107 protein-coding genes, 12 pseudogenes and 1 riboswitch (2 of these 120 cut by a window edge) are annotated in these 115343 nt (G+C 61.6%); of the genes and pseudogenes, 71 read left to right on the top strand and 48 right to left on the bottom strand.

The window, feature by feature from the left end:
- A protein-coding gene (locus HGP13_RS36120; protein ID WP_172235039.1) for a zincin-like metallopeptidase domain-containing protein crosses the window boundary here: on the top strand, positions 1–552 show its 3' portion. It extends 342 nt beyond the left edge of the window; the window shows 552 of its 894 coding nt (coding positions 343–894); the start codon falls outside the window, past its left edge; its stop codon occupies positions 550–552.
- Here the strand turns inward: HGP13_RS36120 and HGP13_RS36125 are convergent, their stop codons facing one another.
- The gene (locus HGP13_RS36125; protein ID WP_172235040.1) at positions 553–1080 is read right to left on the bottom strand and encodes a TetR family transcriptional regulator; all 528 of its coding nucleotides are present in this window, start codon (positions 1078–1080) and stop codon (positions 553–555) included.
- Entirely contained in the window at positions 1001–2551 is a 1551-nt protein-coding gene (locus tag HGP13_RS36130; protein WP_246707518.1) for an integrase, read from the bottom strand. The genes HGP13_RS36125 and HGP13_RS36130 overlap by 80 nt, the downstream gene beginning before the upstream one ends.
- Before the next feature lie 106 nt (positions 2552–2657).
- Here HGP13_RS36130 and HGP13_RS38430 point away from each other — a divergent pair, with 106 nt between their 5' ends.
- Positions 2658–2861: a hypothetical protein gene (locus HGP13_RS38430; RefSeq protein ID WP_246707519.1), complete on the top strand. Its 204-nt coding sequence runs from the start codon at positions 2658–2660 to the stop codon at positions 2859–2861.
- 9 nt (positions 2862–2870) lie between these two features.
- Here the strand turns inward: HGP13_RS38430 and HGP13_RS38435 are convergent, their stop codons facing one another.
- Both HGP13_RS38435 and HGP13_RS36140 read right to left on the bottom strand, forming a co-directional pair.
- Positions 2871–4637, bottom strand: coding sequence for a hypothetical protein (locus tag HGP13_RS38435; RefSeq protein WP_246707520.1), 1767 nt, complete (start codon positions 4635–4637; stop codon positions 2871–2873).
- A complete protein-coding gene (locus HGP13_RS36140) occupies positions 4630–5772 on the bottom strand; it encodes a tyrosine-type recombinase/integrase (protein WP_172235042.1) in 1143 nt (380 codons plus the stop codon). Before HGP13_RS36140 ends, HGP13_RS38435 begins: the two co-directional genes overlap by 8 nt.
- A 183-nt stretch (positions 5773–5955) precedes the next feature.
- Between HGP13_RS36140 and HGP13_RS36145 the strand changes: the two are divergent.
- From HGP13_RS36145 to HGP13_RS36165, 5 genes and pseudogenes are all read left to right on the top strand, one after another.
- Positions 5956–6597, top strand: a pseudogene (locus tag HGP13_RS36145) (DUF932 domain-containing protein); the annotation flags it as partial.
- 159 nt (positions 6598–6756) lie between these two features.
- Positions 6757–8901, top strand: a complete 2145-nt coding sequence (locus HGP13_RS36150) for a ParB/RepB/Spo0J family partition protein (RefSeq protein ID WP_172235043.1) — start codon at positions 6757–6759, stop codon at positions 8899–8901.
- Positions 8902–8968: 67 nt separating this feature from the next.
- The gene (locus HGP13_RS36155) at positions 8969–9361 is read left to right on the top strand and encodes a hypothetical protein (protein ID WP_172235044.1); all 393 of its coding nucleotides are present in this window, start codon (positions 8969–8971) and stop codon (positions 9359–9361) included.
- A 237-nt stretch (positions 9362–9598) separates the two neighbouring features.
- A complete protein-coding gene (locus HGP13_RS36160) occupies positions 9599–10201 on the top strand; it encodes a DUF1419 domain-containing protein (RefSeq protein ID WP_172235045.1) in 603 nt (200 codons plus the stop codon).
- A gap of 294 nt (positions 10202–10495) precedes the next feature.
- Entirely contained in the window at positions 10496–10693 is a 198-nt protein-coding gene (locus HGP13_RS36165; RefSeq protein ID WP_109670635.1) for a hypothetical protein, read from the top strand.
- A gap of 81 nt (positions 10694–10774) precedes the next feature.
- Here HGP13_RS36165 and HGP13_RS36170 read toward each other — a convergent pair whose 3' ends face one another.
- Positions 10775–10972 (bottom strand): hypothetical protein, encoded by a 198-nt coding sequence (locus HGP13_RS36170; RefSeq protein WP_146211836.1) that lies wholly within the window; start codon positions 10970–10972, stop codon positions 10775–10777.
- A 209-nt stretch (positions 10973–11181) separates the two neighbouring features.
- Here HGP13_RS36170 and HGP13_RS36175 point away from each other — a divergent pair, with 209 nt between their 5' ends.
- Both HGP13_RS36175 and HGP13_RS36180 read left to right on the top strand, forming a co-directional pair.
- Positions 11182–12207, top strand: a complete 1026-nt coding sequence (locus tag HGP13_RS36175) for an IS110 family transposase (protein ID WP_095081136.1) — start codon at positions 11182–11184, stop codon at positions 12205–12207.
- A gap of 542 nt (positions 12208–12749) precedes the next feature.
- The gene (locus tag HGP13_RS36180; RefSeq protein ID WP_172235046.1) at positions 12750–13439 is read left to right on the top strand and encodes a transposase; all 690 of its coding nucleotides are present in this window, start codon (positions 12750–12752) and stop codon (positions 13437–13439) included.
- A gap of 39 nt (positions 13440–13478) precedes the next feature.
- On the opposite strand, the gene HGP13_RS36185 is transcribed toward HGP13_RS36180, so the two are convergent.
- Positions 13479–14672, bottom strand: coding sequence for a DUF1173 domain-containing protein (locus HGP13_RS36185; RefSeq protein ID WP_172235232.1), 1194 nt, complete (start codon positions 14670–14672; stop codon positions 13479–13481).
- A gap of 185 nt (positions 14673–14857) precedes the next feature.
- On the opposite strand from HGP13_RS36185, the gene HGP13_RS36190 reads away from it, so the two are divergent.
- From HGP13_RS36190 to HGP13_RS36215, 6 genes and pseudogenes are all read left to right on the top strand, one after another.
- Complete coding sequence (locus tag HGP13_RS36190) at positions 14858–19396, top strand: strawberry notch family protein (RefSeq protein WP_172235047.1); 4539 nt, start codon at positions 14858–14860, stop codon at positions 19394–19396.
- Positions 19397–19408: 12 nt separating this feature from the next.
- Positions 19409–19600: pseudogene (locus HGP13_RS38440) on the top strand (DNA primase); the annotation flags it as partial.
- Between the two features lie 104 nt (positions 19601–19704).
- Positions 19705–20748: a toprim domain-containing protein gene (locus tag HGP13_RS36200; RefSeq protein WP_172235233.1), complete on the top strand. Its 1044-nt coding sequence runs from the start codon at positions 19705–19707 to the stop codon at positions 20746–20748.
- A gap of 59 nt (positions 20749–20807) precedes the next feature.
- Positions 20808–22055 carry a tyrosine-type recombinase/integrase gene (locus HGP13_RS36205; RefSeq protein WP_172235048.1) on the top strand — a complete coding sequence of 416 codons (1248 nt, stop codon included), beginning with the start codon at positions 20808–20810 and terminating at the stop codon, positions 22053–22055.
- Positions 22052–23002, top strand: coding sequence for a tyrosine-type recombinase/integrase (locus HGP13_RS36210; RefSeq protein WP_172235049.1), 951 nt, complete (start codon positions 22052–22054; stop codon positions 23000–23002). Before HGP13_RS36205 ends, HGP13_RS36210 begins: the two co-directional genes overlap by 4 nt.
- Complete coding sequence (locus tag HGP13_RS36215; RefSeq protein WP_172235050.1) at positions 22995–23990, top strand: tyrosine-type recombinase/integrase; 996 nt, start codon at positions 22995–22997, stop codon at positions 23988–23990. The genes HGP13_RS36210 and HGP13_RS36215 overlap by 8 nt, the downstream gene beginning before the upstream one ends.
- A gap of 68 nt (positions 23991–24058) precedes the next feature.
- Here the strand turns inward: HGP13_RS36215 and HGP13_RS36220 are convergent, their stop codons facing one another.
- Positions 24059–25114, bottom strand: coding sequence for a toprim domain-containing protein (locus tag HGP13_RS36220; protein ID WP_172235234.1), 1056 nt, complete (start codon positions 25112–25114; stop codon positions 24059–24061).
- A gap of 278 nt (positions 25115–25392) precedes the next feature.
- On the opposite strand from HGP13_RS36220, the gene HGP13_RS36225 reads away from it, so the two are divergent.
- The 7 genes from HGP13_RS36225 (at position 25393) to HGP13_RS36255 (ending at position 31654) form a co-directional block, all read left to right on the top strand.
- A complete protein-coding gene (locus HGP13_RS36225; RefSeq protein ID WP_172235051.1) occupies positions 25393–26274 on the top strand; it encodes a tyrosine-type recombinase/integrase in 882 nt (293 codons plus the stop codon).
- A gap of 10 nt (positions 26275–26284) precedes the next feature.
- Entirely contained in the window at positions 26285–27484 is a 1200-nt protein-coding gene (locus HGP13_RS36230; RefSeq protein ID WP_172235052.1) for an IS91 family transposase, read from the top strand.
- Positions 27485–27914: 430 nt separating this feature from the next.
- Complete coding sequence (locus tag HGP13_RS36235) at positions 27915–28739, top strand: toprim domain-containing protein (RefSeq protein ID WP_246707521.1); 825 nt, start codon at positions 27915–27917, stop codon at positions 28737–28739.
- A 254-nt stretch (positions 28740–28993) separates the two neighbouring features.
- The gene (locus HGP13_RS36240; protein WP_172235053.1) at positions 28994–29935 is read left to right on the top strand and encodes a DUF2493 domain-containing protein; all 942 of its coding nucleotides are present in this window, start codon (positions 28994–28996) and stop codon (positions 29933–29935) included.
- A gap of 196 nt (positions 29936–30131) precedes the next feature.
- A complete protein-coding gene (locus HGP13_RS36245) occupies positions 30132–30416 on the top strand; it encodes a DUF1778 domain-containing protein (protein WP_172235054.1) in 285 nt (94 codons plus the stop codon).
- A complete protein-coding gene (locus HGP13_RS36250; protein ID WP_172235055.1) occupies positions 30417–30923 on the top strand; it encodes a GNAT family N-acetyltransferase in 507 nt (168 codons plus the stop codon). It abuts the gene before it with no gap.
- Between the two features lie 197 nt (positions 30924–31120).
- Positions 31121–31654 carry a hypothetical protein gene (locus tag HGP13_RS36255; RefSeq protein WP_172235056.1) on the top strand — a complete coding sequence of 178 codons (534 nt, stop codon included), beginning with the start codon at positions 31121–31123 and terminating at the stop codon, positions 31652–31654.
- A gap of 109 nt (positions 31655–31763) precedes the next feature.
- On the opposite strand, the gene HGP13_RS36260 is transcribed toward HGP13_RS36255, so the two are convergent.
- Positions 31764–32261 carry a hypothetical protein gene (locus HGP13_RS36260; protein ID WP_172235057.1) on the bottom strand — a complete coding sequence of 166 codons (498 nt, stop codon included), beginning with the start codon at positions 32259–32261 and terminating at the stop codon, positions 31764–31766.
- 100 nt (positions 32262–32361) lie between these two features.
- Between HGP13_RS36260 and HGP13_RS36265 the strand changes: the two genes are divergently transcribed.
- Complete coding sequence (locus HGP13_RS36265; protein WP_006205585.1) at positions 32362–32685, top strand: DUF736 family protein; 324 nt, start codon at positions 32362–32364, stop codon at positions 32683–32685.
- A gap of 71 nt (positions 32686–32756) precedes the next feature.
- Positions 32757–33047 (top strand): hypothetical protein, encoded by a 291-nt coding sequence (locus HGP13_RS36270; protein ID WP_172235058.1) that lies wholly within the window; start codon positions 32757–32759, stop codon positions 33045–33047.
- A 306-nt stretch (positions 33048–33353) separates the two neighbouring features.
- On the opposite strand, the gene HGP13_RS36275 is transcribed toward HGP13_RS36270, so the two are convergent.
- The 3 genes from HGP13_RS36275 to HGP13_RS36285 all read right to left on the bottom strand — a co-directional run bounded on the left by HGP13_RS36275 (position 33354) and on the right by HGP13_RS36285 (position 34871).
- Entirely contained in the window at positions 33354–33626 is a 273-nt protein-coding gene (locus HGP13_RS36275; RefSeq protein ID WP_172235059.1) for a WGR domain-containing protein, read from the bottom strand.
- Positions 33627–33840: 214 nt separating this feature from the next.
- Positions 33841–34182 (bottom strand): hypothetical protein, encoded by a 342-nt coding sequence (locus tag HGP13_RS36280; RefSeq protein WP_172235060.1) that lies wholly within the window; start codon positions 34180–34182, stop codon positions 33841–33843.
- Positions 34179–34871, bottom strand: coding sequence for a ParA family protein (locus HGP13_RS36285; protein WP_172235061.1), 693 nt, complete (start codon positions 34869–34871; stop codon positions 34179–34181). The genes HGP13_RS36280 and HGP13_RS36285 overlap by 4 nt, the downstream gene beginning before the upstream one ends.
- A 326-nt stretch (positions 34872–35197) precedes the next feature.
- Between HGP13_RS36285 and HGP13_RS36290 the strand changes: the two genes are divergently transcribed.
- Complete coding sequence (locus HGP13_RS36290) at positions 35198–35608, top strand: hypothetical protein (RefSeq protein WP_246707522.1); 411 nt, start codon at positions 35198–35200, stop codon at positions 35606–35608.
- Positions 35605–37875 carry a relaxase/mobilization nuclease domain-containing protein gene (locus HGP13_RS36295; protein ID WP_172235062.1) on the top strand — a complete coding sequence of 757 codons (2271 nt, stop codon included), beginning with the start codon at positions 35605–35607 and terminating at the stop codon, positions 37873–37875. The genes HGP13_RS36290 and HGP13_RS36295 overlap by 4 nt, the downstream gene beginning before the upstream one ends.
- A gap of 116 nt (positions 37876–37991) precedes the next feature.
- Here HGP13_RS36295 and HGP13_RS36300 read toward each other — a convergent pair whose 3' ends face one another.
- The 14 genes from HGP13_RS36300 to HGP13_RS36365 form a co-directional block, all read right to left on the bottom strand.
- A complete protein-coding gene (locus HGP13_RS36300) occupies positions 37992–38273 on the bottom strand; it encodes an XRE family transcriptional regulator (RefSeq protein ID WP_172235236.1) in 282 nt (93 codons plus the stop codon).
- Entirely contained in the window at positions 38270–38593 is a 324-nt protein-coding gene (locus HGP13_RS36305; protein WP_027054595.1) for a type II toxin-antitoxin system RelE/ParE family toxin, read from the bottom strand. Before HGP13_RS36305 ends, HGP13_RS36300 begins: the two co-directional genes overlap by 4 nt.
- 220 nt (positions 38594–38813) lie before the next feature.
- On the bottom strand, positions 38814–41051 hold the full coding sequence (locus HGP13_RS36310) for a type IV secretory system conjugative DNA transfer family protein (RefSeq protein ID WP_246707523.1): 2238 nt from the start codon (positions 41049–41051) through the stop codon (positions 38814–38816).
- A 64-nt stretch (positions 41052–41115) separates the two neighbouring features.
- Positions 41116–42162 (bottom strand): P-type DNA transfer ATPase VirB11, encoded by a 1047-nt coding sequence (gene virB11, locus HGP13_RS36315; protein ID WP_172235064.1) that lies wholly within the window; start codon positions 42160–42162, stop codon positions 41116–41118.
- Complete coding sequence (gene virB10, locus HGP13_RS36320) at positions 42128–43441, bottom strand: type IV secretion system protein VirB10 (RefSeq protein WP_246707524.1); 1314 nt, start codon at positions 43439–43441, stop codon at positions 42128–42130. Before virB10 ends, virB11 begins: the two co-directional genes overlap by 35 nt.
- Positions 43442–43448: 7 nt before the next feature.
- A complete protein-coding gene (gene virB9 / locus HGP13_RS36325) occupies positions 43449–44285 on the bottom strand; it encodes a P-type conjugative transfer protein VirB9 (protein ID WP_095204882.1) in 837 nt (278 codons plus the stop codon).
- On the bottom strand, positions 44282–45013 hold the full coding sequence (locus HGP13_RS36330) for a virB8 family protein (RefSeq protein ID WP_172235065.1): 732 nt from the start codon (positions 45011–45013) through the stop codon (positions 44282–44284). The genes virB9 and HGP13_RS36330 overlap by 4 nt, the downstream gene beginning before the upstream one ends.
- A 13-nt stretch (positions 45014–45026) precedes the next feature.
- Complete coding sequence (locus HGP13_RS36335) at positions 45027–46097, bottom strand: type IV secretion system protein (protein WP_172235066.1); 1071 nt, start codon at positions 46095–46097, stop codon at positions 45027–45029.
- Between the two features lie 226 nt (positions 46098–46323).
- Positions 46324–47007, bottom strand: coding sequence for a type IV secretion system protein (locus tag HGP13_RS36340; RefSeq protein WP_246707525.1), 684 nt, complete (start codon positions 47005–47007; stop codon positions 46324–46326).
- Between the two features lie 41 nt (positions 47008–47048).
- Positions 47049–47936: a hypothetical protein gene (locus HGP13_RS36345; RefSeq protein WP_246707526.1), complete on the bottom strand. Its 888-nt coding sequence runs from the start codon at positions 47934–47936 to the stop codon at positions 47049–47051.
- 8 nt (positions 47937–47944) lie between these two features.
- Positions 47945–50356, bottom strand: a complete 2412-nt coding sequence (locus tag HGP13_RS36350; protein ID WP_172235067.1) for a VirB4 family type IV secretion system protein — start codon at positions 50354–50356, stop codon at positions 47945–47947.
- Between the two features lies 1 nt (position 50357).
- A complete protein-coding gene (locus HGP13_RS36355; protein ID WP_095204906.1) occupies positions 50358–50666 on the bottom strand; it encodes a type IV secretion system protein VirB3 in 309 nt (102 codons plus the stop codon).
- Between the two features lie 5 nt (positions 50667–50671).
- Entirely contained in the window at positions 50672–50980 is a 309-nt protein-coding gene (locus HGP13_RS36360) for a TrbC/VirB2 family protein (protein ID WP_095204888.1), read from the bottom strand.
- A 12-nt stretch (positions 50981–50992) separates the two neighbouring features.
- Positions 50993–51850 carry a lytic transglycosylase domain-containing protein gene (locus HGP13_RS36365; RefSeq protein ID WP_172235068.1) on the bottom strand — a complete coding sequence of 286 codons (858 nt, stop codon included), beginning with the start codon at positions 51848–51850 and terminating at the stop codon, positions 50993–50995.
- Positions 51851–51939: 89 nt separating this feature from the next.
- On the opposite strand from HGP13_RS36365, the gene HGP13_RS36370 reads away from it, so the two are divergent.
- Together HGP13_RS36370 and HGP13_RS36375 are read left to right on the top strand one after the other, a co-directional pair.
- A complete protein-coding gene (locus tag HGP13_RS36370) occupies positions 51940–52479 on the top strand; it encodes a hypothetical protein (RefSeq protein ID WP_172235069.1) in 540 nt (179 codons plus the stop codon).
- Positions 52479–53078 carry a thermonuclease family protein gene (locus tag HGP13_RS36375; protein ID WP_172235070.1) on the top strand — a complete coding sequence of 200 codons (600 nt, stop codon included), beginning with the start codon at positions 52479–52481 and terminating at the stop codon, positions 53076–53078. Before HGP13_RS36370 ends, HGP13_RS36375 begins: the two co-directional genes overlap by 1 nt.
- A gap of 24 nt (positions 53079–53102) precedes the next feature.
- Here HGP13_RS36375 and HGP13_RS36380 read toward each other — a convergent pair whose 3' ends face one another.
- Together HGP13_RS36380 and HGP13_RS36385 are read right to left on the bottom strand one after the other, a co-directional pair.
- Positions 53103–53444 (bottom strand): hypothetical protein, encoded by a 342-nt coding sequence (locus HGP13_RS36380; RefSeq protein WP_172235071.1) that lies wholly within the window; start codon positions 53442–53444, stop codon positions 53103–53105.
- Between the two features lie 65 nt (positions 53445–53509).
- Positions 53510–53824 (bottom strand): hypothetical protein, encoded by a 315-nt coding sequence (locus HGP13_RS36385; RefSeq protein ID WP_172235072.1) that lies wholly within the window; start codon positions 53822–53824, stop codon positions 53510–53512.
- Positions 53825–54111: 287 nt separating this feature from the next.
- Here HGP13_RS36385 and HGP13_RS36390 point away from each other — a divergent pair, with 287 nt between their 5' ends.
- Positions 54112–54564, top strand: coding sequence for a helix-turn-helix transcriptional regulator (locus tag HGP13_RS36390; protein WP_172235073.1), 453 nt, complete (start codon positions 54112–54114; stop codon positions 54562–54564).
- A gap of 145 nt (positions 54565–54709) precedes the next feature.
- Positions 54710–55042 (top strand): hypothetical protein, encoded by a 333-nt coding sequence (locus tag HGP13_RS36395; RefSeq protein ID WP_095204893.1) that lies wholly within the window; start codon positions 54710–54712, stop codon positions 55040–55042.
- Positions 55043–55084: 42 nt separating this feature from the next.
- Here HGP13_RS36395 and HGP13_RS36400 read toward each other — a convergent pair whose 3' ends face one another.
- From HGP13_RS36400 to HGP13_RS36410, 3 genes are read right to left on the bottom strand one after another with little or no spacing between them, the layout of a single operon-like run.
- Positions 55085–55795, bottom strand: a complete 711-nt coding sequence (locus tag HGP13_RS36400; RefSeq protein ID WP_172235074.1) for a hypothetical protein — start codon at positions 55793–55795, stop codon at positions 55085–55087.
- Between the two features lie 11 nt (positions 55796–55806).
- On the bottom strand, positions 55807–56487 hold the full coding sequence (locus HGP13_RS36405) for a hypothetical protein (protein ID WP_172235075.1): 681 nt from the start codon (positions 56485–56487) through the stop codon (positions 55807–55809).
- Positions 56488–56545: 58 nt separating this feature from the next.
- Entirely contained in the window at positions 56546–57091 is a 546-nt protein-coding gene (locus HGP13_RS36410) for a hypothetical protein (protein ID WP_246707527.1), read from the bottom strand.
- 112 nt (positions 57092–57203) lie between these two features.
- On the opposite strand from HGP13_RS36410, the gene HGP13_RS36415 reads away from it, so the two are divergent.
- A complete protein-coding gene (locus HGP13_RS36415; RefSeq protein WP_246707528.1) occupies positions 57204–58274 on the top strand; it encodes an acyltransferase in 1071 nt (356 codons plus the stop codon).
- Positions 58271–58549 carry a hypothetical protein gene (locus HGP13_RS36420; protein WP_172235078.1) on the top strand — a complete coding sequence of 93 codons (279 nt, stop codon included), beginning with the start codon at positions 58271–58273 and terminating at the stop codon, positions 58547–58549. Before HGP13_RS36415 ends, HGP13_RS36420 begins: the two co-directional genes overlap by 4 nt.
- A gap of 519 nt (positions 58550–59068) precedes the next feature.
- On the opposite strand, the gene HGP13_RS36425 is transcribed toward HGP13_RS36420, so the two are convergent.
- Entirely contained in the window at positions 59069–59788 is a 720-nt protein-coding gene (locus HGP13_RS36425) for a hypothetical protein (protein ID WP_246707529.1), read from the bottom strand.
- 731 nt (positions 59789–60519) lie between these two features.
- Between HGP13_RS36425 and HGP13_RS36430 the strand changes: the two genes are divergently transcribed.
- Complete coding sequence (locus HGP13_RS36430; RefSeq protein ID WP_172235079.1) at positions 60520–61257, top strand: LuxR family transcriptional regulator; 738 nt, start codon at positions 60520–60522, stop codon at positions 61255–61257.
- 634 nt (positions 61258–61891) lie between these two features.
- Here HGP13_RS36430 and groL read toward each other — a convergent pair.
- From groL to HGP13_RS36460, 6 genes are all read right to left on the bottom strand, one after another.
- Positions 61892–63547, bottom strand: a complete 1656-nt coding sequence (gene groL / locus HGP13_RS36435) for a chaperonin GroEL (protein WP_172235080.1) — start codon at positions 63545–63547, stop codon at positions 61892–61894.
- Between the two features lie 62 nt (positions 63548–63609).
- Positions 63610–63906 carry a co-chaperone GroES gene (gene groES, locus HGP13_RS36440; protein ID WP_172235081.1) on the bottom strand — a complete coding sequence of 99 codons (297 nt, stop codon included), beginning with the start codon at positions 63904–63906 and terminating at the stop codon, positions 63610–63612.
- Positions 63907–64814: 908 nt separating this feature from the next.
- Positions 64815–65762: an NAD-dependent epimerase/dehydratase family protein gene (locus HGP13_RS36445; RefSeq protein ID WP_172235082.1), complete on the bottom strand. Its 948-nt coding sequence runs from the start codon at positions 65760–65762 to the stop codon at positions 64815–64817.
- Between the two features lie 244 nt (positions 65763–66006).
- Positions 66007–66393, bottom strand: a complete 387-nt coding sequence (locus HGP13_RS36450) for a type II toxin-antitoxin system VapC family toxin (protein WP_172235083.1) — start codon at positions 66391–66393, stop codon at positions 66007–66009.
- A complete protein-coding gene (locus HGP13_RS36455; RefSeq protein ID WP_095204540.1) occupies positions 66390–66635 on the bottom strand; it encodes a type II toxin-antitoxin system prevent-host-death family antitoxin in 246 nt (81 codons plus the stop codon). The genes HGP13_RS36450 and HGP13_RS36455 overlap by 4 nt, the downstream gene beginning before the upstream one ends.
- Before the next feature lie 194 nt (positions 66636–66829).
- Positions 66830–68482: an MFS transporter gene (locus tag HGP13_RS36460; RefSeq protein WP_172235084.1), complete on the bottom strand. Its 1653-nt coding sequence runs from the start codon at positions 68480–68482 to the stop codon at positions 66830–66832.
- Positions 68483–68834: 352 nt separating this feature from the next.
- Here HGP13_RS36460 and HGP13_RS36465 point away from each other — a divergent pair, with 352 nt between their 5' ends.
- The gene (locus tag HGP13_RS36465) at positions 68835–69299 is read left to right on the top strand and encodes a MucR family transcriptional regulator (RefSeq protein ID WP_172235085.1); all 465 of its coding nucleotides are present in this window, start codon (positions 68835–68837) and stop codon (positions 69297–69299) included.
- A gap of 222 nt (positions 69300–69521) precedes the next feature.
- Here HGP13_RS36465 and HGP13_RS36470 read toward each other — a convergent pair whose 3' ends face one another.
- A complete protein-coding gene (locus HGP13_RS36470; RefSeq protein ID WP_172235086.1) occupies positions 69522–69734 on the bottom strand; it encodes a cold-shock protein in 213 nt (70 codons plus the stop codon).
- Positions 69735–70156: 422 nt separating this feature from the next.
- Here HGP13_RS36470 and HGP13_RS36475 point away from each other — a divergent pair, with 422 nt between their 5' ends.
- Positions 70157–70321, top strand: a complete 165-nt coding sequence (locus HGP13_RS36475; RefSeq protein ID WP_172235087.1) for a hypothetical protein — start codon at positions 70157–70159, stop codon at positions 70319–70321.
- A 4-nt stretch (positions 70322–70325) separates the two neighbouring features.
- On the opposite strand, the gene HGP13_RS36480 is transcribed toward HGP13_RS36475, so the two are convergent.
- Positions 70326–70787, bottom strand: a complete 462-nt coding sequence (locus HGP13_RS36480) for a phasin (RefSeq protein WP_172235239.1) — start codon at positions 70785–70787, stop codon at positions 70326–70328.
- A 782-nt stretch (positions 70788–71569) separates the two neighbouring features.
- Here HGP13_RS36480 and HGP13_RS36485 point away from each other — a divergent pair.
- Entirely contained in the window at positions 71570–71944 is a 375-nt protein-coding gene (locus tag HGP13_RS36485) for a hypothetical protein (RefSeq protein ID WP_246707530.1), read from the top strand.
- Between the two features lie 111 nt (positions 71945–72055).
- On the opposite strand, the pseudogene HGP13_RS36490 reads toward HGP13_RS36485, so the two are convergent.
- Together HGP13_RS36490 and HGP13_RS36495 are read right to left on the bottom strand one after the other, a co-directional pair.
- Positions 72056–72298 (bottom strand): annotated as a pseudogene (locus HGP13_RS36490) (porin); the annotation flags it as partial.
- 179 nt (positions 72299–72477) lie between these two features.
- Positions 72478–74436 (bottom strand): EAL domain-containing protein, encoded by a 1959-nt coding sequence (locus HGP13_RS36495; protein ID WP_172235089.1) that lies wholly within the window; start codon positions 74434–74436, stop codon positions 72478–72480.
- Between the two features lie 290 nt (positions 74437–74726).
- Between HGP13_RS36495 and HGP13_RS36500 the strand changes: the two are divergent.
- The 5 genes and pseudogenes from HGP13_RS36500 to HGP13_RS36520 form a co-directional block, all read left to right on the top strand.
- Positions 74727–74949: pseudogene (locus HGP13_RS36500) on the top strand (MucR family transcriptional regulator); the annotation flags it as partial.
- 19 nt (positions 74950–74968) lie between these two features.
- Positions 74969–75323: pseudogene (locus HGP13_RS36505) on the top strand (SMR family transporter).
- A gap of 239 nt (positions 75324–75562) precedes the next feature.
- A pseudogene (locus tag HGP13_RS36510) lies at positions 75563–76969 on the top strand (ISNCY family transposase); the annotation flags it as partial.
- 455 nt (positions 76970–77424) lie between these two features.
- Positions 77425–77661 carry a type II toxin-antitoxin system prevent-host-death family antitoxin gene (locus HGP13_RS36515; RefSeq protein ID WP_172235090.1) on the top strand — a complete coding sequence of 79 codons (237 nt, stop codon included), beginning with the start codon at positions 77425–77427 and terminating at the stop codon, positions 77659–77661.
- 3 nt (positions 77662–77664) lie between these two features.
- A complete protein-coding gene (locus tag HGP13_RS36520) occupies positions 77665–78081 on the top strand; it encodes a PIN domain-containing protein (protein ID WP_172235091.1) in 417 nt (138 codons plus the stop codon).
- 373 nt (positions 78082–78454) lie between these two features.
- Here HGP13_RS36520 and panC read toward each other — a convergent pair whose 3' ends face one another.
- Together panC and panB are read right to left on the bottom strand one after the other, a co-directional pair.
- On the bottom strand, positions 78455–79345 hold the full coding sequence (gene panC / locus HGP13_RS36525) for a pantoate--beta-alanine ligase (RefSeq protein ID WP_172235092.1): 891 nt from the start codon (positions 79343–79345) through the stop codon (positions 78455–78457).
- The gene (panB, locus tag HGP13_RS36530; protein ID WP_172235093.1) at positions 79342–80187 is read right to left on the bottom strand and encodes a 3-methyl-2-oxobutanoate hydroxymethyltransferase; all 846 of its coding nucleotides are present in this window, start codon (positions 80185–80187) and stop codon (positions 79342–79344) included. Before panB ends, panC begins: the two co-directional genes overlap by 4 nt.
- 405 nt (positions 80188–80592) lie before the next feature.
- On the opposite strand from panB, the gene HGP13_RS36535 reads away from it, so the two are divergent.
- A complete protein-coding gene (locus tag HGP13_RS36535) occupies positions 80593–81060 on the top strand; it encodes a MucR family transcriptional regulator (protein ID WP_172235094.1) in 468 nt (155 codons plus the stop codon).
- A gap of 170 nt (positions 81061–81230) precedes the next feature.
- On the opposite strand, the gene HGP13_RS36540 is transcribed toward HGP13_RS36535, so the two are convergent.
- Both HGP13_RS36540 and HGP13_RS36545 read right to left on the bottom strand, forming a co-directional pair.
- On the bottom strand, positions 81231–81443 hold the full coding sequence (locus HGP13_RS36540) for a cold-shock protein (RefSeq protein WP_095081581.1): 213 nt from the start codon (positions 81441–81443) through the stop codon (positions 81231–81233).
- 384 nt (positions 81444–81827) lie between these two features.
- Positions 81828–82613, bottom strand: a complete 786-nt coding sequence (locus HGP13_RS36545; RefSeq protein ID WP_172235095.1) for a GGDEF domain-containing protein — start codon at positions 82611–82613, stop codon at positions 81828–81830.
- Positions 82614–83441: 828 nt separating this feature from the next.
- On the opposite strand from HGP13_RS36545, the gene HGP13_RS36550 reads away from it, so the two are divergent.
- From HGP13_RS36550 to HGP13_RS36620, 16 genes and pseudogenes are all read left to right on the top strand, one after another.
- Complete coding sequence (locus HGP13_RS36550; RefSeq protein ID WP_246707531.1) at positions 83442–84917, top strand: NAD-dependent succinate-semialdehyde dehydrogenase; 1476 nt, start codon at positions 83442–83444, stop codon at positions 84915–84917.
- Positions 84918–85687: 770 nt separating this feature from the next.
- A riboswitch (TPP riboswitch) is annotated at positions 85688–85804 on the top strand.
- 104 nt (positions 85805–85908) lie between these two features.
- Positions 85909–87732, top strand: coding sequence for a phosphomethylpyrimidine synthase ThiC (thiC, locus tag HGP13_RS36555; protein ID WP_172235097.1), 1824 nt, complete (start codon positions 85909–85911; stop codon positions 87730–87732).
- On the top strand, positions 87729–88730 hold the full coding sequence (gene thiO, locus HGP13_RS36560) for a glycine oxidase ThiO (RefSeq protein ID WP_172235098.1): 1002 nt from the start codon (positions 87729–87731) through the stop codon (positions 88728–88730). The genes thiC and thiO overlap by 4 nt, the downstream gene beginning before the upstream one ends.
- On the top strand, positions 88699–88896 hold the full coding sequence (thiS, locus tag HGP13_RS36565; protein WP_172235099.1) for a sulfur carrier protein ThiS: 198 nt from the start codon (positions 88699–88701) through the stop codon (positions 88894–88896). Before thiO ends, thiS begins: the two co-directional genes overlap by 32 nt.
- 2 nt (positions 88897–88898) lie before the next feature.
- Positions 88899–89672, top strand: a complete 774-nt coding sequence (locus tag HGP13_RS36570; RefSeq protein WP_172235100.1) for a thiazole synthase — start codon at positions 88899–88901, stop codon at positions 89670–89672.
- Positions 89669–90271: pseudogene (locus HGP13_RS36575) on the top strand (thiamine phosphate synthase); the annotation flags it as partial. The gene HGP13_RS36570 and the pseudogene HGP13_RS36575, both read left to right, overlap by 4 nt.
- Complete coding sequence (locus HGP13_RS36580; protein ID WP_246707532.1) at positions 90265–91026, top strand: hydroxymethylpyrimidine/phosphomethylpyrimidine kinase; 762 nt, start codon at positions 90265–90267, stop codon at positions 91024–91026. The pseudogene HGP13_RS36575 and the gene HGP13_RS36580, both read left to right, overlap by 7 nt.
- 316 nt (positions 91027–91342) lie before the next feature.
- Positions 91343–91474, top strand: a pseudogene (locus HGP13_RS38445) (IS1595 family transposase); the annotation flags it as partial.
- 291 nt (positions 91475–91765) lie between these two features.
- The gene (locus HGP13_RS36585) at positions 91766–92734 is read left to right on the top strand and encodes a hypothetical protein (protein WP_172235103.1); all 969 of its coding nucleotides are present in this window, start codon (positions 91766–91768) and stop codon (positions 92732–92734) included.
- A gap of 63 nt (positions 92735–92797) precedes the next feature.
- Entirely contained in the window at positions 92798–93772 is a 975-nt protein-coding gene (gene nadA / locus HGP13_RS36590; protein WP_172235104.1) for a quinolinate synthase NadA, read from the top strand.
- Positions 93769–95310 carry an L-aspartate oxidase gene (locus HGP13_RS36595; protein ID WP_172235105.1) on the top strand — a complete coding sequence of 514 codons (1542 nt, stop codon included), beginning with the start codon at positions 93769–93771 and terminating at the stop codon, positions 95308–95310. Before nadA ends, HGP13_RS36595 begins: the two co-directional genes overlap by 4 nt.
- A 1-nt stretch (position 95311) precedes the next feature.
- A complete protein-coding gene (gene nadC, locus HGP13_RS36600) occupies positions 95312–96193 on the top strand; it encodes a carboxylating nicotinate-nucleotide diphosphorylase (RefSeq protein WP_172235241.1) in 882 nt (293 codons plus the stop codon).
- A 127-nt stretch (positions 96194–96320) separates the two neighbouring features.
- Positions 96321–96584 carry a hypothetical protein gene (locus tag HGP13_RS36605; protein WP_172235106.1) on the top strand — a complete coding sequence of 88 codons (264 nt, stop codon included), beginning with the start codon at positions 96321–96323 and terminating at the stop codon, positions 96582–96584.
- Positions 96585–96671: 87 nt separating this feature from the next.
- Positions 96672–97241 (top strand): annotated as a pseudogene (locus tag HGP13_RS36610) (radical SAM protein); the annotation flags it as partial.
- Positions 97237–97454 (top strand): annotated as a pseudogene (locus tag HGP13_RS36615) (8-amino-7-oxononanoate synthase); the annotation flags it as partial. The pseudogenes HGP13_RS36610 and HGP13_RS36615, both read left to right, overlap by 5 nt.
- Before the next feature lie 65 nt (positions 97455–97519).
- A pseudogene (locus tag HGP13_RS36620) lies at positions 97520–97696 on the top strand (AAA family ATPase); the annotation flags it as partial.
- Positions 97697–97893: 197 nt separating this feature from the next.
- Here HGP13_RS36620 and HGP13_RS36625 read toward each other — a convergent pair.
- Entirely contained in the window at positions 97894–100278 is a 2385-nt protein-coding gene (locus HGP13_RS36625) for a 1-deoxy-D-xylulose-5-phosphate synthase N-terminal domain-containing protein (RefSeq protein WP_172235107.1), read from the bottom strand.
- A 128-nt stretch (positions 100279–100406) separates the two neighbouring features.
- On the opposite strand from HGP13_RS36625, the gene HGP13_RS36630 reads away from it, so the two are divergent.
- Entirely contained in the window at positions 100407–100874 is a 468-nt protein-coding gene (locus HGP13_RS36630) for an Lrp/AsnC family transcriptional regulator (protein ID WP_172235108.1), read from the top strand.
- Between the two features lie 221 nt (positions 100875–101095).
- Here HGP13_RS36630 and HGP13_RS36635 read toward each other — a convergent pair.
- Positions 101096–101504: pseudogene (locus HGP13_RS36635) on the bottom strand (transposase); the annotation flags it as partial.
- Here HGP13_RS36635 and HGP13_RS38450 point away from each other — a divergent pair.
- The 3 genes from HGP13_RS38450 to HGP13_RS38460 all read left to right on the top strand — a co-directional run bounded on the left by HGP13_RS38450 (position 101398) and on the right by HGP13_RS38460 (position 102415).
- Complete coding sequence (locus tag HGP13_RS38450; RefSeq protein ID WP_246707541.1) at positions 101398–101748, top strand: hypothetical protein; 351 nt, start codon at positions 101398–101400, stop codon at positions 101746–101748. The pseudogene HGP13_RS36635 and the gene HGP13_RS38450 sit on opposite strands and share 107 nt — an antisense overlap.
- Before the next feature lie 135 nt (positions 101749–101883).
- Positions 101884–102099 (top strand): hypothetical protein, encoded by a 216-nt coding sequence (locus tag HGP13_RS38455; protein ID WP_246707533.1) that lies wholly within the window; start codon positions 101884–101886, stop codon positions 102097–102099.
- Positions 102100–102139: 40 nt separating this feature from the next.
- Positions 102140–102415 (top strand): transposase, encoded by a 276-nt coding sequence (locus HGP13_RS38460; protein ID WP_246707534.1) that lies wholly within the window; start codon positions 102140–102142, stop codon positions 102413–102415.
- 258 nt (positions 102416–102673) lie between these two features.
- Here HGP13_RS38460 and HGP13_RS36645 read toward each other — a convergent pair whose 3' ends face one another.
- On the bottom strand, positions 102674–104086 hold the full coding sequence (locus HGP13_RS36645) for a helix-turn-helix transcriptional regulator (protein ID WP_172235109.1): 1413 nt from the start codon (positions 104084–104086) through the stop codon (positions 102674–102676).
- 212 nt (positions 104087–104298) lie between these two features.
- Here HGP13_RS36645 and HGP13_RS36650 point away from each other — a divergent pair, with 212 nt between their 5' ends.
- The 9 genes from HGP13_RS36650 to panD form a co-directional block, all read left to right on the top strand.
- Positions 104299–105831: an acyl-CoA carboxylase subunit beta gene (locus HGP13_RS36650; protein ID WP_172235110.1), complete on the top strand. Its 1533-nt coding sequence runs from the start codon at positions 104299–104301 to the stop codon at positions 105829–105831.
- Positions 105832–105841: 10 nt separating this feature from the next.
- Positions 105842–107845, top strand: coding sequence for an acetyl/propionyl/methylcrotonyl-CoA carboxylase subunit alpha (locus tag HGP13_RS36655; protein ID WP_172235111.1), 2004 nt, complete (start codon positions 105842–105844; stop codon positions 107843–107845).
- Entirely contained in the window at positions 107845–109983 is a 2139-nt protein-coding gene (scpA, locus tag HGP13_RS36660; protein ID WP_172235112.1) for a methylmalonyl-CoA mutase, read from the top strand. The genes HGP13_RS36655 and scpA overlap by 1 nt, the downstream gene beginning before the upstream one ends.
- Before the next feature lie 275 nt (positions 109984–110258).
- Positions 110259–111224 (top strand): biotin synthase BioB, encoded by a 966-nt coding sequence (gene bioB / locus HGP13_RS36665; RefSeq protein WP_172235113.1) that lies wholly within the window; start codon positions 110259–110261, stop codon positions 111222–111224.
- Positions 111221–112363 (top strand): 8-amino-7-oxononanoate synthase, encoded by a 1143-nt coding sequence (locus HGP13_RS36670; protein ID WP_172235114.1) that lies wholly within the window; start codon positions 111221–111223, stop codon positions 112361–112363. Before bioB ends, HGP13_RS36670 begins: the two co-directional genes overlap by 4 nt.
- On the top strand, positions 112360–112998 hold the full coding sequence (gene bioD / locus HGP13_RS36675; protein ID WP_172235115.1) for a dethiobiotin synthase: 639 nt from the start codon (positions 112360–112362) through the stop codon (positions 112996–112998). Before HGP13_RS36670 ends, bioD begins: the two co-directional genes overlap by 4 nt.
- The gene (locus HGP13_RS36680; RefSeq protein WP_172235116.1) at positions 112995–114260 is read left to right on the top strand and encodes an adenosylmethionine--8-amino-7-oxononanoate transaminase; all 1266 of its coding nucleotides are present in this window, start codon (positions 112995–112997) and stop codon (positions 114258–114260) included. The genes bioD and HGP13_RS36680 overlap by 4 nt, the downstream gene beginning before the upstream one ends.
- A complete protein-coding gene (locus HGP13_RS36685; protein ID WP_172235117.1) occupies positions 114257–115240 on the top strand; it encodes a beta-ketoacyl-ACP synthase III in 984 nt (327 codons plus the stop codon). Before HGP13_RS36680 ends, HGP13_RS36685 begins: the two co-directional genes overlap by 4 nt.
- Before the next feature lie 64 nt (positions 115241–115304).
- Positions 115305–115343: the 5' portion of an aspartate 1-decarboxylase gene (gene panD / locus HGP13_RS36690; protein WP_172235118.1), read on the top strand. 414 nt of this gene lie beyond the right edge of the window; 39 of the gene's 453 nt are visible here — the first part of the coding sequence; it begins with the start codon at positions 115305–115307; its stop codon lies beyond the right edge, outside the window.

The raw sequence follows: 115343 nt of genomic DNA on the forward strand, positions 1-115343 counted from the left end.
GGTGGCCACCGCCGGATGTTCGCCCGGGCATTTTCGGTCTTCAATGTCGCTCAGGTCGACGGATATGAGTGCCCCCCGGCCGACACGCTGCCGGAGAGCGAGCGTCTCACGCACGCGGAAGCATTCATCACCAACCTCGGGATCAAGACGGTGTTCGGTGGGTCGGAGGCTTACTATCTTCCGTCGTCGGACACGGTGTTCATGCCGGACTTCGCTTCCTTCGGCGATGCCGCATCGTTCTATGGCACCTGGACACATGAATCTGGTCACGCCAGCGGTTCAAAGCACCGGCTTGACCGCGATCTCTCAGGCCGGTTCGGCTCGGCTGCCTATGCCGCCGAGGAATGCTGCGTGGAGATTCTCAGCGGTCTTATCCTTGCCGACCTGGGGATCGCCCATCATCCGCGTGCCGATCATGCAGCGTATATTGCCTCGTGGATCAAGGTGCTGAAGGACGATGCACGCGCCATTTTCACGGCCGCGAGCAAGGCGCAACAAGCGGCCGATTGGATGCACGCGCAGCAATCGGCTCGCCATGAACAGGCGGCCTGATCAGGCGTTGCGCGCGATCGGCGTCGTCCCATGCAGATGCACTGGTGACCGCAGCGCCCGCAATTCCGCATCAAGTTTCGCGGCCCTTCTCTCGATGCGCTCAATTGCCAGTTCGGCATCCTGCGCGCGCTTGAGCAACCTCGCATTCTCCGTTGCCAGCCTGCGAACCTGCTCCCTTAACTCGGCCGCGACGGCGTGCCAGTTGGGGTCTGGCGCCGCCTTCGGTATCGCGGCGAAGTCGATCTGATGCGAAGCTGTCTGCAGCAACTCCGCAATGACATCGCGATGTTTGACGTAGATTGCATTGCGCCCGACGCCTGCTTCACGCGCAAGGGCGGCGACCGACAGCTTCGCGCTTCCCTCCCGTGCCAACAATCGCGCCAGCGCCGCGCGCAGGCGCTGGGCAGTGGCATCACGGCGCTTCTGCTGGGGGGTGATGCTCATTTTATCACCGGACACTATCGCTCTCCCCAGCCAGCCCCCGGAGGATTCGATCGCATTCCAGGATGCGCTCTTGAGCGAGTTCACGGCTTTCATCGTCGAGGGCAGGATGCCGAAGCAACTGAGCATTGCGCACCTTTCGATCCTCCCAGACCGCTCTATGGCGCTCGCTTACCGCAAAATTGGCGCAGCGGGCGCATACGCTCTGTGTGCGGAGCACCGCATTCGGTCCATGATCATCACCCTGGCAGGCGGAATGTTCGCGGCGATAGAGGCAGTAACCCCAGTCACACACGCCGAGCACCATACCGCTGTCTTTCACGATGAAGTCTATATACTCACCCAGGTCGCCATCATGTGTGCGGCCTCGGAACGGTGATCGCGACGCGATCATGCGCCCGGCATGGCCCGACAGATTTGACGCCGTCAGAAGGTCCTCCAGCGCTGCCCGCGTTTCCTTCAGGATCTCGTCGTTGATCAATTCGGCGAGTTCGTAGTCCGTGCCGACATAAGCGGTGTCGGTCATCACCCGGCTGACGTGCCCGAGATGCTCCTGGAGGGCATGAAGGCCTGTCCTGTCCCGCTTGCCGATGAAGCGTGCGAACGTCTTCCGTCCTTGATGCGCGTTGAGGTGCCAGGGCTTTCCTTGATGGAGCGGCAGGTCGAGCATCGTTCGAAAGCTGCTGTTCAGCCGGCCGCCGAAGGCTCCACTGTGTGGGATGCCGATAGGCTGTCGCAGCAGCGTTGGATCCCGCGTCAGCATCCACAAATTGTCTGTCCCAAGCTTCTTGCGGATGGGTGCCGACAACCGCTCCAGCACGTCGATGACGCGGACCACGGGTTCGGGTGCGATCCAGCGGTGAGGCTGACCACCGTCGCCTGTCGCCATCTTGTAAATCCGTCCATGCAGATAGGTGACCTGCTGACCATCAGGACCGATATGGCGCTCTATGCATCCGGCCTCGAGCCCGAGGATTTCTGAGACCCGCGCGCCGACGAGCCAGGCGATCACCACGAAGCAGGCATCGTAGATGCGCTCGATCAAGGCATGGATGCCTTTCAACTGCACGACCGGCGCGTGCCAGGGACTGTCTTCATTCGGCAAGGTGGAGAAGGTGAAGTCGTCGAGCATCCGGTGAGCCTGTCCTTCGTCCCCAGGCGTCGGCCTCTTGCCGTCAATCCGATAGGCATAGGCAACCGCCGCCGAATCGCGGAGCGCGATCACGTCGTCAGCTGGCGTGCCGATGAGCCGCAAAGCCCCGCCGATCAGCGCCGTTGCAACCGGGTCGGGTGTGTAGGGAAAGCCTCGCTCCTGCCGATCGAGGCGCGGAAGTCGGGGCCCGTGTTCATCCAGGAATCTCCGAAGATCATTCGGAACGCCATCAATCAGCTTCTCCCGTTGGGCATGGAGGCGCGACAGCATCGACAGATAGCCGGCCCGGGTGGCAAGCGACAGCGCTTCGCCCTTCCGTCCCGGGCGCTCCCGCAATGTTGTCATGAACCGGCCGGCAGCACTGGCATCAAGCTGACCGAAGCAGTCATACCTTTCACTGACCATCCAGCAGATCAGAACGCGTATCTGATTGAAGATCGAGATCAGGGAACCAGGTCCAAGTCTTCGCTTGCCCGCCGGTGGATCGGTCCTGAGCGACCACAGGAAGCATTTGACGGTTTCGCGCAGCGCCGTCCATGTCGGGTCGCTGAACCGGCTGCCGTCGGGAAGCTCGAATGTCCAGCCGATCGTCCGGCTGCTGTCGGTCACGCCTGGCCGGGTGAGATCGAAGCGCCATATGTCGTCATCCCAGGTCGACGTCGAGGAGATCGAGCGTGGTAGGACGGAAGTATTTTGCAGGACCGTTGCTGTCTGAACCATGGTTTCATTCCAGCGCTGGCAAGGCGGGCAACGAGGCCATCAGGGCTCGCGCGTCACCATGAAGTTCGGCAGGGAAGTCGGGCAGAATGCCACCGGCCAGACGATCGTGGCTGGGCTTGTAGATCAGCGCCCACCGCTGCGGGTCGAGGCGCGTGCGCGCCTTTTCCAGTTGTTCAATCGCCAGAAGGATGCGCGCGAGATGGATTGCATCGATCGGCACCACCAAGCCCGGACAGGACAGGCAGCCGCCGAAGTTTGGACAGAGCTTTTCCCCGCCTGCCATCGGATCAGTACAGCGATGGCCGAATGTCTCTGCGGCAAGAGCCGGCGCTGACGGACATGGCCCGGATTCGCCACGGGATTCGAGGATCCAGGCCACCATCATCGCCTGTAACCTCGCAATGGTCTCGTGCTGGAGCGCTCGGCTTTGATCTCCCCTGATATAGCGATCCGTCAATTCCGCGCTGCCATGATTAAGCACGGTCTGCGCCGCGCGCACGTCCCCGCCCGATGCCCGGTAATGCTCGATGGCGACGCTGCCCCGGAACATCCTCGTGTGGAAGCGCGGCAGCGCCATGCGCAACTGATCGGGATGGTCTGCATTCCATGCATCGACACGCCGGTTTGCCCGCTCGATGAATCGAGCCATGGCGCCTTCGAGGGTCGTGCGCTGGATGACGCTGATGCTCTGGCCTGACCTGCGCATCAGGAACAACCGATCCCTTTCGCTCGCAGGTGCGTGCGCCGCCAGTGGGGCGGTCATTTTCAGCAGCTTGTCGATGAGATTGGGTGCCGCATAGCGCCGACGGCGATCGAAGGATCGGCGCTGCGAGCGTTTGACCATGTGACCGGCGCGCCCCTTCTGCCAGTCGATCATCGTCCGATGTTCGATCAAGGGATGCGGCTCGATGCAATCGCGGTCGATAAGCCGAAGCGCCTCGACGTTTCCCGCCGTCTGGATCGCGATGGCGATGAAGAAGGGCGCCAGACAGTCGGGTGTTGCATGAAGGTGGCGTTCGAACCTGTCGTGCCCACCATGAAGATGTAACCTGCGACCGAACCGATCCGGCATGGCACGACGCGACGGCATCACGCCATGCCCGAGGCGATGGAATTCCCGCAGCATCGCTTCAAAGCCATCCGGATCGTCACTCTCCGTCGGAGCCGCAAGCAATCGCCGCCCTTCCTCGAACTGTGCCCAGGCATCGTCGATCTCTTCATAGCAGGACCGCAAGACAGCCTTGAGCTGCGAGCCGGACAGCCGGCGGCCTTCCTTCGGAGCATGCCGGCCGGGAAAAGGATTGAAGGGGAAGGATGGCCCGGTCGGCAGCAGATCGGGCCGTCGCCTCGCGATCCACTCTGTCAGAAGCTTGACCGGCTGATAGCGATTGTGACGCAGGCCCGGAGCACAGGGTTTTCCGGTTCGCGAAGGCAAGGCATCCAGCCACAATATGTATCGGCCGAACAGTTCGGTCGTTAAATTAGGAGGCGACTGAACACTGCCGCCTTCGGCGAGAAAGCGGGCGAAGAACTTCAGTGCGTTCCAGCATTGATGACGCGTGGCAGGTGACGACGCCGTATGATGTCCACGGAACGCCTCGGCGTAGGGAGCAACAAGCTCGGCCGGAAGATTGAGTTGCCCGAGGTCGAACCGTTGCACCAGCTCGCCCCACGCATCCCGGAACAGCACGATCGGTCCGCTTTCGATCGACACCGTTGGCTCGGCCTCACCTGATAGCCGACGGTCGATGCGACGGCGCTCACTACGCATCGTCGATCACGCGCCCGTAGAGGTACTCGATCGTCTCGGCGATCTCGTCTCCATGCAATTCGACGCAGCGCAGATAGATCGCCGTCGTCTCAAGCGAGGCGTGACCAAGCAAGACCTGGAGGACCTTCAGGGGATTGATATCGGGATTGCGTTGCGCTTCCGCCTGTAGCCGCACCAGCATGACCGTCGCGAAGGTGTGACGCAGCCAGTGGGCAGAGCCGTCCAATCCCGCCGCGGCAAAGCCACGCGCGAATACGGCCGACAGCCGGGCTTTGGTGACGGGCAGGCCACGCCTATTGAGGAAGAGGGTCTTCAACGGCGCGTAGTCTGGGTCTCGCCGTCGCAACCGCGTTATCAGCGCCGCGCGGTTTTCTCCGATATACCAGTTTGTGCGGTCGATGAGCCTCAGCGGTGGGTAGATTGTGCGCCTTCTGCTGCCCTTCGTAACGGTGAGCGGGATCCCCACCAGCGGGTGATCCTCCATGTGCAGTTTGTCGCTGCGCGGCACCTGATCCACCGTGAGCGCACACAGCTCCATCCGTCGCATGCCACTGGTCACCGCCCATTCCGCGATCAACCGATAGGGCATGTCGAGAGCGGCCAGCAGTCGGTGAAGATCGCCGAGACGCAGCGGCCGAGGCAAGGTTTCATATTCGGCGACCGTCAGCATATTTCCCGGCGCGGGCTTGCCCGCCGCGTGGGCAAGAAAGCCCTTTGAGGCAGTTCTGACCGGCGGCGCGTCCCGATAGCTGAACGGAAGTTCGTCAATCATGTTGCGGCGATGCGCCCAGGCATAGAAGCGGCAGACCGACCGCACCCTGTCATTGATGGTGGATCGCGCATAAGGCCTTCCCGTATACGGGCTCGGCGTCTCGAGCATCCTGTTGCGGTAGGCCAGAATGGTGCCTTCATCGACCGTGTCCCAAGACAGATCCGATTGTTCGAGCGTGTCGAACCAGTCGTAAAGATGCTCGCCATAGGTTCGGACCGTTTCCGGCGAGTGTGCCCGCAACTCAGCCTGCTCGATCAGATAAGCGAAGGCAGGTTCGATGATCTGCATCTGATTGGAAAGGAGAAGGGGAAACTCGGCCGGGATTGGAGGATGGCCAGGCACAGCACGAACGATCATTGCCATGGCGCACGTCTCCAAGGGGTCTGGATCAGCGCCGCGCCGGGAAATCCGCTCCGGGCTTCGGCTACGCCTCCGCCCTGCGCGGATCTCCCGGCGCAATGCTGGAGGCACGCCGATGCTCCCTTCAGGGCGTCTGCGCTATCGTTTCATACAAGACTATCAGGACAGTTCCGTGACGTGATCTATCCGGGCGTCCTCGACTGGTCGACGGGAATCTACAATCCCAATGTCGATATCTCGAAGGACACAACGACGCTTTATGCGTCTGATCGTGACATCTTCTTGTTTCTGGTCGACGACCTCAATCCGATTGAAGCCGGCAGGCTGCCGAACGGAGAGCCGGATCTCTACTTCCGTGGTTTCTATTGCTGGAACTCCGAAGTTGGTGCCCGTACACTCGGAATCGCCAGCTTCTATCTGCGCGCCGTGTGTCAGAACCGCAATTTGTGGGGCGTCGAAGATTTCGAGGAAATCACCATCCGGCACTCCAAATATGCCGCTTCGCGCTTCGCCCTCGAAGCGGAGCCGGCGCTGATCCAGTTCGCGGACTCCTCGCCGATGCCCTTTGTCAACGGCATCAAGGCCGCGCGAGAACGGATCGTCGCCCGAGACGATGATGATCGCCAGAGCTTCCTGCGCAGGCGTGGTTTCTCCAAAGCCGAGACCACCAAGATCATCGACACCGTGCTCATGGAGGAGGGGCGGCCACCCGAGACGGTCTTCGATTTTGTCCAGGGCATTACGCGCGTCGCTCGCGACAAGCAGCATCAGGACGTGCGGCTGGATATGGAAGGCAAGGCCAAGAAGCTCCTCGACCTCGCAGCCTGAACCATACGATGCGCCCTCCCTCCAAGGTCGAGTACGCCACTGACTGCGCGGCTGGCGCTCGCGCGAGGCCAGCAGAGGCAGAGGGGGGAGGGGAGGTTTCGTGACGGGCTTGGAGGTTCGGGGAGTGGCCCCGGGCCGCCCGTCATGGAGACCCTGACCATGGCAAAGGCCATTCAGAAGATCGCAATGAACGCCGCGGAGAACATCCCCTACGACAAGCTGATGCTATCGCAGAAGAATGTCAGGCGCATCAAGGACGGCGTTTCCGTCGAGCAGCTTGCCGAAGACATCAGCCGGCGCAAGCTCCTGCAAAGCCTGAATGTCCGTCCGGTGCTCGACGGCGATGGCGAGGAAACCGGCACGTTCGAGGTGCCGGCCGGCGGCCGGCGTTATCTCGCGCTCGGCATCCTCATCAAGCAGAAGCGCCTGGCGAAGAACGAGCCGATCCCCTGCATCGTCAACCGCAGGCAAGAGACCTCGGCCGAAGAGGATTCGCTTGCCGAAAACCTGCGGCGCGCCGACCTTCATCCGCTCGACCAGTTCCGAGCCTTCAAGACGCTGAGCGATCAGGGGCTCGATCCGGACGAGATCGGCGCCCGCTTCTTCGTATCGCCGGCGACGGTGAGGCAGCGCCTGCGGCTGGCATCGGTGTCACTGAGGCTTCTCGATCTCTACGAGAAGGACGAAATCCGGCTCGAGCAGGTCATGGCGTTCTCGATCTCGGACGACCACACGCGCCAGGAGCAGATCTGGGAGCGGATATCCAACTCGCACACGCAGGAACCCTACTACATCAGGCGCCTGCTGACCGAGACGACGGTACGCGCAGACGATCGCCGGGCCGTCTATGTCGGCGCGGAAGCCTATGAGGCAGCCGGCGGCGTTGTCCTGCGCGACCTGTTCGAGCAGGATTCCGGCGGCTGGTTCCAGGATGCAGCACTGCTCGAGCAGCTGGTCTTCGACAAGCTGAAGGTGGATGCCGAGGCGATCCGTGCTGAAGGCTGGAAATGGGTCGAGGCGGCGATCAGCTTTCCCTATGGCCACACCTCCGGCATGCGGCGCATCTACGCCGAGGCCCAGGAGCTCAGCGCCGAGGAGATCAAACGCTACGACGCGCTGAAGGCCGAACACGACAAGCTCGATGCGGACTATGCCGCGGCCGAGGATGCCGACGAGGCAATTGAGGCGAAGCTCGACCAGCTGGGCGCCGAGCTCGATGCGATCGACGACCGTCCTCAAAGCTACGACCCCGTCCAGAAGGGCATTGCCGGTGTGTTCGTGACGCTCGCCGCGAACGGCAAGCTCCAGGTCGAGGCCGGTTTCGTGCGCGCCGAGGACGAGCCCCGGCCTGAGACCGGCGGTGGCGATGAGCGCGAGGAAGGGGACGCCGAGGGCGAAGCCCGGTCTAACGGCGACGACGATGGCGATGGTGTTGTCGTCAACGGCAAGCCGGTGGATGACAGCTCTGGCGACGACGGCGAGGAGGACGGCATCAAGCCGCTGCCCGATCGGCTCGTCTTCGACCTGACCGCACAGCGGACGCTTGCGCTGCGCAATGCGCTCGCCGGCGACGCCGACATCGCCTTCTTCGCGGCACTCCATGCCTTCGTCCTGCAGGTCTTCTATCGCTTCGCGCCGGACAGCTGCCTTGAGATCAGCCTGAAGAGCGGCAGCTTCAGCCAGGTCGACGGGCTTGCCGAGACCTCCTGGGCAAAGGAAATCGCCGAGCGGCACGAAGCCTGGGACCGTGAGCTGCCCGATGAGACGGACGGCCTGTGGGACTTCCTTGTCGGCCTCGACGAGGCAAGCCGCAAGGCGCTGTTCGCCCACTGCGTCTCGCTGACCCTCAATGCGGTGGTCGAACCGTGGAACAGGCGCCGGGCGCTCGAGCATGCCGACGTGCTGGCCTACTCACTTCAGTTCGATATGGTCGACGCCGGCTGGACGCCCACGGTCGAGTTCCTCGGGCGCCTCACCAAGGCGCGGATTCTGCAGGCTGTCCGCGAAGCCCGTGGCGAAGACTCCGCGCAGCTGATCGACCACATGAAGAAGGAGATCATGGCCCGTGAGGCCGCGCGACTTATCGAGGGATCGAACTGGCTGCCGGAGCCGCTGCGCCTCGAGGTCAACGACGCGGCTGCCAATGGCGGCGGCGCAATCGCCGGCGAAACGTCGGACGAGACGACGCTCGATGGCGATGAGGCCGAACTGCCGGCCTTCCTCGCCGACGATGCGGATCCGTCTTCCGATGAGCCGGTGACCATCGACGGCGACGAGACGGACCATCTCCAGGCCGCCGAATAGTCGGCCTCCCGCTCCCCACCAGGGCCCGGCACCTCCGCCGGGCCCGCCCCCTTTCATGGAGATCGACATGTTCGACTGGAACAGAAGCTGCTCCTACGACGAACAGCAGAAGAGACGTTTTCACACGACAGCCCGCTCACGGCTGAAGAAGCTCGCTGCCGAGCTTGCACTTCCGCCGGGCAGCTTTTACTTGCGCTCAAATAAGGCGGGCATTGCCATTTCCGGGGAAATCACCCTGCACCATGACCGCGCCTATATCCAGGTCGGCCAGTTCGGGCTTTCCTCGGGCCATGGCGTCCTGATCCGGACCTGCAAGTCCCGCAAGGACTACGCAGGCGGGGCCAACCATTTTGTCGCGCTCGGCATGCTCGATGACATTGCGGCCCTCGCCGCGGCCGTCCGCGCCATCACCGGCATCGGACGGGGTCCTTCTCTTTCCGCAGACCGCCGCGCCGCCTGAGGCCACAGCCCCGACGTATCCGAAGCCTGCAGCGGCGCCGGCTAACCGCACGGCGCCGCAGAGCTCTCCAAGGAGGGGATATCGGAAGACGATCACGGCAAGCGCGGAACGCCCCCGATCCTCCAGGGGACCATCGAAGACCACCATTCCGATTCACCCGAGCCCGGCCAGCGTGCCGGGCTCTTTCGTCCTCAGGTCATGCCGCGCGGTGTCGATCTGCTTCAGGAGCCAACCGCCATGACCTCAAATCCATCCTTCAGGAAGGTGCTCGTCGGCGTTGCCACGCGCGAGCACATGTTCCAGCTGTTCAATCGACACAAGGACACCCCCGACCTCGATCCGCTTTCCGGCACGCCGTATTCAGGTGAGTGGTTCCAGATCGAGGCCTCGTCGTACCATTTTATGCTCGGACTGCTGCCGCCTCTGTTCCAAAGGTCCGGGCTGTTCGGCATTTCGGAATTCAAGGCCGGCAACGTCACCAGTGTGTTTTTCGAGATCAGGATCCGGGGCCGCGAACGCTGGTATCACGGCTTTTGCGACCTCTCGGATCGGCAATCCCCAGACAAGATGCGCGCGGCCATCATCGCCCACGAGACGGGCGCGACCGACAGCATGACCCGTGAGGAAAAGCTCGAGGCCATCTGGAACACGACGCATCCGGACTTCAAGGGAATAGCCGGCGAAATCAATCCCGACGCCTGGCCCGTCGAGCACTACGGCAAGCGTGCATTGCTGGTCGATGACGGCCGCGACGGCACGATCCTGAAACTGCTCGAGGATCTGTCGGACGACGAAATCGACAGCTGCATGCCCGCGATACGCGCACGCAGTAGAAGGTGAGGGGGCAACGATGTGGACCCCTCGTAAGCCGCCGCCACGAGGCGAATATGCGCATCTATCAAGCGCGTTCGACCTGGGCATGCCGAACCTGCGCCTTCGACAATTGCTGGGCGAGGTCCGGAATGCCCCGCCTCGCGGCCAGCGTTGCGATGGCTTCTGTTTCGTGCGGCTGATCGAAGCGAAGGAAGCCGAAAAGCCGATGGCGCGTCGCGGTCCCTATAGGAAGCGGACCTAAGCCCACTTGAACGTGACATTGGCTTGCGCGATTGTCGCCGCCGGTGCCACGGGTGAACGATGAAGCGTAAGGACAAGGCCGCGCCTTTTGTGCCGATAGAAATCCATGTCGGCACGGTCGATGATGAGAGAGGCGTGTTGGGCATCCTCTCAATCCAGACCACGGAAGGCTTGTTGGACATTGCGCTTGATGAGCAAGCCGCCGATGCCATCTTGAAGGCAGTTAACACCATCAAGGCCAAACTAGGCCCGGCCTAAAAGAATGCCCGGGCGGCATCCCGGGCTAGTTGGAGGTCTTGGGAGTGCGCGCCGATACACCCTACCCCAATCGGCACAAGGCTAACTTGCTTCATCATCATGACGAGCAGATGAAGGCAATACCTGGCGGTTGTCGAGCGTCAGCCTGTAGCCGTGCGGAAGGTTCTGCAGCACAGTCAGAGCCTCCGCAGCCGAGTAGAAGGTGACAACGGTCATCACCTGATCGCCGTCGATCCGCTGCAGGCGGTAGACCGGTCTGTGCGGTCTTTCTTCGTCCACCAAACGCTCCCCCGAAATGAGGGATATTAGTAAACGTTCATGAAAGTTTCATGAGACCCGCAATTTCAAACATGGGGTAATCGCGGGAGCGAGTCGCCCTAAGGCCGGAAGCGCTCACATGATTGCAGAGCGGGTGGTTGTTCCCCGATAGGATGGAAGTGCGGGCTCACGAGTGGACGCCGGGCCCAAGCATCGAACGGAGAACAACCATGAGCGAATATATCGGTCTCGACGTGTCGTTGAAAGAGACGGCGATTTCTGTGCGGCGTGGCGGCAAAAGGATCTGGCGCGGCAAATGTCCCTCTGATCCGAGCTTGGTCGCGGACGTTCTCCGCAAGCGGGCGCCAGCGGCCAAGCGGGTGGTGTTCGAGACCGGACCCTTGTCGGTGTGGTTCTATCATGCCTTGAGCGCCGAAGGACTTCCGGCGATCTGCATCGACGCCCGGCATGCTAAGGCCGCGCTGGACATGGCACCGAACAAAACGGACGCCAACGATGCCGACGGCTTGGCGCATCTGGCCGAGGTCGGCTTCTACCGCGAGGTGCGGGTGAAGGGCTATGACAGCATGCTGAGCCGCACGCTGGTGGCCGCGCGGAGCCGGCTGGTTAAGATCACGACCGAGCTCTCCAACCAGATCCGCGGGCTCATGAAGACGTTCGGGCTGATCATTCCGCGAAGCAAGGGCGGCAAGTTCGAAGCCGACGTCCGGCGCCTGCTGGCCGATCAGGAAGAGCTTGGCCGGATTGTCCTGCCACTTCTCGAAGCTTGGCTCAGCATGCGCGCCCGCGCTGCTGAACTCGGACAGCAGCTCGTCGCCAACGCCCGGCACAATGACGCATGCCAGCTATTGATGTCGATCCCCGGCGTCGGCACCATCACTGCGACTTCATTCATCGGTGCCATCGAGGATCCATCGAATTTCAAGACATCGCGCGCTGTCGGCGCGTGGCTGGGCTTGACAACCCGACGCTATCAATCCGGCGAAGTCGATTATGATGGTCATATCTCGCGGCGTGGGGATCCTCATCTGAGAGGGCTTCTCTATGAGGCCGCAGTCGTGATCCTGACGCGCAGCCGGGCTGACAGCAGTCTGCGCACATGGGGGTTGAAGCTGCGTGACAAGATCGGCTTCAAGCGGGCAGCTGTCGCTGTCGCCCGCAAGCTCGCTGTCATCATGCATGCGATGCTGAAATCCGGTGAGTTGTTCAATCGGGAAGAAGCCGCCATGGCCTGATCCATAAGGAAGTTCGAATGCGCCTACCCGAGGCGTAACGAGACGTCCCTGCCAGGACGTGGGCCGAGCCATTCCGCTGTGTCAGTTGCATCGTTGGCGTCACAACGCTCGCGATTGCGTTTCAAACCTTGGAAGGCTCCATCCCTCGCGAAGCCCATCATGCGGCGGCTTCATGTCGACCGCGAAGACGACCGTGCTCCCGGCAAACGACACCTCAATACAAATTTGGGCTTGCATTTTGGTCTGCGATTAGACGACTGACCCACTACCGAAGATTTGAGGGGAGTCAGTTTCCCACTTCGCCTGACACTTCCCGGGGGCGCGACTTTGCCGAGCGGCACCGGCCAGCTTGCGCGTGGGAATATCGGCAAGCCATTCGACCGCGGCTTGGATGAGGAAAGGCTGAGATAGCGGCCAGCGTGCCATCCCCACGAGGATTAATCGGTTGAAAACGACACTTGCCCTCTCGCGGGCTCTTTCTATAAAGCTCTACCCGAGAGACAGCGATCTATCGGCAAATCGTTTCTCACCAGGAAAGGCATATGAAGCAACAGACCCGTCCATTCATCGTAGAGGTTAAACAAAAGCGCGGCGTTCAAAAACAGGGTCGTCCCATTTGGGGTGATGTTGACCTGTCCGCTATTGCGGCCGAGGTGGCCAAGGATGCAGAGGTAGTGTTTCTGCCAAATCCTCGGCCGGTTGACACCGTCGTCGGGTCTATCGATGCAGAAGATCAACCCAATCAGAAAGCGGAGCCTTACATGGCCGATCCTCAGGAAGCTCAATCACGCCAAGGTACTATGGAAGCATCTGCCACGCCGAACCCGCTCGAGACGAAAAAGAAAACCTCACGACTGGGAAAGGCAAAGGCTGAAGCCAAACAGCCTCCGCGAAAGAATGGCGCCAAGCCTGCTTCGAAGGCAGCCGAAGCCCCAGCTGCAGCGGTCCGGACCGGGCGAAAAGTCTACTCCCTGATCGAACGCTCGCAGAGGCTTGCCCAGATCGGTAACTCGATTGCCGGCGGCGCTACCCTCAAGCACGCCGTCGGTCAGGCGGGTATATCCGAACAGACCTATTATCTCTGGAAGAAGGCCGCAGCGCCTGTCCAGGATGGCGGCGACCTCAAGGATCTGCTCGCGCTCGAGGAAGAGAACAGGCGACTGAAGAACCTGCTTGCGGACCGTTTGCGCAAAGAGAATGCCGAGTTGAAGAAGAAGTTAGGCCTCGCCTAAGTTCACCTCAAACCCGCCAACGAAGGACCCGCGCGACGATCAAACTGGCAGTGGCGGCATATCGCCATCGCCGACCCGCCATACCCAAGAGCCGATCTCCGGTCGCGCGGCGATCATCTCGTCGAGCGAAGCCTCGAACGTGCCATCTGTTCCGGCCGGGACGACAAAGAACGCAATTGGCTCCTCCCTATTCTGAAGCAATGCGTTGGCGATCGGCTGGTCGGGCTGCAGGTCGTAGCGCAATCCCTTTACGCTCTTCTCGCGAAGACGGGCCAGCGCATCGACGAGCCTCTTCTCAGGGACCGTCTCGTAGGGAATCCAGTTCTCGGACGCCACCATCAGCGCGATCTCCTCGACAATGGCGAGGCCGGCCGGATTGAGCCCGAACGTCGCGATCGCTATCAGATGTGAACTCGAATCCGCTTCCCACAGCGACAATTCCTTCTCGAAACGTGCCTGCAAACGCCGATGCAATGCGTCATCGATGATGAAGGGAAAACCGGGCAAATGCCTGATGACAAGTTTCTGACCGGATCGGGCTGGCACGATCTCCTTCACTTCACCGACCAGGACCAGCAACTGTCGCGGCCCCAATTTCGGCGGTAGTGCTGGAGCAAGGACCGTGTTGCGACGCTGTTCAATCGCTTGCCTGTTCTCGGCCCGGAATGGCTCGGGGACGAACAGGATATCCGCGAGCGGCCCACCCCTCACCGTCATTTGCCCGGCAGCCTCCAGAAGATGCCAGCGGACATTCCACCAATGTCGCTTGCCGGCCCATCGGGATGTCCAGACCGTCAATTCGGCCTCGTGCCAGAGATAGTGAAGAAGGCCACGCAGTGACATCCTCCTGGGATCTCCGGTTACACTGGCGGAGTTTTGGCCAGCAGGCACAGACGCTGCCCGACTCCCCGTCTTCGACAGGCTGAAATCGAGTTTCAAAGCCGCCTTGCCACTTTGCTGATCAAGCTGGATCGCGCTGCCCATCAAGGCGCCCAGCCCGGACAGTTCGTAAGGGGTCTCGTAGGAATCGCAGGAAGACTCGTGCCCGCCGCCGCTGAGCGGCATGCGCTTGATCAGATGGAGGTCGCCGATGCGGGCGACGTACATCGGGCAGCCCGGCTCACGGCACAGGCATGATGGACGCTCCTTGCGGGCATAGGCGTTCGCCAGCGCCGCCTGCAGGTCAGGCGCCCCTTCCTCGTACACCTCACTGCCAATTCTGAACCGTCGCATGACCTCCGCAGCTCCAGGTCGCCGCCGCATCCCTGTCCGCGCATTCAAGTCATGGCTTTGCGCTGAGCGCAACCCGTTTGGTGCATTGGCCCCAGAGGGAGAGGGGAGCCGGGAGGAGTGCGGCCCGGCTGGCGCGGAGAGAGTGCCGGCGCGTGGGCCACTCCCCTCTCGCGAAGGACATCTTCATGAACATCGTTACGACCACACCGGCCGCCGCCCGGACGGCCGCACCCCTTGCCGCGCAGTCACCCGTCGGCCGCGACAAAGCTCAGGCGGTCTATCAGGCGGGAATGCTGCTTCTGCCTTTCCTCGAGCAGGGAAAGCCGATCACCACCGCCGCACTACGCATCGCCATGTCAGAAATCTTTGGCGGCACCGATGCGCAAGGTTTTTGGGTCTGGAAGGACGCCTATGAGGCGCTCGAAGCCGCCCAGGTGCTGTTTCTGCGCCGGTTCGGACCAGCGATCCTGTCGCGATCGACCACGCCGCAGGCGACGCTGGCAATGATGAAGCGCATCGCCGAACTTCTTCCCAGCCATACGCGACGGTCCGACGAGAGCCAGGCCATGCAGCAGCTGTCGACGCCGCTGCCGCTCGCCTTCGTCACGGCGCAAGCCGCGGCAATGGCGTCTTCAGACCTCGTTCTAGAACCCTCGGCCGGAACCGGCCTGCTCGCCGTCCATGCCGAGATCGTGCGGGCCTCGCTCGCCCTCAACGAGTTTGCCGCGACGCGGGCCGATCTCCTCGGTCTGCTGTTTGCGCGTGTCCCCATATCGCGCCACGACGCGGCCCATATCAACGATCATCTCGATCAAGCCCTTGCGCCGTCCGTCATCATGATGAACCCACCCTTTACCGTCGGCGCCTATGTAGAAGGCCATGTCGCCGACGCCGCATGGCGGCACCTCTCCTCCGCGTTCGCGCGCCTGCGAGTCGGCGGACGCCTGGTCGCGATCACCGGCACGGGGCTTTCTCCCGAAAATCTCAAATGGCGACCCGCCTTCGGACGGCTGCAGCAGCAGGGGACGATCGCCTTCACCGCGGCAATTGACGGCCGCGTTTATGCCCGCCACGGCACCACCGCCGAGACCCGCCTGACCGTCATCGACAAGGTCCCCGCCGGCGACCCGACCCGCTTTGTCACCTCGCCAGGCAAGGCCACGGATGTCGAAACACTGCTCTCCTGGATCACGGATGTACCGCCGCGGACACCGGGCGGCTTTCCGGACTCGATCGGCGCCTTGTCGAACGGCATCCTGCGCAACGCCGCCATGCAGATGGCGGCGCGATCCACGGCGAGAGCCGCACCCATCTCTGTGTCCGCAACCGCACCAAAACCCGTCAGATCGGTCCGGCCGGCAGTCCGGTCAGCGCCCAGCCCCTCGCTGGCGTCAAGCAGCAGCTCTGCCGTTCCCCTTGCCTACGAGCTGCGCGACTGGATGCCGGAGCAGGGCGGCCGGCTCACCGACACGATCTACGAACCCTATGCGCTGCAGTCGATCCATATGCCCCGGGCAAAACCGCATCCGACGCCACTCGTGCAGTCGGCGGCAATGGCCGCGGTTGCACCGCCCAAGCCGTCCTACCGGCCCCTCCTGCCCGACGCGATCATCGACGAAGGTTTGCTGTCCGACGCCCAGCTCGAAAGTGTGATCTATTCCGGCGAAGCCCATTCTGGCCATCTCAGCGGGACCTGGACCGTCGACGAAACCTGCGACGTCGTCTCGGCCGCGCCAGAAGGCGCGGAAAACGCGGTACGCTTCCGCCGCGGATGGTTTTTGGGCGACGGTACCGGCTGCGGCAAGGGACGACAGGTCGCGGGCATCATCCTCGACAACTGGCTGCAGGGCCGCCGCCGCGCCATCTGGATCTCCAAGTCCGACAAGTTGTTGGAAGACGCCCAGCGCGATTGGGCAGCACTCGGCCAGGAGCGGCTTCTGGTCCAGCCGCTCTCGCGCTATCGGCAGGGCACGCCGATCCGCCTTGCCGAAGGCATCCTCTTCACCACCTACGCAACCCTGCGTTCGCAAGAGCGCGACGGCAAAAAATCCCGCATCGCCCAGATCCTCGACTGGGTCGGACAAGAGGGGAGGAGGGCAGAAGGTCCGACGGGGACTGAAGAAAACCAGGCGGGGAGCGGTGACGCCGCGACAGGGACTAAAAAGCCCTTTGATGGCGTCATCGTCTTTGACGAAGCGCACGCCATGGCCAACGCCGCCGGGGGAAAAAGCGATCGCGGCGACGTCGCGCCGTCGCAGCAGGGCAGGGCGGGCCTGCGGCTACAGCATGCGCTTCCCGACGCCCGTGTCGTCTACGTCTCAGCGACGGGTGCGACCGCCGTGGAAAACCTTGCCTACGCCCAGCGGCTCGGCATCTGGGGCAGCGAGGATTTTCCGTTCGCCAACCGCGCCGAATTCGTCGCCGCGATCGAGGACGGCGGCGTCGCGGCGATGGAGGTGCTCGCCCGCGACCTCAAGTCACTCGGGCTCTACACGTCGCGTTCGCTTTCCTATGACGGCGTCGAATACGACCTTCTCGAGCACGCGCTGACAGAGGAGCAGATCCGCATCTACAATGCCTATGCCGACGCCTTCCAAGTCATCCACAACAACCTCAACGCGGCGCTCGAGGCGACCAATATCACCAGCGATTCCGCGACGCTCAACCGCAACGCCAAAGCGGCGGCGCGCTCGGCCTTCGAGAGCACCAAGCAGCGCTTCTTCAACCATCTGATCACATCGATGATGACGCCGACCCTGATCGGCGCGATCGAGCAGGACCGTTCCGATGGTCATTCGGCAGTCGTGCAGATCGTCTCCACCGGCGAGGCGCTGATGGAACGGAGGCTGGCCGACATCCCCACGGAGGAATGGTCGGACCTCCATGTCGACGTCACGCCGCGCGAGTACGTCGGCGGGTACTTGATGCACTCCTTCCCGACGCAGCTGTTCGAAGAGTACTCGGACGCCGAGGGCAACGTCACTTCGCGGCCCGTCCATGACGCGGACGGCAATCCCGTCCAATGCCGCGAAGCGGTGCGCCGGCGCGACGAGATGATCGAAAAACTCGCGTCGCTGCCACCGGTCGGCAGCGCGCTCGACCAGATCCTCCATCACTTCGGCACCGATGTCGTTGCCGAGGTTACAGGCCGCTCGCGGCGCATCGTGAAGAAGACCGGCCGCGACGGCGTCGACCGGCTGGCCGTCGAGAACCGTCCCGGCTCGGCCAATCTCGCTGAGACGCAGGCGTTCATGGATGACGACAAAAGCGTGCTGGTTTTTTCCGACGCCGGCGGCACCGGCCGCTCCTATCACGCCGATCTCGGCGCAAAAAACCAGAGACTGCGCAAGCACTACCTGCTCGAGGCCGGCTGGCGCGCCGACAACGCCATTCAGGGTCTCGGGAGGACGCACCGCACCAACCAGGCGAGGCCGCCGCTATTCCGGCCCATGGCCGCCAATGTGAAGGCCGGCAAGCGGTTCCTGTCGACGATAGCCAGGCGGCTCGACACGCTGGGCGCGATCACGCGTGGCCAGCGCCAGACTGGCGGGGCAGGGCTGTTTCGCGCCGAGGACAATCTTGAAAGCCCCTATGCCCGCGCCGCGCTACGCCAATTTTACTATCTGCTCCACCAGGGCAAGATACAGGGCTGCTCGCTCACCACCTTCGAAGCGGTCACCGGCCTGTCGCTGACCTCCGACGAGGGTGGATTGCGCGACGAGCTGCCGCCGATCACGACCTGGCTCAACCGCCTGCTGGCGCTGCGCATCGAGACCCAGAACCTGCTGTTTGAAGTGTTCGAGCAGCTGATGACGGCGAAGGTCGAAGGCGCCATCGCTGCCGGCAACTATGACAAGGGACTGGAGACGATCACGGCGGAGAGCATCGTCGTCACGGATCGTAGGACTATTTACACACACCCGGTCTCGGGCGCGCAGTCGCATGTGCTTACCGTCGCGCGCAAGGACCGCATCCGACCGCTCGGCCTTGTCGATGCACTGGCGATTGCGCGCGTGGAGCCCCAATCCCTCATGCTGGTGAACACCCGTTCGAGCCGCGCGGCGATACAGCTTCCGACGGCGAGCCTGATGCTCGACGACGGGACCGTCGAACACCGCGTCCGCCTGCTGCGGCCAACCGACGAGCTGCGCTTTGGCCTCGACGCCCTTGCCGAAACCCACTGGCAGCCGACTGAGCGAAACCTGTTCTGTGACCTCTGGCAGACTGAAGTCGCCGCCGTCCCGGAGTTCACGACGAGCAACTTCCACATTGTCACCGGCCTGCTGTTGCCGATCTGGCGGCGGCTACCGGACGATGACTGCCAGGTCTACCGAATCCAGACCGATGCCGGCGAGCGCATCATCGGGCGTCACATCGCATCGACGCTGGTGGCGACCCTGTTCCGGAATCTGGGTCTCGACGATGTGCCGACGCTCGCGCCAGAAGAGGCCTGGACCGGGCTCGTGGAAGGCAAGATCGGATTGCAGCTTGCCGACGGACTGATCCTGCGCCGCAGCCGGGTCATGAACCACTACCGTGTCGAGTTGATCGGCTTCACCGATGCGATGGTTCCCCGGCTGAAGGCGCTGGGGCTGATCTCCGAAATCATCTCCTGGAAGCTGAGGCTGTTCATCCCGACGGCCGCCCAAGGATCCGACATCCTGACCTCCCTCTTCGACCGTCATACGCTGGTCGGTGTCACCGGCCGTACGGCAGCGGCTTGAGGGGCCGCGACCATGACCGGCTCGGCTTCCGATCTGGCACACCGCCTTGGCGATCATGCCGAGGCGGTGTGCCGCGAATATCTTTCCAACGGTCATCGCTCGGGCAATCACTGGATTGTCGGCGACGTGCGCAACACGCGCGGCCGCTCCATGCACGTCCGCCTGAAAGCCAATGCGAAAGGACCAGCAGGCAAATGGGTCGAATATGTTGCGCCGGGGATTATGTTGCGCGCCAGCGATGGGGCCTGGTTCTGGCGGCGGTCGACGGCCTTTGCGCAACATAATCTCAGTGCGCGGGAGGTCGGATGATGCCCCGCGATGCTTCCGAGCTGGCGCGCCGTCTCGCCCGCGATGCCGAGGCAGTCTGCCGCCACTACCTCTCCAACGGCCGGCGTCAGGGTCGCTATTGGATGGTGGGCGATGTTCGCAACACGCCGGGCCGGTCGATGTTCGTCCGGCTCAGCGGCCCGGAAGCCGGTCCCGGCGCTGCCGGGCACTGGACCGATGCCGCCTCCGCTCAGCACGGCGATCTTCTCGACGTGATCCGCGAGAGCTGCGATCTCGCGCACTTTCGCGATGTCACCGACGAAGCACGGCGCTTCCTCAGCCTGCCGCGCCCGGAACCGGCGCTGCCATCGGACGCGGCGGTCCGGCGCGAACTGGTCCCGCAAGGCTCGGCCGAAGCCGCGAGGCGTTTGTTCGCAGCGTCACGGCCGATTAGCCGGACGCTCGTCGAGACCTACCTCTGCAATCGCGGTATCATATCGGTGGAGGATGCCGGCGCACTGCGCTTCCACCCGCAATGCTGGTATCGACCGTCTGACGAGGATCGACCCGGCACGCCAGAAGCCCTTCCGGCAATGATCGCCGCCGTTACCGATCTGACTGGACGGCAGACGGGCGCGCACCGCACCTGGCTCGATGGGGCGACACGCAACAAGGCCGACATCGCCACACCCCGCCGCGCGATGGGCGAGTTGCTCGGCCATGCCGTGCGTTTTGGCGCTGCCGACAAAGTCCTCGCTGTTGGCGAAGGCATCGAAACCATGCTGTCGCTGCGATGCGCGCAACCGGCCATGCCGGCGGCGGCCGCGCTTTCCGCCAACCACCTCGCTGGCCTGCTGCTCCCGGCAACGCTGCATCGACTCTATATAGCCCGCGACGCCGATGCGGCGGGTGACATGGCCTTCGCGGCATTGACCGAGCGGGCCGGAGCGGTTGGCATTGAAGCGCTGCCCCTGTCTCCGCGAACGAGCGACTTCAACGAGGATCTCCGCAGATTTGGGCTCGCTGGGCTTCGAGCGGCGTTGCGAGTCCAGTTCGCACCGCAGGACGCGCATTTGCTGAGATAGCTTTCTTCACCGCGCCCTGTGCAGAAGTTTGGGCTTCCACCCAACATGGAGGCACAAATATGTTTGAAGAAATATTCTTTCCTCGCAACGCTAAGAAATATCGAGCAGCTCCCCTGTTTGAAGAGCGAGAACAATATCTCATTCACCGTAGGGATTTGGGCGCGACACGATCAAGCTTGCGGAAATGCGCCAATAATCAACTGAGTTTGATGCACCTCCTGAATCTGCAAGAAGACCGCAGAGCGTGTCCTTCGCAGGTCGAAGCAGCCGCCGCGAGTTGGTCTCAGCCGAAAGGACGCAGATGCGACTGGTTGGCATCACCCAAGACTACAGCCCGCTTTGTAGCCGACGCAGTCAGCTGGCTCCGCTTTCTCGGCTGGCTCGAAGAAACCGAAACGGACAACCGTCGATGCGGTGCCGAGGTTGGGGCCTACGAATTATGGATGCGCCGCGATCGCGGACTGTCCGAAGCGACGATACGAGGTTACCGAGCGGCGGCCGATCAGTTTCTCGAATGGCTGACGTTGGCAAAAATCCCATTGGGTTCGATCAGCGTCGTCGACGTCGACGATGCCGTCATCGCTAAGAAGGCGCAGGGAACTAGGGGTCGAAGGACGATCCATGATTACGCACAACGCCTTCGTGCATTCATCCGATACTCCGAAGCTCAGCGCTGGTGTGCGCCCGGCATCGCCGACGGTATCATGCCGCCGCGCTTCGATCGCGACGAAGGCATCCCGAGGGGCCTGAATCGGGAAGACGTTCTACGCCTACTGGCGACGACGGAAGGCAATCGGTTAGCGGACAAGCGTGACCGCGCAATTTTGATGCTGTTCATCGCTTACGGCCTCCGCGCGGGTGAAGTTTGCGGTTTGCGTCTGGATGACCTCGATTGGGAAAACGAGATCATCCGGGTCCGCTGTCCGAAGACGAGCAGGACACAAATCTATCCTTTGTCACTAGCGGTGGGTGGCGCCATCGTCCGATATATCCGCGAAGCTCGGCCGTCCCGCTTTGGCCGCGAGCTTTTCTTCACAACCTGCGCGCCAATCCGGCCCGTCTATCCCAGTGTTTTGGGAGCGACGGTGCGACGCCGCCTAGCTGCCCTGGGTATCGTCACCGGAAAGCGGGGAACCCACGCGTTGCGTCACGCGGCTGCCCAGCATCTTCTGGATCAGGGCATGCCGATGAAAGTGATCGGGGACTTTCTTGGGCACCGAGATCCATCCTCCACCGCGATATACGCAAAGGTCAATCTCGCAGCTCTGCGCGAGGTGGCGGCTCTCGATATGGAGGGTCTGGCATGATACTGCGCGATGCGATCGAGCAATATGTCGCCTGGCGACGCGCCCATGGAGCTAAACTCACAAGCGTTGCCAATCTTCTGCGTGACTTTCTCAGATATGCCGATGGGGACGCCAACTGCGATCAAGTGAGCGCCGCTCAGGTTCTGGCCTTCCTGGCGGGAAAGAGACCGTTGGCTTGGCACCGGGTGAACAAACATTACGCCCTTTCCGGCTTTTGGCGATTTGCGATCAGCCGCGGCCACGCAACAGGCTCGCCGCTTCCGTCCAGCGAACCGAAAGCGCCGCCTCGTACGCCGCCATATATCTATACACATGACGATCTGCGGCGGCTCTTCGATCCCGAAACCATTGCGAACAGCCGACGCGGTGCTGTTCAGCTCGACGCCGTGACCCTCCGCACGCTGCTTCTCATGCTATATGGAGCAGGGTTGCGCTTCAGCGAAGCGACGGGCCTCACTCTGGCGGACGTCGATCTCGACGAAGCCATTCTAACCATACGCGCGACGAAGTTCTACAAAAGCCGACTGGTTCCGATCGGACCCCAACTGGCAACGGTGCTGGCGAACTACATGCCTGTGCGACGGCGCGGCCGATGTGCACAGGGAGAGACTTCGTTCCTCCTGGCAAACCGGGACGGCACACGCCTCGCCAGCAGCACGGTGCAGAGCGCATTTGACGCATTGCGGCGCAGCGCTGGGGTTCCCGGGTCGGCGGGCGGCCGGCGAACCCCGCGACTGCACGACTTGAGACACAGCTTCGCCGTTCACAGCCTGACATCCTGGTATCGTCAGGGAGCGGATGTCCAACGGTTGCTGCCCGTACTCTCCACTTATCTGGGCCATTCCGATCTGGAGGGCACCAAGGTCTATCTGTCGATGACCCCGGAGCTTCTGCAGCAGGCTGCGCTACGCTTTGCTTCCTATGCGGAGGGAGGCCGACATGCCTGAATTCGTAACCCTTGGCCCATGGCTCCGGCGCTTCCTGTCCGAATACATCGTCACCGAACGCAATCTGGCCCGGAACACCCGCGCCAGTTATCGCGACACGTTCAGCCTATTACTGCCGTTCGTCAGCCGTAAGCTGCGCAAATCCGTCGACCGGTTGGCCGTGCGCGATCTCAGCTCGGCACTGGTGCTGCAGTTCCTCGCATATCTCGAGGAAGATCGCGGATGCTCGGCTCGGACCCGCAACCAGAGGCTTGCTGCAATCCGCGCGTTCGCTCGCTTCATAGGCAGCCGGGATCCCGCCCATGTCGAGTGGTGCGGCCATATCCGGGCCATCGCGTCGAAGAAATCCCTGTCGCAACCGGTCGGATGGCTCACCAGAACGGAAATGGAGTCCATGCTCGCCGTCCCCGACCGCAAAACCAGGAGGGGCCAAAGCGAGTATGCGCTTCTGCTCTTTCTCTACAACACTGGAGCGCGTGTCTCTGAGGCCGCGCAGCTGAAAGTGGGCGATCTCCAGATCGGGGGCGGCAACGGCGGTCACGACCTCGCCACCCTGCACGGAAAGGGCGGAAAGACGCGCCAATGTCCATTGTGGCCGGAAACGGAACGAGTGCTGGCTCCCGAGATACATGGACGCGCGATCGATGATGCGGTCTTTGTCAGCCGGCTTGGAACCGCGTTCACCCGCTTCGGCGTCTATCGCCTTATCGAGCGCTGCGCCGCGCGCGTTCCGAAGCTGGCTGGCAGAACGATAACCCCCCATGTCATCCGGCATACGACGGCTTGCCATCTGGTCCTGGCCGGCGTGGACATCAACACGATCCGTGCATGGCTAGGCCACGTCTCGATCAGCACCACCAATATCTACGCCGAGATCGACCTGACGCTCAAGGCCAATGCGGTGGCTCTTTGCGAGGTCGGTGAATCAAGACCCGGTCGATCTTGGAAGGAGGACAAGGATCTCATGACCTTTCTGAAATCCTTATAAGGCAGGCGCTATATCGTGGCGGGCGCTCCGCCGATGAATCGCCCGCACGATATAGCGCTATGCGTGGTTCAGCCCACCCCCAGCGCTGGTCTGGAGAATCGCTCAACATCCTTCGGTCGTAGTTGCGTCACCAACTTCGCGCGAAGTGTCGACAGACCGGCGTGGCAAAGATCGTCGTTGAAGTCGTTCAAATACGGCGACAGCACGCGCGGCTCGATCGCCGCCGCCTCGGCCTTGGCCGTCAACGCCGCCACCGTAGCGTCACCCGCAGGGTCTGCGTCCCGCAAGATGTAGAGCACGCGCAAATGCTCCGGAAAGAGCATGGCGGCGAGATGGTTGGAGGAGAGCGCCGCCGCCAGTGGCAAGTTGGGCAAGGCCTCGCGCACGGACAGCACGGTCTCGATACCCTCACCGACGGCCAGCACATCTTCGGGAACTCCGAACCGCACTGCGTGGCCGAGCAAATGGCCCATAGCCCGTCGCGGGGTCGCTAAGGGTGCCTTGCCTCCGTCAGGATCCAGCCAGGTGCGGTGGACCCCGGTGATCGTGCCGGCAAGGTCGGCGACGGCGGCGATCAACGCCGGCCATGCCGTGTGGGTGGCTGGTGGGTCAGCCTCGTCCGGTCGATAATAGCAGCGTGGGTGAAACCGGAGGCATGCAAGCCCCGCCACGCCGATCAGGCGCCGGCCATGAAGGTAACGCTCTGCCATTGTCCCGCTGATCGGCCTCGACGCGGCGAAAAGGCGCCTCGCGGCGTCCGACGATCCAGCGGCGACAGGCGTTCGATCGAGATTCTCAGCCTGGACCGGTTCCGGGCGCGGCAGGCTGAGGAAGCGCCGTGCTTCGTCGGTGACATCGCGAAAGTGCGCGAGATCGCAGCTCTCGCGGATCACGTCGAGAAGATCGCCGTGCTGAGCGGAGGCGGCATCGGTCCAGTGCCCGGCAGCGCCGGGACCGGCTTCCGGGCCGCTGAGCCGGACGAACATCGACCGGCCCGGCGTGTTGCGAACATCGCCCACCATCCAATAGCGACCCTGACGCCGGCCGTTGGAGAGGTAGTGGCGGCAGACTGCCTCGGCATCGCGGGCGAGACGGCGCGCCAGCTCGGAAGCATCGCGGGGCATCATCCGACCTCCCGCGCACTGAGATTATGTTGCGCAAAGGCCGTCGACCGCCGCCAGAACCAGGCCCCATCGCTGGCGCGCAACATAATCCCCGGCGCAACATATTCGACCTAGGACTAACCCGCTCCGCCACGGCGGAGCGGCAAGGGGGGTGTACGCCGACGGCGCGGTCTTGATGGCGTCCTCTGTCGTGCCGGTCAGGCGTTCAATAGGAGCTCCAACTGCGCGAGCATGGGGTGGCTGCTTGCAGCCCATTCCATCGGACAAAGGAGCTTGTCATGACCCAACTTCGGCAACGCATGAGCGAGGACATGCAGGTGCGCAACTTCGCGCTCAACACCCAGCTCTCCTATCTGCAACAGGTGTCGCTGTTCGCCCGCCACTTCGGCAAGTCGCCGGACGTGCTCGGGCGCGAGGACATTCGGACCTATCAGGTCTATCTGACCAACGAGAAGAAGCTGGCGTCCGGTTCGATCCACACCGCCATCGCTGCGCTGCGCTTTCTCTACAGTGTGACGCTCGAAAGGGACTGGGCGCCTGAAGAGGTCCTCCCGTTTCCCAAGAAGCCGCAGAAGCTGCCGATCATCCTCAGCCCCGAGGAAGTTCAGCAATTCCTCGGCTGCGTCCTCAACGTCAAACACCACGCCATCCTGACCACCTGCTATGCCGCCGGCTTGCGCATCTCGGAGGCGGTTCAGCTGAAGACCACGGACATCGACAGCCAGAGAATGGTCATCCGCGTCGAGCAGGGCAAAGGCCAGAAGGACCGCTACGTGATGCTGTCGCCCAAGCTGCTGGAGATCCTGCGCAGCTATTGGAAGGTGTGCCGGCCAGAGGCGAGGCTCTTCCCCGGCGATCGCGCCGGCCAGCCGATCACCAGGGATGCGGTGGGACAAGCCTGCGCGAAAGCGCGCGACCTCTCCCGCTTGCCCAAACCGGTCACGCCGCACAGCCTGCGGCACGCCTTTGCCGTCCATCTATTGGAGGCCGGCGCCGACGTGCGCACCATTCAACTGCTGCTCGGTCACCGCAGCCTCGCGACCACCGCCCATTACCTGCGGATTGCCACCAACAAGGTCTGCGCCACGTCGAGCCCGTACGAGCTCTTACCGCGTCCGGCCCCCACCCCGCCGCCGCCGGCCAAGCCTCAGTACTTCTGAGCTCAAGCCGATGGCCCGCTCGGGGCCGGAGGTGGCGGATATATTCCGCCGCTATGGCGAAGCCTATCGCGTGCAGCATGACGCGTCGCTCAGCACCGCGCAGCGTCGCGTCATGACGGCGATCGAACTCTGCCGCACCGCCGCGCTCGGCGGGCATATCGAGCAGTGCGATCAATGCGGCCACCAGCGCATCGCCTTCAACAGCTGCCGCGACAGACATTGTCCCCGCTGCCAATCGCTGGCCCGCGCGCAATGGCTGGAGGACCGTCGCGCCGAGCTTCTCGACACACAGTACTTCCACGTCGTCTTCACGCTGCCGGGTGACATTGCCGCCATCGCCTATCAGAACAAGGCGCTCGTCTACGGTCTGCTCTTCCGCGCCACCGCCGAGACACTGCGCACCATTGCCGCCGATCCCAAACACCTGGGTGCCGAGATCGGCTTCTTCGCCGTGCTGCACACCTGGGGCCAGAACTTGCTGCACCATCCCCACCTGCACTGCGTCGTCCCAGGCGGTGGCCTTTCTGCCGACGGCACGCGATGGATTGCCTGCAAACCCGGCTTCTTCCTGCCGGTCCGGGTGCTCTCACGCCTGTTCCGACGCTTGTTTCTGGAGCACCTGGAGAAAGCCTTCGCGGCCGGCCAGTTGAAGTTCTTCTCTAGCTTGCAGGCCTTGAGCGAGCGCGACGCCTTCCGGCGCTATCTGGCGCCCCTTCGAAAGGCCGAGTGGGTGATCTTCGCCAAGCCGCCCTTCGCCGGACCCGAACAGGTCCTCGACTACGTCGGCCGCTATACGCACCGCGTCGCCATTTCCAACAATCGCCTCGTCGCCATCGAGGATGGCACCGTTCGTTTCCGCTGGAAGGACTATCGGCACGGCAATCGGCAAAAGGTCATGACCGTCTCGGCCGACGAGTTCATGCGCCGCTTCCTGCTGCATGTCCTGCCCGACGGCTTCCATCGCATCCGCTATTACGGCTTCCTCGGCAATCGCCATCGCGCGCAAAAGCTCGCCCACTGCCGCGACCTGCTCGGCATGCCGGCTCCAGAGGCGTCGAACAGCTGCTCGGCGAAGGACTACCGCGACCGCTACGAGGACCTTACCGGGCATTCCCTCCGGCAATGCCCGGCCTGTCATCAGGGGCGGATGATCGTCATCGAAACGTTCGACGGCGTCACCGGACCCCCGCCATACCGGGATACATCATGAAAGAAGCGCTCAGCTTTCGTCGTCACCGTATCGCCCGGGCCGTTCGGCCGCAAAACCGAGCCGGTCCCGCGAAGGTGCGCGCCGTCACCCCCGGGCAGCCTCTCCCGGCAGGGCGCGGCGCCGGTCCTCACCTTGCCGCAACCGATATCCGTGCCGCTTTCGGCGCACCGACCCCTGCAATCGCCGCGTCCACGACCGCATCCGCGCCCACGCCATGCCGGTTCATGGGCACGGCCTCAATTGAACGCCCATAGCGGCCACCTGTGCCCGCGGCTTAGTCCAACACGTTTTTAGCTCACCGTCGCGATCCACCACAGCGCGCTCTCGCCAGCCGCCTTTCTGCGCGACGCCAAGCTAAAAACGCTCTGCATTATGTGCAGTTGAACATAAGACCGATGAGCAAAGCGGCGAACATGGCGACCTGCTCGACGTGATCGAGGCGAGCTGCGACCTCACGGACTTCCGCGAGGTCGCGGACGAGGCGCGTCGCTTCCTCGCCATGCCGCGGTCCCGACTGCAGTCTCAGACCCTTGGAGCGCAGCGCCAACCTGCCGCGGCACGCGGTTCGCCCGACGCCGCGCGTCGCCTGTTCGCCATGTCGCAGCCGATCGCCGGTACGCTGGCCGAGCGTTACATTGCCGGCCGCGGCATTCTGCTTTCCACGCGCGAGCGCGCCCTGCGCTTCCATCCCGCCTGCTATTACCGGGATCTCGTGACGGGCGAGACGCGGACGCTTCCCGCCCTGATCGCGGCGGTCAGCGGCCTCGATGGTCGCATCACCGGCCTGCAACGCACCTGGTTAGATCCGGCAGGCAACGGCAAGGCGCATCTCGTCGATCCCCGTCGCTCGCTGGGCCACCTTCTGGGTAACGGCATCTGGCTTGGCCTCCAGCCCGGTACGCCTGTTCCGGTCATGGCTGCCGGCGAGGGTTTTGAGACGATGGCCTCGCTCCGGACGGTGATGCCGGCCCTGCCGGTGGCAGCCGCCACCTCGGCCAATCACCTCGCCGGCCTGATCTTCCCGCCCGGCTGTACCCGCCTCTACATCGCGGCCGATGCGGACGCCGCCGGCCGGCATGGCATCGAGCGTCTCAGCCGGCGAGCAGGCGAGGCCGGGATCCTCGCCCTGGTGCTGCAGCCGCGGCTCGGCGACTTCAACGACGATCTGCGCCATCTCGGCCCGGCCCCTCTAGCGGCATGGCTCAGCGACCAGCTCGTCCCGGAAGATGCCCGTCTCTTCCGTCCGTCCGGATGACCGTCTCGGGCCGGCCGGCGGCAGGGCCGCGTCCGGAAGGCCCGCAGGCATGGCGCCGGTCCAACGGAGAGGCCGCGCCCGGGCCTGCCAGAGCGGCGACCCCGCCACACGGCGGCCTGGCCGTCAACGGCCGTTGGCCGTCCGGCGCTTCGCTGGGCCGCTGCGCTGCGCTTGCGGTGACGGCCCTTCCGCCGCGTGGCCGGGGCCGACCGTCAGGCCGCGAAAGGCGCGGCCGCAGCCGACGGAGACAGACCATGACTTTCGACCTTCCTTTCGACGACGCCTACGAGCCCTACCACGCCTCCTCGCCGACCGACCGCGTCATCCTCGAACTGCAGATGTACGGCCATCGCCCGCATCAGGACGAACCTGATCCCCGTCCGCTGCCTGACGACGAGGTGATCCGGGTAGGCCTCGCCGGGATCGTCGAGACCTTCGCCGGCATGCTCGGCGACACCAGGCTCGAACCCGATCTCGACGACCTGCTCTGGTCTTTTACCAACGTCTTCCATCGCGCCGCCGAACGCGTCGCCCGCAGCCTCGACCGCAATGAGGAGGCGCAGCGTTCGAGCCAGCAGGAGCAGGACGGCTCGGAGGTGAAGTCCGTCGAGCTGGAACGGCTCACGGGCGAAGGCATCACCTACATCGAGCGTCGCAACGTGCTGGAAATCATGCGTGACGAAGCCGCCGACCTCTACGAGGCGCAGACCGGATCGGCATGGCGGCCGCGCACTGGATCCAAGGTCTCCCATCAGGCGATGACAGCGGCGGTGATCGACTCCAGAGACTTCCTCGCCGCGCGCCGCCGCGCAGACACCGAGGTACTGGTGCCGGCCGGCACCAAGATCGCTTTCGCCGGCGGCCTCGACTTTAACGATCACGACCGGATCTGGGACGCGCTCGACAAGGCCCGTGAGAAGCATCCAGACATGGTCCTGCTCCACGGTGGCAGCCCGCGCGGGGCCGAGCGCATCGCCGCCTGCTGGGCCGAGAACCGGAAGGTCACCCAGATCGCCTTCAAGCCGGACTGGAACCGTCACGCCAAGGCCGCTCCGTTCCGCCGCAACGACCAGCTGCTCTCGGTGGTGCCCCACGGCCTGATCGTCTTTCCCGGCTCCGGCATTACTGACAACCTTGCCGATAAGGCCCGTCGGCTCGGCATCCCCGTCTGGCGGTTCGCGGAGGGTGGCGCGTAAAGCCCGGTTTCCTCGCAACCGCACTATCGAACCCGACCGGGCGCGGTCGGGTTCGGCCCGCGCGAAGCCCACGAAAGCCGCGCGCGAAGCACGGCACCCTCCGATCGTATCGACGCGGTGGAGTGTCCCGCCAGGCGACGTGTATTGCGTTCCGCGTTATATGGACGTATATACGTCCGCAGCACAGGAGTGCGCCATGGCCACCACAGGCACGAGGAAGGAAACCCCCGTTTCGATGCGGTTTCGTGACGATGATCTCACCATCATCGACCGCGGCGCGGAGCTGCTTGGCCTGTCGCGCACGGAGTTTATGCGGCGCGCAGCACTCCAAGAGGCGCAGGCGGCCATCCTCAACGAAACCGTCATCCGCGTGTCCCCGGAAGCCTATGACGCTTTCATGCAGGCGATCTCAGCCCCTGCCGCCGCCCCCCCGCCGAAGGCGGCGGAGCGGCTGCGTCGGTCCCCGCCATGGGACCGCTAGGTGGCGCTTTCAGGCATCGAACTCCTCGACGACGCGCACCGCCTCGACAGCTTCGATTGCGGCAAGCCGGCGCTCAACGCGTGGCTGGCCGGCTTCGCGCGAACGAACCAGGCCCGCGGGTTTACCCGCGTTCTGATCGTTCACGACGAGGGAACAGTCGTCGGCTATTACGGCCTTGCGCCGGGCGTGATCCAGCCAAACAGCGCACCGCGCGCCATCCGCACCGGACGCCCGCCCGATCCGATCCCCTGCCTGCTGATTGGCCAACTCGCCGTCGACCATCGCTATGCCGGACAAGGCATCGGCAGCGGCCTGGTCAAGGACGCGCTTCGCCGCTGCGTCGCCGGCGCCGACATTGTCGCCGGCCGCGCGGTGGTGGTGAGGGCGATCGACGCCGAGGCCGAGCGCTACTGGCAGAGCTGGGGTTTTGTCCCGTCGCGAGACAACCCGTCTATCCTGATGCGCTCGATCCAGGATGTGAGCCTCTGGCTGGCTGAAGGCCGCTAGTCCACGCGCGTAGCGCTTCCGGCAGCGGCAGGGTCCGGGCGCGCCGGTCTGCGGCCGGCCGGGCTCTAGTCGCGGCGTCCCGCCGCTCCCCGCGCCGGCTTCGCCGTCTCGGCCTTCGGGTGACGATCCCTCGCGCAGGGCCAGAGGGAGAGGGCGGCCGGCGCGGGGGCGGGACGCTGGAGAGAAGGGAAGTCACGATGTCGATGATATTCATAGGGGGATCAAGCGAGATATTCGAACTGCCGGAACCTGCCATCACTCGCATCGGCGCAATCGTTGCTGCCGAGCACGGCGTGCTGATTGGCGACGCCTCTGGAGCCGATGCCGAGGCGCAGGGCCTGCTCGCGGGCTACAAGTACGAGCATGTCGGCGTCTTCCATGCCGGCAAGGAACCCCAAAACAATCTGGGCGACTGGGCCGCCTACCATGTTCCTTCTCCTGACGATGCCAGAGGATACTGGGTCCACGCCGCCAAAGACCGGGAGATGGCGGGGCGCGCTGACTTTGGCATGATGGTCTGGGACGGCGCATCACCCGGCACGGCCGTCAACGTGCTTCGGCTCGCCATGGCGAACAAGCCGTGCGTCATTTATGACCTGGCCAGGGGCAGCATGGCGACCACGTACAATGTGGAAGACTGGTGCGCCATGCTCCGCCATGCTGGTCCGGACGTCCGCCGGCAGGTCGAAGCCCGCATGACGCCGGAGGAGCGTCTGGCGTTGCCAGGATGATGTACGCGGTCCACCGGCTGTCCGGCAGGCTCGATCCGATATGCTTGATCCGGCTCCGAGCTAACTCCACTTGTTTGAGCGGCCGGAGCCGACCCCTTGCGAGACCGGTCTACGCGCAGAGCCGCAGGGCGTTGTGCACCATGATTATCTTGCCCGTCTCGCATCTGAAGCGGGTGCGAGCGTGGCGAACATCCTGGTTTGCGCGGTCATCATCGTGGCTTCGAAGCATTGCTACCGAGGGCCGTGACGTTCGCTGCCAGTCGGCTCCGATCTCGAAAACGCTGTGCCGCCATCCCGACCAGAAAGGCGGTTCACGCGCAATGCTGCTGTTCGAGGTATTGACGACGCATGCGACACGACCCGGGAGGTGCGCGGCAAGCATCCCGGCGATCCGGCAGCATTGCGTCGGGGTCAAGCGATGGCGGCCTGGGTTCTTGTCCATCTGCCGCATCCGGGGCCATTCCCGTTTCATGTCGCCTTTGTAGACGACCGCCTGCTTTGTGCGGTCAACCCCCGTTGGGGGTACACTCGGCGAATATTCAGGAAAATTCGATTTCTTTTTTTTGTCTGCGGGCAGGCGAAGGGCCTGCCCGCTATTTTTCGGCAAATAGAATTTTCCAGAATTTTCGCCGAGATGACCGCAGCAGGACGGCCCTCTCCTTTGGCGCCATCGGGAATGGTCCCGATGCAACCGAAGGAGAACTACCATGGCCACCACGATCGCAAACCTCACCACCAAGGCCGACGGCTCGATGGAAGGCGTCTTTGCCACGCTCCGGGTCAACGCCCCGATCACCCTTATCCCGAACACCAACAAGTCGCGCGAGGACGCGCCCGACTACCGGATCGTCAACAAGCGCACGGGCTTCGAGATCGGAGCCGGCTGGCACCGCATCTCCCAGCGTTCGGGCGAGGAGTACCTCTCGGTCAAGCTGGAAGCCCCCGAGATCGGCGTGATCTTCGGCAATCTCGCCCCCGCCCCGGGTGGCGAGGAGAACAAGAAGGTCATCCTCTGGAACAATCCCCAGTGACAGCCACGAACGGGCCGGCTTCGAAAGGGGCCGGCCCCTTCACCTCACCTTCCCGGAACAAGGAGGCTACGATGAGCCGCTATACGATCACAGTCACTGGCACCGTCACCGGACACGGCCGCTCCGACCGCGAGGCCATCATCGGCTACGACCCGCCGCTGAGAACCTACTTCCTGCAGGCATTCCCCCACGAAGAGACCGACGAACCGGCGCTGTGGCTTGGCACTCACGATCAGGCCTTTGAGATGCTTGACGATCTTCACCACGCCGCCATGGCGCTCGGCTATGATTTCATGCCGCTGCCGTCCGATGTCGCCACAAAGCTGGCGAATGACAAGGCTGCTACCCGGGATCGTCCGTAGCGTGGAGGGATCCTCTGTGAATTCCTGATACGCCTCTTAGCCTGATTAGGCGAACGCACTCATAGGGCCAGCGACGGGGCGCCCCGTCGCTGGCCCTTTTTTTGCCCGTGGCAGTGGGCCGCAACAGTCCCTCATCACCCTGACCGCGCGGTAATGACGATCACTCCTTCGTTCTCAGCGATGGCCTCGACGACCAATCCCGCCGGGATCAAGGACGACAGACGCAAATTTCTCACCATGGTGCTGATTCCCCTCAGAAAACAGCACCACGCCGTCATGCAAAATCATCAAATGTGAGTCAGACCCTTATTGTGGGCCGATTGACATCGGGTAAGTGGATCGCGGCTGATAGCCGCGCATCCGCTTGGCGCGCAGCAGCTGGAGGAAAAGCTCGACAGCTTCGCCCTCGGTATCGAAAGAGTGCTGTACCGTGCGGCCGGTGGTTCCAATCCGACCCCAACGGCGGACCAGGCAGGTCTGGCCGAACAGTGTCTTCTCGATCGACAGCGCATAGAAGCGTGCCATGTTCCGATCCGCGTCGCGGCGTTCGATACAGAGGCGATAGAGCTGCGCGATCATTGCGGACAGAATCGCGCAGCCGGACGCGCGCGTCCAATGAATGGTTTGAATCAGCGGACGCGGATCGATTCACTCTCGTGATGGATGGAACCGAACGTCAGTCGTTCAGCAGCCTCTTTGATGGCCTTCCCCGAAGAGATGTAGCCAATCCTCGTTGGGCCCGAGTCATGGGCGGTCGGTCATAACGAAAATCGACTCTGATTGGCGGGTCTGGCTACTTTGGCTGCCGAGCAAGGAACTCCGTTATCAGGCCCTGCACCACCTCCTGCATGGTTGTTCTGTTGCGCGCGCAATGGACCTGCAGCTCGATCATCTGCGAGACCGGAATGCGTGTGTGCAGCCGGGCTGTCCCGCCGTCTGCCTTTGGCCTTTCGAGCTCCGCCTTCGCCTCTCTGGCAGACTGGGTTCTCGTCTGCTGCTCCAGGTTGTCCGTTTCGCTGATGCTGGATTCCACAATGGCAGCCATGTTGCGCGAGAACGGATCATCCGAACGGGCACGCGGTTTCAAGGCAGGCAGCGGCAATTGGTTTGCGGTCCGATCGCTTTTCTCGTTCATTGCGGGGTGGCTCCGTTCAGTTTGCGGATGATTTCGGCGGTCAGGGCATTCGTCTGGTCGCGAGCGTCCTGCACCGCCTTGTTCACGGGCTGGACTTCGTAAAGCGTCCCGGCGGTTGCGATTGAGGCGAAGGTCGGCCGTTGCGACAAAAACGTCTCAAGCACGCTGGTATCGGCCTGCCGCAGCAGCTGGATCGCGGTGCGAAAGGCCATCGTGTTGTGCTCGATCCCCGAAACCATGTTGAGCATCACCGCGTAGGGAATTTCGCGATGGCGTCCGCCAAGCGAGCGGATGTGCCGGATCAGACCGAGGCATTGCTTGACATCGAAGACGTGCGCTTTCGTCGGGATCAGCACGAAGTCGGCGTTGGCGACGGCCGGTCCGAGGGCGGCCACGGCCGTGCCTTGGACGTCGACCAGCAGCAGGTCCTCGGCGTCGGATTGCGCCAGGCGATCGATCAGTTCGTCGGTCGAGTTGATGGGGATGACGTCGATGTTTGAAAGAGCGTACCCGGCGCGGCGACTGTTTTTGCTCCACTCCAGCGCCGACAGTTGCGGATCGGTGTCGAGCACCGTCACCCGATGACCGGCGGCGGCGAACTCGCCAGCGAGCAGGATGGTGGTCATGGTCTTGCCGACCCCGCCTTTGGGAGAGGCCACTGTGATTTGCACCGCGCGTTGTTCCGGCATTGTTTTTCCCAATGTTGCGTCACCTTGGCGTCAAAACGCATAGGCGATTTGGCGCCAAAGTGACTTTCTTGCATTATGCCAATGCGCCGATGCTGTAATCTGCCAAGGCACATAAGTGCCTAGGTGATAACATGAATTTGCGGATTTGGTGCAATATTCCGGGATGCATAATTGGTTCTGGACTAGCAAAACATCGGATCAGTATAATGTTGCATAGTGAATTGACAAGATACGCAATTTGGGTCCAAATTGGCTGAGCAGGTCGTCGCTTCGCTTCGACCTGGACCGTCTTCGACGTGAGGCCCATCCGCCATAGCGAGGGAATTTTGCACACCAGCGCCGCCCACAAGGACACCCGAAAGCGCTCCCGGATCGATATTGGGCCGGACGCGGGCGCGCTCCTGGATGAGGCCTGCAAGGTGTTCCAGCTTGACCGAGCGGAGACGTTGCGGCGCATTATCCGGGCCAGCCTGGATGTCGGTCCCGCTCTGTCCGCTGAGAATTCACGCACTGTCGCGGCGTTGGCCTCGCAAGTCCGGATGGTCGGCCGAAACCTCGGCCAGCTTCTCCATGCCATCCATTCCGGCCACGCTGCCCCCATCGAGGCGGCGTTGCCGATATGGGAAGCGCTGGATGAGAGGGTGAAAGCTGTCGACGCCGAATTGACGGCGATGACGATCGCGCATGGCCTGAAACTTCGGAAGGCGGCGCATCTGCTGGATGGTGAGGGCGCGTGAACCTCGACCAGTCGTCCATACAGGCCATAGCCGATCGGATTCGCGCGAGCGCGGCTTTTGAAGAAGAGAACCGCAAGCGCCGGCATCGGGCCATGTTGTCCTTTGCTGGAAATGACGATGATTGGTTGTTCAAGACGGTTCGCGGCCGGACAGGGGAGGGCGGTCTCGGGGGACGCCAGACAGCGGAACCGGCCGTGCCGCGCTCGTCTGCGCGAGAGCTGGAGCCGCCGCGCGGTAAAGCCGGGCGACTAAACCTCGCCCTGCCAACGAAGTGGCGGAAGCTCGCCGGCGGACCTCGGCCGAGGGCCGCTGCCGACAGGCTGGCGGCCGGGTATCAGCCGGCCGTTCTGAAGGTGATTTCCTACGGGCATGGCGTCACTAGGGCAGCCGCCATCGGTCAATATATCCAGAAGGAGGGCGTCGCGCTCGAGACGTATGACGCGCGTATCCTGGCAACGCGGGAAGCCGTCGCCGAGGAAATGAAACAGTGGGGCGAGGGTTTCGACAAGCGGCGGGAGAGCGAGGATGTGGCGACGTTTCGGCTTTCGCTGGCAGGGCAGGAGAATGCCGAGCGCCTTTCACAGGCAGTTCAGGCAGGTTTCGCCGGCCACGGTTTCGCCTATCGTATCGACACACTGCAGGACGGATCGAGCGTCGCGCGCGTCGTCGCGACCATGGCCGGACACAGCGTCGTGCGGGGTGAGAACGGGGACGACAAGGTGAAGCATCGGTTTCACTTTTCCGATCGACGCCAGCAGGATCGCCAGTTCTCGGCACCAACCCGGGCCATGATCGCCTCGCGGATCTCCGATGCGCTTGGGGTCAAGGAGGATACCGTTTCGGTGAAGCCAATTGGGGAGCCCAGCCACGGCAAGGCCGGTGTCGTGTTCCAGCTCGCGCGCCTTACCCATGACGCAGCGGCGATCGGCGCCGACGGCGCCGCGATCGCGTCTGAGGAGGCGGTTCGGCAGACCGCGCAGTCCTGGGACAAGACCCTGAATTCCTACAAGCCTCGCGACACCATGCACATGATCCTGTCGGCCAAGGCGGGCGAGGACAGGCAAGCTCTGGTGAGGGCCGCACGTGGGTTCCTGCATGAGCAGTTCCCCAATCACAAATTCGCCTTCGGCATGCATGCCGATATGGCGGAGGAGGGCGGCCATATTCATGTCCATGCCATCGTCGTCGTGAAAGGTGAGGACGGTGAGCGATTGCGACCAGGTCCGGCCCAGCTTCGCGAATGGCGCGCGCTCTATGCCCAGCACGCACAAGCGCAGGGCATGAAAATCGTCGCGACTTCCGCGGCCTATCGAGCGTCATCACAAAGCTATGGTCCGCGCGACAAGGCGATTGTGGCCACGGCCGAAAAGCCGCGGCCGGGCAGGGAGGCGCGGGACCGCGCCTATGCCCGTGCAAACCCGCACGTCATCGAGAAAGCCCGCCAGCGGATCAATCACGCAAAGGCCAACCCGGTAAAGATTCCGATTTCGGCGCGCCAGCTGCAGGCCACCCAGGCAAGCCTTCGGGACTGGCACTCAGTTGCTGCTTCCCAGCCGGATAACGCGACAGCGAGTCAATTCATTGATCGGATGACGCAAGCTTTCCGATCCGGTACTGTTGTCGTCGCTATTCGAGATGGAAAGGGTGTTCAAATGAGTTCAGATGCCACCGCGGACCAGATGCGGGAAAACCTAAAACAGATCAACGAGACCGTTAACAAGACAGCGGCCATGATGAACGGCCAGACGAAAGCGGAGTTCTTACGGCGCGCAGCGCCCACCATGGAGCTGCTTGCGATCCGGACGGATCTCAAATCCCTGCAGGAAGGTGGCGTCACGCATGTCAGTGAAGACCAGGCCCATCGGATTGCCGGCACGCGCGCCGAAGCTTTGATCCATCGCGCCCAGGAGATCGAGGCCGCTGAGCGGCTTGAGGCCGATCGCGCTCGCGAGATCCGTAATCGCGCCATCGAGCAGGAGATTCGTGACGAACGAGCCGGATCGGCTGATCCGACCTCGCTTGAGGAGGTTGCGCAAGACCGCGAAATGGTGCGCAATGCCGAAAGCATCGCTGCGAAGGAAGCCCGCGAGGCACAAGCCGCAAGCGAAGCCGCGCGTTCATTGGCGCAGAATCCTAACGAGCGGCTTGATCCCGAGATCGTCAAAGGCGAACGGCTCGAAGAACTGCAGCGCCTGCAGTCGAGGAGCATCAACACCGCTCCGGTCGAAGGCGAAGAGCCTGATTCACAGAAGCCGCAAAAGCAGTAGTTGCCTCGCCATGCAGCACTAAGTGAGCTCGTTTTTCCCTAAGCCGGGCTCTGGCTGGGGCTCCGTTCGGCACTCGCTCGCGCAAAACGCAAATGTGCTCATTTGACACTTCGTGATTATGCAGCCTGTTTTACCCGGATTTCTATAACCAGGTGTGCGGAGGCGGCGATGTTGACAAGTGCGTCAAGCGAGAATTTGGCGAGCTTACCGCGCAGCAGATCATTGGTGCGAGGGCGCGTCAGACCGAGCCGCTTGGCGGCTTCCTCCTGAGGAATGTCCCAACGCTGGACTGCCTTACGGATTTCGTAGAGCAGCGCCGAGCGCGCCTTGAGGTTTGCAGCCTCTTGTTTGGTGTCCGCCAGGGCGTCCCAGACGTTCTCATAGATTTCTACGTTCATCGTTCTGCCTTCCATCGTTTTAGCCGTTGAGCCGCCAGATCAAGGTCTTTCTTGGATGTGGCCTGTGTCTTCTTCTGGAACGCATGAAGCACCAAAACGCGGTCCTCCAGGGTTGCCAGATAGATGACGCGGAACGCTCCCGATGCCTCCCGGACTCTGATTTCCCTGACGCCGGCCCCCACGATCTGCATAGGCTTCCAGTCGTCGGGATCGTCGCCGCGCTGGACAAGTTCGAGCTGCCAGCCGGCCTCTATCCGCGCATCGTCAGGAAACGCTCGAACATCCGCCCTACTGCTTCCAAGCCATTCAATCACCTTCATCGAGGTGCACTGTATCGGTTTTGATACAGGTCGGCTAGAGTGAAAATCAATCGCATTTTACGGACCAGCAATCAGCTCACGTCCCCACCAAGACCCGGGAGGCGCAACGAAACGGTTAGATGCGCCCGCCATCGGATTAGGGACGCTTGGTCTCGTTCTCACGCTCGACACAGCAACGAAGGCACAAACCGCGCATTTGTATTCAACCGACTTTCACGTCCTAGCGATCGCCGTGACGTCTAATTTGATCCTGCAGCGCCTCAAGAGCGGCTGGCGGTACCCCTTCGACATCTCCGCTATCCACTGACGGTGACAGGGAAGGAGCGCCGGCCTCCACTTCCTGATCGAGCGATGCGAGCAGCGCGGCGATCGACGTGGACTTGTTTCCCGGCCGGACTTGGAATTGCAAGACACCCGCCTTGCCTTCAGACGCACTCGGGTCGGACGTCTTTGATGCTGCCGGCGCCGATCGCTGGCCAAGGGTGGGAAGCGGCCGCGGCGCATCATCGGCCGTCTGGTCGGTCCGCTTCGGCTTCAACTCCGGAACTTCAGCGGCGACCTCGCTCTTTGCTTCAGCCTCACCGCCCGTTGGAAGGCCTGAGCTTGGCAGCGCCTGTGGTGCGTCCGCGCTGTCGCTTTTTACTTTCGGCTTTAACGCGACGGGATCAACCCTTTCAGCCGCCGCACCAGTCGCAGGCGGCACCGCATCGGCATGGGCTGTATGGCCTGAAACCGGCGCTTCGACGGTATCGGGTTCCCCCAACTCGAAAGGTGCCGCTGGCGCGGTGTTAGCCGCTTCGACGTCCGCCATCGAGCGCAGCGGAAGATCCTGCCATCGTGAGAGAGGGGGAACCTTCAAGCGCCGGTGCCGAAATTCCCGGTAGGTCGCCTTATAGGGAGCGTCCTTATAATAGGTGATCTTGCGCACCATGAAACCAGGGGGGCTTGAGACCAGAACCACGGCCTGCTTCGCCGGCATTTGCCGAAGCTCCGCCGCCGTCCGGAATGGCCTTTCCTGATAACTTAAACTCTTGTCTCGGCCCCCAAATATACCTTGACCAGCCCTGATGATCGGTGTGGCCACCTCGATCGTGGTCGGTCCCAGCATTACAGAGACATGTTCCGAGGTCTCCACGTCGTTCATGCGGATGAAAAGCTTCACCTGACACGCGGACACCGTGGTCTGCCGCGTCGCTTTTCCATAGACTTCGTCAAGCTGGGCAAGATCCTGCAGGATCAGGACCATGCGAAAGCCATAGCCCGCGTTGATCGCCAGCTTGGAAACGATAGACTCCATTTTGCCGAGCTGGCGAAACTCGTCGATCATCACCAGGACCTGATAGGGCTCGTCCGGGCCTGGCGAGGAAGCCATCAGCACATCATGGATTTGCTGAACCAGGAGTTTGATGATGGGCCGGAACACGTCGAGCTGCGCCACCGAGCAGCCGATGAAGAGAGCCGTCGGGTCCTTGCGAAACTTCGAGATATCGAAATCGGTCGACGCCGTAGCGGCTGCAACGAGATCGTTGGTCCAGGGGCTGAGAGCCGCCGTCATGTTGAAGTAGGCCGAGTTTCGCGTTTCCTTTTCCAGCGCAATGAACTGGTTGAGCCCGTGCACGACCCACGAAGGCAGATATTTTTCCTCGTCATTGCGGATATTCGTCAGCACCCTGAGAAAATCCACGCCGGTCGAAAGAAGCATCGCGACGGCGCGCAAATGACGCTGCCCCTCATAGCGTGGTGACGTCAACACATAGCCGATCATGGCCGAAAGCAGCTGCCGGCCGGCGCGCGCCCAGATCTCGGAACTTCCTGTCGCGTCGGGGATGATGAAGGAGGAGACCACCGCGCAGTCCGTCGGCATGCGCGCATCGCGCCGAATGAAATCCAGCGGATTATAGCGATGCGAATCCTGCTCGCCGGGCGAAAAGAAAAAGACCTTGTCGCCGAGAGCCTGCCGGTGTGCACCGAACGCCTCGAAGTTCTCCCGCTTAGGATCGAACCACACCGAGGATCCTCGCCACATATAACCGTTCGGAATGACAAAGCTGACGCCCTTGCCGGATCGGGTCGGCCCGACCACCAAGACGTGCGCGGGATCGTCCGAGCGGATCGTCGCCCCACCCATCTTGCCGAGGATCAAGCCTTGCTTTGCCAGCAGGTTTTTCCTTTCGGCGTCCATGATCGTGCCGAACCGCGCATCGCCGTAGTGCTTTGGCTTGCGGTTGATCAGGCTTGCAAAGATCAGGCCGACGCCGATCGCCACCACAACCGCGACCGCGATCGCGCCCCGGATGATCGTCTCGCCCTGCGTGGGATGATAGGCCAGGCGCTGGCTGAAATGCTGCCAGGCAACGAACAGGCCGCTTAGGCTGCGTTGCGCGTTCTGGTATTTTAGAAGCCCCCAGCGCGAGGCGCCTTCAGAGGGGAGGGCGGGATTCCACCGCCATGTCGCCACCAGCTCGTAGGCTAGGCTCCAAAGGGCAAAGAAGGCGGCGAGGCCGATGAGGCCGAGGAGAAGCCTATAAGTGAATACGCGAGACATTCTGGGGAACCTTTCTGGCGGCTCTCCATTCGGTCATGCGGTTGAACCAGATCGCCGAAGTTCCGCGCCAGCCGCCCCGGCGCGTTTGTTGGATCACAATCGGCAGGACCGACCGCACGTAATCGATGATCTCTGCCTTGCTCAGCCCGAGCCCAGCCTGCATGACCATCAAGGCCAGCTGCTCAAACGCACCGGTCGGGCTGTCCGCATGGATCGTCGTGATCGATCCGGGATGACCTGTGTTGACGGCGCGCAAGAACGAATAGGCTTCCGCTCCCCGGATCTCGCCCAGGAAGATTCGATCCGGCCGCAACCGCATGGCGGCTTGCAGCAGCGTTTCAACGGTCACGTGCGCCAGGCCCTGGTCGCCCTTTGATGCAACGAGGGGCAGATAGTTGGGCTGGTGTGGTTTAACCTCCCGCGTATCCTCAATGGTGAGGATCCGCTCATCCGAAGGCACCTCGTGCAAAATCGCGTTCAAAAACGTCGTTTTGCCCGACGATGTGCCTCCTGAAAGCAAGATCGAATACCGTTCCCGCACGGCCAGGCGGAGGAAATCCTCGATCTTGCCGGCGTCGAGATATTCGCAAAGGGCGCTGTCGGTCTCGCTCAGTTCGCCGGGATCCTGGACGGAGATCGTATCGAACGACCCCCGCTTCCGGTAATCATCAAGGCGCATATCCTTCACGACCTGCTTGCGGATCGCGAAGGCGCCTCCTGTCGGCGTCGCCGGCGCAAGCACGCCCTGGAAGCGTTCGCCGCCGGGGAGGGCGGCTGAAAGCAATGGATTTTCCTCGCTGATCGATTGCGAGGATGACGCCGCTATACGTTCCATGAGGTAAGTGATCGCGGCGCGGTCGAGCTCGGGGACGTCGAAGGGCTCCATATGTGTCGAGCCAACAATTTCGACCCACACAAGTCCAGGCCCGTTTGCACAGATTTCGACCACGCGATCGTCGTCGAGCCAGCGCCGCACCGGCGCCAGCGCCTTATTTAGGAAGACGGTTCTTTGCTGCCCGCTCACGTCGTATCTCCGTCAACGCCTCGCGTACCGGGTCCGGATAGAACTCCGAAAAATCGAGGTCCCGGCGGACGAACACCATGATGCGCGACCCCTGATCGACATGGATCGTGGGCGCGATATTGATCGAATTGCGAAGCGCCTCTTCGGCAATGCGGTTGAGGCTTTGCGAGACCTGTTGCGCGCCGATCTGACGGGCGCTCTGCAGGTATTGGTTGGGCTGCGTCTGGTTTGTCACCGTCTGTCCGGTCTGCGGGTCCGTGTAGGTCTGGTTGGTGTTCGACCCATTCTGGTCGTTGCCGAGGTTGGCGATGAATTGCGTCGCACCGCCCACGACACTTAGAAGGATCGCCGAGCCGAACCGCTCGAAATAATGGTTGTCGACCTCGCCCGGCATGCCGCTGCGACCGAGCTCGTCGGTGCCCGTCGAACCGAGCTGCACCGACATACCGTCCGATCGAAGCAGGCGTGTCCACACTATGAACACCCGCGTTTGGCCGGTTGCAATGCCACTGCGATATTCACCGATAAGGCGGGAGCCAGCGGGGATCAAAACCCTGCGACCGTCGAAGGACCACACATCCTCCGACACGACGGCCCGAACCATACCGGCAAGATCGCTCTGGATGGCGGTCTCGAGTACGCCCTTGATCATCGTCCCTTGGGCGACCAGAGCGTCCGTGCGCGGGTTCATCGTGGCCTTCGATGTATCCGCTCCGCTCTGGCTCGCCCTTGCCAAAAAACGCCGATTGGGGTCCTCCTCGCCCTCGCCTGCGTTTCCGGCCGCCGCTGCATCCGTACCATTGCCGCCCAATGCTGACGCACTGCCAGGCGCATCGCCGCTATCGACGACGAGCTGCTTGGCGCGCAAGCGCTCCCATTTGCGGCGCTCCTCCTCTTCTTGCCTGCGCCGTTCTTCCTCAGCCAGGCGACGGGCCTCGGAATCATCCTGCACCTGTGGTGGAGCCGCAGGCGGCTGCAAGGCTGGTGGAGGGGGAGGCGGAGCCTCGACGGTCGCCGGCGGCTCTTCGGGAGCCGTCGGAATTTTCAGGGTGCCGTTATCAAGCTGGGGGCGCGGCGTATCGAGCCCCGGTGCGGGAAACTGTGTGGTGTGAAACTCCTCGCCATCCGACGCCGTCAACAGCGGCTTGTCTGGCGCACGCGTCGCCGCATAGATCATCCAGCCGGCGAAGACCACCGCACCCAGCGGAACCGCGATCTTGAAGAATGTGCTTGCCCCGAATTTTGGCGCGGCGACCGCCGTGCCTTCCTCAGCGAGCATTCTGTACTCATTGGGAGATGGCATCGGGTCCCCTCACTTTCCGAACAGTTCCACCGCCGACACGCTGCGGTTCGTAAGGTTCAAGCCCGGTCGGTTCGTTCACATTGTTCAGTCTCAGATTGAAGACGCAGGTTGCTTCGGTGCCGTTGCGCAGGGTCCATTGGTAATTGACCTTGTCGACGACGATGTACGGGCCCTCGCGGCGATAATTCACAAGGGTCTCATTGCGCTCGCTATCAACGACATGGATCGCCGGCACTTCCCTTGCTGGATCGAAGCGGAACCAGGTCTTCACGCCGTCGTCGTAGATCACGAGCGGCTTATTTGCCGACGACCCCTTATAGGCATAGGACGAGTTGGCGTTTTCGGCCTTGAAACCCTGCCGGTTCGGCTGCGCCGCCCGAGCCCGGGCTTCGTCCATCAGCGCCGCGTCCGACGCCTCTTCGGGATAGCGAAACTTGATCGCATAGACCTGTTGTGCAACCGGCCGAAACTCGCCGTTGAGGAAGAACACATAGCTGCGCTTGTTCGTCAGGACATTGAGATTCCCGCCCGCATTCTTCTCGATCGGCTTCACAAAGAGCACATTGCCCTTCTTGTTGGGTTCGATGCTCCAGGCCGGGACGTCGCCAGCGCCGAGGGTTTCGATTTTCTCGTCATCGCCGAATTCGATCATCGTCGAGGCGCCATAGCTGGCCGGCACCGACACCACATCGTCCTTCTGATACCAGACGAAGCGAATGCGACTGTCACGAGATCCCGCCCGAGGGGTCTGTTCGGCAAGGGCCGGCTGAACCGCGCAAACGCCGAGCCCGATTGCCATCAGGATGCCGGCGACCTTCATTGCGGTGTCTCCGCGGTGGGTGCCGGCGCCGTCTCCTGATCGCGCCGATATTCGAGCACCTGGAAGCCGAGCGGATTTTCAAAGCGGATCTCGTTTTTGGCCGGAACGCCGGTGTAGCGGAACCGGATCAACGACACCCAATGCCGCTGCACGGTGTTCGCTTGGCTCTTTTCCTCCGTCATGAACCGGACCAGGGCGGTCCTTTGATTGGGAAATGTCACGGACTTCACGGTCACGGCCACGACGGTGTTTCGCCCGTAGAGCACGACGGGGTTCGTCACTTTGTTCGCCGGGCTGAAAAGCTCGACGAGCTCCCTCGAGGCATCGCCGGCGCTCAGCAATTGCGCGAGATCGAAGTTGTCCTTCAGCGCCTTCGGATCGTAGGTCTCGCGAGCCTTCACATAACGGACGATATCGAACATCCCCATCGACTCGTCCTGCTGCAAAGGACCGTCGGCCAGCGGCCGCTTGACCTCGACAAACCCGGTGGATTTGTCGACCACCACCATGTAGGGCTCATAAGTCTTGAGCGGCAGCGCAAGGATCAGCGCGCCCACGGCTGCAACGGCAATGACCGAGGTGACGCTTGCCACGCACCACGCCAGAGATCGCGACCAGCGATTGCGTCGCGCGATATCTTTTTCCCAGATTGCCGCATCCACGTAGTAGGGCAAAGGAGACTCGGTTTCCTTCGCCAGTCGCCCAGCGCTTTCCTTCACATCGCTCATTGGTGCCCCAAACCTATCCGGGATCCGTCAGCTTTCGGGAAAGCCGTGCATATTCCGCTGAATTCTCATACCTTCTCTGTGCGAGGCTCACGCGCGCCCGCTCGCGACCCGCCAGGCGTTCCTGCCGCGTGCTCCAGCCCAAGCGTCCCATCAGCCTGCGCTGACCGGCTTGGCCCATCGCTGCGAAGGCGCCGCCGTAGAAGCGCCCAAACGAAGGTGTTCCAATACCAATTCCGCCTGCGAGCGAGGCGGCAACGTTGGTGATCTGCGACAGCAGCAGCACACCGACGAGGCAGATCAGGATCAGCGGCGCGGCTTCGGTCAAGGTCGTTGTCGCAGCACCATTCGACCGGTTGACCGCGTCGAAATAGGTCTGGGTGATCGAGATGAAGAAGGCACAGAAGGCGTAGACCAGAATCTGCACACACATGTACTGCACGATCGCGGTTACCCAGCCGGCGAAGAACCGGGTCGTGTAGCCGAACAGCATAAGAATGATGAACACTGGGGCGAGTGCCAGCAAAAGCCAAAGAAAGATCTTCGACAGGATGATGAGGAAGATCGCATAGCCGATGAGCAGCGCGCCGACGACAAGGATGATCGCCGCCAGTACGTAGCCGCCGAAGTTCAACACGCCAAGGCTCTTGATAAAGGCGGCAGTGGAATTGGCGAGCGAATCCCAGATGTTTTGCAGGGCCGTCTGCACGGAGTTGACGGAGTTCAGCCCGGCCGATGTCCCGGTCACATTGGCCGAAACGCTCGTGAGAAGGCTGTTCCCGATCGCGGCAGGTGTCTCATTCGCGAACGAATAGGCATATGTTTGAAAGTCCCCCCAGCTCGTCGCCAGAGCGTAGATGACGAAGGCGCGGAACAGGCGCCAGATCATCTCTTTTCCCGATCCCGTCGAGGTTCCCTGCCAGATGCTGATGGCCCAGACTATCACGTACAGCGTCAGCATCAGGCCGGCGACGCCTCCCTGTCCGCCGCCGGTCAGGGCCGACGCCAGGTTCTGGTAGGCTTGCGATACATAGTTATTGCCGAACTTGTCGACCTGTTGCAGAAGCGTGGTGATATTGAAGTTCATTTTTTCGACGTCCCCCCTGGAAACAGAGATGGATCGCTATTGAGTGCCTTCATCGGACCGCACTCGAATGGCTTCTTCGCTTCTGTTCTTGGTTCGGGCGCCGCGAACGCCATCGGCTGCATCGGTCCCTCGTCGCGCGAGCACGGAGCCTTGAGCGGCTTGTGGCCACACCCGGAGGTCGCGACGGCGCCAATGATGGCGGCCGCTGATAGAAGAAAGCGCATCGTCATTGGCCGGACTTGTATTCGAGCCCCCGCGAGGCTTGCGTGATCAGGTTCATACGATCGATGTTTTCCTGATTGGCGGCCGCCGTAGCGGTATTCACCGCGCCGATCAGTTCGTTCACGGTCAGACCCGTTTGCACCATGATCTGGCTGTTCTGATCGATCGAGCCCTTGATGTCCTGCGCCGTGCCGATCCGTTGAGCGCCCGACTGAAAAGCGCTGGAACGGGTCTTCACCCCATTTTGCGAGGAGTCCACCAGCCCGGTAACAGTGGCCGCGACGTTCACCAGGGCGCTGTAGTTCTTATCCATCTGCGTCGTTTGGCCATTGATCAGGCCCGAAATGGTTTTCACCAGCTGCAAGCCATTGATCATGTTCGAAACGATGCCCTGCGATCCATTGCCGAGGCCGGCGAACGACAACGAGCCGCCCGAGATCACGCTAGCAAGCGAAGGCGCGTCCCCCATGGAGAAGCCGCCATTGCCCAAGGCCATCTGCGCGAGCTGGCCGGCCTGGCTCGACCGGTCGCCCGTGACGGCCTGCAGCGTCTTTTGCGTATAGTTCATGATGTTGCGGTCGGTGCTGAGGATCTCGCTCGTGGCCGATGCAATCTGCCGAGCCTGTTCCAGATTAGCCTCGTCGATCGTAGGCACTTGCGCAAAGGCGATACCGCCAAGGCCAAGCAAGAGTGCTGCTGTTAACGGAATTCCACGCATAGCGCTTTCTCCTATTGAGCCTGATATTGCTTGACGGTCGACATCAGTTCGTCGGTCGTCATTGTGACGGGGGCGCTGTTGGCGTCCCTTTGGATTTGCGAAAGCACGGGCGAGACGTTTTCAACCGTGTCGGTCGTGCGCGGCGCCGTGCATGCGCCGTCCGTCGACGGGCAGCATGGGTTGCCGGCCGTGCCGCCGCCGCTTGTAGCCCCGGGACAGCTTGTCGAGCCACCCGAGCCAGGCGGCGGGCCCGAGCCAGGCGGCGGGGACGCGGGAGTGGGCACCACCAGGCCGGAGGATCCCCGACTTGTCAGTGTGGCAGTGCCGATGTTCCGCACGTTGAAAGCTTGGGCGAAGAACCCTGTCGCCTGGATCACCTCGTTGAAGGTCAGCCCGCCTTGGGCGCGGATTGCGCTGTTGCGGTCGAAGGCTTCCATGACCGTTTTGTCGGTCCCGATATCCTGACCCATGGTCTCGAAGGACTGCTTATTGGGGGCCACCGTTGACATGCTGCCATTCATGCCCCCTAGAATCTGACTGGTGATATCCAACTGGCCCCTTTCACCGGCATTGCCGCCGACAGCGCCCGATCCCGACCCGGTCGAGGCGAACGCCGAAGAGCCCTTGATGTCCGGATTGGCCTGTTCCAAGGACGCCTGGCCACTCGCCGGATCGACCGAAGCCTTCGGGCTCTTCACGTTCTGCGCCTTTTTGGGCGTCGTCACCGAGCAATTGACGCCCTGCGTGGCGGACTTCGTGTCCTCCTGGATGAGCTTGATCTGAACCTTGTCGGCCTTGTCCTCGCTCCGCTGCGACAAGATCGGGCTGTCAGAAACCGGCACGGCCGCCATCGCCGTCGATCCCGCGAAAATCGTCACAAGGGCGGCCATCGCGCCCATAATGGTCTTCATTCCGGGTCCCTCCCAAGAAAGATTGGCAACCAAACCTGCGGATCGTCGCCGACGCGCGCGCGCAGCGCGTCGAGCTCCTGAACCGTCTCAATTCGTCCGGAGAGGATCTTGATCGCGTCAGGCATCGCGCCCAGATTGAGGCGCGCAATGACGCTGTCCTGATCATGCTTGATCAGGAATTTGCGGGCTTCGGGCGGGGTTTCGCGGATCCATTTGATCTCGCGCTCAGACAGCCCGAACGCCCTGTGCGATTCCTCGTCGGCCTTCGGGTTGGGGAAAAAAATATTGGTCGGCGTCTGTTCGATCAGCGTGTTGGCAATCGACGACTTCACAATATCCGCCGCAGACTGCGTGCCGAAGCCGATGATGCCATTGAGCTTACGAATGGTTTTCAGCTTGTCCTTGATGAAGTAGCTGAAAATATCATTGTCCAGGAGCTTCCAGCCTTCATCGAGGAAGATCATGACCGGTTGCCCGTCAAGCAGCTCCTCGATGCGATGGAAGATATAGAGCAAGGCCGCCGTGCTGGTCGTTGCGTCGCTCAACACGCTCGTCATGTCGAAGCCGAAAATGGACGACATCGAAAACGAGTCTTCCGCGTTGTTGAACAACCAACCGCGCTGATCCGGCCTCATCCATGGCTGCAAGCGCGAATAGAGATCGTCATCGCCGGCGCGCATCGCACCGCGCAACAGCTCGGCGAACTCCTCCATGGTTCGACCTTCGGGCGGCGCGCTCGCCACCTGGGCGATCGCGTTGCGGATGACTTGCTCCTCGCGCGTCGAGTGGGCGTGTCCGTCGGATCGACGCAGCATGAAGCTGAAAAGCTGGAAGAGGAATTCGCGATTGCGCGGCGTATCGGGCAGGCGCAACGGATTGAAGCCGGAAGGCTCCCCGGCCTTCAGAACCTCATAGCGGCCGCCAAGCGACCGCACGAAGATATCCAGGCCACGATCCTTGTCGATCATCACCAGCTTGGGGCGCGGCGTGATGCGCTGCGCCTGTGCCGCGAGAAAGCCGAGCAGTACCGTCTTGCCCGAGCCCGAGGGACCGTTCAGGGTGAAGTTGCCGAGGTCTCGAACATGGAAGTTGAAGAAGTAGGCCGTTTGCGACGTCGTCTCCAGGACGCTTATCGGCGTTCCCCAATGAACCCCGCCAGTCCGGCCGCTCGGATAGTTATGGAAGGCCGAGAAGCCCGCCATGTTCTTCGATGAGATCATCGACTTGCGCGCCACATAGGCGAAATTGCCAGGCAGCGTGGCCCAGAACGCAGGTTCACAATTCAGGTCCTCGCGAACCCACAGGGCGGACACCTCTGTCAGCGCCGTGCCGACATCGGTCACGCAGCGCACCACGTCGTCCATGGTTTTCCCGAGGCACAGCACCGTCAGATGATGCAAGCCATAGAGCGCTTCCGAGGACAGAAGCTCATCGCGCGCTTCACCGAGTTGATCGGCCACGATCGAGCCGGCTTCATCCGACATGTCGATCTTGCGCCCGACCCGCTCCATCTGGGTCAGCGCCTGGGGCTTGTCGATGATGGCGAAGGATTGCGTCACGATGAATTCGTGCGGCACCTTCAGCATGGGGTTGAGCATCCCTGGTCCCGTAATGGAGGGGTACTCGCCGACCGAAATGATGGCGCCGTATCGCGTTTCGCCAGGGAACGCCCCGCGAATTTCCAGCGCATTCGGGCCAAAGAACAGCCGCTTCGTCGCTAGCGCCTCCGCGAGTTTCATGCGCGGCAGTGCCATCGGCCGCGGCAATCCGCCATTGACGAGCTGCACCAGGAATTCCAGCGGTTCGGAATGCCAAACGTCACTGCGCTTGACGACGGTGAGAACCCGCGCGCCATACGCCTGCAGGCTCTCTCGGACGGCTTTCATCACGTCCGTGAGTTCGATCAGCGCCCGCTCCTCGCTCGAAGAGCGACCGTCCGCAGCCCTTCGTCCCGAAAGCTTGCGGATCACGAGATCCGCGGTCCCGACCGTGCCTTGCAGCTCGCGCCGCACGATCGTCAGGTAGATGTCGTTCACAAACATGCGCTGGGTGCGCAGGGCCGCCGTGTAGCGCTGGTCCAGCTCTTGGCAGAACTTATTCTCGAAGCTCGACTCGATCGCCGGCTTCACCTCGCGGCGCAGGATATGCGAGTAGATCGCATAGCGAGAGTTCGCCAACCCCCGAATGAGATCGTTGCGGCCGAGCAGGCGCGAATTGATCTCGGCGATATCGATCGTCTCGAAGCACAGTCCGCTCATGTGAACGAAGGACATCAACATGCCGTCCTGCGTCTTGATCACCTCGTCGGACATATGCCGCGAATAGGGTATGTGGGCCGAAACCGGATTCTCCCGACGAGACACGGCCCCGAAACTCAGTTCATCGCGAAGAGCCCGTGCGATCGCCACGTCACACCCGGTAACTGCGCGCCCCCCAGAAGCTGGCGCTCCGGGGCGGCATCTTTCGTGAACGGATGAACATGATCTCGATGAACATGGGATCGCGCATGATCGCGATCCTGGTAACCGCATAGAGCGGCACGCAGATACAGAGCATGATCAGATTATGGGTTGCAAGGAACACGACAGCGGTCAGCACGCCGATGAACCCCGCTAGCTCGTAGGGGATGCCGAGCACCGTCGGCGCTCGGGTCAAGCCCTTGACCAGCGGAGTGATCAACAGTCTGGGCTCGCCAGGATCGATCCGGCCGTCTGCCATGCCGATCACCTTCCGACCGCGGATTGAAAGAATTCGACGATCTGGGCCGAGCCGAAGACCAGCACGATACCCAAGACCCAGCTTCCGGCCACAAACCATGACAGGCGTGCCGCCCAGGCCATGAAGCCCATGAAAATGCAGAACAGAACCGCCAAAGCCGTCGCGATCGGCCCGGTCAGGGTCTGCACCAACGTCTGCAGTGTGCTTTGCACCGGCTGGAGATTTCCGCCCCCAGCCATCGCCTGCGTTGCCAAGAGCATGAGCGGCATCGCCACACCAGTGCCGCGTGCAGCAAACATCTTCCACAAGGTCATCAAAGCTTCTCCTCAGTCAAAGTTTTGCACCATCCCGCCTTGCCAGACCGGCGCCGTCGCTTCGCGAGACGTCATTGTGCTGCCATTGCGGGAATTGGTGTGGGATGTCGGATCATTTCGTTGATCGGCCGCGGCGGCCGCAGCCGGTTGAACGCCGGCCAGGTCAAGGCTCACCGGCCCGGCGGGCATCACTGCCTCAGACCCGACCGATGGCCATTGGTAGAAATCGTTGATGACGTTGGCGACGTAGCCAACCGTCTCGGGGTAGGGCGGCACGCCCTTATATTTGAGAACCGCGATCTCGCCGGCATTGTAGGCGGCGAGCATGTATATCGGGTTCGGAAATTTGCGATGCAGATCCCGCAGAAAGCCGATCCCACCTTTCACATTGTCCGCTGGATCGCAGATATTGACACCGTAGCTTACCGCCGTGGACGGCAGAAGCTGCATCAGGCCATAGGCCCCTTTGGGCGATAGCGCGCCGGAATTGAAGCGGCTTTCGGCCCGGGCAACCGCGAGGACGAGGGGCGGGGCAAAGCCTTGCTGGCGCGCGACGGCTTCGACGATCCGCTGCCCTTCTTCCTTCGACAGGGCAGCTACGCCGGGGCATGGGTTGTCAGCCAAGGTCGATGTCACCGTAGCGGCCGCGCGGTCAGCACCTCCCGCCGCACCGATCCGCTGCACGTCCTGGCTTTCAACCTGGTAGGCCGGCATCACCCGGCCATTCACGACGACGGCAGCATTAACGCTCCGCGTGGCAGGTGCCGTAACTCGGTCCTGGAATTTCTGCGCAGCTTCCTGTGCAGGCGCCGCTTGGCACGTCGCCAGGATCGCACCCGCTGCAAGTACCGTTTTGCGGGATCTAATCATTAAAATAATCCTGCACCGTTGCCGATTCTCTAATGCTGAATTAATACAATGAATCGATGAACTGCAATCGCGAAATTGAGGCAGGCACAATGAAAATGAGCAAGGTTCTTCCCGTTGTGGCGTTTTTGCCGACCTTGGCGGCTCTGTCCCCGGCGCCGGCCCATGCGGATGATTTCGGCTGCAAGGTCTTGCTGTGCATCCTCAACCCGCAGGGTTGGGCGAGCGTCGGGGAATGTGTGCCTCCGGTCGAGCGCGCTTTCCGTATGGTCGCGCATGGGGAGCCCTGGCCCCAGTGCCCCGAGGCCGGCAGTTCCGGTCGTATCGGATATGAGAAATTCAAACCCTGCCCAGACGGCACGATCGCCGTCTCGCCCGAGACGGAATCGGGCGGGAGCGACAACAGCTCTCGCTCACAAACTGTCTACAAGCCCGACAATAGCGGCGCTTTCTGTGCTGCGCGGAATGCAACGAATGCCTCTTGGGGCACGAACCCGAGAGGTTCGGGTTACGGTGCGCGTCCAACATCGGCCGTGACGCGGCGCGAGCAGAGGACGGAGCCAAACTATCTCGATCTCACGACGACCGACGGCAAACAACGGTTCTGGTTCAATCTGAGCAGGTATCAATAATGAAACCTGGCTTCGCCGCCGCCGGCATTCTCGCGGCCGTCCTCGCCTGTGTTCCGGCACTGGCCGAGGACAAATCCAATCCCTGGTTTCCGATCCCCGCCACAGCATCGTTCAGCACCGGCGACAGCTGGACCTATGCCGGTGAAACCCACCGTCTCTACGGCGTTCAAGCCTGTCTGCGAGGCACATATTTCACAAATAGGGCAGGGGGGCATGTCGATTGCGGGGAGGCAAGCCTTGCAATGCTCGTCTCTCTCATCCGGGATCTCAAACCTCAATGCTACACGGCTGCCTGGCAGGCCGCGACCAAAACGCGCTTCGTCGTTTGCGTCGCGCAGCCTACTTCAGGATCCGCGGCCGGTTCTCGCATCGATCTCGGCACGGCGCTGCTCTCGACCGGCTGGGCGTTCGCGGCTGTCACTCCGAACGGCGCTCCGGTCCATGCTCCCTATATCGTCGCGCAGGAGGTCGCTAAAAAGCAGCACCTTGGCCTGTGGCAGTTTGCCGACGTGCCCGATCCGAATGCCATCATCCTCCGCGATATCCGAAACGCTTCTAACCAGACTAGTCAGCCCTCGAATCCGCCTGCAAATCGATAACCAGTCCCCGGCGCGTTGGGACTGTTAGAGTTTGAAGCGGCCAAGGCGCCGATCGTTGAGGCGGTACTGCCAGATGAGGTTCGGATCCTTGGGGTTGACGCCGGATGTCGACCAAGGGGAGCGATCGGGCTTTGCAGCGTCATGTAAAGGAAGATCGTCATCACAGCGCGACAGCTGTAACGAGGAGGGAAGACGATAACGTCCGAGTTTGCGCGTCAGAAACGCGATGACACAGACGGCGGCGAGGGACAGGATCAAGAAAGCAGTGGAAAAGCTGAGCATGCGAAGGCCGGCTTCCCGATCGGGCAGGGCGAAGAAAGCGAGCACGCCGCCGGCGAAAATTGCGAACGCGAACCTCATGAACATGAGAGAGAGCCTCCTATTTCGATGTTGATCATTATAATATCACATATTGGGCGTCATTATAATGATCAATGGAGATAAGATGGCCCCTCATCGATCAAGCGTTGTTCGACGGCGGGCTGCATGCTGCCGCTTTCGGCGGTACCGGCTTCAGACTGCGGCGGATTACCCGTCGCCTTTTCCAGCTCGAACAGGGATAGAGATTGGATCCTAGCCGACTCCGCCGGGCCAAGCCTTGCGTAATCGGCAAATGCCAATTCTAAGCTGCGCAGCCGCCTAATATCGTTACATAGCCAGGAAATCATCCCCGCTCTTGAAACAGCGGCGTCGAGGTTTCGCTTCTGGTCGACCTGAACCAGGTCATTCGAAATGGTATGGGGCAACAATTGCAGGGCCTGCCTGCCTGCCTCAGGGGCAGAGAGCAGGGTTGTCCCTCCGGATGATCATTTAATTATTCATTGTCAACAGGGGCATGCAGATCGAAATGCTATCGTGTTTGGAATGATTTTAGCGACGGCCAAAAGCTATACGCCGTCACTTTGCGGGAGTATGGGGAGGATGCGCGACACTTTAGTAGGCCAATGAGTCATCGTTTCGGCTAACAGCCTGAGCACTAGACATTTTACAAAAAATGGCCGTCATATTCCGACTGATAAGCAGGAGTGCAACCGTGCCGATATTTAAGAACAAGACAGAAGACAGCGATGGTTGGCTTTCGATCCTGCTCGCGCTGCGACTTCGCCAAATCGAGAACGAGTACCCGGACTATGCGAGTTTTGCCGACGCTACGGGGCTATCGCGCGGCACGCTCTACCAGTTGCGGACGGGGAAGGGGAACCCGACATTCGTCACCCTGGAGCGGCTGGCACGGCATCTGAAGGTGCCGGTGTGGACGCTCGTTGGTCGGACTGGTGACGACGACAGCGTGAAGCGGGACATCGAGACGTTCGGCTTCAACTTCAACGAGATTGCGCGGCATATCGAGGCCACGCGTGCTGTGAAGCGCTCGATGACGGAGTTCAGTGGTGTACCTTCTTTGAAAGAGGCAGCCAGCCCCGCTGGGGCAACCTCCGAGAAGAAGCGGCCGCCTCAGGCCAAAAAAGGACGCAGGACAAGCCAGTAGCATACAAGAAATGTAGAAGCTGCTAAACTACCAGCGTAGATTCATTTGCTACGATAAGCAGAAAATACATTTTATATTTCTTTGACTCGCATCAGGAAATCCGCCAGCGTCGATGTAATGTTATCATTTTGCTGAAGGGTCCACGATGCAAGCGAATATCTGGCAAGTCGCAGGAGACGACGCGCTTTACAGGGAGGCGGCAGCGTTCGTCGATTGCCACCCGAAACCATGGGTGGAAGAGGTTTCGGAATTTCTGCGGAAGAAAGGCAAGCCCGAGGCGATCACGTTGGTGATCGGACAGTTCATCGTGGCGGCTCTGTTCGAAGGACGATACGCGGATCTGCTGTACTGGTCGCTGGTTGCGGCCGAAGTGAACTGCGTTGTGATGGAGCAATGGCCTGATGATGTGCGCCAGGAGCTGGCGAGCCATCTGAAACGGGGATTTGGAAAGCTCTCGTCGCGAAATCTCTCCCATTGAAGGCGGCGGGCCGACGGCGTGGCCTTCAACGGGAAGATGGGGTTACACCTGACCAGAGGCGACATTGATATCGTTGCCGGTCGGGCCTGGAGCAGCAGAGGCGAGTTTTGTGTCGCCTCCTGTATTGAAATCCCCCGGCCCCAGGCACGCGGCCGTGTCACCTTCATGGCAGCTGGCGTCGGCCATGGAGCGTGCGTTCTTCGCCATATCGCAGATCGTTGTCCCGTTGATATCGGAGAATCCGCTACAGCGGCCTGAGCGAACCATCTGCTGGCAATTGCCAGTCCCCAATTGAATACAGGCCGCAATAAATGAGCCATCGACCTTCTGACCGTCGAAGGTCCCCATCTGGATGAGCTGCTTGACGGGCGCGGAGTTATAGCCGTCGTTTGTAAGCTTGGCCCAGGTGTCGACCTGAAACTGGAGGGATTGGCAGCCAAACTCGGAACGCGACATGCCTGCGTAGTTTTTGATGTTGGTGTTGTTCAGCTGGAAAATGCCGGTGCAGCAAGAGCCATTGTAGACGCCTTTGTTGCCGCCGGATTCGAAGCGACCGAGGCCGCCAAGGCTGCACGATGTGGTTTTCAGCTCGTCGTGCAGGGACGAATTCTTGACGGCATCTGTGATGTCCTGTGCGGAGTAGTCGGTGCGCTCGCAATATTGTGCGCCGGCTGCATATGCTGCCGTCACCGAATTGCAGACTAGAAGGCCGGCCGCAAGGACGCTGCTGAGTTTGGAGTAGAAACGATACATAGGAATGCACCTCATGGAAGCTTGGCGCTGGTTGTGCATCGAGACCACTCCTTGCCGCCGACGAAGGAACGAAAATGGATCTCTTTGGCGTTCGCTTTGACGTCGATTTCGGTTCGATCGTTACGGTTGGCCTGGGGTCGATCGTCATCGGACAGATCGACGTAGCAGGCTTCCGCGCGTGCAACGATTTTGCCGCTGTCTGGATCAATGATGCGCGCCTCGCATAGGTCAGGCTCTATGGAAGAGCCGGCGTTGTTTGCGCCAGTCTCGCATTTGCGGGTCGAGGCGATCGAGACGATGAAGGTATGCGATCCGACTTTGATGGGCTTCGACAGGATATCGAGTGGCGGTATCTGCCCGGCCGGAATGGTTCTGTGCAGCTCGTCACGCCAATAGGCGGCATTCGAGGCGATGATATCGGACCATGCGGTCTGTATGGCCGGCTGCGCGTCTGTGGTCGTAAGCGACTGGTAGCCTAGAGGCTCCCATGCGTGTGCGGAGATGGCAGACATGGGGATAATCGCGAGGGCGGTAAGCGTGGACATGGTAAACCTCCTGACACCGCCGTGGCCGCCGCCAGGAGCCCCGGTCAAGGCCGCGCATCGCGCGTCGTGAGGGAAGCCTTGATCCGCTGGCGATGGCCGGTGGCAGGCTGGTGTACTGACTAAGGTCAGGATTTCCATGTCGATCATGGTTGTGCTCCTTCCGAGTATCGAGGTTGCCGGAAACACGCCGGCATCGCGACTTCCCCTAGGGTTGCGGGACAGGGACCCGGAATTGGCATTCCGGGGCGATTTCACCTTGGAATACGATGCCGGCGCGAATGCTTTTGGCCTGAACATCATATGCACCCATCGCACCATTCCGAGCGAGGTCGGGGCGCACGTTGTTTGGTTGCGCGCCATATTCGATGAAACAGCCGGAGCCAGCGTCAGCGACCGTTGATCGGCCGTTCTGGTAGATCGCCAAGCGCATGGGACATCGTTTCAGCGTGGCATTGCCGACAGGATCGGTGCGGATCGGCGAGCAGCCGGTGAGCGTGTGCAGGACCGAGAGGACGACGGTTTTGGTCGGGCTGCGAATGACGATGTGACTCTCGGAAGCCGGCGCGTTGGCGACCGCAAAGCGCGTATCGCCTTTGGCCGCGTAGGCGTCGTTGTTCTTCTTCAGTCGGTCGGCCCATAGGGAGGCGTAGGGCACAGCTTCCGAGTTCGGGAGCTCGAGATCGGCGTAGGCGACGGCGCGCCAGGCGTTCGGATCATGCGTGCGCGACTGAGCCGAAGCGTCGGGCGCCAATGTAAGGGCAGCCGCGACTGCGATAAATGTCAGGCGTCCATGCATTCCTTGCCTCGCTTTTATGCCCTATGATTAAATCAATGTTGTGATGATTGTCGAGCGTGATATTTGGATGCGACAAGAAGCCCGGCTATCGGGGCTGGATGAATTGCGAGGCCTGGCGATCGGGCTGGTGGTGCTGTCGCATGTCGGGCCGGTCTTCGGAGAAGGCGGGACGGCCGCGGCTCTGCTGTTTGCCCCGGCATGGAGCGTCGGGGTCGACCTGTTCTTTGTGATTTCCGGCCTGGTGGTGGAACGCTCATTGCGAAGCCTGCGCCTCGAGCGGGGAGCGCTCGAGGCGGCCTTCGCCTTCTATGTCAGGCGTGCTATGCGGATCGTGCCGCTGGCCTGGTGCGTCGGCGCCATCCTCTCGATCGGGTTGATCCTGCCGGGAAGCGGCGTTGAGCCTGCAGACGCGAAGGCGGCATTCGCCTTCATCTCGAATGCGCATTGGGCGGCCTGTTTCGGGGGCGCCAAAGGATGCGGGAACGCCTTTGCGTTTGGGCCATTCTGGTCGATCGCCGCCGAAATGCAATTTTATCTACTGGCTCCGCTCCTGGTGTTCTTGCTACCGCCGCGGGCGCTCGTCGCGCTAGCCGGACTCGTTCTCGTGGTCGGGGCGTTCACGCTGCGGCCATGGGGCGGGACGCTTTGGACGTTCCGCATCGATGCAATCGCGGTCGGGCTGGCGATCGGAGCAACCATGGGCACAAGCGCATGGCCATGGCTGGCGGAAAACCTGCTGGCGATCGGCAACATGGAAACGGCGTTCTGGATGACGGTCGGGGCCTTCATGCTGGCGATCTTGCCGCCGGCGACACATGGCGTGGCGACTGCCGCATTGGCGCTGACGTGCGGGTGGATCGTGACAAGGGCGACCTTGCGGAATGGTTCTGTGAACTGGCCAGGGCGGATTCTGCGCCGCCTGGGAGACATTTCGTATGCGCTCTATCTGATCCATCTGCCGGTGCTGGCGCTGTTCAACTGGTCCCTTGGCCAATTCCTGGGCGCTCCGGCGACGGCAACGTTCTCGATCGCGATTGCGATCGGGCTGTCTCATGTACTGACAGCGGCGATCGGAGATCCGCTGCGCCAGCTTGGCCGCCAATGGTCAAATCGAACAGTCCGGGAGGTGTCGCCGTGACGGAAGAAAATCGTCAGTGGTCGCTTGGTGGTGAAGACGTCAATCAAATTCCGCGAGGAGCGAGGGCGCTGGCGGAGCAGCTATTGACCGAGACCGACGGCGATGCCGTGGCAGCGCTCGTCGCGGCATGCTGCGTCATTGGAGCCATGCGCTCGGCGGTATCGAGGGGTATGGTGCGCAACGGATCGCCGTCAGGGATCAATATCGCGCAAGTGCTGGACGTGTTCGTACGAAACGAGCCCCCAGCAGAAGAGCAGAGCCTAACCGATAGATGACCTCGACCGTGAAGTAGCGGCGATGTTGGGAGGCTGTGCGGCCTGCCGCTCGCTCCCCCAGAATGCTGAACGCACGATACCAGCAGAATCTTCGTGGGCGACCGTCAGCAATGCCGAGCACTGACGCTGATTTCGCCAGGAAAGAGATTGAACTAGAGCCTTGCGAAACGCTTGGTCGAACGACAGATCGATCTCGCATAGCGAATGCCTTTGAAATAGTCGCTCGCCTGGCCTGTTCTTCCTAAAAGAAAAGTGCGGGAAGCATGATTTTGGCCGGTGAGCGATGCGGCCTCCGTGCTGAAGGTCGCCATGACTGCTGGCGCGACCACACGCAATACGCTCGAAGTCGCCGAAGAGTCGCCATCTTCGAACTGGGATCTGCACGAAAGAGACGTGGTGGAAGCGTACCTCTCATACGCCGCGGACAATCTTGGCGACGCTGGCGCCTTGCCGTTGGTTTGGCCGTCGGCTTCTGTGCGCGTCTGGCCAGCCGACACGCGGCAGTGTGACGGCCGCCGCTTAGTAGCGGCTGCCAAACCAGCCCTTGCTCTTGGGTGGCGAGGGTTCCTGATAAGCCCACGGGACGGATTTGTAGGACGGCCTCGGGTCTTGGACGCGCCAAGCCTTCTGCCAGTAGTAGAAATTGAGGGGTACTCGGGCGAGCACGCGACCATCGGCAGACAGGAGGTCGGAAGCGCAGGCGACGACGGGGCCGTCGTAGTGTTGCACGCGGCCGGTATAGCCGTTGAGCGCTCCGGGCCGGCACGCAAAGACACGAACGCCTGCAGCGATCGTGTCCGGGGCTTCCGCAGGGACGGAGATCGTCTTGATGCCTTCCTCGGTGATGAGCGTGCGCACAGGCACGGAACTCCAATGCGAGCGGCGCAAGGCGTTATTCGCCTGAGCTTCGGTCGGGTAGCCGGTTCGCTGGGTAATGACCGGCGGGAAGCGGCCCCAGTCGGGCGCATATTCTTGCTGGCTGCGACTGACGCGATCCGGTTTCCAATAGGAGTCCGTAACCGAAACGGGGCCGGCCGAATGTGAAGCATCCGGCACTCGCTCGGCGCAACCGGCGAGCAAGGCCGCGGATGCGACGAGGTGGAGGATGTGACGAAAAGAACTCATGTCGTGCTCGGAGGTCATGGGTTTGCAGGTGAGGATTTCCGGCGGAGCCAAGGCATCTGGAAGGTGCTGGCCCAAATGCGGTGCACGAAGCAAAAGTTGATTGCTGGTTCCCATGGGTCACTCCTCTTCAGATTCATTGAGTCAGTAAACTATCTTGCAAATCGCTGTGCAAGTGTCTCTGACTCATATCCCACGAGGGGAGGAGGGTGCTCTATCCGGATCCGCGCCCGATGGGCCGGATAGGGCCTCGGTGTCGAGTTGACGCGGGGCCGTCAAGCAATCGATACTCTGAATGCGCGCTATTGCCGCGGCGGTCGCAGCGGCATCCGCTGAACGAACTCAGCGGCTTCGTGGGCGGCCTTGCCTGATGTCGCTGCGAGCCTGTCGAAGCCGCTGTTCGAGCGCCAAATAGCGAGCCGTAATCGAGTTCAGCTTTGTGAAAAACTGCCTGCTCTGCGCAGGATTGCCCGGCGCAGGCGGAGGGAAGAAGGCAAAAAGAGCTTCCCGGTCAGCGTCTAATTGTTCTAGCTCCGAGCAGAGACGGCAAATCTCGTGGTCGTCCGTTGCGGAACGCTGATGTGATGCACGGCGGTTGGCACGTGTGGAGTTAGTTTGCCGAGCCACATCGTTTGACGAAGGTACAATCGTATCCAAGGCGTTTCCTCCACGCCGGGTTGTGGTCATCCAATCTGGAATAATGCGGGTTGCAACCTATGTATACTGGCGGTTTTGCCTGTCACTTTTGACAGGTCGTGAGACGCTGGAATCCAGCGAGGAGCAACCTAGTCAGATAGCCGCGCGACTGGCTTGGAGAGGCACGTCGATAGCAAGAAGGTAAGCTGAATATGGCGCAATTTGACTCAAATGTTCACGACATGACGGAGGGTATTCGCGCAGTTGCCTCTCCTGCCGACGCAGCGGACCTTCTGAACACAATTGTCGAGAGTTACGGCCTTGAGACGGCGGCCTTTCTTACCGTCAGGCCGGTTTACGAGGAACCGAGTAAGCCGTTCTGTTTGACCACCTATTCGCCTGAGTGGGTGAAACGCTACATCGAGAAGGATTTTTTCGACATCGATCCCGTGCTTCGCTACGGGCTGCGTGCTGTGACATTGGTTGATTGGAAGGAGATCGACCTATCGGACAAGGCCGTGCGCACGTTCTTTGGTGAAGCGAGGCAACATGGTGTCGGGAAGCATGGCGTCACGTTCCCGGTTAGGGGTGTCGACGGCGACCGCGGCATTCTGAGCGTGACGAGCAACGAGAACGCAGCGGCGTGGCAGGCGTTCCTCAAATCCGAGGTTCGCGACCTCCAGCATCTCGCCGGCGAATTTCACAATGCTATCGGTCGAATCCAAGGAAGGCGACTCCATCGGACGGTCTGCTCCGATAGAGAGATCGAGTGCCTGAGATGGTACGCTAGGGGAGAGAAGGTCAAACGGACCGCAGAGATACTGTCGCTATCCCCTCGCACGGTCCGATTTCATCTTGATCTGGCACGGGCCAAGCTGGGTGCCAAAAGCTTGGCCCATGCGGTTGCGATCGCGGCCGAGCGCGGCCTTTTCTTTCAAAGACTGTTCTGATCGGTAGCCAAGCGCTTCGCGGAGGCCGCCGGCAAAACTCGTTCCGTTTCGTGTAGCTGGGAATGATAGAATGACTGGATCATGGGAAAGAAGGGAGACGTCGCTCTGGACAACCTGATCAGGAAGGCACCGCAGGGGTAGAATGCTGGCCAAACCAAGTGTCCTATTCGCAAACCACACGGTACCGCTTGCCGGGCTCGCTGATATTCTTGCAGACAAGCGGCTTGTGTGGCTCGGAAGAGGAGAGCGGAGGGCTTGCGGCCGGCGATGCCCGTCTGTTTGATGTCTTGAGACTTGCCGTACGGCGCGGTTTGAGCCGTTCCGGCTCCTGTGGCGCAACCGGAAACACGCTGGTTTCGATCTGTTGCCGCCGCAGGCGTAGCGGCTCTTTGTCAAAGAATCGCCTGGCATCAAGCGATCTCGGAATAATCACCGTACCATCATCGCTGTGCGCGCAGCCGCTCCCCAACAGTAAGGCCAGCCCCAGGAAAAAAGGCAGTATCCGTCCAAACATAAGCATTATCCTTGGCGGGCATACCCCGGCTTGCGGGTCGCCGACAACCGGCGCAATGGACACGAAGAAAGGGCGGCATCGATGCCGCCCTTTCCGCATCTGAAGGCTGAATGGGTTGGATTAGAAATCCATGCCGCCCATACCACCCATGCCGCCGCCGCCCATGCCGCCAGGCATGCCGCCGGCGCCAGAGTCCTTCTTCGGAGCCTCCGCGATCATGGCTTCGGTCGTGACCAGCAGGCCGGCGACCGAGGCCGCGTCCTGGAGAGCGGTGCGCACAACCTTCATCGGATCGACGATACCCATGGCGATCATGTCGCCGTATTCACCGGTCTGGGCGTTGTAGCCGAAGGTCGCGTCCTTGTTCTCGAGGATCCTGCCGGCAACGATCGAGGCTTCAGCTCCGGCGTTGGCCGCGATCTGACGGGCCGGAGCCTGCAGCGCGCGGCGCACGATGGCGATGCCAGCGGTCTGGTCGGAGTTGGCGCCGACCGCCTTGATGCTCAGCGAAGCGCGCAGCAGGGCGACGCCGCCGCCGGCAACGATGCCTTCTTCGACGGCCGCGCGGGTCGCGTTGAGGGCGTCATCGACGCGGTCCTTCTTTTCCTTGACTTCGATCTCGGTCGCACCGCCGACGCGGATCACCGCAACGCCGCCAGCGAGCTTCGCGAGACGTTCCTGCAGCTTCTCCTTGTCGTAGTCCGAGGTGGTCTCCTCGATCTGCTGCTTGATCTGGGCGACGCGGCCCTGGATCTCGGCCTTCTTGCCGGCGCCGTCGACGATGGTGGTGTTCTCCTTGGAGATCGACACCTTCTTGGCGCGGCCGAGCATGTTGAGGCCGACATTCTCGAGCTTGATGCCGAGGTCTTCGGAAATGACCTGGCCACCGGTCAGGATGGCGATGTCTTCCAGCATGGCCTTGCGGCGATCACCGAAGCCCGGCGCCTTGACGGCGGCGATCTTCAGGCCGCCACGCAGCTTGTTGACGACCAGCGTGGCCAGGGCCTCGCCTTCGACGTCTTCCGAGATGATGACCAGCGGCTTCGAGGTCTGCACGACAGCCTCGAGGATCGGCAGCATGGCCTGCAGGTTGGAGAGCTTCTTCTCGTGCAGCAGGATGTAGACGTCTTCCAGATCGGCGACCATCTTGTCGGCGTTGGTGACGAAGTAGGGGCTGAGGTAGCCGCGGTCGAACTGCATGCCTTCGACGACTTCGAGTTCGGTCTCGGCGGTCTTGGCTTCCTCGACGGTGATGACGCCCTCGTTGCCGACCTTCTTCATCGCTTCCGCGATCATCTTGCCGACCGACTCGTCGCCATTGCCGGCGATGGTGCCGACCTGGGCGACTTCCTCGGAGGTCTTGATCTTCTTGGCGTTCTTGGTGAGGTGGGCAACGACTTCGGTGACGGCCAGATCGATGCCGCGCTTGAGGTCCATCGGGTTCATGCCGGCGGCAACCGCCTTGTGGCCTTCCTGGACGATCGACTGCGCCAGAACGGTCGCGGTCGTGGTGCCGTCGCCGGCGATGTCGTTGGTCTTCGAAGCAACTTCGCGGACCATCTGCGCGCCCATGTTCTCGAACTTGTCCGCAAGCTCGATTTCCTTGGCGACGGTGACGCCGTCCTTGGTGATGCGCGGGGCGCCGAACGACTTGTCGATGACGACGTTGCGGCCCTTGGGGCCGAGCGTGACCTTCACCGCGTCGGCGAGGATGTTGACACCGCGCAGCATGCGCTCGCGGGCATCACGGGAGAATTTTACGTCTTTGGCAGCCATTTTTCAGCTCCTGGCAGGGGCTTGGGGTAAGCCCGAAATTCAGTTGACGGTGAGGCCGATATTCAGCCGATGATGCCCATGATGTCGGATTCCTTCATGATCAGAAGGTCTTCGCCATTGAGCTTGACTTCGGTGCCCGACCACTTGCCGAACAGGATGCGGTCGCCTTTCTTGACGTCCAGCGGAACCAGCTTGCCGGCTTCGTCGCGGGCGCCGGAACCGACGGCGATGATCTCGCCTTCCTGCGGCTTTTCCTTCGCCGTATCCGGGATGATGATGCCGCCAGCGGTTTTGGATTCGGATTCGACCCGACGAACGACCACGCGGTCATGAAGCGGGCGGAACTTCGACTTTGCCATTTTTACTTCCTCGATGAGAATGGTGTGAACAGTTCCTCGATCCGGCGAAGCCGGACAAACCAGTACTGCCCGGCGATGCCGGACCAACTTGGCACTCACCTATGGCGAGTGCTAACAACGCGGGGGATAGGCTCCTGGCATAGGAGAGTCAAGACGCTCGTGAGGCGATTGCAGACAGCCGGTACGATGATTTGGCCGGCTGTCCTATCGCCGAGGCGACCGCAGCGCCAGCAGCGGCCGTCGTTCGGCGGGCCCGTAGCTGTCGGTCAGCTCGAGACCGAAATCACCGAAAGGTCTTGGCGTCCCAGATCGGTCGAAAAACGGCGTTTCTGCGAAGCAGCAAACCGAGCCAGCCGGTGGCTTGGCAGCCCCATGACTGAAATGGGGTGCGGGCGGAACACACTACTCAGCCGCCCGGATCGATGATGCGAAAACAGGCCTAATATTCCGTAAACAGGAAGGCTGGCGGCGCACCGATTGCAATTGCGCTGACGTAGGGTAAGCTTGGCCCGTCCTGGATCGTCAATCCCATTGCAGATTCGGGCACTCCCGATCTTGCCGCCTTCGGGCGGCCCTTTTGTTTCAATGACAGGGAGCCGTCGGCAGCAGACTGCTGGCGACGGCCGACGTTGAGTGTCAGCCTGTAGGCGCTGTGCGAGTTCGTTCTGGCTCGCCAGTATCAGACGCGGGCAACGACATCGGCGCAGGGATCCGCGTTTTTTTGACATCGGGAATGTCGCCGTCAATTGCGGGAGGTCGAGGAAGGGCTGTCGGTGCTTGAGGCCCGTGGTGATTGCGCCGACGTCGTGATTGCCTGCAGCGTCAGCGCAACTGAGTGCTATGGCGAAGGGACCGGCATCCGCGTCACGGTTCCTTCGTCCAACTGCTGGCAATGGATCGCGAACATCTCAGGACAAGATTTCCAACAAGTCCGCCTCAAGCGGCGTCCAGTCGTTCTGTGCCAGCGCGCCACGGCGCTCGAGCGCCGATAAGACGTCGGCAAACCGCTGCTCCAGCGGTGCCGCCGGGGACCACCCGTAGGCATTCATAAACCGGCTCGGGTCGACCGCGCAGTCGATATCGCGGAAAGGAAACCAGGTTCTTGGCCGTCGCTCGCCAGCCGCCGAGCCGACGCAATGCATCTTGACCTCTCGGCCCGCGACGCTCGCCAGAAGTACGGTCAGCCCGGCCGATGTCACCAACTCAGGATCGGCGAGATTGTAGGCAGCGAAAATCGGCCCGAGCGCATCCTTGGTCCCGGACAACCAGGTCGTGATGGCCGCGCCGAGATCGTCTTCATGCAGAAACTGATAAACCGCGCTGCCGGAACCGGGCACCAGAACCGGGCGCCCATGCCGGATGCGTCGGAAAAACCAGCTTTCGCGATCGAGATCGTTGTTGGGGCCGAATATGTAAGGTGGGCGAAATGTCGCGCAAACGGGAAAGCGCGCCTCGCGATAGACCTCTTCAACCTCGACCTTGCCGCGCCCGTACTCGGCCCAGGCTGACCCGCCACCGGCCAGGTCGATTTCCCGCGCCGGGGTCGCCGCCCCATCGGAATAAACTGCGGCGCTCGAGATGACTGCCGCCCGCGTGACCCGCCCGGCCAAAGCCGTCACCATGATGCGAGCCTGCTCGCCGGTATAAGCGTTGGTGTCGATGACACAGTCGAACTCCCGGTCGAGTAAGGCGCTCGTGACGGCTTTGGCGTCGTTGCGGTCGGCGATCAGCTGTTCGACTCCGATGAGCGGGCGAGTACCCCGATTGAGCACGCTCACCGCGTGCCCTTCGGCGACCAAGGCACGCACCACCGCGTGTCCGACGAATCCGGATCCCCCAATAACCAGCGTTCTCATGCCTCGTTGCTCCAGGCTCGTAATATCAATCCCCCTTCAGTGTCCGGCGGGTCGGCAGCGTTTCTTAGATCAGGATTGTCGGACACCGGCCGTTCCTGCGCCTGGCTTGGAGTTTGACGCGCCAAATCTCTTCTGTTGGTCGGAACCGCGGGGAAGCCGGGAGACGTAGCGCATTGATGCGGAGGATTTATGAACGGCCATCATGTATCGTGGTGATTGGTGAGCCGGCTTGCGGCGTAGCCTTTCAGAGACGCCGAACCGGGCCCGGATAGCGCGCCACGAGATCGTCGACCGTGATCAGCGTGATGCCTTCCACGATGGACTGAGCGATCAGGATACGATCGAACGGATCTTTATGGATCGGCGGAAGTCCATCGACCGCGACTGCATGCTCGCTGGTGATCGGCAGTTCATGATAGCCATTGTCGAACAATCCTCGCCGCAGCAGGCGCGGATCGACCGTAAAATCCGAACGGCCGAGACCTCGTTTGATGGCGACTTCCCAAAGGCTGGCAGCACTGAACAGCAGCTCGTTGTCTGGGTTCTCAATCTCGGCTATCGCCTCCAGCGGGAGCCGATCCGGTTCACCTGCCGCCCACAACAGAAGATGTGTGTCCAGCAACAGCTTCATGCGTCACCGTCGAACAGCTTTTCGATTTCCTCGCTGCCCATGCGGTCGAAGTCTTCGGGAACCGAGAATGCACCGGCCATAAACCCGATCCGCCGTATCGCGCCAGCGTCGGGCTGATCGATCGGGACAACCTTGACAAGGGGCCTGCCGGATTTGGCAATGATAAAAGGCTCGCCTTTGGCCGCCTTGTCGACCAGACGAGAGAGATGGGTTTTCGCTTCGTGGATGTTAACCGTCTGCATGTGGTTCACCATTTAACCTTAGTCCGATGAACTTAGTTTATCTTACCCTCTTCTACAAGGGTTTGCTGCAAGCCCGCCGGCGGGACCTTCAGCCGGACCTAGTCGGTGGCGCGGGGCCAGATAGTACAGCAGACAGCGCTGGGGTACTCCAGCGCCTCGCGTGTCGTAAGAGACGGTCGTAGCCCGGAATGAGATCAACGCCTGGAGAAAAATGGCGTCGAATGATCCCGCCTGCGGGTGGGCCCCGTCGGCCGCTCAATCGAAATGTTGGTGCGCGGTGGAAGTTCGCCGGCGTGCAATTCGAGGAGCCGCTGGTCCAAGTCCTTGTCCGCCGCGGTAAGGCGATGGTTGAGGCGCAGATAGTCCATCCAGGTCGGCGTGCGGAATGTTTCTGTCCAAAGCGATGGATCCTGAAGATCGCGCTGCAGGGTCCAATGCCGAGCGCCGACGCGGCTTTGTACTCGGCGCCGTTCTCGCATCTGGTCCAGGAAAGCCTCGACATTTCTCTCAGGTATTGAATACTCGATCTTGACGACGATCGGGCCGCTTCTCGACGTCAAGTCGACGGCGACCTCCGGCGCTTTGAATACCAAAGGATCCTGTTCTTGCTCTTTCCATTGACGGATGGGCAACAGGAACCCGGTGGCGGCGACCAGCAAGAGAGCTCCAGCGGAGCCCTCCAGGGACAGTGTCGGGGAATAATTCTCGGCCACCGTACCCCAAAGCCAACTGCCGGCCGCGATGCCTCCGTACGTCAAGGCATAATAGATCGAGAGAGTGCGACCAACGACCCACCTTGGGCTGGCCAATTGGACGCTCACGCCAAGCCCGGTCCAGGTGATGACCCAGCCGGCGCCGCCGAGTGCCAGCGCAATGGCCGCCACCGCCAGCGAAGGCGTGAGTGCAAGGGAAAGACAACACGCCGCGCAGGCAATGCTCGCGAGCGTTATAAGACGTTCCTGGGACATCATCCGCCTGAAGTAGCTGTTGCAGATGCCGGCCAGAAAAGCGCCGGCTCCGAAGCCGGCCATCAGGATCCCGTAGACGATCGGTCCCCCGCCCAGCTGATCGCGAGCGACCAGAGGCAGCAGCGCGAGTATCGAAATGCTCGTCAAGCCAAACAGGGTTCCGCGCGCAGTCGCCGCCTTGATTTCCGACGACATCGCCGTGAAGCGCACCCCGTCATGGATCGCCGTTGCCATCGACTCGCGCGGCAGCGGTGAAGAGCGAACATTCCACTTGCAGCGCCATATGGCGCAAAGTGGCGACAGATAGCTGAGCGTGGTGAGAGCGAAGGCCGTCACCGGTCCAAAGGAGGCGACGACAATGCCGCCGAGCGCCGGGCCTACGCTTCGCACAGTATTGAAGCCGACCGAGATGAGCGTGACGGCAGCTGGAACGTCGCGCCTGTCGACGATGTCGCCAACCGACGCCTGCCAGGCGGGATCATTGAAAGCGGCGCCGCATCCAATCAAAAAGCTGAAGCCAAGTATGGTCCATGGATCGACAAGGCCTAGCGCGACAAGACCAGTCAGCACGGCAGATGCCACCGCCATCAGGCACCGACCTGCGAACATGACCCTGCGACGGCTGAAATTGTCGGCGATGGCGCCGGCGAAGACCGATAAGATAAACGCCGGCAGCGTTGATGAAGCCTGCACCAGCGCGACCATCAGATCGGAAGTCGAGATTGTGGCCATCAGCCAGCTGATGGCCACGGACTGCATCAGCCATCCGAAGCTGGAAACCTGTGTGGCAAGCCAGATCGAACGAAAGGTCGGGTTTTCGAGCGGCGCAAACGTCGCCGACGAAACTGGATACGCATCTGCGCGCGCCACACTGCTCATTGGCCGAGCCTTCCTTCCGTGTACAGGTCGCGTAGAGGTTTCTCCCAGCGCACATGTCCACGGAGGAATGGCAGGATCAGGGCATTTAACTTAAGGAGCAAGTTTTTGCCGCTGTGGCCGAAACGAATACTTCTTTCTGGAAGAATGAACCGCGAATCGCGGCGAGAGCAGGGGGCGCGTCCAACGGCGAGTGGAAGCGGACGGATGAACAAATGCTACTGCCGGATGCCACGACCTCCCGGGGCGAATGCGTTACGCATGAATCTCGCTGAGGCTTTCGTTGCGTTCGCGCCCGGGCCTCACTAAAAGCGGAAAACTTCGCCGACTGTTGATATGCCATAAGGAGCGCTCCATGACAGAAGAAGCCGACAACAACACCGATGCCCTTATCGAGCTCACCGCCGACGTTGTCTCTGCCTATGTCTCCAACAATCCGGTTCCAGTAGGCGAACTTCCTGCCCTGATCGGCCAGGTGCATGCGGCACTGAAGGGAGCGGTCGCCGGCTCCGCACCGGACAAGCCGGAAGTTCTCAATCCAGCAGTACCCGTCAGGAAATCGGTCACGCCGGACTACATTATCTGCCTGGATGACGGGAAGAAGTTCAAGTCGCTGAAGCGGCATCTGTCGACCCACTACGGTCTGACGCCGGACGAATACCGTGTCAAATGGGGCTTGCCTTCTGACTATCCGATGGTCGCGCCAAACTACGCCGCGGCGCGCTCGGCACTGGCCAAGAGCATGGGCCTCGGCCGTAAACCCAAGGAGCCGGAAGCGTCCGCGCCTGCGAAGCGGACCCGCACGAACGGCACAGCCTGATTGATAGCCGACGGTCGTCCTGGCGAACCGCACCTGCCCAAACTCAACCCCGACGAAAAAAGGCGGGGCTCTCGCCACCTTTCTTGCAAGCAGTCTTTTCCAACTGGAATTCCCGAAGGGATTTTAGCAGTCCACTGCGCCTTCGGGTCGAACCGTGTTCGGCGCGCGCTTGTTTGAGCGGCTGTCAGTGTTCGCCGCGACGTTCCGGTTCGCGGCGGATAGTCAGCCTGCTTTGCTGAGGTTGCCGGCCGACGACTTGCCGGTGCGCCGGTCCTGCTCAACTTCATAATTGATCTTCTGACCATCGGCGAGGGTCGAAAGACCGGCACGCTCGACAGCGGAAATGTGGACGAACACGTCCTGACCGCCGCCATCGGGCTGGATGAAGCCGAAGCCCTTGGTGCTGTTGAACCACTTCACGGTTCCAGTCGCCATCTATCTTATTCCTTCATAACAACTGCAGAATGGCCTGGCCAAAGCCAGGCCGGTTTACAATGCGCCTGGAGATAACGCAGCAAAATCGCCAAATCGCAAGGCCTTTGACCACCTGGCCGAAGAAGAAACAGGGTTCGGACTCTCTGAGGGCAGACAAGACCTACCTTGTCCCTGGTCTACGCACTGGGACGGCCCGGCGCCGGCTCGACAAGAGCTGGTGTGCCGACCAGGTCGTCGACGTGGGTCACGGTCGACGAGGCCGCGGCCTTGCCACCCGATCCGGCCACGAGTGGACCTCGGGCGCTTGATGACCGTCGCGACTGTTTCGGTGTCCGGCCGGCAGATGAGCACATCGCACCGTCGAGTTCCGGCTCTGGACGTTGCCGATAGAGGCGCGCCGCTTCGGCAAGTCCGCGCGATGCATGGAAGTGACCTTCAAGCAGCGATCGACCACCATTCCAGATCAAGCCGGCTCCTGCCGGAAACGCGCTTTGCACGACAGGACCCTGACCGGCAAAATGACAGGTAAAAAACATGGGATGCTCCCCGAAATCGAGGAGCGCTCCCGCATTGATTGGATCATCTAGAAAACTAGGCGGCCTCGAGGCCCTTCAGCGCCTTCGCGAAGGCGTCCTTGACCGGCTTGGAAACGTCGGCCGCCGTCCTGGCGGTGAGCGCCTGGATGTCCTTGACTTGCTCGACACCCATTTCAAGGCGCTTGCGCAGAAAGATCCTGTGCAACTCAAAAACTTCGGACAGCGACTTCACACGGGCCAGCGCCTCAAGGTGCGAGAAGTCAGCTTCGGCGTTCGCGCGCAATGCCGCGATCATCTTCAGCGACAACTCGTTGCCGGCCGACTTCGCGGTTTCGGCGCTCGACTCGAGCGCCTTCTGGGTCTCTTCAGCGCCTGATTTGAATTTTTGAAGCACCTCGTTCGTTTGCTCCATGCCCTTGTCTGCGACGGCGCGAAGTTGATCGGTAGCCTTGCCGGGATCGAATGCCGAAAATTCGGTGGCTTCGGTTGCGTTGGACTTGTCAGTGGGTTTGGACATTTCTTGAACCTCCGCTTGAAGATGGTTTCCCGCCCGCGACAGCACATTGGGGCTGATGTGTGACAGTGGTATGTGCACTGCAACAATCTGGTGCGGACGTGTGGGCCAGTTCGCGCCCGCGACGGGGTTCGCGGCCATCTCGATCGAGGGGTGTGGCTGTTGACTACGGGATCCAAGGAGCTTTTCAAATCCTTGCCGCAAAAGTGCCCATAGAATCGGCACGAATTCTTTGCCAGTTGATGGACCAAATGCGCGGACGGCGGCTCGGACGAAGAGCGGCGAAGCTTCCGCTATCGTCCAGAGCTCTCCGATAGTTTGCCCATGCATTCCTCGAGCTTCTCCAGGCGAAGCTTCGCCCTGCGAAGTTCATGTCCGGCTTCGAAACGTCGATGGCGTCCCAAAGGTGCGGTCGTCATGAGGTCGAGCTCCAGTTCGGCAATGCGCGCGCGCACCTGTCGAGCGTCGTCCTGGCGCAACGCTCTAATCAATCCACGTCCACGCATTAGTCTTCCCTGCAGCACCCCAAAAGCCATGCTGGTCTATCCTCGGAGACCCTAATTTCCGGCAAGCTGAAACGCTCTAAATTTAACTTCGGCTACTTTAGCGATGATAAGGCGCCTGGCATGAGGCGGACAGGCGAAGGTGGCGCCGGCCAGGAGCGCAGCTGCGAGGTCGCAGCGGCTGCGGGACGGCGGCTGGGATGTGGATAATTAGGCCTGGCCTATTGCGGATTACGCCAGCCGGCGCGCACCCTGGCTACCATGGTGGCGGAGCATGTTGAATTGGCGTTGTTTGAGCAGTCGCTCGGCAATCGCGAGGGCCTGCATCAACCGTTCGGTGATCGTGTGGCTGACGCTGCGGAGAAAACAGCAGGATCGGTTCTATTCGACGTACGTGTCGACGGCGATATCTGCGTTCAGCGGATGGCTGGGATTGGATATGGCGAAACCGGCACAGCGATAATCGTAATGGAGAAGAGCGGACAGCTTAGATGCGCCTCGATCAACGGAGACACAGCCCTTCTGGTGGCAGAATTGGCTGCCTGGGATGCGTCGCCGCTAAGTGAGCAGGCGAGGGGTGACCACCGCGGAACGGCCATCATCCTGCTCGCGAGGCTTCGTGGCTCGGGTCACTTCGCCCCGTTCCCAGCCGGCTGAGCGCTGCTTCTTACGGGAGGGCACATTCGCGTCGGTACGGCAGCTCTCGGCAAAACAAAAAGGCCCCCGACGACGTCGCGGGCCTTTCCGTTCTGATCGGCAGGGGTTCGATCAGAAGTTGCGCTGGAAACGGACGATGCCGCCAACGCTATCCTTCTCGTCGGCCTTGGTGAAGTTGCCGAACGGAGTGCCATCGTCGAAGTGACCGAAATGGTCCCAGTCGACTTCGGTCGTGATCGTGAAGCCCGGAACGATGGTATGCGCAACGTTCGCAGCCAGAGCGTAGTTCTTGTCGTCGTCAGCCCAGGCCTGGAGATTGAACGCGGTCTTGGCATTGAACTTGTAGGTGCCGCCGTTCCCCCGAGATCTGCGCCAGCCACTCTCGACCGTGGTGATCACCTCGATCGGATGCTTCGTCACAGGACTGTTCCAGGCACCAGGACTTGCGGCTTCCAGCCTACCTCAGTAAGCGGCCGTAAAATGCCGTCAGCGTGCGAGACGGATCATTGCTGCCAGGTGCCTCGTCTGGCCATTCATGTGTTTTGCTCCTGACCAATCGCCTTCGCGGCAATGCCAAAAATGTCGTCTATCCCCACAGGTTTGCCGATCAAATAGCCTTGAGCTTCATCGCATCCGACGCGGCGCAGGTAGTCGAGCTGCTCGGGAGTTTCCACGCCTTCGGCCGTTACCTCAATTCGAAGCTCATGCGCCAACTGAACCAATGATCTTACAATCGCGGCGCAGTCCGCATCCGTGAGTATATCCTGGACAAAAGACCGGTCGATCTTGAGCCGCGAAAGAGGCAATTTACGAAGATATGTCAGGGATGAAAAGCCAGTGCCAAAATCGTCAAGAGCAACTGTGACGGACAGAAAACTCAACGATTGTAGTAATGAAACAGCGTCTTCAAAATCCGAAATTAGCACCGATTCCGTGATCTCGACCTCAAGTCGCTTTGGTTCTAAACCAGTCTCCGACAAGACCATTGCTATTCCATCCAACAACGACTTGTTCTTAAGCTGGACTGCCGACAGATTGACGGAGACCCGTAGGTCACGCGGCCATTGCGCCGCTGCCAGGCAAGCCGCGCTGATAGCCCAATGCCCGATGGCGTGAATCAATCCGGTTTCTTCAGCGATTGATATGAATTCCGACGGAGGGATCGCGCCTAGAGTCGGATGCTGCCAGCGCAGAAGCGCTTCAAAACCTCGAATGCGATCGCTCCCGAGGTCGAGAAACGGTTGAAATGCGAGCGAAAGCTGGTCGTTGGCGAGCGCGGTTGCCAGATCTCGTTCAAGGGCATGGCGCCTTGCGGCAGCTTCATCGTCGCTCGCGCAGAAAAACTGGATGGAGCCCGCCCCTAGCGTCTTAGCCCTGTGCAGCGCCGTGTCGACGCACCGCAGGAGATGGGTGGCATCCAACCCGTCAGTGGGCGCCAAAGCGATACCGGCAGAGGCCTTGCAATATATTTCGCGCCCCTCGATCAAGAACGGGGCGCGCATGGCATCTATGATCTGTTCGGCTAAGAACCTGATTTGATCTGGCCTGATATCGCGCGCAGCGATTATTGCAAATTCGCCACCCTCCAATCTGGCGATGCCATCGCTCTCCCGTGTCGATTTGCGAAGTCGCGCAGCGACTTCGACCAAAACGGCATCCGCCATTGCCCGGCCAAAGCGATCGTTCACCTCGTCAAAATTGCTAAGATCGAACAAAAGCAGCGAAAAGTGCTGGTCAAACTGCTTTGCGTCCACCAACGCGTTCTCCAGCCGCTCGTTGAAGCTGAACCGGTTTGGCAAACTCGTCAGAACATCCCTGCGAATGGCATTTTCGCTTTCCGCTTGCAGAATGAAGCGTTGGGTAAATTCGAACGCGTGAGCAAGCACTGCACGAAACAGCGTGATGGCATAGCTCACCATCAGGATTGCGACGGGCAGATTGACGGCGTCTTCCACCCACACAATCGCGACCGCCGAACCGACGAAGATCGGTAGCGTATACGCGATGGCCACAATAGGGATCGTGTAGAAGGAAGCGGCACCGCCTGCGATCATCCCCGCGCTCAGGCAGGTAATGACGACCTGCGCCGCGCTTGTTGCCCCGCCGAAGAACAGAACCGGAAGTGCGCCCCACCAAGTGCCGAACAGGAAGGCGTTGCGCACCAGGTTTTGCGTTGTGCGGCGAGACACCGACCTTGGTTTGACTGTCTGAAACGATGATCTTGATCTTAGCCCTACGAAACCAGCCGCGACGATGATGACACTCGCCCAGAGGATGGCTTTCGTTTGGTCGGGCGAGCCCCAAACCGCCATAACAAAAGTGGCCGCATTGAGTATGTTCGCAACCATGCCAAGAAGCGTGTTGCGAAGCACGATACTGACCTGCTCAGCCCTGATGCGGCCGGCAAGTGGCTCGATCGTCGAGGGCCCGCCAAAAGCCCGCAGATCTCCCGCCAGAAGGTCACCGAGCCTTGCGGTAAACAGACGCTGCATCCCCTTTCACTCCCCCGGTAGAGTAGTCAGCTGCGTGTTGGTCGGTCCCCTAGCACTGAACAATTCGGAAAAAGTAAATTTCAACTGCAAATCCTTTATGTTTCGATTGTCCCACTCGGCCGTCTCCGAGATACTCGGCAATGAAGATCAGGTTTGTTCCTCGGATACGGCTAGGTGGGACTGACCCAAGCCACGCCAGCGAACGAGTATCGCAATAATCCTGCCGAGACATTTGTTGCTTTCAACGGCAACCACTTCGCCGACTGTCTTTCAAGCATCCGGAGTGTTTCATGACGGAAGAAGCCGACAACAACATCGACGTCCTCATCGAGCTCGCCGCCCGACACTGCCCTGATCGGCCAAGTCCACGCAGCACTCAAAGGCACCGTCGGCGCCAGCGTTTCAGCAGAAGAAGCGGAGGCTCTCAAGCCTGCGGTATCGATCAGGAAGTCGGTGACACCGGGCTACATTATCTGCCTTGAAAACGGGAAGAAATTCAAATCGCTGAAGCGTCCCTGAGGACATGGATCTGATGAATTCTATGGTCACGGCCTACGGGGCTCTGGTGTTAGGCATTGTCTCGGAAGTTGTCGGTTCATCGCTCTTGCCGCGCACGCAACAGTTCACGAAGGCGGGGCCAACCGCAGCTGCCATTGCGAGCGTCATCGTCGCGCTGTTCTTCCTCTCCCATGCCCTCAAGGAGATTCCCCTTGGCGTGACCTACGCGATCTGGTGCGGCGTCGGGATGGGTCGGGATGGTCCTAACGGCATTGGTGAGCGTCCTCGTTTATCGGGCGCCGCTTGATGTCTCGGCTGTCGGTGGGACCCTACTCATCATCCCCGGCGTTGTAGTGATCAACGTTTTCTCGAAGAGTGTTGCGCACTGATCTCTAAAGGGGAATTCGCAATGGTTCGCCGGCATGTTGGTTTAACATAATGGATAGTAGGCGAGACTAAACTATTGGTATCGTTGTATAATTCGAGTTCCATAACAGATATTATGCAACTTTACGTTGTAGCAGCTAAGTTAAAATGTCCGGATCTGGCAAAGTAGGAATGTCGCTCCTGCCTTGCCAATCTCCCCGCGTTCGAGAGCGTGGGAGATTGCAGATTGGGACTGGTTCTGATGAGCGAACGCGAGCTGCGGCGTATCGAGGTTCTGTCGAAGGTTATTGAGCAGCGAATGACAGGCGTTGCAGCGGCAAACCTGCTCGACGTTTCAGTTCGTCAGGTCCAGCGGCTGTTGAAGACGTTCCAAGCGGATGGCGCTGCGGCTCTCCGGCACAAGGCGCGTGGCCGGCGTTCCAACAATCGCATTGTCGATGGTGTTCGCGACTTCGTGCTTCAGCTGATCCGCGAACACTACATCGACTTCGGTCCAACGCTTGCCCGCGAGAAGCTGATCGAACGCCATCAGCTCGCGGTCAGCAAGGAAACGCTGCGCAAGTGGATGACGGAGGCTGGAATCTGGACGTCGCGCCGTGAACGCAAGCAGCGGCTGCATCAGCCGCGCGGGCGACGAGACTGCTTGGGCGAGATGGTGCAGATCGACGGCTCGCATCACTGGTGGTTCGAGAACCGTGGGCCCAAATGCGCCCTGCTCGTCTTCATCGACGATGCGACCGGCAAGCTGCTTCATCTGCGCTTTGCCGGCTCCGAGAACACGTTCGACTACTTTCACGCGGCAAAGGCGTATCTGCGGGAATGGGGCAAGCCGCTTGCGTTTTACAGCGACAAGCATGGCATTTTCCGAGCGACCCATGGTTCCGAGAAGGATAGAAGCAGCGGCCTGACACAGTTCGGCCGGGCTCTTTATGAACTCAACATCGATATCATCTGTGCCAACACCCCACAGGCCAAGGGTCGCGTCGAGCGCGCCAACCAAACGCTCCAGGACCGGCTTGTGAAGGAACTGCGCCTGCGCGACATCAGCACGATCGAAGCGGCCAATGCCTATGCGCCCGAGTTCATGGCGGACTTCAACGCACGCTTCGGCAAGGAACCCCGCAATCCGAAGGATATGCACCGCCCCCTCGCCGATCATGAGAATCTGGACGGCGCCATGTGCCGCAAGGAGGTTCGCACGCTGTCTCAGGCTTTGACGCTGCGCTACGACAAGGTGCTGTTCATTCTCGATCCGACCGATACCGCGAAGCGGCTTGCCCGCAAAAAGGTCGTCGTCTGCGACTATCCCGACGGTCGCCTCGAGGTCATGCACGACGGCATCGCCCTACCCTACAGAACCTTCGACAAGCTGCGTTCGGTTCATAGATCAGAGATTGTCGAGAACAAGCGACTTGATGCTGCCCTGGACCTGGTCGCCCAGATGCAGGCTGGCCGGGAGCTTCATCGCAGCCAGCGCGGGCCGCGGCGCACCGGACAGACGAACCACATGTTCGGCATTCCCGACGGCAGCCAGAGCAATGGCTATGTGAAGCGTGGCCGCAAGCCCGGCCGGAAGGCGGATTTCACAAAGGACCCCGCGGTCGTCGTGCGGCGTGAGCAGGCGTTTGACAGAATGCCCGCAGCCAAGGTCGAGAGCCAGGCCGTCAAAGTCGATCTGACACTCACAGAGAGCGATAGGCATCGTATTGCGGATGTCCTCGCAGTGCTGGACGAGTTTCCAATCAACCGGGAGACTCAACCGACAACGGACGCCGGCTTTTAGCTCGAAGAGGGCCACGCGGCTCTCAAAGCTAAAGCCGACGGAGATCTACTGGATCGCCCCCGATCGGGCTGCGCAACCCCGACCAGCTGCCGCCCGATCGGGCGCTGGCGCCGCAGCCGGCAGCACCGGATTGCGACATTTCTACTTTGCTGGCTGCGCGACAATCGAACTTGGTTGCAACATACGTTGAGTAATGGTGCACCATACAAGTTATGATATGGGCTGTGAGGTGACGTCCATGGGCAACTCACGCAGGGTTCGTTTGACGGAACGTGCTCTTCCACATATATTCTGGCCACATGGTCATTTTGGAGACGCCGATGAAAAACATCACCGTAGTGGAGGCGAAATCGCGCTTCTCGGCTTTGCTGGCGGAAGTCGAAGCTGGCGAAGAAATTGCCGTCACCAGGCATGGCAAGGTGATCGCGCGCCTTGTTCCCGATCATCCCCGCGTGGCAGCCGACGCCTTTCGCGATTTCTGGGCCGATGCCGATGAAATTGATCTGATCGCGCCAGAGGATGAGCCGGCTGAAGATGTAATCGCGTTGGACGATTAGATCGTGTCGTCGCTCTACCTTCTCGACACGAATATTCTGATCGCTGCCCTGAAAGGCCGACCCGAGGTACGAAGACGGCTGGAATCCGAACAACTGAGCGCCATGCGGCTCTCCGCTATCGTGCTCGGCGAATTGCAATTCGGGGCGGAGAAAAGCGCTTATGGCGACCGCAACCGCGCTCGCCTGGCCGCTCTGGCTCAACGGCTCCCGTTAGTCGGGGTCGAGCACGACACAACGCGGCATTATGCAAAGATTCGAGCATTTCTGGAGCGTCAAGGAACGCCAATTGGGGCCAACGATACATGGATTGCCGCGCAAGCGTTGGCGATCGGCGCCACGCTGGTCACAGACAATGAGCGCGAGTTTCGCCGCGTGCCTGGACTGGCATTTGAAAACTGGTTGGAACATGCGCAACCATGACCTTGTCTACCCGAGAAAACCCGACTGCAGATTCTGAGATCGGGCTTCCGCTCGAGTGACGGTTCGGCCCCAATCACCTGCCAAGCCAATATCCGCCGGATCGGGAACCGCCGCCTCGAAGATCTCAAGATAGCTCTTATGTCTGGGGTTGTTGTGGAGGCGCCCTTGCGGACCTTCCCGCCGATAACTTCCTTTAGCTTCTCGGCCGTTGGCTAAGCGCCGTCCAAGTCTGCTGCTTTTTGACGAAACGCTTGGCGATGATCCGGGTGCCCGTTGAATGGCCGGGGGCCCGGAAAACTGTGTACGCCACCGCCGGAAACATCCGTGCCATCGGGAGCGGAAAAGCTTTCCCTTGGAGGGAGTGTCAGAGACCTTAAGCTGCTGCAGCTGAAGCAAACCTTTTGGAAGCGTGTTGCTTTGGCTGGACGCACACATTGTCAATGAGCCGAACGTCACCCAGCCATGCGGCTACGAGGATGCGTGCCGATCTGTCCGCGGCGTCGAGCGGCGAGAGGTCATCGTCGGCCCGCAATTCAAGATACTCGACTTCTTTGTAGCCCGCCGCCAGGATCGCCTTGTGCGCCTCGGCGAGTACGTCGTCGGCTGTCGCCCCTGTCGCCAGCCGCTCGGCCGACGCGAACAGGATTTCCGCGAGGCTCGGCGCCGCCTGTCGCTGTCCGGACGAGAGACGAAGGTTGCGCGATGACATTGCCAGACCGTCGGCTTCGCGCACCGTCGGGCAAGCGACGATCTCGATCGGGATATCGAGATCGCGCGTCAGCCGGCGCACGACGTGCAACTGCTGGAAGTCCTTCTCTCCGAAGAAGGCCAGATCGGCGCCCGTCTGCAGAAAGAGCTTGGCTACGACAGTTGCCACGCCGTCGAAATGGCCGGGACGGTACGCACCGCACAACCCATCGCTCACCCCGCTCACCGAAACCGTGGTGGCGAAACCTTCCGGATACATTTCAGAGGCATCGGGTGCGTAGAGCATATGGGCACCCAGCGGTGCGAGCTTGGCAGCATCCTCGTGCTCCGTTCGTGGATAGGCGGCAAGGTCAGCCTCATTGTTGAACTGTCTCGGGTTGATGAAGAGTGTCACGATCACCCGATCCACGCGCTCTAGCGCCGCTCGCACCAGGCTGAGATGGCCTTCATGCAGCGCGCCCATCGTCGGCACGACGGCAACCTTGAGGCCTTCGCGACGCCAAGCTGAAACAATGCTGCGCAATTCCGCGACGGTCCGGACGATCGGTATGCTCACGCTGCCTCTCCTCCTTTGACGGTCTTTGGCGCATCGCCGAAGACATGCTCAGCCGCTGGAAAATGGCGCTCGCGTACATCATGTGCATAAGCCGCGACCGCCGCCTCGGCAATTTGTCCGAGTTCTGCGTAACGCTTGACGAATTTCGGGCGGAAGTCGCCGAACAGGCCAAGCATGTCGTCGACCACCAGGATCTGCCCGTCGCACGCCGGCGAGGCCCCGATTCCGATCGTCGGGACGGTCACCTCTTCGGTGATCCGCCGGGCGAGCGGCTCAGGCACCTTTTCCAGAACGACCGAAAAAGCACCGGCCTTCGCCACTGCCTGGGCATCGCTCCGGATGCGCTCACCGTCCTCGCCCCTGCCCTGCACACGATAGCCGCCGAAGGTATTGACCGCCTGCGGTGTCAGGCCGACATGGGCCATGACCGGTACGCCACGCGCGGCGAGGAAATGGATCGTCTCCGCCATTGCCTCGCCACCCTCGATCTTGACAGCCGCACAACCTGTCTCGGCCATCACGCGGGCTGCGTTTCGGAAAGCCTGCTCGGGGCCTTCCTCATAGGAGCCGAACGGCATGTCGACGACCATGAGCGCACGCTTGAGGCCACGCCGCACCGCCTTGCCGTGCAGGATCATCATGTCGAGCGTCACGCCGAGAGTCGAAGGCAGGCCGTGGAGCACCATGCCGACGCTGTCGCCCACCAGCACAACATCGCAGTGCGGATCGATGAAGCGGGCGACCGGGGTCGTGTACGCTGTCAGGCAGACGAGCGGAGCCTGGCCTTTCCGCAAGCGAATGTCCGGCGGCGTGATCGCCTTGGTCTCAGCAGATATGCTCAAGCGAAGCCCCTTCCCTAGCGTTACCCATCGCCGGTGTCGCCTTTGGCATATTTTTGTGCAGCTGCGAAGAGCAAAACGGCTACGTCTCGGGATGGGGGCCGAAAGGCATGCCCACCGAGCGTCGATGCAGTTCCTGCCCCCCGCGGCACCCTTGCCAGGCGCATTCATTCAGCTCCACCGCGACGATCAAGTTGGATGATCGCCCCACACTATGGCGATACTTTCGCCGACAACCGCAGTTCCGATCAGGTTAGCCATCAACGTGATATGGGCGGAAGCGTTGCTACTAACCGCGGTGCAGGACGAGCATCGCAATAGTCTTGCCTGGGCTTTATTGCGTTCCGCGGCAACCGCCACTATGTAGCGACACTTCGCCGACTGTCTTTCAAGCATCCGGAGTGTTTCATGACGGAAGAAGCCGAAAACAACATCGACGTCCTCATCGAGCTCACCGCCGATGTAGTCTCAGCCTATGTCTCCAACAATCCGGTCCCGGTAGGTGATCTCCCTGCCCTGATCGGCCAGGTGCACGCAGCACTCAAAGGCACTGCCGGCGCCAGCGTTTCCGCAGAAGAAGCGGAGGCTCTCAAGCCTGCGGTATCGATCAGGAAGTCGGTGACACCGGACTACATCATCTGCCTTGAGGACGGGAAGAAATTCAAATCGCTGAAGCGCCATCTGTCGACCCATTATGGGCTGACGCCAGACGACTATCGCGCCAAATGGGGTCTGTCCGCGGATTATCCCATGGTCGCTCCGAATTACGCCGCAACGCGTTCGGCGTTGGCCAAGACGATGGGGCTCGGCCGCAAACCGAAAGAGCCGGAAACGCCAGCGCCGACGAAGCGGACCGGCAAGAAGGTCGCAGCTTGATTTCAGAAATCGAGGTTTTTCTGGAGCGCGCAAGCTGCCATCGGCGCAATCTGCATCTGGCCGGAATGTGAAAAGGCGGGGTCCAGCCCCGCCTTCCCTTTCAAACAGCTTTGGCTTCCCAGCCTGGATGCACCGTGTCCATCGGCTGTTGCCAGGACGCTGGAGAAAATTCAGCCAGCTTTGCTGAGGCTGCCGGCAGAGGACTTGCCAGTGCGGCGGTCCTGTTCGATTTCATAATTGATCTTCTGACCATCGGCGAGGGTCGAGAGCCCCGCTCGTTCAACGGCGGAAATGTGAACGAAAACATCCTGACCGCCATTGTCAGGCTGGATAAATCCAAATCCCTTACTGCTGTTGAACCACTTCACGGTTCCAGTCGCCATATGCGTGTTCCTTTGTAACAATTGCAACGTGGGCAGGCCGTCTGGCCAGTCCCAATTCATAACCGAACTTTTGAGTTGGGCGCAGCAAAAAAACGAATAAATTGCAAGGGCCGGTCGATCGGCGGCCGGCAGCTCGCTCACTGCAATGCCCCTATTGTCAGCAAGCACGTCCTGCGCTTCCGCTCTCGCGCATGGCCCTGAACGACCCCGCGACCTGAAGCCCGGGTGGTCTCACGGATCCGAAGAATTGCCGAGCCAGGCCTAGCGCGATCGGGCCGATGTTGCGAATGTCGCACCGACGGCCACCAGTCCACCAAAAAGACCATCAGCACCACCAGGCCGCGGCGTGTTTTTCCATCGGGCTCTCTCCCAGGCGGGGCCTGGTTACGGTATCACGACTCGCAACTTGGCTGCTTCATGATCGAACGAAACGCGGTTCCGCCCACGTTGTTTCGCTTCAAAAAGGCATCGTGCGGCAGTGCGCAGTACATCCTGAGTGTCTGCACCATGCGGGATTTCCGCACCCCCGATGCTGACGGTCACCTTCACGCCGTCCTGTTGCCCTTTCACCCCAGGAATCCGCTCGATATGACGGCGGATCTTCTCCGCAAGGGTACTTGCCTGCTCTTTGCGGACGTGGCGTAGCAAGACCCCAAACTCTCCCCCGCCAAGGCGACCGATCCCGTCTCCTGGGCGCGTTATATAGACGAGCGCCTTCGCAATCCGAACCAGAGCTTCGTCACCCTTGGCATGTCCGTGCTTGTCGTTGATTGAAGAGAAGTGATCAGGATCGATGAGGAGAAGGGTATCGCATTCCCCTTCATCGCGGCTTCTATCCATCCTTGCGATGAATTCACCGCGACTAAGAAGTCCTGTCATCGGGTCATGACTGGTGACGAAGGTGAGCCTGTTGTGCGTCTCTTTCAGGGCTGCATGAGACTTCTCCAACTTGTCACATGTTTCCTGGATCGTTTCCGCCTGGGTGAAGATGTAGGCACTGACCGGCATCCCGATGAGGATGGGAATGAAGGTGCATTCCACCCAGCTCAGCCAGTCGATCGGCATCTGCAGCGCAAGCCGAGCCGTAAAAGACAAACCGAAGGTTGCGACGACTGCAATTATCGTCACGACTATTGACTTGCCCAGAATACGCTTGCGACGCGGTGTCATGCGGTTCCTTTAGATACTGGCGCTGAACAAGCTCTTACGAAGTCCATTAAGATTATTTCGGACGCGAAGGGCAAGGAAGCAACTGTCGCCGTTCAAGGTTGAGGCAGCAAGCTAGGTACCGACGGAGCGGCTAATTTTAGCGACGGTTAAAATTCGAGTTTTTCGAATCTGCCGGCGTTAGTTTTCGGATGCTACCCAGCCTGCACATAGGGTGAGCGTGGAATATGCGTGGTCCAGGTTGGATTAGAGATATACGGCAGGCTGAGGTTCAGCACATGCGAGAACGAATAGCTTGGCTTGAATGCGAACTGATTTCTGCGGCCGCGTCCAAAGGCAAATCCAGGTTGCAAAACGTTGGTCACGAGCTTCGTTCGCAGAAGGTTCGACTGGCACGCCTCGAACAATGCATAGCGTGGATGCCGAAGCGGCTCTAGTGTCGCGCCCACATGCGACGGGTAGATCCGAAGATCGCCGTTGTGGCGGGACCCCGGCTCGCGGTCCGATTGTTCACACGCCGCAGCGCGCTCAATAGGGCCAACGCACTGGGCTCAATTTAGGAAACGCTCTACGGCTCCGATGCGATACCCGAAACGGACGGCGCAAACAGGGCAAGAGCTATACGACGAATGATCTCCTGGGCCAATGGCTGTGGACCAAGCCGCTGGCGAACGGATCGTGACGCGGAAAGCCGACCGCCGGCCTTTCCCGTGGCAGGGTCCACGGGTTTCAGCGACGCACGACTTTTCGTGAGTGGTCCTATGCAAAAGCCACACGTGCCAGTAGATGTCCACCCGGCCGGACAGGCCGAAAGCCTTGAAGGAACCGACATTGCCGCTGCTCCCGCGCTTGATCCCCCATCTCAAATCTCCTGACCTGTTTGCCAAGCTTGACTGTCTCCCGGCCCTTGGCACGCCAGTTAGTGAGCGCACATTTGTGGTCCTCAACCCATCGACCGGCGAATTGCTGGCAGAGCTTCCCGACATGGGCGTCGAGGAAACACGCGCTGCGATTGACAAAGCGTACATGGCGCAGCCTGGATGGGCGGCGCTGACGGCTCGAGAGCGCAGCGACATCCTCTGGCGCTGGCATCAACTGATCGTCGACCACACCGACGACCTCGGCGCGATTCTGACCGCCGAGATGGGCAAGCCACTGGCTGAAGCCAAGTCTGAGATATCGCATGCGGCGGCGTACCTGCAATGGTATGCCGAAGAGGCTAATCGCATCTATGGCGATACGATCTCCGCCCCGTCGACGGACCGCCGCATGCTGGTGATCAAGCAGCCGATCGGCGTCGTCGGCACGATCACGCCCTGGAATTTCCCTGCTTCCATGGTGGCGCGCAAAATCTCCCCGGCTCTGGCCGCCGGCTGCACGATCGTGCTCAAGCCTGCCGAACAGACGCCGCTCGTGGCGGGCGCAATGTTCGCCCTCGCCCATCAGGCTGGCTTTCCCGCAGGCGTCGTCAATCTGGTCTACGCTTCCGAAGGCGACGCGGTCGGCCGTGAACTCTGCGGCAACCCTAAGGTCCGCAAGATCAGCTTCACTGGTTCGACCGAGGTCGGGCGGCTGCTGATGCGCCAATGCTCGGACCAGATCAAGAAGGTCAGCCTCGAGCTAGGAGGGAACGCGCCTTTCATCGTCTTCGACGATGCCGATGTCGATGCCGCGGTCGACGGTGCGATCCAGGCGAAATTCCGCAATGCCGGCCAGACCTGTGTTTCGGCAAATCGCCTTTATGTCCAATCTGGCGTTCACGATGAATTCGTCGACAAATTCGTGCAGCGGGTTCGCCAACTTCAGGTTGGTGACGGTTTCGATCCCGCGGTTGCCATCGGGCCACTGATTGATCAGCATGCTCTGGCCAAGATCGAATCCCATATCGCCGACGCCGTCGAAAAAGGCGGTATTGTTCGATGCGGCGGCAATCGTATCGGCACGAGGGGCACGTTTTTTCAACCAACGGTCCTCACCGGTATTTCCAGCGAGATGACAGTCGCGCAAGAAGAAACATTCGGACCGTTGGCTGCAATCATCAACTTCGACGACGCCGAACAGGTCGTTCACGAGGCCAATGACACGATCTACGGCCTCGCCGCCTACTTTTATGCCTCCAACCTGAAGCGTGTCTGGCGCGTGGCCGAGGCCCTGGAATATGGGATGGTGGGTATCAACACCGGGCGCATGTCCTCCGAAGCCGCGCCCTTTGGCGGCGTGAAGCAGTCAGGCATAGGGCGCGAGGGTTCCCGCCATGGGCTCGAGGACTATCTTGAGATGAAGTACCTCTGCATGGGCGGCATCTGAAGCAATTGACTCAGGCCACGATTTTGTTCGCGCTTTCCTCGCTCAAGTTGTGACGAGAGTGCAAACATCAACGCTGGCGGTATGAGGATTGAGGCTCGGATGGCGGTCGGGCATCAGCCCCCCACTTGCCCGTGTGTGTCGCCACTGACGCCATCTGCCTGCGAGCTCACTGCGCTTTCGCGTGTAGCTCTCGACATAGCCAGCCGTCCAAGGGAAACGACGGACACTTCGCTTCAATCTTGCCAGCCGTCCCTCAAGGCCACTGTTCCGACGGGGGAACAAGCCGGCCCGCCGGGCAGATAAACGGAACCCCGCGTCCGGCGGTTTGAACAGTGTGCCGCCCACTGGATCCGCTCGTTGACGCGCCGCCGAGCAGGTGATCGGCGGCGTATATGCGGTGGCAAACAGCATGGTCCGCGATGGCGGTCCGCTTTTCAATTTCGCTTTCGCCCGATCTCCCCGTCCGCGCCTCAGGGAATGGGTGGATAGCGCTGACGACACGCCGGCACGTCTGGCGTTTTACGCCGGTCCTGTTTCGATGCTCTGGCAGATCATCGGACCGAGCGCCTCAGCTATTCGTTGATCTCGACGCACAGGGCCAATACACCTTTCTCGTTTCTTGCGGGTCCGCAGAAGGCTTTGGCCATTCCTGCCCTGGTCTCCCGCGCGTGGGCCCCGATCCACGAGGTTTCCATCCGCGTTTGATCAACCCGCCGACTCCAGCGTGTCCGAAGGCGCTTGACAAAGCGGCGCCGGCCCGTTCAACTTGATGCATTCACCAGGGGGGTCCCGACAAGGGGCTGAGATACTGCTGGCTTTCGCGGCGCAGTGACCCGTTGAACCTGATCCAGTTCATACTGGCGTAGGGACGGTGCAAGCGCTTTGCGGGAGTCTATGCCCGAAGACCTGTCTCGAGCAGGTCGGCCGAAGCGTCTTTTCATCCTTCCGGCACAGAACTGGGTCTCCAATGCAATGAGCAAAGGAGCCTCAAATGAATGCCTTGACCCCAGCGGTTTCAACGGGACCGCTGCCTGCCTCACGAAAAATCCACAAATCCGGCGTCCTCCATCCACAGATCAGGGTGCCGATGCGCGAAATCTCCGTCCATCCGACGGCGGGCGAACCACCCGTGACGGTCTACGATCCATCTGGCCCATACACCGATCAGACGGTCGAAACGAGCATCGACAAAGGCCTGGCGCGGCTTCGGCACGAATGGATTGCAGCGCGAGGCGATGTCGAAGCTTATGACGGCCGCCATGTCAGGCCGGAAGACAACGGCTTCGCCGTGGGCGAGCGTCTGACGCCGGAATTCCCCGTTCGCAACCGCCCGTTCAAGGGCAAGGCCGGCAAGGCGGTGACCCAGCTTGCCTATGCCCGCGCCGGCATCATCACGCCCGAAATGGAGTTCGTCGCCATCCGCGAGAACCTCGGCCGCGAGATCCTGCACGGCAAGCTGCACCGCGACGGCGAAGCCTTCGGCGCGGAGCTTCCGGATTTCGTCACGCCGGAATTCGTGCGCGACGAGGTGGCGCGCGGGCGCGCGATCATCCCCGCCAACATCAATCATCCCGAGAGCGAGCCGATGATCATCGGCCGCAATTTCCTGGTGAAGATCAATGCCAATATCGGCAATTCCGCCGTCACCTCCTCGATGGCCGAGGAAGTCGAAAAGATGGTGTGGGCGATCCGCTGGGGCGCCGACACGGTGATGGACCTGTCGACCGGTCGCAACATCCACAACATCAGGGAATGGATCGTGCGCAATTCACCGGTGCCGATCGGCACCGTGCCGCTCTATCAGGCGCTCGAAAAGGTCGGAGGCATCGCCGAGGATCTGACTTGGGAAGTCTATCGCGACACGCTGATCGAGCAGGCCGAACAGGGTGTCGACTATTTCACCATCCATGCCGGCGTCAGGCTGCATTACATCCCGCTCACGGTGGAGCGGGTTACCGGCATCGTCAGCCGAGGCGGCTCGATCATGGCGAAGTGGTGCCTGCATCATCACAGGGAGAGCTTCCTCTACGAGCATTTCGAGGAGATCTGCGACATCTGCCGCGCCTATGACGTCTCGTTCTCGCTCGGCGACGGCCTTCGCCCCGGCTCGATCGCCGATGCCAACGACGCCGCGCAATTCGCCGAACTGGAAACGCTTGGCGAACTGACGAAGATCGCCTGGGCCAAGGACTGCCAGGTGATGATCGAAGGGCCTGGCCACGTCCCCATGCACAAGATCAAGCAGAACATGGACAAGCAGCTCGCTGTCTGTGGCGAGGCGCCGTTCTATACGCTGGGGCCGCTGACGACGGACATAGCGCCGGGCTACGACCATATCACATCAGGCATCGGCGCCGCCATGATCGGCTGGTTCGGCACCGCCATGCTTTGCTATGTGACGCCGAAGGAACATCTCGGCCTGCCGGACCGCAACGACGTCAAGATTGGCGTGATCACCTACAAGATAGCCGCGCATGCAGCGGATCTTGCCAAGGGCCATCCGGCGGCGAAAGTCAGGGATGATGCCCTTTCCCGCGCGCGCTTCGAGTTCCGTTGGGAAGATCAGTTCAACCTGTCGCTCGACCCCGAAACGGCGCGCTCGTTCCATGACGAGACCTTGCCGAAGGAGGCGCACAAACTGGCGCATTTCTGCTCCATGTGCGGGCCGAAATTCTGCTCGATGCGCATCTCCCACGACATCCGTGCCGAAGCGCAGAAGGAAGGGATGGCGGCAATGGCGGAAAAATATCGCGATGGCGGCAATCTCTACATGCCGGTGAGCGACACTGCGCCCAAAGGACCAGGGCCGTCATGAGGGTGCTGGTCAAAGGGGCCGGCGTCGCCGGCCTCACGGCGGCCTTCGAGTTGGCCAGACACGGCGCGGCGGTCACTGTCGCCGAAATCGGGACTGGTCTCGGCAGCAACGCATCGTGGTTTGCCGGCGGCATGCTGGCGCCATGGTGCGAGCGCGAGAGCGCCGAGCAGCCGGTGCTCGACCTCGGACGCGGCGCCGCCGACTGGTGGGAGACAGTGCTGCCCGGTCAGGTAACGCGGGCCGGAACGCTGGTTGTGGCGGCACCGCGTGACGCCGGCGAACTGGACCGCTTCGCCGGCCGCACCTCGGGCCATCGCTGGGTCGATGAGGCGGAAATCGCGCGGCTCGAACCTGACCTCGCCGGGCGTTTCCGGCGCGGGCTGTTCTTCCCCGGCGAGGCGCATCTCGACCCGCGCCGGGCGATGGCGGCACTTCACGGCAAGCTTGTCGCGATGGGTGTCGATTTCAGCTTCGCCACGGACGCGCGGCAGCTCCCCGGATTCGATCAAGAGATCGACTGCACCGGAATTGCAGCGGACGATGAAAGGTTGCGCGGCGTGCGCGGCGAGATGATGATCCTGCACACGCCTGATATCGCGCTGTCGCGCCCCGTGCGGCTCCTTCATCCGCGCTTTCCGCTCTACGCGGTGCCACGTGCCGATCACCGTTTCATGATTGGCGCGACGACGATCGAGAGCGACAGCGCTGGACCGGTCACGGTCCGTTCGATGATGGAGCTTCTGGGCGCGGCCTGCGCGCTCCATCCGGCCTTCGGCGAGGCCGGCATCGTCGAGACCGGCGTTGGTGTTCGCCCGGCCTTTTCAGACAACCTGCCGCGTGTCGAAGCGCGCGGAAATAGCGTCGCGATCAACGGGCTTTATCGCCATGGCTTTCTTCTCGCGCCCGCCATGGCGTGCCTTGCAGCCGAGCTGGTCTTCAAACACGACAAACCAAGGGAGCTTGGTCATGAAACTGACCGTCAACGGCGAAGCGCTTGAGAGCGCCGCCACCACGCTTGCGACGCTGCTTGCCACGCTCGACTATGAGGGCGACTGGCTCGCAACTGCCGTCAACAGCGACCTCGTGCACAAAGCCAGGCGGGTGGAGTTTCAGTTGAGCGACGGCGACCGGATCGAAATCCTCTCGCCGATGCAAGGAGGCTAGCCATGTTCGAGCTTCTCGGAACGACGCTTCCCTCCCGCCTGCTTCTCGGCACGGCTCAATATCCTTCGCCGTCCGTCCTTTCAAACGCGGTCAAGGCGTCGGGCACCTCGGTGGTGACCGTCTCGTTGCGCCGCGAGATGGCGGGCGGCAGGGCCGGCGAAAAATTCTGGTCGCTGATCCGCTCGCTCGGCACGAGCATCCTGCCCAACACTGCCGGCTGCCACTCCGTCAAGGAAGCGGTCACCACCGCAAAGATGGCGCGCGAAGTCTTCGGTACGAGCTGGATCAAGCTCGAAGTGATCGGCAACCACGACACGCTGCAGCCGGATGTGTTCGGCCTGGTCGAAGCCGCCCGCATTCTGTGCGACGACGGTTTTGCGGTATTCCCCTACACCACCGACGATCTTGTTGTGGCCGAGCGGCTGCTGGAAGCGGGCTGCAAGGTCTTGATGCCCTGGTGCGCGCCGATCGGCTCGGCACTCGGGCCGGTCAACAGTACGGCGTTGCGCTCGATGCGCGGACATTTCCCGGATGTTCCATTGATCGTGGATGCGGGGCTCGGACGGCCGTCGCACGCGGCAACCGTCATGGAACTCGGCTTTGACGCCGTGCTCCTGAACACTGCGGTTGCCAAGGCGGCCGATCCGGTCGGCATGGCGCGCGCTTTCGGCAGGGCGGTCGATGCCGGCCGTGAGGCCTTCTGCTCGGGAATGCTCGAACCGCGCGATGTCGCTGTGCCATCGACGCCGACATTCGGCAGGGCGGTTTTTTCATGAAACTCGATCCCTTCTACCTGATCGTTGACAGTGCTGCCTGGGTCGAACGGCTGGTGCCGCTCGGCGTCAAGCTGGTGCAGTTGCGCATCAAGACCATGGACGAGGCCGGGTTGCGCTCCGAGATCCGCAAGGCAAAGGCTTTATGCGCCGCGCAGCGATGCCAGCTCATCGTCAACGACCACTGGCGCCTGGCAATCGAGGAAGGCTGCGACTTCGTCCATCTCGGCCAGGAGGATTTGCAGACCGCCGACCTTGAGCGGATACGAGCGGCCGGCATGAGGCTCGGGCTCAGCACCCATGATCATGCCGAACTGGAAACGGCCATGGCCGCCACGCCCGACTACATCGCGCTAGGTCCTATCTATCCTACCATCCTGAAGAAGATGAAATGGGCGCCGCAAGGGCTTGAGCGGATCGGCGCGTGGAGGCACCGGGTCGCGCCGATCCCGTTGGTCGCCATCGGCGGCCTCAATCCTGAGCGGCTCGACGGCGTCTTCGAAGCCGGCGCCGACAGCGCCGCGGTGGTCACCGACATCACATTGAATGCTGATCCCGAAGGGCGCACGCGAGAATGGATCAAAAAGACGGATCGATGGCGCTGGGGCGAGAACCGCATGTGCTTGTCGTCGGCGGCTCGGACTCCAGTGGCGGGGCTGGAATCGCGCGCGATATCGAGACGATCTCTGCCGTGGGCGTGCGCACCTGCCTTGCCGTCACGGCGCTGACGGTGCAGACGCACGAGGCCGTCAAGAAGCTCCATCATTCGCCACCAAGCCTGGTGGCCGACCAGATGCGCGCTGCGTTCCAGGCCAACAAGGTGGCTGCTATCAAGATCGGCATGCTCGCGACCGCCGAGATCATCGTTGCCGTAGCCGCAGTGCTCCGCGAAAATCCGCAGGTGCCGGCAATACTCGATCCGGTGCTCGCCTCCACATCGGGCCGGGCGCTCCTGGAAGCAGGCGCCATCGCTGCCATGAAGCGTGATCTGGTGCCGCTTTGCTGTCTGGTCACACCCAATCTCATCGAACTGGCGCTCCTTATCGGCGCGGAGCAAGCGGTCGATGAGGATGAAGCGGTCTGGCAAGGCCAGGAGCTCTTGGCCGCCGGCGCGCAGGCCATTCTGATCAAGGGCGGCCATGCAAAAGGACTTCGATCGACGGATATCCTGCTGCGCTGCGGTCAAGAACCCATTCGCTTCGATGCGCCGCGCCTTGCAGTATCGATGCGCGGGACAGGTTGCATGCTGGCCAGCGCGGTTGCGGCACATCTGGCGAATGCGAGCCCGCTCGAAGAAAGCGTGCGCAGAGGCAAGCTGTTCGTTTTCGAGAAGCTGGAGACCGACCTGACCAACTGAAAGACAAAACGAGGCCAAGCCGTCGCATCCTAGGTGCGAGGGCTTCTTGAGTCGCGGGAGCCGACTTGGGCGCTTCAGGGGCGGCGCGAAACTTCTTCGGCGCTTCGCGTTTTGCAAAATCACACGAAGCGGATCGGGAACCAAACCCAAACGCCGACCCCGGCCACAGCGCGCCCAGATCACAACACGTAAACGACGGCGGAATGTCGGGCCATAGATCACAATGCCGGCGAGCATCGAAATGGTCCTGCCGCGGCCGTATTCGCTTGCAGCGGCAAGACTATGTTGGGGACACGTCGCTCACCGTCTTTGAATTGTTCGGACACTGTGGTCACGAGTGCCGGCACGGCAATTGCCTGACGTCTTGCGCGCAGCTATCGGACGACAGATGCGCCGAAGCCCAGATGGCGGAATCGTTATCAGATCGGCGGTAGCTGCCTCTGGTTGACAAGGCCCATACGATTTCGCACTGCCCTTGTTCCGCCCCCAGGTTCGACGGTTTGGCCATCGAGTACCATGCCGACGCGCTCGTTGATGGGCGATCGGATCGCTTTTGTGTCACCGGCCACCTCGATCTTCCTTCCTCTGCGTTACCCCTCGCGGGTGTCGCGTTTGGCGCAAGCCTGTGCAGCTGCGAAACTAAAATCCACGAGCCGTAATGTTGACGCGCGGACAGATAAGAGTTCATTAAATCGATTGAGCTTGCGATACTGCAGCCGTACCAACAAAATCCGGGAACATGAACGCCAAGGCGAAAGATACCAGAAAAGGCCGCGCCGGACGCAAGGCCAGCGAGATCAAGGCGGATCTGATCGCTGTCGTGGTCGCCGTCACTGAAGGGGACCCTTGCATTCTCACCATCGGGCAGGCCAATGCACTTCCGTCGGGCCCGTTCGAGTTCGATCACCGCTCGCTGCAATCGGGCCTTCGGGCATGGGTCGAACAGCAAACCGGTCAGCCGCTGGGTTACATCGAGCAGCTCTACACTTTCGCCGACCGCGACAGAATCGCCGCCGAAGACCAGCAGCGTGTGATTTCGATCAGCTATCTCGCTCTCACCCGGAAAGAATATGCCATCGCCTCGGCCAAGCCGTGCTGGGGGAGCTGGTACGATTACTTCCCCTGGGAGGACCATCGCTCCGGCACGCCGCCGGTGGTGCTGGATGTTCTGCGCCCACGCCTGATTGAATGGGCGCAAGGCCTGCCAGAGGGCGAGGCGCGTCGCGAGCGCCGCCGGCGGGCAGCAGTCGCCTTCGGCTTCGACGATCGGGGCTGGAACGAGGAGCTGGTGCTCCAACGCTATGAGCTGCTCTATGAGTCGGAGCTGGTTGAAGAGGCGGCTCGCGGCGGACATGAGGGCGCCCTCGCCCCAATGCCGGGCAGATCGATGGTCGCCGATCATCGCAGGATCCTTGCAACCGGCATTGCGCGGCTGCGCTCCAAAATCAAATACAGGCCCGTCGTGTTCGAGCTGATGGCGCCGGTTTTCACGCTTCTACAACTGCAGCGAACCGTGGAGGCGCTCGCCGGCAGGCTCGTTAACAAGCCGAATTTCCGCCGCCTGATCGAGCAGCAGGAACTGGTCGAGGAAACCGGCGAGACCACCACCGAAACCGGCGGGAGGCCGGCGAAGCTTTATCGCTTCCGTCATGCCGTTCTCGATGAGACGGTTATAGCTGGGACAAAATTGCCGCAAACACGGGGTTGACTCCTTATAGTCGGCGTAGATATATCCCCCTTATAACCAGAATGACTATAATCGGAGGCGCCGATGACCCGGGCGTTACCTGCGGCCGCCTCCCTGTACGATCGCGTCAGCCGCGTAATTCCGTCGATCGAATGGCCGGCCTTCAGCGACGACATCGATGCCATCCTGGCGCTGAAGCGTGAGCGCAACGCGGTCATCCTGGCGCACAATTACCAGACGCCGGAGATATTCCATTGCGTTGCCGACATCGTCGGCGACAGCCTGGCGCTCGCTCGCAAGGCAATGACGGTCGAGGCGCAAGTCATCGTGCTCGCAGGCGTGCATTTCATGGCCGAGACGGCCAAGCTGCTCAATCCCGACAAGACAGTGCTCATTCCAGATCTCGGTGCCGGCTGCTCGCTGGCCGACTCGATCACGGCACAGGACGTGCGGTTGATGCGAGAGCGTTATCCGGGTGTTCCGGTTGTCACCTATGTAAATACGTCGGCCGCCGTGAAGGCTGAGTCCGACATCTGCTGCACTTCGGGGAACGCGCTGGCAGTGGTGAAGTCGCTCGGCGCGCCTCGCGTGATCATGCTGCCCGACGAATATCTGGCGAGAAACATCGCGGCGCAGACAAAAGTCGAGATCATCGCCTGGACGGGACGTTGCGAGGTGCATGAGCGCTTCACGGCGTCCGACATTCAGGAACTGCGCGAGGCCTATCCAGGCGTGACGGTGCTTGCTCACCCTGAATGTCCACCGGAGGTCGTTGCGGTGGCAGACTTCGCGGGCTCGACGGCGGCGATGTCGGACTACGTCGGCCAGCACAAGCCAGCGCGTGTGATGCTCATGACGGAGTGCTCGATGAGCGACAACATTGCCGTCGAACATCCCGAAATCGAGTTCGTACGCCCCTGCAACCTGTGCCCACACATGAAGCGTATCACGCTTCGTAACATCCGCAGCGCGCTCGAAGAAAACCGTCACATCGTCATGATCGATCCCGATGTTGCCGAGCGAGCCCGTTGGGCTGTCGAGCGCATGCTTTTCGTATGACACCGGATATCCATGACATTGGCGGGGCACCGATCATTATCGGCGCTGGCCTCGCCGGGCTCATGACGGCGATTCATATGGCACCACAGCCGGTCGTTCTTCTCTCCAGAGCCCCGCTCGGGACCGAAGCTTCGAGCACCCTCGCCCAAGGCGGCCTCGCAGCCAGCCTCGGCGAGGACGACGCCTCGGAACTCCACCTCGCCGATACGCTCGCTGCCGGCGACGGATATTGCGACGAACTAATGGCCAGGCGGGTGATTGAGGCTGCACCTCGAGCGATCGAGAACCTCATTCGTCTTGGCGTTGCTTTCGACCGCTCGACGGATGGGAAGTTGCGGCTCGGCCTGGAAGCGGCGCATTCGCGCCGCCGGATCGTGCACGCCGCCGGCGACGCCACCGGCCGTGAGTTGTTCCGCACGCTCCTCGCCGTAGCGCGGCGAACCCGTTCGATCACAATCCTGGAAGGGATGACGGCCCTTCGCCTGATCGTTGCAGAAGGCAGCATTGTGGGCCTGTTGGCTATCCTGCCCGGCGGCGCGTTCGCATTGCCTACGCGGCGTGTGGTGCTTGCGACCGGCGGCATCGGTGGCCTCTTTAGCGATACGACGAATCCGCTTGGCTCCTTCGGGCACGGGTTGGCGCTGGCCGCCTGCGCCGGCGCGGAGCTTGCCGATCTCGAATTCGTGCAGTTCCATCCGACCGCCCTCGACAGCCCACGCCGTCCAATGCCGCTTGTGAGCGAAGCCGTGCGCGGCGAAGGTGCGGTGCTCGTCGACGAACACGGTCAGCGCTTCCTTGCCGATACGCCCGGCGCCGAGCTCGCATCGCGTGACGTGGTCGCGCGGGCCATCTCCTGTCAGCTCACCGCGGGACATCGTGTCTATCTCGATGCCCGGCAATGCCTCGGCCCGAAATTCGCAAAACGCTTTCCAACGATCGACGCGGCTTGTAGGCACGCCGGTATCGATCCGGCCGTCGAGCCGATCCCGGTACGCCCGGCCGCGCACTATCACATGGGTGGCGTGGCCGTGGATGCCGAGGGCCGCAGCTCTGTTGCCGGCTTGTGGGCGTGCGGCGAGGTTGCATGTACCGGCCTGCACGGCGCCAACCGGCTGGCCAGCAACTCTCTGACCGAAGCCGTTGCGACCGCCGCGTGGGTAGCGGCAAGCGTCGGTGGCACTTGCGCCGGCTGGCAGTGGCCCAGGCTTCCCGCAATCGTTCCAGTACGACCGGACCCTTCACCTATGCGCCAACCCGTCTCGAATGCGCTTGGCATCGTCCGTAACGGCAAGTTGCTGCGCCACGCCGTGGCGGCTCTGCTGCCGATCGCCGTTGGTGAGACGGCGTCGGCCGACCCGGCACTGGTGGCGATGTTGATCGCGATTGCGGCGCTTCGGCGGGAGGAGAGCCGCGGCTCGCATTACCGATCCGATTTCCCCGGGCGCGATGCTGCCGCCCTCCCCTCGCGACTGACGCTCTGCACAGCCTTTGAGAATGCCGTCGCGCTCAGCTGGCAAGCATCCGAACGGAGCTTTTGATATGACTTCACTTGCACCGCTTCCCCAGATCATCATGGAACCCATCGTGCGCAGCGCACTGCTGGAGGACTTGGGCAGAGCCGGCGACATCACGAGCGACGCAATCATCCCCGCCGACTGCAAAGCGACGTTTGCACTGAACGCCAGGCAGGCTGGCGTCGTTGCCGGGCTTGATCTGGTCATGTTTGCTTTCCTGCTCGTCGATCCTGGCATCAGCATACAGTTGCGGTGTCCCGAGGGCGGCAAAGTTTCGGCCGGGGAAACCATCGCGAATGTCAGCGGACCGGCGCGCAGCCTGCTGGCGGCCGAGCGGACGGCGCTCAATTTCCTCTCCAGGCTGAGCGGCATTGCCACCGCAACAGCTGCGCTCGTCGATGCGGTGCGCGGTCATAACACAAAGATCGTGTGCACTAGAAAGACGACGCCCGGCCTGCGTGTCCTGGAAAAATATGCCGTACGTGCCGGAGGCGGCGCCAATCACCGTTTCGCGCTCGACGACGCCGTGCTTATCAAGGACAACCATATTGCCATTGCGGGCGACATTCGTACCGCGATCGAGCGGGCGCGCGGCGCCATAGGCCACATGGTCAAGATCGAGGTCGAAGTCGACACGCTGGACCAGCTCGAGATGGCGCTGCAAGTGGGCGTCGACGCCGTGCTCCTCGACAACATGTCGGTCGAGGAGCTTGCTCAGGCTGTCGCGCTGGTCGGCGGCCGCGCGATCACGGAAGCTTCCGGTCGGGTAACGCTGGCGAGCGCCGCGGCAATAGCGTCGACTGGCGTCGACCTTATCTCGGTTGGCTGGCTGACCCACAGCGCGCCGATCCTCGATATCGGAATGGATGTGCCGGTGGGTGCCAACTGCGGCAGGCGTCTGAACTGATGGGGCGGACATGATCCGCTCTTGCCGGGAATGGGCGAGTGGCAAGCTGGCCAGCACCACTCCTGCAGGTGCCTCCATGCAAGGGTGCGGGCTGCCAGGCGACGATCCAGATTGGCGAGGGGGAGAGATGACGGAGAATGAACTAACAAAAGCCCGCGGCGAAGCACTTGGCGTTATCGTCTGCCGGCTCGACGAACTGCGCCAGATGGCCGCCTCTCACGGGCTGGAATTGCTCGGTTATCTGCTGGACGTCGCCTTCACCGAATCCTGCGACGCAATCAGAAGGGAGCGTTCCTGCGCTCGAGGCGAAACAATGGATGCAGCGGCCCGCGCTGACGAGACGTGGGTTGAGCCATTGCCGGCAGCAGCCAGGGCCTTCTGTTTTGAATGAAACCGGTAATCGCGCCTCCATATGGGGCACTTCTCGCTGCACAGGCTTGTCGACCAGCAACCCTGCAACGCTTCTGGTCAAGGACAGATGATTTTGGAGGACAAGGTGGATATCAAGCCCGAACTCACCCCGGACCTGACCTCGGACCCAATCGGTTGGGCGCTTCCGCCCTGGACGCGAGAGGAAGCCCAGACGGTCCACGACCTACCATTCAACGACCTGCTCTTCCGGGCCCAAACGGTCCATCGCGAGAATTTCGATCCCAACCGCGTGCAGCTGTCGCGCCTGCTCTCGATCAAGACCGGCGGCTGCCCGGAAGATTGCGGCTATTGCAGCCAGTCCTCGCATCATCAGTCCGGGCTCAAAGCGTCGAAACTGATGGAGGTTGAACGCGTCGTCGCCGAAGCCAGGAAGGCGCGTGACACTGGCGCCACGCGCTACTGCATGGGCGCCGCCTGGCGCAGTCCCAAGGAGCGCGACATGGAGACGGTGGTTGCCATGGTCGAGGGCGTAAGGGCGCTCGGCATGGAAACCTGCATGACGCTCGGCATGCTCGACCCGGGCCAGGCGCAGCGGCTCAAGCAGGCCGGCCTCGACTACTACAACCACAACATCGACACCTCCGAGCGCTACTACAGCGGGATCATCTCGACCCGACGGGCGTGGGCTCGCGCATGACCTCGAAGGCCGCGACAATGGGTTGTGCAAACCTGCGGCAAGGCGTTGGGGGCCTCACGCGCGCTGTGCGACTATCTCGTCAATCGCTGCCAGCCCTTCATCTACGCCACCGCGCCCTCGCCGCCGATGGCCGTGGCGGCTGCAACGGCGCTCGATATCATTAACGACGGGCCAGAGCGCCGTGAGCGGCTGAGTGTCGGCGAGGCCGACGTCTCGGCACTGTTCTAGGTGCTTGGCGAGGAATGGGAGCGCACGCCATGACAGTAAAGGTCGTCGTGACTGGCACCGACATCGGTATCGGCAAGACTGTGTTTTCGGCCGGGTTAGCTGGCCTACTCGACGGCTTCTACTGGAAACCAGTTCAGTCAGGTCTCGACGATGAGCCCGACAGCGAGGTCGTTGCCCCCGTCTCCGGCCCTCCGGCCGAGCGCGTCAATCCGGTCGAGCGGTCGATTGTCGGCAAGGTACCAGCGCAGGCCGGTAGGATGAACACGGTGCTCGAAATAACGGCCCTTGAACAAGACCGGCTCCTCAGAAACCGAAGTGCAGTCATGTCTGCAGCAGCTTACCGAATAGGCTGCGAAAAGACCTCATTTTTACCAATTTTCCCGGCTTTCATTTCAGGAACGCATTAGGACTTCCCATTTGTCAGACTAGACGCCGTGTCGGCGATAGATACTGCATCGATCCCGTAATGCCGGTAAAGGTCGCTCACCGAGCCCGTTTGACCGAAATGCTCTACCCCAAGACTGATCGTTTTGTGACCCATCACGCCACCCAGCCATGAGAGCGTTGCCGGGTGGCCGTCAATGACGGTGACAATCCTGCAATGGCGCGGCAATTTGCCTAGTAGGCGCTCAACGTGGCTCAGTGCATCCAGATTGCCACGGGCACGTTCGCGCTGGGCGGCTTGCCAACCGGCATTAAGGCGATCGGCCGAGGTGATTGACAGGACGCCGATGTCGCGCCGCCTGTCAGCTAGCATGCCTGCCGCTGCAATGGCCTCGGTTCCGATCGTACCCTGATAGGCAATGATGAGATCGGCATTGGAGCCGGGTTCTTTCAGCCAGGTCGCCCCATCGATCACCTCTTGGGCGAAACAGGTGTTCGGTTTGCGGCCCGGCTGCTCAATCTGGCGGGTGCTGAGGCGCAGGTAAACCGAGCCGCCGGTTTCGTCGCGCAGCCATGTGCGCTCGTCGGGATCGCCCTCCCCTTCACGCTGCAGGTAGTCAAAGGCCCACGCCATGATGATAGCAAGTTCGTCGGCGAAGGCCGGCTCAAAGCTCGCCAACCCGTCCTGGCTCATGCCGATCAGCGGCTGAGCGATCGACTGATGCGCACCGCCCTCGCTGGAAAGCGAAACGCCAGACGGCGTGCCGACGACGATGAAGCGGGCATCCTGGTAACACCCATAGTTCAAAGCATCCAAGCCGCGCGACACGAAAGGATCGTAAAGCGTACCGATCGGCAGTAGCCGCTCGCCGAACAGGGAATGGGAAAGCCCTGCCGCGCCCAACAATAGGAACAGGTTCATCTCGGCGATGCCGAGCTCGATGTGCTGGCCCTTAGGCGAGAAATCCCACTTCTGGGCGCTCGGGATGCGCTGGTCTCGGAAGATGTCAGTGAACTCCTGACGTGCGAACAGTCGGCGGCGATTGACCCACGGGCCGAGATTGGTCGAAACCGTCACGTCTGGCGAGGTCGTGACAATGCGGGCGGCGAGATCGCTGTCGGATTTGCCGATCGCGTCGAGAATACGGCCGAAGGCGGCCTGGGTCGAAATTTCGTCGCGCACTGCGGCAGGGCTTATGGCAACGGCCTGCGGAATGTCGACGCGTTCCGCGCGGTAGCGTCGCCGGCCCTTTGCAAAGAACGGCACCGATCCGAGGAAGGCCTGGATCTCTTCCGCAGAGCCATCCAGCCCCTCAAAGCGCTCCCATTCGCGAGCCGACCGGACCTTCATCTGCTCCTGAAAGGCCTGCATCTGTGCAGAGGTCATCAGCCCGGAATGATTGTCCTTGTGGCCGGCGAGCGGCGTACCATAGCCCTTTACAGTGTAGGCGATGAAGGCGGTCGGACGGTCGTGATCGATTCCGTTGAAGGTTTCGGTCAGAGTCTCTAGGCAGTGCCCGCCGAGATTATTCATCAGCTCCGACAGCTCGTTGTCGGAACGACGCTCGATCAGCGCACTCACCTTGCCTTGGTCGGCGAGATCGTCGAACAGGCGCTTGCGCCAAGCAGCACCGCCTTGGAACAACAGCGCCGAATAGAGCTGGTTGGGACAGGCGTCGATCCATTCCTTCAGTGCCTCGCCGCCGGGCTCTTCGAATGCAGCTCGCTGCAATGCACCGTACTTGAGCGTGATGACATTCCAGCCGAACGCCTTGAATACCATTTCAATGCGGTCGTAGAGACCCTCACGCACGACCCCGTCGAGACTCTGGCGGTTATAGTCGATGATCCACCAGCAATTGCGCAGGTCGTGTTTCCAGCCTTCCTGCAGCGCCTCGTAGACATTGCCCTCATCGAGTTCGGCGTCGCCGACTAGCGCGATCATCCGGCCGGGTTTATCACCGGTGGCGCTCCAGCCCTTGGCGGCGATATAGTCTTGGATCAATGAAGCGAAGGGCGTGATCCCGACACCGAGTCCGACGGATCCCGTCGAGAAATCGACATCGTCCACATCCTTCGTGCGGCTAGGGTATGACTGAGCACCGTGATAGCCGCGGAAGTTCTCCAGCTTCTCAAGCGTCTGATTTCCCATCAGATATTGGATCGCATGGAAGACCGGTGAGGCGTGAGGCTTGACGGCCACACGGTCCTGTGGCCGCAACACGTCGAAATAGAGTGCCGTCATTAGCGACACCATCGAGGCTGACGATGCCTGATGGCCGCCAACCTTGACGCCATCCACCTTCTCGCGCCGGTTCGCCTGGTCGATCATCCAGCAGGCGAGCCAGAGAGTCTTCTTTTCCAGTCGGCGAAGCATTTTAGGGTCACGGGTTGCCTTGGCCATTTCGCTGCGTCTCTCGCTGCAGTTTGTTCTTTGGCAATTTTACCGTCCCTTTGGCGCTATTTTCTTGCTATTCCCTCCCCAATCGGCAAATTCACGACAGAAGCTGCCACAATATGATCGGAATACAGATGACATCTGCCAAGCTAGATTCGATGGACCGCAGGATGCTGCGTGAATTGCAGGCCAATGCTCGGCTCACGAACCAAGAGCTGAGCGAGAAGGTAGGCCTTAGCCCGTCCCCATGCCTACGACGCCTGCGCCGATTGGAATCCGAGGGGATCATCACCGGCTACGCTGTGACACTTGACGAAGAAAAGCTGGGTCTTTCAGTGGCGCTTTTCATGTCAGTGAAGTTGGAGCGCCAAATCGATTCCGCACTCGTCGCCTTCGAAACCGAGATCAAGAAGCATCCGGAAGTTGTCGACTGTTGGCTGATGACGGGCGACAACGACTATCTCCTTCGAGTTTTGACATCCGGCTTGAAAGAGTATGAGACGTTTCTGACAGGGACGTTGACCAAAATTCCCGGAATCGCCTCCATCCAGTCTTCAATTTCACTTCGACGTGTGAAATCTTCAGGATCGGGTATCGTGTAGCGCACTTATCGAACACGACGACCGCTAGTCAGATAGGCTAGCTGTGAATAGCGACCGGGCGTGCGGGCAAATTCGGCGGGCATTCAAGTGCGCGGAGCATCTTTCATGTAGCCGTGTCACGTGGCAGCAAACGAATCGCCCAATCAAGTGAAGCAGCGATTAGATCGCCGGCGAAGAAGGCACCCCGCGCGAACGCTGCCGCCACAGACGCATCAGCGCGGGTCCTCGGCCGAAACCGGCCGAGGCTTGTAGTAGACCGTGCTGCGGGCCAGCTTTAGCACCTTCACCTGACGCACCACAGTCAGAGTGTGGTCGCGGTCGATCATCGCTTTGCGCTCAGCAGGCCGGCCTTGCGTGAGCGCGCCGGACAAAAAACGTTCCCAGCGCCAGCTCATCGATCTTGGCGTGCAACGCCTTCAAATCGACCGGCGCCTCGCTCGAACCCGCCTTGTCCTGCCCGAACACGCCAGCGGGGCCTTCGAACAATTGGTTCTTCCAGATCGTAATCTGGTTCGGGTGAACGTTGAACAGCTGCGCCAGCTACGAACGCGTCTTCTCCCCCTTTACCGCGGCCAACGCCACCTTCGCATTGAATGCCGGTGAATGCGTCCGGCGGCTTCTCTTCGTCATCTCAACTCCTGATTCCCGGCGAGAATCCTCTCTCTTCCGCCGTGTCTGGTTGGTTTTGGAGGCGTGCGGCGGCTCGCATTATTGGGCGCGCGAGATCGCGGCGCTCGGTCACGACGTGCGTTTGATCCCGCCGATTTATGTGAAGCCCTTCGTGAAAATGGGCAAACGGAAGGCGCCGACGCCGAAGCGATCACCGAAGCCGTCACCGGCAAGACCATGCGTTCGTTCCGATCAAATCGGCTGATAAACAAGCGGCGGCCATGGTACTGAGGGCGCGCGCCCTTTTAATCCGCCAGCAAACTCAGGCGATCAACACCCTTCGCGGGCATTTGTCGGAGTTGGGCGTTATTGCCGCCCTCAGCACGCTAAAGTGGCTGCGTTGATCGAGATCGTGCGGGACGAGGAGGACGTTTGCCTGCCAAAAGCCGCTCGATTGGCTTTGGCTGAAATCATCGATCAGATCGAGGCGCTGACGCGTCAAATCGACAAGCTCGAACGAGGGATCGTCGGCGAGGCGAAGCGCGACGAGGACATGCGACGGCTGACCAAAATTCCGGGCGTCGGAGCGATCACGCGGCTTCCGTCAAAGCGCTGATCCCGGATCCCCACGGGTTCAAATCCGGCCGTCACTTCGCCTGCTTGGGACTGACGCCAAAGCCCATTCGAGCGGCGGGAAGGCGCGGCTCGGCGGCGTATCGAAAATGGGCAACCCGACGCTCCGCTCGCTGCTCGTTTGTGGCGCGACATCGGTCTTGCTGCGCGTTAAGGGAAACGACAAAGCGCCGCGATGGCTAGTTGCCCTTTTAGCGCGGCGGTCGTCGCGATCGCGCTCGCACAAGATGGCGAGGATTATCTGGGCGCTGCTCACCAAGGGCGGGACTGGTGCGGCTAGCGGCGCAGCACGCGCCTGAGCCGGACGACGACCAAGACGGATTGGCCGGCGCGACAATGCGCTTACAGCGCGTCAGATTGATCAGCCCCCCGCATCGCGAATTTCATCGAGGCCAGCGGTCTTAGACCGCGCTGAAAAGCCGGACATATGACCGCACCTATCCCGCTGGATGAAATTCTGAAAAAGCGATTGCCCGCGTGGCCGTTCCGCATATGTCGCGCTATACCTACTGGTGAGGTATCCCTCCACACTCCGGAATCCTTGGCCGCTAAGATAATCAGCCAATGGTGTACGGCAATTCGCTGCGCCGGTTGTGATCCACCGTAATTCTGCTCTGAAGGGGCGGGATGGCGCGTTGAATGCAATCCATGCGCTCACAAATGCGACATGAAACCCCAATGGGGTCGAATGCCGAGCGGTTGGTGAAATCCATGCGGTCCGCATAGACGAAATCGCCTGCATAGGAAATTTCGCATCCGAGGGCGATGGCGTATCGCCGATGAGGAGAGGCAAATCCGCCTTCGGCCTTCACCACCTCGGTTGCGATGCTGAGATAGCGCACGCCATCCGGCGTCTCCGCCAGCTGACAGATCATGCGGCCGGGAGATTCGAAGGCCTGGTGGGCATTCCACAACGGGCATGCCGCGCCATAGCGCGCAAACTGCAATTTGGAGGCGCTGTGACGCTTGGTGATGTTGCCAGCACGGTCGATGCGCGCAAAAAAGACTGGGACGCCCTTCAGTCTAGCCCTTTGCAACGTCGAGAGGCGGTGAGCAACCTGTTCGAGGCTGGCGCCGAAACGGACCGCCAGGAGGTGCAGGTCATGTCGCAACTCCTTTGCTGCGACCAGGAACGGTCGGTATGGCAACATCAGCGCACCGGCAAAATAGTTCAGAAGACCAATCCGACAAATTTCTGAAGCTTCTGCGGTCCGAAAGCGGGCTCGCTCAATGAGCGCGTCGATCTGCCCGTGCTGCTCCAAGGCGCCAATCTGAAATGCCATCTGGAAACTACGCGTGGCCGCCGGCGAATAAGGATTCAGATAAAGTACCCGCGCGGAAGCATCGAAGAACCTGACCACCCGTTCGCCGTTGCCGGCGCGCGCTAGGCGGACCTTGTGATGTTCCTCGAGGTACTGGGACAAAGCGGTCCCCGCCTCGCCCTCGGGCAAACGAAGGGTTTTCGCCAGATGCTCGGCCGCCCGATCGAGCTCGTCGATATAGTTGTCGACGAAATGGAAAAAATCGCGAACCTCCTCATAGGGCGTCGGCTCCGACATGGCATTGTTGCGGACCAGCTGGTCGTCGAAGCTGGCAAGCTGTTCGCTGTTCCTGCGATACGCCTGGTGGCAGGCGATCAGCGCATGCGCGATCGAGGGCGCATTTTGCGCGATCAGCTTCAGTTCCTGCACGCCCGGTGTCAGACGGCCAAAGACCGGATCAGCGAGGGTCTCCCTCAGGACAGAAAGCAGCCGGTCGGCGTCGCTACCGCCGATAGACGCTATGTCGACCTGGAATTTCTCAGCCAATGCAAGAAGCACCGCGGCCGAGACCGGTCGCTGGTTGTTCTCGATTTGATTGAGATAACTGGTCGAGATCCCCAGCCGCTCGGCGAACGCCGACTGGGTAGCCTTGCTGGCGTCTCGCAGTTCGCGGACGCGACGGCCGATGAAGAGCTTGGCGTAGGCCATTTGCAAATTCGCATTTTTCTATTCGCAGTTTTATACATTCCACATCAACGCCCGGTCAACGCTTTCGCGCTCGTTGCCGACAAACTAATGCGAAGCGCAATTTATGGGAGAATGCCAATGTCGGCGGCAGCATACGTTTCGAGGAAAAGCCAGCTCGCCCTGATCGGGTTCTCAACGACAAATCGGGTCTTTGCAGCACAGGCCGTGCGCTGATGCGAGCCGTTCTTGAACAACTCGAGGCCCGCCGCCAGCAGGCCCGCCTCGGCGGCGGTCAAAAGCGCATCGACGCCCAGCACGCAAAAGGCAAGTTGACCGCCAGGGAACGACTGGACGTACTCCTCGATGAGGGCTCGTTCGAGGAATACGACATGTATGTCACCCACCGCGCGACCGACTTTGGCATGGCCGCTCAGAAGGTAGCGGGCGATGGCGTGGTGACTGGATGGGGCACCATCAACGGGCGGCTCGTCTATGTCTTTTCCCAAGACTTCACCGTCCTTGGCGGCTCGCTGTCGGAAACCCATGCCCAGAAAATCTGCAAGATCATGGACATGGCGGTGCGCAACGGCGCGCCGGTGATCGGTCTGAACGACAGCGGCGGCGCCCGCATCCAGGAGGGTGTGGATTCGCTGGCCGGCTATGCTGATGTCTTCAAGCGCAATGTCGATGCGTCCGGCGTCGTGCCGCAGATTTCCGTCATCATGGGGCCGTGCGCCGGCGGCGCGGTGTATTCGCCGGCAATGACCGACTTCATCTTCATGGTGCGCGACAGCTCCTACATGTTCGTGACTGGACCGGACGTGGTGAAGACGGTCACCAACGAGATCGTTACCGCCGAAGAACTGGGCGGCGCGCGCACCCATACGCAGAAGTCGTCGGTCGCCGACGGAGCGTTCGACAATGATATCGAGGCGCTGGAGGAAATCCGCCGACTGTTCGACTTCCTGCCGCTCAACAACCGCGAGAAGGCGCCGGTGCGCCCTTTCCACGACGATCCGTCGCGGCTGGAGATGCGCCTGGACACGCTGATCCCCGACAGCGCGGCGAAGCCCTACGACATGCGCGAACTGATCCTGGCGGTTGCGGACGAGGGCGATTTCTTCGAGATACAGGAAGCCTTCGCCCGAAACATCATAACCGGCTTCCTGCGCCTCGAGGGTCAAACGGTCGGCGTCATCGCCAACCAGCCGATGGTGCTGGCCGGCTGCCTGGACATCGATTCGTCGCGCAAAGCGGCGCGGTTCGTCCGCTTCTGCGACGCGTACTCCATTCCGATCCTGACTCTGGTGGACGTCCCAGGCTTCCTGCCCGGCACGGCACAGGAATATGGCGGGGTCATCAAGCATGGGGCGAAGCTGCTGTTCGCCTACGGCCAGGCCACCGTGCCGATGGTCACGCTGATCACCCGCAAGGCCTATGGCGGCGCCTACGACGTCATGGCGTCGAAGCATATCGGCGCGGACATCAACTATGCGTGGCCGACGGCCGAGATCGCCGTCATGGGCGCCAAGGGCGCGACCGAAATCCTTTACCGTTCGGAACTTGGCGACAAGGACAAGATCGCGGCGCGGACGAAGGATTACGAGGCGCGCTTCGCTAACCCGTTCGTCGCCGCCGAGCGCGGCTTCATCGATGAGGTGATCATGCCGCATTCGTCACGTAGGCGCATCGCCCGCGCCTTCGCGGCTTTGCGCGGCAAGAAGATCGACGCGCCGTGGAAGAAACACGACACGATACCGCTGTGATGAGGCCCTGATGTTCAAGAAAATCCTCATTGCCAATCGTGGCGAGATTGCCTGTCGGGTCATCAAGTCGGCCAAGAAACTCGGTATCAAGACGGTCGCCGTCTATTCGGATGCCGACCGCGAGGCGCTGCACGTCAAGATGGCCGACGAGGCCGTGCATATCGGCCCTGCGCCGTCCAGCCAGTCCTATATCGTGATTGCGAAGATACTCGACGCCATCGACGCGACGGGAGCCAACGCAGTGCATCCGGGCTACGGCTTCCTTTCGGAAAACGCCCATTTCGCCGAAGCGCTGAAAGCCAAAGCCGTGGCGTTCATCGGTCCGCCTCCGCGGGCGATCGAAGCCATGGGGGACAAGATCACCTCCAAGAAAATCGCGGCTGCGGCGGGAGTGTCGACGGTTCCGGGCCATATGGGACTGATCGCCGACGCCGACGAGGCGGTCAAGATTGCCGGCGAGATCGGCTATCCGGTCATGATCAAGGCGTCGGCCGGCGGCGGCGGCAAGGGCATGCGCATCGCCTGGAACGATACCGAGGCGCGCGAGGGCTTTCAATCATCGAAGAACGAGGCGAAGTCGTCCTTCGGCGACGACCGCATTTTCATCGAAAAGTTCGTCACCCAGCCGCGCCATATCGAAATCCAGATGCTGGGCGACCAACATGGCAATCTGATCTATCTCGGCGAGCGCGAATGCTCGATCCAGCGCCGCAACCAGAAGGTTATCGAGGAAGCGCCTTCGCCCTTCCTCGACGCCGAGACACGGCGAGCGATGGGCGAGCAGGCCGTCGCGCTGGCCAAGGCAGTCGGCTATTTCTCGGCCGGAACGGTCGAGTTCATCGTCGATGGCAGCCGCAAATTCTATTTCCTCGAAATGAACACGCGGCTGCAGGTTGAGCATCCGGTGACCGAACTGATCACCGGCGTCGACCTTGTCGAGGAGATGATCCGCGTCGCTGCCGGCGAACCGCTTCGCTTGCGGCAAGCAGATGTCCGTCTCGACGGCTGGGCGATCGAAAGCCGTCTCTATGCCGAGGATCCCTATCGCAGCTTCCTGCCGTCGATCGGACGCCTGACGCGCTATCAGCCGCCGGTCGAAGGCCAGCGCGAGGGCGGCACTATTGTCCGCAACGATACCGGCGTCTTCGAAGGCGGCGAAATCTCGATGTATTACGATCCGATGATCGCCAAGCTGTGCACCTGGGCTCCTGATCGGCTGACTGCGATCGACGCGATGGCACGAGCGCTCGACGATTTCGAGGTCGAGGGTATCGGCCACAATCTGCCTTTCCTGTCGGCGGTGATGGAGCACCAGCGCTTTCGCGAGGGACGGCTAACCACCGCCTTCATAGCCGAAGAATTCCCGGACGGGTTTACCGGCGTGCATCCGACTGAGGCGGCGGCCCGGAGCCTCGCGGCAGTCGCAGCAATCCTGAATCTGCGCCAGCAGAAGCGCGGCGTGCTGATTTCCGGAGCTCTGGCCAATCATCCGCGCAAGGTTGGCCGCGACTGGGTGGCCACGCTCGCCGGTTTTTCCTTCGCGCTTTCGACGCGTGAGGAGGGTGGCAAGGTGATCGTCAGCTTCGAGGACGGTTTCTCGCATGCCATATCGAGCGACTGGCTGCCAGGCCGCAGCCATGCGGCGTTCATCGTCGATGGCAAGCGCGTTGGCGTGAAGACCAGCACCCACGGCGCCGGCTGGCGGCTGCGCCAGGGCGGCATGGACGAGATCGTCCATGTGCGCAGCCCCCGCGTGGCGCAACTTGCGAGACTGATGCCGAAGAAGCTGCCGCCGGACATTTCGAAGATGCTGCTCTGTCCGATGCCAGGGGTGGTCACCGCCATCGCCGTTAACGAAGGTGATACCGTCGAGGCCGGCCAGTCGCTGGCGACCGTCGAAGCGATGAAGATGGAAAATGTGCTGCGCGCCGAGCGGCGGGGCGTCGTCAAGCGGATCGCCGCTATGGCCGGCGCGACCATGGCCGTCGATGAGCCAATCATGGAATTCGAGTGATGAGCGATCCAGACCTCGCTGACTGGCGCCGTCTCGCCGAAGGAGAGCTGAAAGCCTCGCCCGACGCGCTCGCGTGGGAAACGCCGGAAGGCATTCGGGTCAAGCCCCTCTACACGGCCGATGACGTCAAAGGGATCGGTCATCTGGACACGCTCCCAGGCATTAAGCCCTTTGTGCGCGGGCCGCGCGCCACCATGTATGCCGGCCGGCCATGGACAATCCGGCAATATGCGGGCTTCTCGACGGCGGAAGCCTCTAACGCCTTCTACCGGAAGGCGCTGGCCGCGGGTCAGCAAGGCGTGTCGGTGGCCTTCGACCTTGCAACCCACCGCGGCTATGACAGCGACCATCCACGCGTCGAGGGAGATGTCGGCAAGGCCGGCGTGGCGATCGATTCCGTCGAGGACATGAAGATCCTGTTCGACGCCATTCCGCTCGACAAGGTCTCTGTATCAATGACCATGAATGGCGCGGTGATACCGATCCTGGCCAGTTTCATCGTGGCCGGCGAGGAACAAGGGGTATCGCGGGCGCAGCTTTCCGGGACCATCCAGAACGACATCCTCAAGGAGTTCATGGTCCGCAATACCTACATCTATCCGCCCGAGCCCTCGATGCGGATCGTCGCCGACATCATCGAATATACTGCGAAGGAGATGCCGAAGTTCAACTCGATCTCGATCTCCGGCTATCACATGCAGGAGGCCGGGGCGACACTGATGCAGGAACTTGCCTTCACGCTGGCCGACGGGCGCGAATATGTCCGGGCTGCCCTGAACAAGGGGCTCGATGTCGACGAGTTCGCCGGACGGCTCTCCTTCTTCTTCGCGGTCGGCATGAACTTCTTCATGGAGGCAGCCAAGCTGCGGGCCGCGCGGCTCCTGTGGACCCGCATCATGGAGGAGTTCCAGCCGAAGAAAGCCTCGTCGCTAATGCTGCGCACCCATTGCCAGACGTCCGGCGTGTCGCTGCAGGAGCAGGATCCTTACAACAACATCGTGCGTACCGCATACGAGGCGCTTGCTGCCGTGCTTGGGGGCACGCAGAGCTTGCACACAAATTCCTTCGACGAAGCGATCGCGCTGCCGACCGAGTTCTCGGCCCGCATCGCACGCAACACGCAACTGATCCTGCAGCACGAGACAGGCGTGACCAAGGTCGTGGATCCGCTGGCGGGGTCTTATTATGTCGAGAGCCTCACGAACGAACTGGCGCAGAATGCGTGGGCGCTCATCGAGGAGATCGAGGCCATGGGCGGCATGACCAAGGCCGTCATCGAAGGCCTGCCAAAGCGCCTGATTGAGACGGCTGCCACCCGGCGCCAGGCGGCGGTTGATCGTGGCGACGAGGTGATCGTTGGCGTCAACAAATATCGCCTCGAGACTGAAGACCAAATCGATGTCCTGGACATCGACAATGCGGCAGTGCGCGAGGCGCAGGTCAGTCGCATTCAAAGGACAAAGCGTCAACGCGATCCCAAGCGCGTGGATGCAGCCCTTGCCGCACTTGGCATGACCGCAGCCGGCGGCAAGGGCAATATTCTGACGGCGGCTGTCGAAGCGGCGCGCGCCCGCGCGACGGTGGGGGAGATTTCCGACACACTGCGCCGCGCCTTCGGAGATCATGCGGCTGTCCCCGATGTGATCTCAAATGTTTATGGCGCGGCCTTCGTTAATGAGCCGGAATACGAGACTATGATCTCTCGCGTCGAACAGGTCTCCGTGGCACTCGGCAGACGCCCGAAACTGATGGTCGCCAAGCTTGGCCAGGATGGTCACGATCGGGGCGCCAAGGTGATCGCATCAGCTTTCGGCGATCTTGGTTTCGAGGTGGTGGCTGGACCACTTTTCCAGACGCCGCAAGAAGCTGCCGACATGGCCCTGGCCACAAAAGTCCATGTTATCGGTGCGTCTTCGCTGGCGGCCGGACACAAGACGCTTCTGCCGCAGCTTGTCAATGAACTCAAGGCCAAAGGCGCGGAGAACATCATCGTCATTTGCGGCGGCGTGGTACCGCGCCAAGATTATCAATTCCTGATGGAGCATGGGGTTTCCGCTGTATTTGGACCTGGAACAGCTATCCTGGATGCCGCGCGTGCGGTCCTCGACCTTCTGGAGGGCAAACGCCGTAACCAATGAGCATTTTTGTCGGGCCTGTTTCCTAAATCGCCTGGGCTGGGGCATCAGTCGGGAGCAGATGTGTTTGGCCGACTGTAATTGAAGTGAAGAACGGCCCCCCATTGAGCGACCGCTAATGTGCTTTCGCACGGTTTTGCGCTCGGGAGAGATGGGCGCGCAGCCCTCAGCTTGACAGTGCGGCGTCATGCAATTGGGGACTGGAAAACCAAGCAGAATGCCGTAAGGAGAGCTGCTTCTTTGACAAGGGGAACACAACGTTGCAGGAAGGATCGCGGATGAGTTCCGAACGTACCCGCCGGCTCTGGACATTGACGGACGCTCGCGCGCTCTATGACATACCCTTCAACGACCTGCTCTTCCGGGCCCAGACGGTCCATCGCGAGAATTTCGATCCCAACCGCGTGCAGCTGTCGCGCCTGCTCTCGATCAAGACCGGCGGCTGCCCGGAAGATTGCGGCTATTGCAGCCAGTCGGCGCATCACCAGTCCGGGCTCAAGGCGTCGAAGCTGATGGAGGTTGAACGCGTCGTCGCCGAGGCCAAAAAGGCGCGTGACGCTGGCGCCACGCGCTACTGCATGGGCGCCGCCTGGCGCAGTCCCAAGGAGCGCGACATGGACGCGGTGGTCGCCATGGTCGAGGGCGTGAGGGCGCTCGGCATGGAGACCTGCATGACGCTCGGCATGCTCGATCCGGGCCAGGCGCAGCGGCTCAAGCAAGCCGGCCTCGACTACTACAACCACAACATCGACACCTCCGAGCGCTACTACAGCGAGGTCATCTCGACCCGGACTTTTGCCGACAGGCTGGACACACTCGCCAATGTCCGCGACAGCGGCATCAAGGTCTGCTGCGGCGGCATCGTCGGCATGGGCGAGGAGAAGGCCGACCGCATCGACATGCTGTTGACGCTGGCCAACCTGCCCGAGCCGCCTGACAGCGTGCCGATCAACATGCTGATCCCGATCGAGGGCACGCCGCTCGGCGAGGCCGAGCCCATCGAACCGATCGAATTCGTGCGCACGATCGCGCTTGCCCGCATTATGATGCCGAAATCACATGTACGGCTCTCGGCCGGCCGCACGGCGATGAGCGACGAGATGCAGGCGCTGTGCTTTTTCGCGGGCGCCAACTCCATCTTTGTCGGCGATACCTTGCTGACCGCCGAAAATCCGGCCGAGGACAAGGACAGCGCTTTGTTCCGCCGACTGGGCATCAAACCTTTTGCGCGCGAAGCCCAGTGAACGGACGAGTCTTGCTCGAGCGTTACGAGGCGGGCCTGCGCGGGCTGGCCCGCAAAAACCGGTTGCGGACCCTGAGCAGCCGTTCGGGGCTCGATTTCGCTTCCAACGATTATCTCGGCCTCGCACGCTCGAAGCGCATGGCCGACGCGGTCGCGGCAGCACTCGCCGCCGGAACTCCCGTCGGGGCGACAGGCTCGCGGCTGTTGCGCGGCAATGATCCCGAACACGAGGCGCTGGAAGCCAAGGCAGCAAAATTCTTCGGCGCCGAGCGCGCGCTGTTCTTCGGCGGCGGCTATGTCGCCAATTTCGCGGTGCTCACCACCTTGCCGCAGAAGGGCGACCTGATCGTGCTGGACAAGCTCGCCCATGCCAGCGCGCATGAGGGGGCGCGCACCGGCCGCGCCGAAATGACGGAAGCCGCGCACAACGATGCGGCCGCCGTGGACGACGCAATCCGGGCATGGCGCGCGAAAGGTGGCGCTGGTCACGCCTGGATCGTCGTCGAGAGCCTCTACAGCATGGACGGCGACCGGGCGCCGCTTGGCGAACTGATCGCGGTCGCGGACCGCCACGATGCCTTCCTGTTCGTCGACGAGGCGCACGCCACCGGCGTCTTGGGCCCGGACGGGCGCGGGCTCGCGCACGACCTTGAAGGCCGTGACAATATCGTGGTCTTGCACACCTGCGGCAAGGCGCTGGGCGCCTCAGGCGCGCTGGTCACCGCGCCACGCGTGCTGTGCGACTATCTCGTCAACCGCTGCCGTCCCTTCATCTACGCCACCGCGCCCTCGCCGCTGATGGCCGTGGCGGCGGCAACGGCGCTCGATATCATTGCCGATGAGCCAGAGCGCCGTGAGCGGCTGGCGAGGCTCGTCGCACTTGCAGGCAAGAGGGCCGGGAAGCTGGGCCTGCCCGCGAGCGGTTCGCAGATCCTGCCGATCATCGTCGGCGACAATTCCCGCGCCATGGCGCTGGCGCAGGCTTTGCAGGCGCGCGGTTTCGACGTGCGCGGCATCCGCCCGCCAACTGTGCCCGAGGGGACGGCGAGGCTGCGGGTGTCGCTGACGCTGAATGTCAGCGAAGACAATGTTTCGGCGCTGTTCGATGCGCTTGCCGAGGAATGGGAGCGCGCGCGATGACCGTGCAAGTCGTCGTAACCGGCACCGACACCGGCATCGGCAAGACCGTGTTTGCGGCCGGTCTGGCGGGCCTGCTCGACGGCTTCTACTGGAAGCCGGTTCAATCAGGTCTTGATGAGGAGACCGACAGCGAGGTCGTCGCCCGGCTTTCGGACCTGCCTTCAGGACGCGTCCTGCCGGAAGTGTACCGTCTGAAGAGGCCTCTGTCGCCGCATCGGTCGGCCGAACTCGATGGCGTTGCGATCGAGGCAGCAAAGCTCTCGCTTCCGGAGTTAACGGGCCCGCTCATCATCGAAGGCGCCGGCGGGCTGATGGTGCCGCTCAATCGGCAGACCAGGTTCGTTGATGTGTTTCAGGAATGGCAGCTGCCGGTCATTCTTTGCGCCCGCACGGCGCTCGGCACCATCAACCACACCCTGCTTTCGCTCGAGGCCCTGCGCACCCGCTCCATACCGCTGCTCGGCATCGCCTTCATCGGCGAGGAGATGGCCGATACGGAAAGGACGATCGCCGAGATGGGCAAGGTGCGCGTGCTTGGCCGCTTGCCGCGTCTCGACCCGCTGACGCCTGAGGCGCTTTGCGCGGCCATGCGCGCCGCGTTCAGCGCCGCCGACTTCATGGAGATCCCACAGTGAGCCGCTCCGCTGTCTGGCACCCCTTCACACAGCATGCCACCGAGCCGGTGCCGCCGACGATCGTGCGCACCGAAGGCGCCTATGTTGAGACATGTGAGGGCAAGCGCATACTCGATGCGATCTCCTCCTGGTGGGTCGTCACCCACGGCCACCGTCACCCGAAGATCGTGGAGGCCATCCGCGACGCGACCGAGACACTCGATCAGGTGATCTTTGCCGGCCTCAGCCACGAGCCGGCCGAGCGACTGGCCTCAGCATTGGTCGACATGGCGCCGGCGGGCCTCGACTGGGTCTTCTATTCCGACAGCGGCTCGACCAGCGTCGAGGTGGCGCTGAAAATGGCGCTGGGGTTCCACCGCAACAATGGCTTCCCGCGCGCCCGCATCGTCGTCATGGAGGACAGCTACCATGGCGACACGTTCGGGACGATGAGCGTCGGCGCGCGTGGCGTCTTCAATGCCGCTTACGAGCCCCTGCTGTTCGAGGTCGACGCCATCCCCTTCCCCGCCGCGGGCCGGGAGCAGCAAACGCTCGATGCCTTCGAACGGCTCACGCGCCACAGCAAGGCTGCCGCGTTGATTGTCGAGCCGCTGGTGCTCGGCGCCGGCGGCATGCGGATGTATCCGGCTTCAGTTCTTGCTGAACTCAAACGCATTGCCGAGCGCTCCGAAACGCTTTTCATCGCCGACGAGGTCATGACCGGCTGGGGCCGCACCGGCACGATGTTCGCCTGCGAACAGGCGGGAATTGCGCCCGACATATTGTGCACCTCCAAGGGACTGACGGGCGGCTCGCTGCCGCTCGCGGCGACGCTCGCCACCGATGCGATTTTTCGCGCGCATTATTCCACGGATCGTACAAAGACCTTCTTCCATTCGAGTTCCTATACAGCGAACCCGATCGCCTGCGCGGCGGCACTGGCAAATGTCGGCATCTGGAACGATGAGCCGGTAGCAGAACGCGTGGCCGCCCTGTCGAAGATGCAGGCGCAGAAGATTGCGCGGTTCAAGAGGGATGCGCGTTTCGAGAATGTGCGCACGACCGGCACCGTCGCCGCGCTCGACCTCAGCGTCAGCAATGCCGGTTATCTGGCCGAGGTCGGGCCGAGGCTGCGCGCCTTCTTCCTCGAGCGCGAAATGCTGTTAAGACCGCTCGGCAACGTCATCTACGTGCTGCCGCCATACTGTGTGACATCGGATGAACTCGACCGCCTCTACGCAGCCATCGATGAGGCGGCGGGGCTTGCGGGTGACAAGAGATGAACCGCACTGCACGCATCATAGGCCTTGGCCATCACGTGCCGGCTCGAAAAGTCGACAATGCCGAGATCGAGGAACAACTCGGTCTGGACCCGGGCTGGATCGAGGGACGAACCGGCATCCGCTCGCGTTTCTGGGCGGAGCCAGGCGACACACTATCCGGGCTGGCGGCCAAGGCAGGCGACATGGCGCTTAAGGCTGCCGGTCTCGACCGCGAAGAGATCGGCCTGCTCCTGCTCGCCACGTCGACGCCTGACCACCTGCTGCCGCCGAGCGCGCCGCTGGTGGCGCACAGGCTCGGCCTCGAAAGGGCCGGCGGGGTCGACCTGGCCGGCGCCTGCGCCGGCTTCGTCTACGCCATGACCTTCGCCGACGGCTTTGTGCGCCTGCACAACAAGCCGGCCATCGTCATCGCGGCCAACATCTTGAGCCGTCGGATCAATCCGGCCGAGCGGGCGAGCGCCGTGCTGTTCGCCGATGCCGCGGGAGCGGTGGTGCTGGCCCCGGCAATCGATCCCGGTATCGGCATCCTCGGCTCCTCCTTTGCCGCGGACGGTTCCGCCTACGGCTTGATCCACATCCCCGCCGGCGGCAGCAACCGTCCGTTCGCGCAAGAGATCGACATCGCCGAAACCCGCATGACCATTGCGAACGGCCGCGAAGTCTTCGCCAAGGCGGTCGAGATGATGAGCCGCTGTTCCCTGGAGGCGCTGGCGGCGGCCGGCCTGGCCAGTTCAGACGTCGCCCGTTTCGTGCCGCACCAGGCAAATGCCCGGATTTTCAACGCCGTCGGCAAGTCGCTCGGCATCGAGGACGAACGCATCGTCAAAACGATCGCCGACTACGGAAACTCTTCGGCTGCAACCATTCCTCTGTCGCTGTCGATCACCCACCGTGACAAGCCTATCCGGCGGGGCGAGAAGCTGCTGCTGGCGGCGGCCGGCGCAGGCCTTACCGGCGGGGCGCTGGTGATTGGAATGTAGGCGGTGGCCATCAACTGCTCGAGAGGCAGTTACCCGGATCAAGCTCATCAAGAGGACCAGCATCATGCGAAAGATAGTCGCCGGCAAGCTCCACGGACTTTAT

Source organism: Mesorhizobium sp. NZP2077 (assembly GCF_013170805.1).
In the GTDB taxonomy this organism is placed as follows: Bacteria; Pseudomonadota; Alphaproteobacteria; order Rhizobiales; family Rhizobiaceae; genus Mesorhizobium.

Excerpts from the sequence above, each read along its gene's own strand:
- HGP13_RS36460 (WP_172235084.1), bottom strand. The coding sequence starts at position 68,482 with ATGAGCAGTGTGGCGCGCGCAGATGCGTATCCAGTTTCGTCGGCGACG.
- HGP13_RS36270 (WP_172235058.1), top strand. The coding sequence starts at position 32,757 with ATGAGCCGCTATACGATCACAGTCACTGGCACCGTCACCGGACACGGC.
- HGP13_RS36535 (WP_172235094.1), top strand. The coding sequence starts at position 80,593 with ATGACGGAAGAAGCCGAAAACAACATCGACGTCCTCATCGAGCTCACC.
- HGP13_RS36330 (WP_172235065.1), bottom strand. The coding sequence starts at position 45,013 with ATGAGCGATGTGAAGGAAAGCGCTGGGCGACTGGCGAAGGAAACCGAG.
- bioD (WP_172235115.1), top strand. The coding sequence starts at position 112,360 with ATGACCGTGCAAGTCGTCGTAACCGGCACCGACACCGGCATCGGCAAG.
- HGP13_RS36630 (WP_172235108.1), top strand. The coding sequence starts at position 100,407 with ATGACATCTGCCAAGCTAGATTCGATGGACCGCAGGATGCTGCGTGAA.
- HGP13_RS36280 (WP_172235060.1), bottom strand. The coding sequence starts at position 34,182 with ATGAACGAGAAAAGCGATCGGACCGCAAACCAATTGCCGCTGCCTGCC.
- bioB (WP_172235113.1), top strand. The coding sequence starts at position 110,259 with ATGAGTTCCGAACGTACCCGCCGGCTCTGGACATTGACGGACGCTCGC.
- HGP13_RS36355 (WP_095204906.1), bottom strand. The coding sequence starts at position 50,666 with ATGGCAGACGGCCGGATCGATCCTGGCGAGCCCAGACTGTTGATCACT.
- HGP13_RS36345 (WP_246707526.1), bottom strand. The coding sequence starts at position 47,936 with ATGGGCGCGATGGCCGCCCTTGTGACGATTTTCGCGGGATCGACGGCG.
- HGP13_RS36475 (WP_172235087.1), top strand. The coding sequence starts at position 70,157 with ATGGAAGTGACCTTCAAGCAGCGATCGACCACCATTCCAGATCAAGCC.
- HGP13_RS36605 (WP_172235106.1), top strand. The coding sequence starts at position 96,321 with ATGACGGAGAATGAACTAACAAAAGCCCGCGGCGAAGCACTTGGCGTT.
- HGP13_RS36425 (WP_246707529.1), bottom strand. The coding sequence starts at position 59,788 with ATGGGAACCAGCAATCAACTTTTGCTTCGTGCACCGCATTTGGGCCAG.
- HGP13_RS36480 (WP_172235239.1), bottom strand. The coding sequence starts at position 70,787 with ATGTCCAAACCCACTGACAAGTCCAACGCAACCGAAGCCACCGAATTT.
- HGP13_RS36570 (WP_172235100.1), top strand. The coding sequence starts at position 88,899 with ATGTTCGAGCTTCTCGGAACGACGCTTCCCTCCCGCCTGCTTCTCGGC.
- HGP13_RS36395 (WP_095204893.1), top strand. The coding sequence starts at position 54,710 with ATGCAAGCGAATATCTGGCAAGTCGCAGGAGACGACGCGCTTTACAGG.
- thiC (WP_172235097.1), top strand. The coding sequence starts at position 85,909 with ATGAATGCCTTGACCCCAGCGGTTTCAACGGGACCGCTGCCTGCCTCA.
- HGP13_RS36175 (WP_095081136.1), top strand. The coding sequence starts at position 11,182 with ATGAGCGAATATATCGGTCTCGACGTGTCGTTGAAAGAGACGGCGATT.
- HGP13_RS36140 (WP_172235042.1), bottom strand. The coding sequence starts at position 5,772 with ATGGCAATGATCGTTCGTGCTGTGCCTGGCCATCCTCCAATCCCGGCC.
- HGP13_RS36400 (WP_172235074.1), bottom strand. The coding sequence starts at position 55,795 with ATGTATCGTTTCTACTCCAAACTCAGCAGCGTCCTTGCGGCCGGCCTT.
- thiS (WP_172235099.1), top strand. The coding sequence starts at position 88,699 with ATGAAACTGACCGTCAACGGCGAAGCGCTTGAGAGCGCCGCCACCACG.
- nadA (WP_172235104.1), top strand. The coding sequence starts at position 92,798 with ATGACCCGGGCGTTACCTGCGGCCGCCTCCCTGTACGATCGCGTCAGC.
- HGP13_RS36335 (WP_172235066.1), bottom strand. The coding sequence starts at position 46,097 with ATGAACTTCAATATCACCACGCTTCTGCAACAGGTCGACAAGTTCGGC.
- HGP13_RS36365 (WP_172235068.1), bottom strand. The coding sequence starts at position 51,850 with ATGATTAGATCCCGCAAAACGGTACTTGCAGCGGGTGCGATCCTGGCG.
- HGP13_RS36200 (WP_172235233.1), top strand. The coding sequence starts at position 19,705 with ATGCCCCGCGATGCTTCCGAGCTGGCGCGCCGTCTCGCCCGCGATGCC.
- HGP13_RS36230 (WP_172235052.1), top strand. The coding sequence starts at position 26,285 with ATGGCCCGCTCGGGGCCGGAGGTGGCGGATATATTCCGCCGCTATGGC.
- HGP13_RS36445 (WP_172235082.1), bottom strand. The coding sequence starts at position 65,762 with ATGAGAACGCTGGTTATTGGGGGATCCGGATTCGTCGGACACGCGGTG.
- HGP13_RS36185 (WP_172235232.1), bottom strand. The coding sequence starts at position 14,672 with ATGCGACGGTTCAGAATTGGCAGTGAGGTGTACGAGGAAGGGGCGCCT.
- HGP13_RS36360 (WP_095204888.1), bottom strand. The coding sequence starts at position 50,980 with ATGACCTTGTGGAAGATGTTTGCTGCACGCGGCACTGGTGTGGCGATG.
- HGP13_RS36465 (WP_172235085.1), top strand. The coding sequence starts at position 68,835 with ATGACAGAAGAAGCCGACAACAACACCGATGCCCTTATCGAGCTCACC.
- HGP13_RS36155 (WP_172235044.1), top strand. The coding sequence starts at position 8,969 with ATGTTCGACTGGAACAGAAGCTGCTCCTACGACGAACAGCAGAAGAGA.
- HGP13_RS36180 (WP_172235046.1), top strand. The coding sequence starts at position 12,750 with ATGAAGCAACAGACCCGTCCATTCATCGTAGAGGTTAAACAAAAGCGC.
- HGP13_RS38435 (WP_246707520.1), bottom strand. The coding sequence starts at position 4,637 with ATGCGTAGTGAGCGCCGTCGCATCGACCGTCGGCTATCAGGTGAGGCC.
- HGP13_RS36540 (WP_095081581.1), bottom strand. The coding sequence starts at position 81,443 with ATGGCGACTGGAACCGTGAAGTGGTTCAACAGCAGTAAGGGATTTGGA.
- nadC (WP_172235241.1), top strand. The coding sequence starts at position 95,312 with ATGACTTCACTTGCACCGCTTCCCCAGATCATCATGGAACCCATCGTG.
- HGP13_RS36415 (WP_246707528.1), top strand. The coding sequence starts at position 57,204 with ATGCGACAAGAAGCCCGGCTATCGGGGCTGGATGAATTGCGAGGCCTG.
- HGP13_RS36215 (WP_172235050.1), top strand. The coding sequence starts at position 22,995 with ATGCCTGAATTCGTAACCCTTGGCCCATGGCTCCGGCGCTTCCTGTCC.
- HGP13_RS36225 (WP_172235051.1), top strand. The coding sequence starts at position 25,393 with ATGACCCAACTTCGGCAACGCATGAGCGAGGACATGCAGGTGCGCAAC.
- HGP13_RS36495 (WP_172235089.1), bottom strand. The coding sequence starts at position 74,436 with ATGCAGCGTCTGTTTACCGCAAGGCTCGGTGACCTTCTGGCGGGAGAT.
- HGP13_RS36405 (WP_172235075.1), bottom strand. The coding sequence starts at position 56,487 with ATGATCGACATGGAAATCCTGACCTTAGTCAGTACACCAGCCTGCCAC.
- HGP13_RS36625 (WP_172235107.1), bottom strand. The coding sequence starts at position 100,278 with ATGGCCAAGGCAACCCGTGACCCTAAAATGCTTCGCCGACTGGAAAAG.
- HGP13_RS36205 (WP_172235048.1), top strand. The coding sequence starts at position 20,808 with ATGTTTGAAGAAATATTCTTTCCTCGCAACGCTAAGAAATATCGAGCA.
- HGP13_RS36300 (WP_172235236.1), bottom strand. The coding sequence starts at position 38,273 with ATGAACGTAGAAATCTATGAGAACGTCTGGGACGCCCTGGCGGACACC.
- HGP13_RS36240 (WP_172235053.1), top strand. The coding sequence starts at position 28,994 with ATGACTTTCGACCTTCCTTTCGACGACGCCTACGAGCCCTACCACGCC.
- HGP13_RS36685 (WP_172235117.1), top strand. The coding sequence starts at position 114,257 with ATGAACCGCACTGCACGCATCATAGGCCTTGGCCATCACGTGCCGGCT.
- virB10 (WP_246707524.1), bottom strand. The coding sequence starts at position 43,441 with ATGCTCGCTGAGGAAGGCACGGCGGTCGCCGCGCCAAAATTCGGGGCA.
- HGP13_RS36305 (WP_027054595.1), bottom strand. The coding sequence starts at position 38,593 with ATGAAGGTGATTGAATGGCTTGGAAGCAGTAGGGCGGATGTTCGAGCG.
- groES (WP_172235081.1), bottom strand. The coding sequence starts at position 63,906 with ATGGCAAAGTCGAAGTTCCGCCCGCTTCATGACCGCGTGGTCGTTCGT.
- HGP13_RS36455 (WP_095204540.1), bottom strand. The coding sequence starts at position 66,635 with ATGCAGACGGTTAACATCCACGAAGCGAAAACCCATCTCTCTCGTCTG.
- HGP13_RS36585 (WP_172235103.1), top strand. The coding sequence starts at position 91,766 with ATGAACGCCAAGGCGAAAGATACCAGAAAAGGCCGCGCCGGACGCAAG.
- HGP13_RS36255 (WP_172235056.1), top strand. The coding sequence starts at position 31,121 with ATGTCGATGATATTCATAGGGGGATCAAGCGAGATATTCGAACTGCCG.
- HGP13_RS36545 (WP_172235095.1), bottom strand. The coding sequence starts at position 82,613 with ATGACACCGCGTCGCAAGCGTATTCTGGGCAAGTCAATAGTCGTGACG.
- HGP13_RS36470 (WP_172235086.1), bottom strand. The coding sequence starts at position 69,734 with ATGGCGACTGGAACCGTGAAGTGGTTCAACAGCACCAAGGGCTTCGGC.
- HGP13_RS36130 (WP_246707518.1), bottom strand. The coding sequence starts at position 2,551 with ATGGTCAGTGAAAGGTATGACTGCTTCGGTCAGCTTGATGCCAGTGCT.
- HGP13_RS36220 (WP_172235234.1), bottom strand. The coding sequence starts at position 25,114 with ATGCCCCGCGATGCTTCCGAGCTGGCGCGCCGTCTCGCCCGCGATGCC.
- HGP13_RS36655 (WP_172235111.1), top strand. The coding sequence starts at position 105,842 with ATGTTCAAGAAAATCCTCATTGCCAATCGTGGCGAGATTGCCTGTCGG.
- thiO (WP_172235098.1), top strand. The coding sequence starts at position 87,729 with ATGAGGGTGCTGGTCAAAGGGGCCGGCGTCGCCGGCCTCACGGCGGCC.
- HGP13_RS36375 (WP_172235070.1), top strand. The coding sequence starts at position 52,479 with ATGAAACCTGGCTTCGCCGCCGCCGGCATTCTCGCGGCCGTCCTCGCC.
- HGP13_RS36150 (WP_172235043.1), top strand. The coding sequence starts at position 6,757 with ATGGCAAAGGCCATTCAGAAGATCGCAATGAACGCCGCGGAGAACATC.
- HGP13_RS36650 (WP_172235110.1), top strand. The coding sequence starts at position 104,299 with ATGCGAGCCGTTCTTGAACAACTCGAGGCCCGCCGCCAGCAGGCCCGC.
- HGP13_RS36160 (WP_172235045.1), top strand. The coding sequence starts at position 9,599 with ATGACCTCAAATCCATCCTTCAGGAAGGTGCTCGTCGGCGTTGCCACG.
- HGP13_RS36380 (WP_172235071.1), bottom strand. The coding sequence starts at position 53,444 with ATGTTCATGAGGTTCGCGTTCGCAATTTTCGCCGGCGGCGTGCTCGCT.
- groL (WP_172235080.1), bottom strand. The coding sequence starts at position 63,547 with ATGGCTGCCAAAGACGTAAAATTCTCCCGTGATGCCCGCGAGCGCATG.
- HGP13_RS36595 (WP_172235105.1), top strand. The coding sequence starts at position 93,769 with ATGACACCGGATATCCATGACATTGGCGGGGCACCGATCATTATCGGC.
- HGP13_RS36165 (WP_109670635.1), top strand. The coding sequence starts at position 10,496 with ATGAAGCGTAAGGACAAGGCCGCGCCTTTTGTGCCGATAGAAATCCAT.
- HGP13_RS36430 (WP_172235079.1), top strand. The coding sequence starts at position 60,520 with ATGGCGCAATTTGACTCAAATGTTCACGACATGACGGAGGGTATTCGC.
- HGP13_RS36580 (WP_246707532.1), top strand. The coding sequence starts at position 90,265 with ATGGCGCTGGGGCGAGAACCGCATGTGCTTGTCGTCGGCGGCTCGGAC.
- virB9 (WP_095204882.1), bottom strand. The coding sequence starts at position 44,285 with ATGAAGGTCGCCGGCATCCTGATGGCAATCGGGCTCGGCGTTTGCGCG.
- HGP13_RS36245 (WP_172235054.1), top strand. The coding sequence starts at position 30,132 with ATGGCCACCACAGGCACGAGGAAGGAAACCCCCGTTTCGATGCGGTTT.
- HGP13_RS36370 (WP_172235069.1), top strand. The coding sequence starts at position 51,940 with ATGAAAATGAGCAAGGTTCTTCCCGTTGTGGCGTTTTTGCCGACCTTG.
- HGP13_RS36190 (WP_172235047.1), top strand. The coding sequence starts at position 14,858 with ATGAACATCGTTACGACCACACCGGCCGCCGCCCGGACGGCCGCACCC.
- HGP13_RS36450 (WP_172235083.1), bottom strand. The coding sequence starts at position 66,393 with ATGAAGCTGTTGCTGGACACACATCTTCTGTTGTGGGCGGCAGGTGAA.
- HGP13_RS36210 (WP_172235049.1), top strand. The coding sequence starts at position 22,052 with ATGATACTGCGCGATGCGATCGAGCAATATGTCGCCTGGCGACGCGCC.
- HGP13_RS36285 (WP_172235061.1), bottom strand. The coding sequence starts at position 34,871 with ATGCCGGAACAACGCGCGGTGCAAATCACAGTGGCCTCTCCCAAAGGC.
- HGP13_RS36645 (WP_172235109.1), bottom strand. The coding sequence starts at position 104,086 with ATGGCCTACGCCAAGCTCTTCATCGGCCGTCGCGTCCGCGAACTGCGA.
- HGP13_RS36275 (WP_172235059.1), bottom strand. The coding sequence starts at position 33,626 with ATGATCGCGCAGCTCTATCGCCTCTGTATCGAACGCCGCGACGCGGAT.
- HGP13_RS36265 (WP_006205585.1), top strand. The coding sequence starts at position 32,362 with ATGGCCACCACGATCGCAAACCTCACCACCAAGGCCGACGGCTCGATG.
- scpA (WP_172235112.1), top strand. The coding sequence starts at position 107,845 with ATGAGCGATCCAGACCTCGCTGACTGGCGCCGTCTCGCCGAAGGAGAG.
- HGP13_RS36515 (WP_172235090.1), top strand. The coding sequence starts at position 77,425 with ATGAAAAACATCACCGTAGTGGAGGCGAAATCGCGCTTCTCGGCTTTG.